This is a genomic window from Bacillus sp. FJAT-29937 (assembly GCF_001509555.1).
Taxonomy (GTDB): domain Bacteria; phylum Bacillota; class Bacilli; order Bacillales; family Cytobacillaceae; genus Cytobacillus.
In genome coordinates this window covers 173,015-288,357 of sequence record NZ_LMAS01000004.1, presented here as the reverse complement: position 1 = coordinate 288,357, position 115,343 = coordinate 173,015, and the positions used below count along the sequence as shown (strand labels likewise).

General features: G+C 38.0%; 116 protein-coding genes, 1 tRNA gene and 1 pseudogene (2 of these 118 running past the window's edge). 79 read left to right on the top strand and 39 right to left on the bottom strand.

Features of this window, described 5'->3' with window-relative positions:
- The 14 genes and pseudogenes from kynA to AR328_RS22545 all read left to right on the top strand — a co-directional run.
- Positions 1–751: the 3' portion of a tryptophan 2,3-dioxygenase gene (gene kynA, locus AR328_RS11570; protein WP_066295165.1), read on the top strand. Its footprint begins 107 nt before the window's first position; 751 of the gene's 858 nt are visible here — the last part of the coding sequence; its start codon lies beyond the left edge, outside the window; the stop codon is at positions 749–751.
- 14 nt (positions 752–765) lie between these two features.
- Positions 766–1,395 carry an arylformamidase gene (gene kynB / locus AR328_RS11565; protein WP_156422680.1) on the top strand — a complete coding sequence of 210 codons (630 nt, stop codon included), beginning with the start codon at positions 766–768 and terminating at the stop codon, positions 1,393–1,395.
- A 384-nt stretch (positions 1,396–1,779) separates the two neighbouring features.
- Entirely contained in the window at positions 1,780–2,055 is a 276-nt protein-coding gene (locus AR328_RS11560) for a DUF485 domain-containing protein (RefSeq protein ID WP_066295163.1), read from the top strand.
- Entirely contained in the window at positions 2,052–3,605 is a 1,554-nt protein-coding gene (locus tag AR328_RS11555) for a solute symporter family protein (protein WP_066295162.1), read from the top strand. The genes AR328_RS11560 and AR328_RS11555 overlap by 4 nt, the downstream gene beginning before the upstream one ends.
- Positions 3,593–5,362, top strand: coding sequence for a LytS/YhcK type 5TM receptor domain-containing protein (locus AR328_RS11550; RefSeq protein WP_066295161.1), 1,770 nt, complete (start codon positions 3,593–3,595; stop codon positions 5,360–5,362). The genes AR328_RS11555 and AR328_RS11550 overlap by 13 nt, the downstream gene beginning before the upstream one ends.
- The gene (locus AR328_RS11545) at positions 5,359–6,120 is read left to right on the top strand and encodes a LytR/AlgR family response regulator transcription factor (protein WP_066295160.1); all 762 of its coding nucleotides are present in this window, start codon (positions 5,359–5,361) and stop codon (positions 6,118–6,120) included. Before AR328_RS11550 ends, AR328_RS11545 begins: the two co-directional genes overlap by 4 nt.
- A 144-nt stretch (positions 6,121–6,264) precedes the next feature.
- Positions 6,265–6,588 carry a DUF485 domain-containing protein gene (locus AR328_RS11540; protein WP_082677211.1) on the top strand — a complete coding sequence of 108 codons (324 nt, stop codon included), beginning with the start codon at positions 6,265–6,267 and terminating at the stop codon, positions 6,586–6,588.
- A 14-nt stretch (positions 6,589–6,602) separates the two neighbouring features.
- Positions 6,603–8,138 carry a solute symporter family protein gene (locus AR328_RS11535; RefSeq protein WP_066295159.1) on the top strand — a complete coding sequence of 512 codons (1,536 nt, stop codon included), beginning with the start codon at positions 6,603–6,605 and terminating at the stop codon, positions 8,136–8,138.
- Positions 8,139–8,224: 86 nt separating this feature from the next.
- A complete protein-coding gene (locus AR328_RS11530; protein WP_066295252.1) occupies positions 8,225–9,943 on the top strand; it encodes a sulfate adenylyltransferase in 1,719 nt (572 codons plus the stop codon).
- A 179-nt stretch (positions 9,944–10,122) separates the two neighbouring features.
- On the top strand, positions 10,123–10,506 hold the full coding sequence (locus tag AR328_RS11525; protein ID WP_066295158.1) for a GntR family transcriptional regulator: 384 nt from the start codon (positions 10,123–10,125) through the stop codon (positions 10,504–10,506).
- Positions 10,490–11,386, top strand: a complete 897-nt coding sequence (locus tag AR328_RS11520; RefSeq protein WP_066295157.1) for an ABC transporter ATP-binding protein — start codon at positions 10,490–10,492, stop codon at positions 11,384–11,386. Before AR328_RS11525 ends, AR328_RS11520 begins: the two co-directional genes overlap by 17 nt.
- Positions 11,383–12,066 (top strand): hypothetical protein, encoded by a 684-nt coding sequence (locus AR328_RS11515; protein WP_066295156.1) that lies wholly within the window; start codon positions 11,383–11,385, stop codon positions 12,064–12,066. Before AR328_RS11520 ends, AR328_RS11515 begins: the two co-directional genes overlap by 4 nt.
- Before the next feature lie 94 nt (positions 12,067–12,160).
- Positions 12,161–12,772 carry a TetR/AcrR family transcriptional regulator gene (locus AR328_RS11510; RefSeq protein WP_066295155.1) on the top strand — a complete coding sequence of 204 codons (612 nt, stop codon included), beginning with the start codon at positions 12,161–12,163 and terminating at the stop codon, positions 12,770–12,772.
- A gap of 412 nt (positions 12,773–13,184) precedes the next feature.
- Positions 13,185–13,300, top strand: a pseudogene (locus tag AR328_RS22545) (IS1595 family transposase); the annotation flags it as partial.
- A gap of 101 nt (positions 13,301–13,401) precedes the next feature.
- Here the strand turns inward: AR328_RS22545 and AR328_RS23050 are convergent.
- Positions 13,402–13,593, bottom strand: a complete 192-nt coding sequence (locus tag AR328_RS23050; RefSeq protein ID WP_066295154.1) for a hypothetical protein — start codon at positions 13,591–13,593, stop codon at positions 13,402–13,404.
- 259 nt (positions 13,594–13,852) lie between these two features.
- On the opposite strand from AR328_RS23050, the gene AR328_RS11500 reads away from it, so the two are divergent.
- The 8 genes from AR328_RS11500 to AR328_RS11460 all read left to right on the top strand — a co-directional run bounded on the left by AR328_RS11500 (position 13,853) and on the right by AR328_RS11460 (position 22,575).
- Entirely contained in the window at positions 13,853–15,031 is a 1,179-nt protein-coding gene (locus AR328_RS11500; RefSeq protein ID WP_066295153.1) for a NupC/NupG family nucleoside CNT transporter, read from the top strand.
- Positions 15,032–15,972: 941 nt separating this feature from the next.
- Positions 15,973–16,596 carry a M15 family metallopeptidase gene (locus AR328_RS11490; protein WP_066295151.1) on the top strand — a complete coding sequence of 208 codons (624 nt, stop codon included), beginning with the start codon at positions 15,973–15,975 and terminating at the stop codon, positions 16,594–16,596.
- Positions 16,597–16,605: 9 nt separating this feature from the next.
- Positions 16,606–18,201: an ABC transporter substrate-binding protein gene (locus AR328_RS11485; protein ID WP_066295150.1), complete on the top strand. Its 1,596-nt coding sequence runs from the start codon at positions 16,606–16,608 to the stop codon at positions 18,199–18,201.
- A gap of 16 nt (positions 18,202–18,217) precedes the next feature.
- On the top strand, positions 18,218–19,222 hold the full coding sequence (locus AR328_RS11480; RefSeq protein WP_066295149.1) for an ABC transporter permease: 1,005 nt from the start codon (positions 18,218–18,220) through the stop codon (positions 19,220–19,222).
- A 19-nt stretch (positions 19,223–19,241) separates the two neighbouring features.
- On the top strand, positions 19,242–20,120 hold the full coding sequence (locus AR328_RS11475; RefSeq protein WP_231734808.1) for an ABC transporter permease: 879 nt from the start codon (positions 19,242–19,244) through the stop codon (positions 20,118–20,120).
- Positions 20,121–20,132: 12 nt separating this feature from the next.
- Positions 20,133–21,089, top strand: a complete 957-nt coding sequence (locus AR328_RS11470) for an ABC transporter ATP-binding protein (protein WP_066295147.1) — start codon at positions 20,133–20,135, stop codon at positions 21,087–21,089.
- A gap of 4 nt (positions 21,090–21,093) precedes the next feature.
- Positions 21,094–22,026, top strand: a complete 933-nt coding sequence (locus AR328_RS11465) for an oligopeptide/dipeptide ABC transporter ATP-binding protein (RefSeq protein WP_082677197.1) — start codon at positions 21,094–21,096, stop codon at positions 22,024–22,026.
- A gap of 15 nt (positions 22,027–22,041) precedes the next feature.
- On the top strand, positions 22,042–22,575 hold the full coding sequence (locus AR328_RS11460) for a helix-turn-helix domain-containing protein (RefSeq protein WP_066295146.1): 534 nt from the start codon (positions 22,042–22,044) through the stop codon (positions 22,573–22,575).
- A gap of 358 nt (positions 22,576–22,933) precedes the next feature.
- Here the strand turns inward: AR328_RS11460 and AR328_RS11455 are convergent, their stop codons facing one another.
- The 3 genes from AR328_RS11455 to AR328_RS11445 form a co-directional block, all read right to left on the bottom strand.
- The gene (locus AR328_RS11455) at positions 22,934–24,349 is read right to left on the bottom strand and encodes a LysM peptidoglycan-binding domain-containing protein (RefSeq protein WP_066295145.1); all 1,416 of its coding nucleotides are present in this window, start codon (positions 24,347–24,349) and stop codon (positions 22,934–22,936) included.
- Positions 24,350–24,531: 182 nt separating this feature from the next.
- Complete coding sequence (locus tag AR328_RS11450; protein WP_066295144.1) at positions 24,532–25,707, bottom strand: sulfite reductase subunit alpha; 1,176 nt, start codon at positions 25,705–25,707, stop codon at positions 24,532–24,534.
- Between the two features lie 129 nt (positions 25,708–25,836).
- Positions 25,837–26,454: a PH domain-containing protein gene (locus tag AR328_RS11445; protein WP_066295143.1), complete on the bottom strand. Its 618-nt coding sequence runs from the start codon at positions 26,452–26,454 to the stop codon at positions 25,837–25,839.
- 560 nt (positions 26,455–27,014) lie between these two features.
- On the opposite strand from AR328_RS11445, the gene AR328_RS11440 reads away from it, so the two are divergent.
- Positions 27,015–27,088 (top strand) — tRNA-Gly (locus AR328_RS11440).
- Positions 27,089–27,164: 76 nt separating this feature from the next.
- On the opposite strand, the gene AR328_RS11435 is transcribed toward AR328_RS11440, so the two are convergent.
- Entirely contained in the window at positions 27,165–27,833 is a 669-nt protein-coding gene (locus AR328_RS11435; protein WP_066295142.1) for a B3/B4 domain-containing protein, read from the bottom strand.
- A 64-nt stretch (positions 27,834–27,897) separates the two neighbouring features.
- Here AR328_RS11435 and queG point away from each other — a divergent pair, with 64 nt between their 5' ends.
- The 5 genes from queG (at position 27,898) to AR328_RS11410 (ending at position 33,302) form a co-directional block, all read left to right on the top strand.
- Positions 27,898–29,070 carry a tRNA epoxyqueuosine(34) reductase QueG gene (gene queG, locus AR328_RS11430; RefSeq protein ID WP_442854443.1) on the top strand — a complete coding sequence of 391 codons (1,173 nt, stop codon included), beginning with the start codon at positions 27,898–27,900 and terminating at the stop codon, positions 29,068–29,070.
- A gap of 94 nt (positions 29,071–29,164) precedes the next feature.
- Entirely contained in the window at positions 29,165–30,046 is an 882-nt protein-coding gene (locus AR328_RS11425) for an amidase domain-containing protein (protein WP_066295140.1), read from the top strand.
- A gap of 66 nt (positions 30,047–30,112) precedes the next feature.
- Positions 30,113–30,586, top strand: a complete 474-nt coding sequence (gene trmL, locus AR328_RS11420) for a tRNA (uridine(34)/cytosine(34)/5-carboxymethylaminomethyluridine(34)-2'-O)-methyltransferase TrmL (protein ID WP_066295139.1) — start codon at positions 30,113–30,115, stop codon at positions 30,584–30,586.
- Between the two features lie 105 nt (positions 30,587–30,691).
- Positions 30,692–30,976 carry a hypothetical protein gene (locus tag AR328_RS11415; protein WP_066295138.1) on the top strand — a complete coding sequence of 95 codons (285 nt, stop codon included), beginning with the start codon at positions 30,692–30,694 and terminating at the stop codon, positions 30,974–30,976.
- 430 nt (positions 30,977–31,406) lie between these two features.
- Positions 31,407–33,302: a PrkA family serine protein kinase gene (locus tag AR328_RS11410; protein WP_066295137.1), complete on the top strand. Its 1,896-nt coding sequence runs from the start codon at positions 31,407–31,409 to the stop codon at positions 33,300–33,302.
- A gap of 81 nt (positions 33,303–33,383) precedes the next feature.
- Here the strand turns inward: AR328_RS11410 and AR328_RS22540 are convergent, their stop codons facing one another.
- Positions 33,384–33,527 (bottom strand): hypothetical protein, encoded by a 144-nt coding sequence (locus AR328_RS22540; protein WP_156422679.1) that lies wholly within the window; start codon positions 33,525–33,527, stop codon positions 33,384–33,386.
- Positions 33,528–33,930: 403 nt separating this feature from the next.
- On the opposite strand from AR328_RS22540, the gene yhbH reads away from it, so the two are divergent.
- The gene (gene yhbH, locus AR328_RS11405) at positions 33,931–35,100 is read left to right on the top strand and encodes a sporulation protein YhbH (RefSeq protein WP_066295136.1); all 1,170 of its coding nucleotides are present in this window, start codon (positions 33,931–33,933) and stop codon (positions 35,098–35,100) included.
- Positions 35,101–35,188: 88 nt separating this feature from the next.
- Here yhbH and AR328_RS11400 read toward each other — a convergent pair whose 3' ends face one another.
- Positions 35,189–36,781: a glutathione ABC transporter substrate-binding protein gene (locus AR328_RS11400; protein WP_156422678.1), complete on the bottom strand. Its 1,593-nt coding sequence runs from the start codon at positions 36,779–36,781 to the stop codon at positions 35,189–35,191.
- Positions 36,782–37,090: 309 nt separating this feature from the next.
- On the opposite strand from AR328_RS11400, the gene nikC reads away from it, so the two are divergent.
- The 7 genes from nikC (at position 37,091) to proC (ending at position 43,716) form a co-directional block, all read left to right on the top strand.
- Positions 37,091–37,996 (top strand): nickel transporter permease, encoded by a 906-nt coding sequence (nikC, locus tag AR328_RS11395; RefSeq protein ID WP_066295135.1) that lies wholly within the window; start codon positions 37,091–37,093, stop codon positions 37,994–37,996.
- Positions 37,997–38,017: 21 nt separating this feature from the next.
- Positions 38,018–38,941, top strand: a complete 924-nt coding sequence (locus tag AR328_RS11390; protein ID WP_066295134.1) for an ABC transporter permease — start codon at positions 38,018–38,020, stop codon at positions 38,939–38,941.
- Between the two features lie 14 nt (positions 38,942–38,955).
- Positions 38,956–39,981, top strand: a complete 1,026-nt coding sequence (locus tag AR328_RS11385; protein WP_066295133.1) for an ABC transporter ATP-binding protein — start codon at positions 38,956–38,958, stop codon at positions 39,979–39,981.
- Positions 39,974–40,987, top strand: a complete 1,014-nt coding sequence (locus tag AR328_RS11380) for an ABC transporter ATP-binding protein (RefSeq protein WP_066295132.1) — start codon at positions 39,974–39,976, stop codon at positions 40,985–40,987. Before AR328_RS11385 ends, AR328_RS11380 begins: the two co-directional genes overlap by 8 nt.
- A gap of 251 nt (positions 40,988–41,238) precedes the next feature.
- On the top strand, positions 41,239–42,195 hold the full coding sequence (locus tag AR328_RS11375) for an MBL fold metallo-hydrolase (RefSeq protein WP_066295131.1): 957 nt from the start codon (positions 41,239–41,241) through the stop codon (positions 42,193–42,195).
- Between the two features lie 30 nt (positions 42,196–42,225).
- Positions 42,226–42,870 carry an NUDIX hydrolase gene (locus AR328_RS11370; protein ID WP_066295130.1) on the top strand — a complete coding sequence of 215 codons (645 nt, stop codon included), beginning with the start codon at positions 42,226–42,228 and terminating at the stop codon, positions 42,868–42,870.
- A 36-nt stretch (positions 42,871–42,906) separates the two neighbouring features.
- The gene (gene proC, locus AR328_RS11365) at positions 42,907–43,716 is read left to right on the top strand and encodes a pyrroline-5-carboxylate reductase (RefSeq protein ID WP_066295129.1); all 810 of its coding nucleotides are present in this window, start codon (positions 42,907–42,909) and stop codon (positions 43,714–43,716) included.
- A 67-nt stretch (positions 43,717–43,783) separates the two neighbouring features.
- Here the strand turns inward: proC and AR328_RS11360 are convergent, their stop codons facing one another.
- The gene (locus AR328_RS11360) at positions 43,784–43,969 is read right to left on the bottom strand and encodes a hypothetical protein (RefSeq protein ID WP_066295128.1); all 186 of its coding nucleotides are present in this window, start codon (positions 43,967–43,969) and stop codon (positions 43,784–43,786) included.
- Between the two features lie 222 nt (positions 43,970–44,191).
- Here AR328_RS11360 and AR328_RS11355 point away from each other — a divergent pair, with 222 nt between their 5' ends.
- Positions 44,192–45,580, top strand: coding sequence for an L-cystine transporter (locus AR328_RS11355; protein WP_066295127.1), 1,389 nt, complete (start codon positions 44,192–44,194; stop codon positions 45,578–45,580).
- Between the two features lie 42 nt (positions 45,581–45,622).
- Here the strand turns inward: AR328_RS11355 and AR328_RS11350 are convergent, their stop codons facing one another.
- Positions 45,623–47,473: a dihydroorotate dehydrogenase gene (locus AR328_RS11350; protein ID WP_066295126.1), complete on the bottom strand. Its 1,851-nt coding sequence runs from the start codon at positions 47,471–47,473 to the stop codon at positions 45,623–45,625.
- A 189-nt stretch (positions 47,474–47,662) separates the two neighbouring features.
- Between AR328_RS11350 and AR328_RS11345 the strand changes: the two genes are divergently transcribed.
- The 3 genes from AR328_RS11345 (at position 47,663) to AR328_RS11335 (ending at position 51,558) form a co-directional block, all read left to right on the top strand.
- A complete protein-coding gene (locus tag AR328_RS11345) occupies positions 47,663–48,373 on the top strand; it encodes a response regulator transcription factor (RefSeq protein WP_066295125.1) in 711 nt (236 codons plus the stop codon).
- Positions 48,370–49,749 carry a sensor histidine kinase gene (locus tag AR328_RS11340; RefSeq protein ID WP_066295124.1) on the top strand — a complete coding sequence of 460 codons (1,380 nt, stop codon included), beginning with the start codon at positions 48,370–48,372 and terminating at the stop codon, positions 49,747–49,749. The genes AR328_RS11345 and AR328_RS11340 overlap by 4 nt, the downstream gene beginning before the upstream one ends.
- Before the next feature lie 108 nt (positions 49,750–49,857).
- Positions 49,858–51,558, top strand: a complete 1,701-nt coding sequence (locus AR328_RS11335) for a DL-endopeptidase inhibitor IseA family protein (RefSeq protein WP_066295123.1) — start codon at positions 49,858–49,860, stop codon at positions 51,556–51,558.
- A 110-nt stretch (positions 51,559–51,668) separates the two neighbouring features.
- Here AR328_RS11335 and AR328_RS11330 read toward each other — a convergent pair whose 3' ends face one another.
- Positions 51,669–52,667 carry an inorganic phosphate transporter gene (locus tag AR328_RS11330; protein WP_066295122.1) on the bottom strand — a complete coding sequence of 333 codons (999 nt, stop codon included), beginning with the start codon at positions 52,665–52,667 and terminating at the stop codon, positions 51,669–51,671.
- A gap of 13 nt (positions 52,668–52,680) precedes the next feature.
- Entirely contained in the window at positions 52,681–53,298 is a 618-nt protein-coding gene (locus AR328_RS11325) for a DUF47 domain-containing protein (RefSeq protein WP_066295121.1), read from the bottom strand.
- Between the two features lie 460 nt (positions 53,299–53,758).
- On the opposite strand from AR328_RS11325, the gene AR328_RS11320 reads away from it, so the two are divergent.
- The gene (locus tag AR328_RS11320; protein WP_066295120.1) at positions 53,759–54,019 is read left to right on the top strand and encodes a GlsB/YeaQ/YmgE family stress response membrane protein; all 261 of its coding nucleotides are present in this window, start codon (positions 53,759–53,761) and stop codon (positions 54,017–54,019) included.
- A gap of 106 nt (positions 54,020–54,125) precedes the next feature.
- Here AR328_RS11320 and AR328_RS11315 read toward each other — a convergent pair whose 3' ends face one another.
- The gene (locus tag AR328_RS11315; RefSeq protein ID WP_066295119.1) at positions 54,126–55,064 is read right to left on the bottom strand and encodes an RluA family pseudouridine synthase; all 939 of its coding nucleotides are present in this window, start codon (positions 55,062–55,064) and stop codon (positions 54,126–54,128) included.
- Between the two features lie 133 nt (positions 55,065–55,197).
- Between AR328_RS11315 and AR328_RS11310 the strand changes: the two genes are divergently transcribed.
- Positions 55,198–55,596 carry a YhcU family protein gene (locus AR328_RS11310; RefSeq protein ID WP_066295118.1) on the top strand — a complete coding sequence of 133 codons (399 nt, stop codon included), beginning with the start codon at positions 55,198–55,200 and terminating at the stop codon, positions 55,594–55,596.
- 47 nt (positions 55,597–55,643) lie between these two features.
- Here the strand turns inward: AR328_RS11310 and AR328_RS11305 are convergent, their stop codons facing one another.
- Together AR328_RS11305 and AR328_RS11300 are read right to left on the bottom strand one after the other, a co-directional pair.
- Positions 55,644–56,114, bottom strand: a complete 471-nt coding sequence (locus AR328_RS11305) for a thioredoxin family protein (protein ID WP_066295117.1) — start codon at positions 56,112–56,114, stop codon at positions 55,644–55,646.
- Between the two features lies 1 nt (position 56,115).
- Positions 56,116–56,550, bottom strand: coding sequence for a disulfide formation protein C (locus tag AR328_RS11300; protein WP_066295116.1), 435 nt, complete (start codon positions 56,548–56,550; stop codon positions 56,116–56,118).
- A gap of 296 nt (positions 56,551–56,846) precedes the next feature.
- Here AR328_RS11300 and AR328_RS11295 point away from each other — a divergent pair, with 296 nt between their 5' ends.
- The 3 genes from AR328_RS11295 to AR328_RS11285 all read left to right on the top strand — a co-directional run bounded on the left by AR328_RS11295 (position 56,847) and on the right by AR328_RS11285 (position 60,516).
- Positions 56,847–58,586: a phospho-sugar mutase gene (locus tag AR328_RS11295; RefSeq protein WP_066295115.1), complete on the top strand. Its 1,740-nt coding sequence runs from the start codon at positions 56,847–56,849 to the stop codon at positions 58,584–58,586.
- Between the two features lie 144 nt (positions 58,587–58,730).
- Entirely contained in the window at positions 58,731–59,858 is a 1,128-nt protein-coding gene (locus AR328_RS11290; protein ID WP_066295114.1) for a GAF domain-containing sensor histidine kinase, read from the top strand.
- Positions 59,859–59,871: 13 nt separating this feature from the next.
- Positions 59,872–60,516, top strand: coding sequence for a response regulator (locus AR328_RS11285; protein ID WP_066295113.1), 645 nt, complete (start codon positions 59,872–59,874; stop codon positions 60,514–60,516).
- A gap of 41 nt (positions 60,517–60,557) precedes the next feature.
- On the opposite strand, the gene AR328_RS11280 is transcribed toward AR328_RS11285, so the two are convergent.
- The gene (locus AR328_RS11280; protein WP_066295112.1) at positions 60,558–60,809 is read right to left on the bottom strand and encodes a YhdB family protein; all 252 of its coding nucleotides are present in this window, start codon (positions 60,807–60,809) and stop codon (positions 60,558–60,560) included.
- 209 nt (positions 60,810–61,018) lie between these two features.
- On the opposite strand from AR328_RS11280, the gene AR328_RS11275 reads away from it, so the two are divergent.
- The 6 genes from AR328_RS11275 (at position 61,019) to AR328_RS11250 (ending at position 66,332) form a co-directional block, all read left to right on the top strand.
- Positions 61,019–61,330: a DUF3889 domain-containing protein gene (locus tag AR328_RS11275; protein ID WP_156422687.1), complete on the top strand. Its 312-nt coding sequence runs from the start codon at positions 61,019–61,021 to the stop codon at positions 61,328–61,330.
- A gap of 119 nt (positions 61,331–61,449) precedes the next feature.
- Complete coding sequence (locus tag AR328_RS11270) at positions 61,450–62,142, top strand: response regulator transcription factor (protein ID WP_197414454.1); 693 nt, start codon at positions 61,450–61,452, stop codon at positions 62,140–62,142.
- Positions 62,139–63,491 (top strand): sensor histidine kinase, encoded by a 1,353-nt coding sequence (locus AR328_RS11265; protein WP_066295109.1) that lies wholly within the window; start codon positions 62,139–62,141, stop codon positions 63,489–63,491. The genes AR328_RS11270 and AR328_RS11265 overlap by 4 nt, the downstream gene beginning before the upstream one ends.
- A 77-nt stretch (positions 63,492–63,568) precedes the next feature.
- Positions 63,569–64,123, top strand: coding sequence for a PepSY domain-containing protein (locus tag AR328_RS23045; RefSeq protein ID WP_066295108.1), 555 nt, complete (start codon positions 63,569–63,571; stop codon positions 64,121–64,123).
- A 107-nt stretch (positions 64,124–64,230) separates the two neighbouring features.
- Positions 64,231–64,806, top strand: a complete 576-nt coding sequence (locus tag AR328_RS11255) for a PepSY domain-containing protein (RefSeq protein WP_066295107.1) — start codon at positions 64,231–64,233, stop codon at positions 64,804–64,806.
- 110 nt (positions 64,807–64,916) lie between these two features.
- Positions 64,917–66,332 carry a SpoVR family protein gene (locus AR328_RS11250; RefSeq protein ID WP_066295106.1) on the top strand — a complete coding sequence of 472 codons (1,416 nt, stop codon included), beginning with the start codon at positions 64,917–64,919 and terminating at the stop codon, positions 66,330–66,332.
- Positions 66,333–66,388: 56 nt separating this feature from the next.
- On the opposite strand, the gene AR328_RS11245 is transcribed toward AR328_RS11250, so the two are convergent.
- Together AR328_RS11245 and AR328_RS11240 are read right to left on the bottom strand one after the other, a co-directional pair.
- Complete coding sequence (locus tag AR328_RS11245) at positions 66,389–67,282, bottom strand: YitT family protein (RefSeq protein ID WP_066295105.1); 894 nt, start codon at positions 67,280–67,282, stop codon at positions 66,389–66,391.
- A 236-nt stretch (positions 67,283–67,518) separates the two neighbouring features.
- A complete protein-coding gene (locus AR328_RS11240) occupies positions 67,519–68,157 on the bottom strand; it encodes a hypothetical protein (protein WP_066295104.1) in 639 nt (212 codons plus the stop codon).
- A gap of 181 nt (positions 68,158–68,338) precedes the next feature.
- Between AR328_RS11240 and AR328_RS11235 the strand changes: the two genes are divergently transcribed.
- Together AR328_RS11235 and AR328_RS11230 are read left to right on the top strand one after the other, a co-directional pair.
- Positions 68,339–69,040: a response regulator transcription factor gene (locus tag AR328_RS11235; protein ID WP_066295103.1), complete on the top strand. Its 702-nt coding sequence runs from the start codon at positions 68,339–68,341 to the stop codon at positions 69,038–69,040.
- Positions 69,030–70,436 (top strand): sensor histidine kinase, encoded by a 1,407-nt coding sequence (locus tag AR328_RS11230; protein ID WP_066295102.1) that lies wholly within the window; start codon positions 69,030–69,032, stop codon positions 70,434–70,436. The genes AR328_RS11235 and AR328_RS11230 overlap by 11 nt, the downstream gene beginning before the upstream one ends.
- Positions 70,437–70,488: 52 nt before the next feature.
- Here the strand turns inward: AR328_RS11230 and AR328_RS11225 are convergent, their stop codons facing one another.
- The 3 genes from AR328_RS11225 to AR328_RS11215 all read right to left on the bottom strand — a co-directional run bounded on the left by AR328_RS11225 (position 70,489) and on the right by AR328_RS11215 (position 73,859).
- Positions 70,489–71,832, bottom strand: a complete 1,344-nt coding sequence (locus AR328_RS11225; protein WP_066295101.1) for a hemolysin family protein — start codon at positions 71,830–71,832, stop codon at positions 70,489–70,491.
- A gap of 63 nt (positions 71,833–71,895) precedes the next feature.
- Entirely contained in the window at positions 71,896–72,297 is a 402-nt protein-coding gene (locus AR328_RS23305; protein ID WP_082677196.1) for a MerR family transcriptional regulator, read from the bottom strand.
- A 260-nt stretch (positions 72,298–72,557) separates the two neighbouring features.
- Positions 72,558–73,859 carry a hemolysin family protein gene (locus AR328_RS11215; RefSeq protein WP_066295100.1) on the bottom strand — a complete coding sequence of 434 codons (1,302 nt, stop codon included), beginning with the start codon at positions 73,857–73,859 and terminating at the stop codon, positions 72,558–72,560.
- 247 nt (positions 73,860–74,106) lie between these two features.
- On the opposite strand from AR328_RS11215, the gene AR328_RS11210 reads away from it, so the two are divergent.
- Entirely contained in the window at positions 74,107–76,227 is a 2,121-nt protein-coding gene (locus AR328_RS11210) for a heavy metal translocating P-type ATPase (RefSeq protein WP_082677210.1), read from the top strand.
- 25 nt (positions 76,228–76,252) lie between these two features.
- On the opposite strand, the gene AR328_RS11205 is transcribed toward AR328_RS11210, so the two are convergent.
- Together AR328_RS11205 and AR328_RS11200 are read right to left on the bottom strand one after the other, a co-directional pair.
- On the bottom strand, positions 76,253–76,792 hold the full coding sequence (locus AR328_RS11205; RefSeq protein ID WP_066295098.1) for a GNAT family N-acetyltransferase: 540 nt from the start codon (positions 76,790–76,792) through the stop codon (positions 76,253–76,255).
- A 107-nt stretch (positions 76,793–76,899) separates the two neighbouring features.
- Entirely contained in the window at positions 76,900–78,048 is a 1,149-nt protein-coding gene (locus AR328_RS11200) for a histidine kinase N-terminal domain-containing protein (RefSeq protein ID WP_066295097.1), read from the bottom strand.
- A gap of 266 nt (positions 78,049–78,314) precedes the next feature.
- Between AR328_RS11200 and AR328_RS11195 the strand changes: the two genes are divergently transcribed.
- The 8 genes from AR328_RS11195 to fumC all read left to right on the top strand — a co-directional run bounded on the left by AR328_RS11195 (position 78,315) and on the right by fumC (position 84,496).
- Complete coding sequence (locus tag AR328_RS11195; protein ID WP_066295096.1) at positions 78,315–78,779, top strand: helix-turn-helix transcriptional regulator; 465 nt, start codon at positions 78,315–78,317, stop codon at positions 78,777–78,779.
- 83 nt (positions 78,780–78,862) lie between these two features.
- A complete protein-coding gene (locus tag AR328_RS11190) occupies positions 78,863–80,908 on the top strand; it encodes a transglycosylase domain-containing protein (RefSeq protein ID WP_066295095.1) in 2,046 nt (681 codons plus the stop codon).
- 174 nt (positions 80,909–81,082) lie between these two features.
- Positions 81,083–81,634: an RNA polymerase sigma factor SigY gene (sigY, locus tag AR328_RS11185; protein WP_066295094.1), complete on the top strand. Its 552-nt coding sequence runs from the start codon at positions 81,083–81,085 to the stop codon at positions 81,632–81,634.
- The gene (locus tag AR328_RS11180) at positions 81,600–81,938 is read left to right on the top strand and encodes a YxlC family protein (RefSeq protein ID WP_066295093.1); all 339 of its coding nucleotides are present in this window, start codon (positions 81,600–81,602) and stop codon (positions 81,936–81,938) included. The genes sigY and AR328_RS11180 overlap by 35 nt, the downstream gene beginning before the upstream one ends.
- Positions 81,935–82,156, top strand: a complete 222-nt coding sequence (locus AR328_RS11175) for a sigma-Y antisigma factor component (RefSeq protein WP_066295092.1) — start codon at positions 81,935–81,937, stop codon at positions 82,154–82,156. The genes AR328_RS11180 and AR328_RS11175 overlap by 4 nt, the downstream gene beginning before the upstream one ends.
- Positions 82,156–82,359 (top strand): hypothetical protein, encoded by a 204-nt coding sequence (locus tag AR328_RS11170; protein ID WP_066295091.1) that lies wholly within the window; start codon positions 82,156–82,158, stop codon positions 82,357–82,359. The genes AR328_RS11175 and AR328_RS11170 overlap by 1 nt, the downstream gene beginning before the upstream one ends.
- Positions 82,340–82,654: a YbjQ family protein gene (locus tag AR328_RS11165; RefSeq protein ID WP_066295090.1), complete on the top strand. Its 315-nt coding sequence runs from the start codon at positions 82,340–82,342 to the stop codon at positions 82,652–82,654. The genes AR328_RS11170 and AR328_RS11165 overlap by 20 nt, the downstream gene beginning before the upstream one ends.
- Before the next feature lie 459 nt (positions 82,655–83,113).
- Positions 83,114–84,496, top strand: coding sequence for a class II fumarate hydratase (gene fumC, locus AR328_RS11160; RefSeq protein ID WP_066295089.1), 1,383 nt, complete (start codon positions 83,114–83,116; stop codon positions 84,494–84,496).
- A 78-nt stretch (positions 84,497–84,574) separates the two neighbouring features.
- Here the strand turns inward: fumC and AR328_RS11155 are convergent, their stop codons facing one another.
- On the bottom strand, positions 84,575–84,787 hold the full coding sequence (locus AR328_RS11155) for an alpha/beta-type small acid-soluble spore protein (protein ID WP_066295088.1): 213 nt from the start codon (positions 84,785–84,787) through the stop codon (positions 84,575–84,577).
- Positions 84,788–85,070: 283 nt separating this feature from the next.
- On the opposite strand from AR328_RS11155, the gene AR328_RS11150 reads away from it, so the two are divergent.
- Positions 85,071–85,313 (top strand): hypothetical protein, encoded by a 243-nt coding sequence (locus AR328_RS11150; RefSeq protein ID WP_066295087.1) that lies wholly within the window; start codon positions 85,071–85,073, stop codon positions 85,311–85,313.
- A gap of 70 nt (positions 85,314–85,383) precedes the next feature.
- Here AR328_RS11150 and AR328_RS11145 read toward each other — a convergent pair whose 3' ends face one another.
- The 6 genes from AR328_RS11145 to AR328_RS11120 form a co-directional block, all read right to left on the bottom strand.
- A complete protein-coding gene (locus AR328_RS11145) occupies positions 85,384–85,569 on the bottom strand; it encodes a hypothetical protein (RefSeq protein WP_066295086.1) in 186 nt (61 codons plus the stop codon).
- 63 nt (positions 85,570–85,632) lie between these two features.
- Positions 85,633–85,845: a YheE family protein gene (locus tag AR328_RS11140; RefSeq protein ID WP_066295085.1), complete on the bottom strand. Its 213-nt coding sequence runs from the start codon at positions 85,843–85,845 to the stop codon at positions 85,633–85,635.
- A gap of 112 nt (positions 85,846–85,957) precedes the next feature.
- Positions 85,958–87,127, bottom strand: a complete 1,170-nt coding sequence (locus AR328_RS11135; RefSeq protein ID WP_082677195.1) for a YheC/YheD family endospore coat-associated protein — start codon at positions 87,125–87,127, stop codon at positions 85,958–85,960.
- On the bottom strand, positions 87,124–88,491 hold the full coding sequence (locus tag AR328_RS11130) for a YheC/YheD family endospore coat-associated protein (RefSeq protein ID WP_066295084.1): 1,368 nt from the start codon (positions 88,489–88,491) through the stop codon (positions 87,124–87,126). Before AR328_RS11130 ends, AR328_RS11135 begins: the two co-directional genes overlap by 4 nt.
- On the bottom strand, positions 88,457–89,560 hold the full coding sequence (locus tag AR328_RS11125) for a YheC/YheD family endospore coat-associated protein (protein WP_066295083.1): 1,104 nt from the start codon (positions 89,558–89,560) through the stop codon (positions 88,457–88,459). The genes AR328_RS11130 and AR328_RS11125 overlap by 35 nt, the downstream gene beginning before the upstream one ends.
- 67 nt (positions 89,561–89,627) lie before the next feature.
- Positions 89,628–90,992, bottom strand: a complete 1,365-nt coding sequence (locus tag AR328_RS11120; RefSeq protein ID WP_066295082.1) for a YheC/YheD family endospore coat-associated protein — start codon at positions 90,990–90,992, stop codon at positions 89,628–89,630.
- 125 nt (positions 90,993–91,117) lie between these two features.
- On the opposite strand from AR328_RS11120, the gene AR328_RS11115 reads away from it, so the two are divergent.
- Together AR328_RS11115 and AR328_RS11110 are read left to right on the top strand one after the other, a co-directional pair.
- Positions 91,118–92,254: a DUF445 domain-containing protein gene (locus tag AR328_RS11115; RefSeq protein ID WP_066295081.1), complete on the top strand. Its 1,137-nt coding sequence runs from the start codon at positions 91,118–91,120 to the stop codon at positions 92,252–92,254.
- Positions 92,255–92,348: 94 nt separating this feature from the next.
- Complete coding sequence (locus tag AR328_RS11110) at positions 92,349–92,699, top strand: YlbF family regulator (protein ID WP_066295080.1); 351 nt, start codon at positions 92,349–92,351, stop codon at positions 92,697–92,699.
- A gap of 75 nt (positions 92,700–92,774) precedes the next feature.
- Here the strand turns inward: AR328_RS11110 and AR328_RS11105 are convergent, their stop codons facing one another.
- On the bottom strand, positions 92,775–92,975 hold the full coding sequence (locus AR328_RS11105) for an alpha/beta-type small acid-soluble spore protein (RefSeq protein ID WP_066295079.1): 201 nt from the start codon (positions 92,973–92,975) through the stop codon (positions 92,775–92,777).
- Positions 92,976–93,165: 190 nt separating this feature from the next.
- Here AR328_RS11105 and AR328_RS11100 point away from each other — a divergent pair, with 190 nt between their 5' ends.
- The 4 genes from AR328_RS11100 to AR328_RS11085 all read left to right on the top strand — a co-directional run bounded on the left by AR328_RS11100 (position 93,166) and on the right by AR328_RS11085 (position 98,419).
- The gene (locus AR328_RS11100) at positions 93,166–94,032 is read left to right on the top strand and encodes a Cof-type HAD-IIB family hydrolase (RefSeq protein ID WP_066295078.1); all 867 of its coding nucleotides are present in this window, start codon (positions 93,166–93,168) and stop codon (positions 94,030–94,032) included.
- A 163-nt stretch (positions 94,033–94,195) separates the two neighbouring features.
- Positions 94,196–95,707 carry a coproporphyrinogen III oxidase gene (locus tag AR328_RS11095; RefSeq protein WP_066295077.1) on the top strand — a complete coding sequence of 504 codons (1,512 nt, stop codon included), beginning with the start codon at positions 94,196–94,198 and terminating at the stop codon, positions 95,705–95,707.
- Between the two features lie 150 nt (positions 95,708–95,857).
- Positions 95,858–97,477, top strand: a complete 1,620-nt coding sequence (locus tag AR328_RS11090; RefSeq protein ID WP_197414455.1) for a long-chain fatty acid--CoA ligase — start codon at positions 95,858–95,860, stop codon at positions 97,475–97,477.
- A 150-nt stretch (positions 97,478–97,627) separates the two neighbouring features.
- The gene (locus AR328_RS11085) at positions 97,628–98,419 is read left to right on the top strand and encodes an enoyl-CoA hydratase (RefSeq protein WP_066295075.1); all 792 of its coding nucleotides are present in this window, start codon (positions 97,628–97,630) and stop codon (positions 98,417–98,419) included.
- A 61-nt stretch (positions 98,420–98,480) separates the two neighbouring features.
- On the opposite strand, the gene AR328_RS11080 is transcribed toward AR328_RS11085, so the two are convergent.
- The gene (locus tag AR328_RS11080; protein WP_066295074.1) at positions 98,481–98,666 is read right to left on the bottom strand and encodes a YhzD family protein; all 186 of its coding nucleotides are present in this window, start codon (positions 98,664–98,666) and stop codon (positions 98,481–98,483) included.
- Between the two features lie 165 nt (positions 98,667–98,831).
- Between AR328_RS11080 and AR328_RS11075 the strand changes: the two genes are divergently transcribed.
- On the top strand, positions 98,832–99,731 hold the full coding sequence (locus tag AR328_RS11075) for an ABC transporter ATP-binding protein (RefSeq protein WP_066295073.1): 900 nt from the start codon (positions 98,832–98,834) through the stop codon (positions 99,729–99,731).
- Complete coding sequence (locus tag AR328_RS11070; protein ID WP_066295072.1) at positions 99,724–100,977, top strand: ABC transporter permease; 1,254 nt, start codon at positions 99,724–99,726, stop codon at positions 100,975–100,977. The genes AR328_RS11075 and AR328_RS11070 overlap by 8 nt, the downstream gene beginning before the upstream one ends.
- A 37-nt stretch (positions 100,978–101,014) precedes the next feature.
- Here the strand turns inward: AR328_RS11070 and AR328_RS11065 are convergent, their stop codons facing one another.
- Positions 101,015–102,370, bottom strand: coding sequence for an arsenic transporter (locus AR328_RS11065; RefSeq protein WP_066295071.1), 1,356 nt, complete (start codon positions 102,368–102,370; stop codon positions 101,015–101,017).
- Between the two features lie 299 nt (positions 102,371–102,669).
- Here AR328_RS11065 and AR328_RS11060 point away from each other — a divergent pair, with 299 nt between their 5' ends.
- From AR328_RS11060 to AR328_RS11045, 4 genes are all read left to right on the top strand, one after another.
- A complete protein-coding gene (locus tag AR328_RS11060; protein WP_066295070.1) occupies positions 102,670–103,890 on the top strand; it encodes a metallophosphoesterase family protein in 1,221 nt (406 codons plus the stop codon).
- A gap of 11 nt (positions 103,891–103,901) precedes the next feature.
- Entirely contained in the window at positions 103,902–106,700 is a 2,799-nt protein-coding gene (locus tag AR328_RS11055) for an ATP-binding protein (protein WP_066295069.1), read from the top strand.
- Between the two features lie 91 nt (positions 106,701–106,791).
- The gene (gene yhaM / locus AR328_RS11050) at positions 106,792–107,736 is read left to right on the top strand and encodes a 3'-5' exoribonuclease YhaM (protein WP_066295068.1); all 945 of its coding nucleotides are present in this window, start codon (positions 106,792–106,794) and stop codon (positions 107,734–107,736) included.
- A gap of 128 nt (positions 107,737–107,864) precedes the next feature.
- A complete protein-coding gene (locus AR328_RS11045) occupies positions 107,865–108,053 on the top strand; it encodes a sporulation YhaL family protein (protein ID WP_197414453.1) in 189 nt (62 codons plus the stop codon).
- A 62-nt stretch (positions 108,054–108,115) separates the two neighbouring features.
- On the opposite strand, the gene AR328_RS11040 is transcribed toward AR328_RS11045, so the two are convergent.
- Positions 108,116–108,988 carry a peptidylprolyl isomerase gene (locus AR328_RS11040; protein ID WP_066295067.1) on the bottom strand — a complete coding sequence of 291 codons (873 nt, stop codon included), beginning with the start codon at positions 108,986–108,988 and terminating at the stop codon, positions 108,116–108,118.
- Positions 108,989–109,273: 285 nt separating this feature from the next.
- Between AR328_RS11040 and AR328_RS11035 the strand changes: the two genes are divergently transcribed.
- Entirely contained in the window at positions 109,274–109,375 is a 102-nt protein-coding gene (locus tag AR328_RS11035; RefSeq protein ID WP_082677194.1) for a YjcZ family sporulation protein, read from the top strand.
- Positions 109,376–109,431: 56 nt separating this feature from the next.
- Here the strand turns inward: AR328_RS11035 and AR328_RS11030 are convergent, their stop codons facing one another.
- Positions 109,432–109,614 (bottom strand): hypothetical protein, encoded by a 183-nt coding sequence (locus AR328_RS11030; RefSeq protein ID WP_082677193.1) that lies wholly within the window; start codon positions 109,612–109,614, stop codon positions 109,432–109,434.
- A 202-nt stretch (positions 109,615–109,816) separates the two neighbouring features.
- Entirely contained in the window at positions 109,817–110,365 is a 549-nt protein-coding gene (locus AR328_RS11025; protein WP_066295065.1) for a DUF3267 domain-containing protein, read from the bottom strand.
- A gap of 277 nt (positions 110,366–110,642) precedes the next feature.
- Between AR328_RS11025 and AR328_RS11020 the strand changes: the two genes are divergently transcribed.
- Entirely contained in the window at positions 110,643–110,978 is a 336-nt protein-coding gene (locus AR328_RS11020; RefSeq protein ID WP_066295064.1) for a DUF1878 family protein, read from the top strand.
- Between the two features lie 3 nt (positions 110,979–110,981).
- On the opposite strand, the gene AR328_RS11015 is transcribed toward AR328_RS11020, so the two are convergent.
- Positions 110,982–111,557 (bottom strand): HTH-type transcriptional regulator Hpr, encoded by a 576-nt coding sequence (locus AR328_RS11015; protein ID WP_066295063.1) that lies wholly within the window; start codon positions 111,555–111,557, stop codon positions 110,982–110,984.
- Positions 111,558–112,038: 481 nt separating this feature from the next.
- Between AR328_RS11015 and AR328_RS11010 the strand changes: the two genes are divergently transcribed.
- Positions 112,039–112,230: a hypothetical protein gene (locus AR328_RS11010; RefSeq protein ID WP_066295062.1), complete on the top strand. Its 192-nt coding sequence runs from the start codon at positions 112,039–112,041 to the stop codon at positions 112,228–112,230.
- A 39-nt stretch (positions 112,231–112,269) separates the two neighbouring features.
- On the opposite strand, the gene AR328_RS11005 is transcribed toward AR328_RS11010, so the two are convergent.
- The 3 genes from AR328_RS11005 to AR328_RS10995 all read right to left on the bottom strand — a co-directional run bounded on the left by AR328_RS11005 (position 112,270) and on the right by AR328_RS10995 (position 114,679).
- Entirely contained in the window at positions 112,270–112,833 is a 564-nt protein-coding gene (locus tag AR328_RS11005; RefSeq protein WP_066295061.1) for a tryptophan transporter, read from the bottom strand.
- Between the two features lie 129 nt (positions 112,834–112,962).
- Positions 112,963–114,045 carry a 3-phosphoserine/phosphohydroxythreonine transaminase gene (gene serC / locus AR328_RS11000; RefSeq protein WP_066295060.1) on the bottom strand — a complete coding sequence of 361 codons (1,083 nt, stop codon included), beginning with the start codon at positions 114,043–114,045 and terminating at the stop codon, positions 112,963–112,965.
- Between the two features lie 205 nt (positions 114,046–114,250).
- The gene (locus tag AR328_RS10995; RefSeq protein ID WP_066295059.1) at positions 114,251–114,679 is read right to left on the bottom strand and encodes an HIT family protein; all 429 of its coding nucleotides are present in this window, start codon (positions 114,677–114,679) and stop codon (positions 114,251–114,253) included.
- A 611-nt stretch (positions 114,680–115,290) separates the two neighbouring features.
- Between AR328_RS10995 and AR328_RS10990 the strand changes: the two genes are divergently transcribed.
- A protein-coding gene (locus tag AR328_RS10990) for an ABC transporter ATP-binding protein (RefSeq protein WP_066295058.1) crosses the window boundary here: on the top strand, positions 115,291–115,343 show its beginning. Its footprint extends 688 nt past the window's final position; 53 of the gene's 741 nt are visible here — the first part of the coding sequence; the start codon lies at positions 115,291–115,293; the stop codon falls past the right edge of the window.

The following is a 115,343-nucleotide window of genomic DNA, read 5'->3' as shown; positions in this document are numbered from 1 at the left end:
TCAAATCCTCTCTAGTCAACATCTATTATCAAATCATCACGATGAAATGTTGTTTATGATCATTCATCAAGCAAGTGAACTATGGATGAAACTCATTATCCATGAGCTTTCAGCAGCGACAAAATGCATTCACGAAAATAACTTAGAGCCTTCTTTTAAAATGCTTGCGCGCGTTTCAAAAATTCAGCAGCAATTGATTCAATCATGGAATGTATTATCAACGTTGACTCCGGCTGAATACTTAGAATTTCGTGGCAAGCTAGGGTCTTCTTCTGGTTTTCAATCTTACCAAAACCGATTGATTGAATTTGCACTAGGGCATAAAAATGCCTCTTCATTAGTAGTGTATAAGCATCAGAAGGAGCTTTTCGAAACAATGAACAAGGCTTTAAATAAGCCAAGTATTTATGATGCGGCAATTCAAGCTCTTGCTATTCGTGGTTTGCCAATCGATCAGGAGGCTCTCCAAAGAGACTGGTCACTAAATTACAAATCCAATGCAAGTGTAGAAGCAGCGTGGCTGACTGTTTATCGCGATGTGAATAAATACTGGGATTTATACGAATTAGCCGAGAAGCTTGTTGATATCGGAAGCGGGCAGCAGGCTTGGAGGTTTCATCATATGAACACGGTGGAAAGAATAATCGGTTATAAACAGGGGACTGGCGGATCTTCAGGTGTTCCCTATTTAAAAAGGGTGCTTGACCACAAATTCTTTCCGGAATTATGGAGTTTAAGAACAAAGCTATAGTGGGGGAATGCGGTGTGGGTACATGGATTGATATTTCGCAACGATTAGATGAAGAGGTGGCCACCTGGCCAGGGGATACTCCATTTTCCTATAAAGTGAACTGGAGCAAAGAGGATAGCGGTTCTGTAAATGTCGGGCAAGTAACTATGAGCACACATACCGGTACACATATTGATGCCCCTTTTCATTTTGATAATGAAGGAAAAAAAGTAATCGATTTGGATTTAGATTTGTATATTGGCCCTGCTCTTGTTATCCATTTGCCGAATAATGACAGCATTGGTGTGGCTGATTTGAGTATGAAAGATTTAACTGGGGTGACACGACTATTAATTTCTACAGGAGCCTGGAAAAATCGAAAGGCTTTTCCCGAAAGAATACCCTATATTGAGACTGGAGTGGCAGCTTATCTATCACAGAAGGGAGTTCGATTAATCGGTCTTGACTTGCCTTCGGTTGATCCTTTGGACAGTAAGGAGTTAACTGCCCATCATGAACTTACTCGGCACGGGGTTCATATTTTGGAAGGGCTTGTTCTGGATAATATTGAACCTGGGGAATATGAGCTTGCAGCCATCCCACTACCGCTTGCAGATGCAGATGGGAGTCCAGTTCGTGCGGTTTTAAAAAAGAAAAATAGATAATCTTTTTCTGAAAATTGAATGGCCAAAATGGCTGGAAATTATCATTTTCCTGTTGGAAATAAGCGGAAAAATTCCGCTTAAGTTGGGAAATACACATATTTCCCTTAAAATAGAGGTAGTTTTTCCGTCTATATGCTCCAAATCGTTGGAATTTGACTTATTTTGACTGGATAAGCGGAATTCTTCCGCTTATATTAGTCAATTAAGCCTCAACTTATACATTAGCCGGAAATTCTCCGCCTATGAAGTCGCATAAACTAATTTAGATAATCAATTTATATAATCTATCAGTGATTCAGTATCAACTTTACAAGCCTATATCCTTCATGTATCATTTAAATTGAGCTATTTTGCCGATTTTTCTGAAAACAGGGAGGAAGATAAATGGAGGAGCGAATTTTGTATGTAATTCGTAAGAGAAAGCAGTTGATGGCGCCTGCTTTGGCTGGTGCATTGCTGTTTTATTTTTTGCTTCCTTTATCTCTTACTTTTATTCCAAATGTGATGACTCGGCCAAGCTTTATTTATGGTCTTTCTTGGGCATGGTTGTATGCGTTTTTACAAATTCCGATGACCTGGTTTTTCTGTTGGTTTTATCATAGAACAGCTAAAAAAATTGACCGGCAAATGGAAGAATTCAATAAGGAGGAATCGATTTGAATCCTACTTATTTTTTATTCCTAATTTATATTATAGTTTGTACATTGATTATTACATATTGGGCAGCGAAGCGAAGTAAAACCACGAATCGGTTTTACATTGCTGCTGGGACATTAACAGGTTTTCAAAATGGAATGGCTATCGCTGGTGATTTTATTAGTGCCGCCTCGTTTCTTGGGATCGTTGGGATGGTTGCCATTCGTGGCTATGATGGTTTTTTATATTCTATTGGTTTTTTAGTATCATATCTTGTTGTGTTATTTTTAGTTGCTGAACCTATTCATCGCCTAGGGAAATATTCTCTTGGAGATGTCATCTGTTCCCGATTTCCAAGTGAGAAGATGCGTTTAATTATGGCCTTTTGTACATTTATCATTTCCATACTTTACATGATACCTCAACTCGTTGCCTCAGGATTTCTACTTCGATTACTGTTAAATATCGATTATTCTATTTCCGTCGTAGTGATTGGGGGATTAATGACAATCTATGTGGTTATGGGTGGGATGATTGCGACTTCTTGGGTACAGATTGTGAAAACCGTTCTTCTTATGTCGGGAACATTTCTTCTGACACTTATCGTTTTTTCACATTTCAATTGGGATGTTGTGAAGTTAATTGAAGAAGTAAAAACAGGTACGCCTTTAGGGGAGGGTTTCTTCCTTCCTGGAAATTTATTTGATAATCCACTGGAATTCCTTTCGCTGCAGCTTGCTTTAGTGCTCGGTACTGCAGGACTGCCTCATATATTAATACGACTATTTACGGTTAGTAATACATTTGAGGTTCGCAGGTCTCTCATAAGCTCAACATGGATTATTGGAATTTTTTATTTAATGACACTCATCCTAGGGCTTGGTACGGTCGCTTTCCTTGGATATGATTCGCTAATGCTACTTGACCCTACTGGAAATTTAGCTGCACCTTTACTTGCTAAGGCTGTTGGTGGCGACTTCCTGTTGGCGTTTGTTTCGGCGATTGCCTTTACAACCATTGTTGCAGTCGTTGCAGGGCTTGTTATTTCAGCCACAACTGCTTTTTCCCATGATATTTTCCATCATATTTTGAAAAAAGGGAAATCAACAGAAAAGGAGCAATTGAGGGCAGCACGGTGGTCAGCATTAGGAATAGGATTGATTTCCACCTTATTTGCGTTAAATTTAGAGACCATTAATGTAACATTTCTCGTTTCGATGACATTTATTGTTGCGGCATCAAGTATTTTTCCGGTTCTTTTATTAACTATTTATTGGAAGCGATTTACTCAAGCGGGAGCCATTACGGCTATGTTTACTGGTCTGTCTGCTTCATTATTATTCGTCGTTTTAGGTCCTTACATTATGAATCCTGATGATGGATGGATTAGAGGGGAGGCTGTGATTTCTCTATATAATCCAGGGATTATCACAATTCCAATGGGCTTTCTAGGTGCATATTTAGGAACCATTCTTTCGAGGAAGCAATCCAATTCAATAAGAGAATTTAACGAGTTTTATATTCAATCGCAGACCGGCATTGACTTAAGGGGAGATAAGAAATGGAAAGCTTAACGATAATTTTGTTTGAACGTTTGGGACTCCTTCTTATTATTGCATTTGTGATGACACGTACCCCTGGTTTCAGATCATTGGTTTACCGGAATTATAGTGTGAAGATGTCGCTCGTTCATGCATTCGTGTTTGGCTTATTTGGAATCGCCAGTACGGTTACAGGGATTGTCAGCCATGAGAATGGAGTCATCAGTCATCAGCTAGTTATTTTTCCAGTAGAGGATCATCACTTAATTGTTAGCATGAGCCTTGTTGCAATTGTGATTGCTGGTTTATTAGGTGGGCCGACGCTTGGTTTTGGAGCTGGGGTCATTACTGGAATTCATCTTCTATTTCTTGGCGGTGTTGGGGCAATGGCGAATGCCCTCGTCAACCCTATCTCAGGTTTACTGGCAGGCTTAACAGCAAGGTTTTTCTCCAATGAACGTGTTATCTCTCCGCTGAAGGCTCTATTTATTGGGGTTTTTCCCCCAATTTTACATATGCAATTATTACTTATTATGTACACAGATCGACTAGATATGATTTCACTTGTCAATACAATTGGCTTGCCGCTTGTGTTATCGAACAGTACAGCGATTGCCATTTTTACAGCGATGATCGGAATTGTTTTACGCGAACAAGAAAATGAGGCTGCGCTGGCATCGAAACAAGCATTAATCATCGCTAAGGAGGCACTGCCATTTTTAAAAAAAGACTCGCCTATTGACGTTGCGAATGGCTTGGCAAAATTATTATATAGTCGTCTTAGGCTTGCTGCGGTTTCTATTACAGATCAAAAGGAAGTATTAGCCCATAAAGGGTTGGGTCAAGAGCATCATCACTTTGGGGATGCGATTACGGCTCATCCAGCACAAATGTCGATTAAATTGAAAAAAATCCAGGTTGCGCACGTGAAATCAGAATTAATGTGCACTCATAAAAATTGCAGCCTTGAGGCAGCTATTTTCATTCCTATAATAGAAGATGATCATGTGACGTATCTTATTGCTTTCTATTTCCGTAAAGCAGAGCATATTTCTCCTGTTGAAATGGGGATGGCACAAGGACTGGGACAATTTATTTCAGATCAATTGAACATGCTAGGAGCGGAAAAACTAAAAGCACATATTCGAGATGCAGAGTTAAGGAATTTACAAGCACAAATCAATCCACACTTTTTGTTTAATACCCTTCAATTAATTGCCGGCTTGTTTCGGGAAAATCCATTGAAGGCACGTCTATTAACCCTGCAATTAGCGAGTTATATGAGGTTTAATTTACGCTTAGTATCGAAATCATTAGTTGAGCTTGAAAAAGAGTGCGAACATGCTGAGGCCTATACTTCTATTATTCAAGAACGATTTAAAGGAAGATTACAAATAAATTTAATAAAGCCGGCCGATCTTTCCGATATTTATATTCCGCCGTCAAGTATTCAGCCATTGATTGAAAATTCGGTTCAACATGGTTTAAAGAATGTAACAGATGGGGCAAAGATTGAAATTTTGATAGAAAAAGAGAATGGGAGGCTTACCGTTTTAGTTCGGGATAATGGCAGCGGTTTTCCTAAACATATTTTACCGATTGTAAGTCTGCAGCCATTAGCAAGTCATAATAATGGCGGGACAGGTATTTATAATGTGAACCAACGATTAGTCCATTTACTAGGTGATTCGGCTAGATTGCATATCCGAAATTTATCCCATGGGGGCAGTGAAGTGAAGTTTTCGATTCCAATTTCAAATCAATTTGAAGAAAAGCAGGTGATGGGATGAATATTCATGTGATGATTGCTGAAGATGAAATGATGGCGAGAAAGGAATTGCTTTATTTATTGAATGAAGAGAAGGGAATGATCCTCACTCCACACGCGGAAACGGGAGAACAATTAATTGAGTTATATTCTGAACATCTGCCTGATGTTATTTTTCTTGATGTAGAGATGCCTGGTTTAACAGGAATCGAAGCAGCACGATATATTTTGAAACAGGAGCCAGCTACTATTCCCTTATTTGTGTTTACCACTGCATATGATGAATATGCAATGGATGCTTTTGAAGTAGAAGCGGTTGACTACTTATTAAAACCATATGACGAGACGAGATTTCGGAGGACGATGAACCGAATTCGCAAAAGTATAGCGAATCGAAAGAATAGTAGTGAAGAAACGGAAAAAAAGGCCAAAAAGGTACAAACTATTGTATCAAAAATGTTAATTGATGATGGGGAACGGATGGTTGTAGTCTCACCTGAATCTATTTACTACGCCGTACCAAATAAACGATTTTTAGAGATTCATACGGAGGATAAGGTTATTATGAGTCGGATGACTTTACAAGATTTAGAGGATCAGCTGGCAGGTCATTTATTTTTCCGAGCTCACCGCAGTTACTTAGTCAATCTAAATCACGTTTTAGAAATAACCCCTTGGTTTAACGGAACAAGCAATTTAACTCTTAAAGATAAAAATCGAACAAAAATCCCTGTAAGCCGTTCTGCAAGTAAATCCATTTTTGATATTTTTAAAGGATAAATTCCATACGCCGTGATTTACGACCATTCACCAGTCATTCATAACCATTCACCCTGTGATTTCAACCGTTCATCCATTTTCCATTTATAGAATATTCTAAAAATATATAATTATCTACAAATAGGAGGAAGGAGATGGTTGATTTTGGCTCAAAGGGAATTAATTACTGAGAAAAGCGTAGATTATGTAAAGGTTGAAAGCAGCCCACAGTTTAAACAATTTTTGAGCAGAAAGAATAAATTTTTAATACCAATGACCGTATTTTTCATGATTTTTTACTTTTTACTGCCGATTTTCACTTCTTACACAACATTTTTAAACAAACCGGCAATTGGAGATATTTCTTGGACTTGGATTTTTGCCGTTTCACAGTTTGTGATGGTTTGGGTGATCAGTTCCATTTATGTAAAAAAAGCGGCAACATTTGATAAAGAAGCTGATCAAATCATTAATGAGCAGTTAAATTAAGGGGGGAATGGTAGATGGATCCTATAGTAGTTATTCTTTTTCTTGCAATCGTTATCCTTACTTTAATCATCACTTATTTTGCAGCAAAACAAACAAAATCCACCGGGGATTTTTATACGGCGGGTGGGGGATTGACCGGATGGCAAAATGGACTGGCGATAGCTGGGGATTATTTATCAGCGGCATCCTTCCTTGGTATTGCAGGGATGATTGCTTTAAAAGGGTTTGACGGATTTTTCTATAGCATCGGATTTTTGATTGCTTATTTAGTCGTATTATTGTTAGTTGCAGAGCCATTGCGTAACCTCGGTAAATATACATTAGCCGATATGATCAATTCTCGCTTTGATGCGAAGAAAGTAAGAGGGGCGGCTGCTCTTAGTACGATTACCATTGTTCTTTTCTACATGATTGCACAACTTGTTGGTGCTGGTGCACTTATTCAGCTTTTATTCGATATCCCTTATTGGATAGCCGTGTTAATTGTTGGGGTTATGATGACCATTTACGTCCTATTTGGTGGAATGATCGCAACGAGTTGGGTCCAGATTACGAAGGCTGTTCTACTTATGGCAGGTATGATTATCATCTCCTTCTTAGTTCTAATGAAATTTAACTTTAATATAGGAGCCATGTTTACTGAAGTGAAATCAGCAACTAGTCATGGCGAAGCCTATTTGAATCCGGGACTTAAATATAATAATCCTTTAGGAACACTTTCATTAATGCTTGCTTTAGTGCTCGGAACAGCTGGACTTCCACACATTTTGATGCGCTTTTTCACGGTGAAAGATGCGAAAACTGCCAGAAGCTCGGTTATAACGGCAACTTGGACAATTGGAATTTTTTATATTTTAACATTATTCCTTGGCTTCGGGGCTGCAATCTATGTTGGAGAAAGTGAAATTCTTGCAGCAAATAAAGGCGGAAATATGGCGGCGCCATTACTAGCTCAGGCAATTGGCGGGAATATCTTATTTGCTTTCATTTCAGCGGTTGCATTCGCGACAATCTTAGCGGTAGTTGCAGGCCTCGTGTTATCAGGAGCATCTGCATTTGCACATGATATTTACGGCCAAATTATTAAAAAAGGAAAGATAACAGAGAAAGAGCAAATGCTGGCTGCACGCTATGCAGCATTAGGTGTGTCTGTTATATCCATCTTATTATCATTAGGTGCACAATACTTAAACGTAGCCTTCCTCGTTTCTTTAGCATTTTGTATCGCAGCTAGTGCAAATTTGCCAGTCATTTTATATACAGTATATTGGAAGCGCTTTAATACTTCCGGTGCAGTTTGGGGAGTTTTTTCCGGGTTAATCTCTGCATTAATTCTTGTGTCGATTAGTCCTAGCGTATTCTCACCAGTTGAAGGGGCAGCTCTATTTGTAGGAAACCCAATCTTTCCATTAGATAATCCTGCACTTGTCAGTGTGCCATTAGGCTTTCTAGGTGGTTATCTCGGAACTATTTTCTCGAAAGAAAATGATCATAAACGGTATGCTGAAGTCTCTGTTCGGGCGCATACTGGCTATAAAGTTGGGGAATGAATGTACAGTAGATAATCGCTTTATTGATACGGGGAGTCAGTAAAGCAGGAAAGGCATAATATTTAGGGGGATGAGACGGATTGGTCATGAACAAAGAAACAAGTGTTGAAGAAAAAGTAACAACATATCCACAACTGCCGCATGGGGGGAAATTAGTTGACCGTGTTTTAACTGGAGACGAAAGAGACCGGGCACTGGAGCGGGCAAAGCTGCTTCCATTTATAATGGTAGATTTAGAGGCTGTCATAACGCTTGAAATGATTGCTACAGGTGTGCTATCTCCAAATGAAGGGTTTATGAATGAGGCGGACTATAAATCAGTATTAATAGAAGGACGCTTATCAAATGGACTTGTTTGGCCAGTGCCGCTAAGCTTCGCACCTGTTGGCGAAAGAAATAAGCATGTGATTCAATCTCTATCGGTTGGCGATGACGTTGCATTAGTGGACGAATCGAAGGAACCGGTAGCTATATTAAAATTAGAAGATATTTTCGATTACGACAGAAAGTTCCGCGCTCAGCAGCTATTTGGTACGACTGACCGCAGTCATCCTGGTGTTGATTCTATTTATCGAAGGATGGGGGATACAGCATTAGCCGGGCCGATTCAGTTGCTTCGCCGAGTCCATTGGGGGCCTTTTGAAAAAATTCGGATCGAACCGAAAGATACATGGAAACTATTTTATGAGGAGAAAAAATTTAAAACGGTAGCTGGATTTATTACAGGTGCTAATCCATTGCATCGCGGGCACGAATATATACATCGAAATGCACTTGAGGAACTGGATGGATTATTTGTTCAGCCGTTAGTTGAGATGGCGAAGCGTGAATATACGAGACATGAATACCGTATGCTATCCTATCAAGCTGTACTTGATACGTATTATCCAAAGGAGAGAACCATTCTATCACCACTGCGTGTGACCTATATCTTTGCAGGTCCTCGTGAAGCTGTTCTCCATGCACTCATTATGAAAAATTACGGCTGTACCCATGCATTAATTGGCCGAGATCATGCGGGTGTTGGTGATTATTACGATAAATATGCAAGTCACACGATATTTGATAAGTTTACGAAAGAGGAATTAGGAATTGATATTCGGTTATTTCATGAGGTGTTTTATTGCACTCGCTGTGATAACCCAGCAACAGAACAAACATGTCCACACGATGATCGCTATCGAATCAATATTTCTGGAACAGGGATCCGGGAGTTGCTGCGGTATGGGGTTCTACCGCCGAAGGAAATTGTAAGACCAGAATCTGCCCGTATTGCTATGCAAGGTGTACAGCCTAAAGGTGTCGATGAGGAAGGGCTTGCAATTGCACCTGTCGGAAAAACGATAAAGTCTATTTTTCCTTATTATCTGCATTCTAAGGGAATTGGCGGTTCCAATCGCAAGCGTCCTTTAGTTGTGGATGAACTAACAATAGAAGATTTAGAAGCAGCCATTAAGGATGTACGCGAAAATGCGGACCGAGTGTATAAGGGGATTTATGATGAATTCAGTTATGTAACAGATCAACTTCGTACCGTGCAGCCGGAGTGGGTTTCGGAAGCTCGAGAATCGATTTATCGCCAGCAAGAAATGGTTGTAGAAGACTTGAAAGAAAAAGTGGAAAGAGCAATGGAAAAAGCGTCTGATGAATTTTTGTATCAGGATAAATCAGAAGCTGAGCGTGAACTAGAGGTCGCGAACAGGTTACTAGAAGATATTCCTGCAGTCTTGCGCAAAGAGGACCTCGAATACCGAACATGGAATCCGCTTCCATATAAGCGGTATAGGGGGAATGATGAGGAATAGATTGTTAGAATAATATAGTGCGGATTTATGAATGACCTTTCCAATAATGGAGGGGTCATTTTTTATGGTTTTAATAATTTTCACAAAAATTGAATTTATATAAAAGCACCCATTGACTCTATACTTTATTTGTTATATGGTTAATTACATAAGTAACTAACCAATGTGGTGGTGAGGATATGAAACAGTTAATTGACGATGGCCGGCCTATTTTCCTGCAAATTTTGGAACGGATTGAGGATGACATTATTGATGGTGGGTTGGAGGAAGAAGCACAGATTCCTTCGACAAACCAATTTGCCGCATTTTACAAAATAAATCCTGCGACTGCAGCAAAAGGTGTTAATTTATTGGTGGATGAAGGTATTTTATATAAAAAGCGGGGGATTGGGATGTTTGTTGCAGAGGGAGCACGTGAAAAGATCATAAATAAACGGAAAGAACAGTTTTTTGAACAGTATGTCATCACGATGATCCATGAAGCAAAGAAGTTAGGGATTACGGCGGAACAACTGACAGATATGGTTGGAAAGGGGATGACTAGAAATGAGCAAGGTAATTGAGGTCAGACAACTTGATAAATCATACGGGGAATTTAAGGCGATTGAAGATATTAATTTTACAATTGAGGAAAATAAAATTTACGGATTACTTGGAAGAAATGGTGCAGGAAAAACAACTTTAATGAAATTATTAACTGCTCAAGAGTTTCCTACTAGTGGTGAAATAAATGTTTTTGGCGAAAATCCTGAGGAAAACAGGAGGGTATTAAGTCAAATTTGCTTTATTAAAGAAAGTCAAAAGTATCCGGATAATTTTACTGTAAATGATATTTTACAAGTTTCAAAATCACTATTTCCAAATTGGAATGAGGATTTTGCCTACTCCCTAGTAAATGATTTCAATCTCCCATTAAAAAGAAAGCCAAAAAAACTATCAAGGGGGATGCATTCAGCAGTTGGCGTTGTTATTGGCCTTGCTAGTCGAGCACCGATAACGATTTTTGATGAACCGTATTTAGGTCTTGATGCTGTTTCTAGAGGTTTATTTTATGACAAATTGATGGAGGATTATTCGGAATATCCCCGTACCATCATATTATCCACTCATTTGATTGATGAGGTAAGTAATTTACTTGAACATATATTTGTCATTGACAAAGGTCGATTAATCATTAATGATGAAGCGGAAATTTTACGAGGCATCGCTTATACGGTAACTGGGCAAGCAGCAAAAGTAGAAGCGTTTGTGAAAAACAAGGAAGTCATCCATCGAGAGCCTTTTGGCGGATTGCTTTCAGCTACAGTTATGCAAAATAGGAACAGTATGGATCTAAATCAAGCAGAAGCCAGTGGACTTGAAATTACGCCTGTGTCTTTGCAGCAATTGGTTGTACATTTGACGAAAGGAAAATCTACTCATGAAGGAGCGATTGCCAAATGAATATTCAAGGTGTTGTCAAAATGTACTCTAGAGATAAATGGGCGTGGATTTTTATTCCGACGATTATTCTCTTTTCAGTGTTCCTTTTAAATATTATTGTCAGTCTGCTTATTTCGAGTGATGAACAAATGTATACTGGAGGGGTCTCGTACATTTTTTTCTATATGCTAGTCATGGGAATCGTTGTTGTGGTGCAAACATTTCCTTATGCAATCGGAATGTCCATTCGAAGAACGGATTACTTTTTCGGCACTGTCGTTATGGGTGTCGCCGTAAATATATTGTACGGAATAATGTTAGTTCTCCTATCAGCTATTGAAAATGCAACAAATGGGTGGGGAGGCCTGCTCCATTTCTTTCACTTTCCCTATTTGAATGATGGGACACTTTTAGAACAATTGATAATCTATATTATCCTGTTAATAAATTTATTTTTTAACGGTTTACTAATATCCAGTACATCACGTCGCTTTGGTGCAAAAGGCCTCGTTATTGCGATCATTTCCGTATTATTGATTTCCAGTGTTGCTGCACTATTAGTGACTTATTATGGTGTTTGGACGAATATTTTTCATTGGTTCGCAAAGTATACTGCTATTCAAATTGCTTATTGGCTCATTCTTCCAACTATAATATATATGACGTTATCATATGTGCTATTGAAAAGAGCAACAGTATAAAATTCCAATATAGGTATTGTAAAATGAACCTAATGTCATTTATAATTAAAATTAATGACATTAGGTTCATTTATTTATGGAGGTGCAGCACGTTTTGCCAAAAGTAAGTGAAGAACATAAGGAACAAAGAATTCATCAGATATTAATGGCCTCAATGGAGGTGTTTAAACGAAAAGGATATGAAAAAGCCACACTCAAGGATATTGTTGAAGAAGCGGGGATGAGCCGGGGATGGATTTATTTATATTTCAAAGATAAGATCGAAATATTCGAAGCCCTATTGAATTATCTGGATGAACAACTGGATGATTCTTTATCACTCGAAAACTTGAAAGATCAGTCGGCATTTGAAAAGCTTAGAAACTTTTTGGAAAGTAATAAATTAATTTTTCCTACAATTGATGAAAGTATTTATCCGGCTATTTATGAATTTTGGATATCGAGCTGGAGGGAGCCAAGGGCAAAAGAGTTTTTTTTGAATCGATATGATAAGACGGTTCAGTTATTTACAAATTTACTCCATGTCGGGATAGAACAGGGTGAATTTCAGCTGTCTATACCAGCGGAAGATGTTGTAAAAATCATCATGTCCAGTATGGACGGAATTTTAGTCCATAGTTTGGCATTTGGTTCAGAGAAAATGGATGCAAATAAACAAGTTGATAGTTTGCTGCAAAGAGTTGAAGAGTTTTTGAATATCTCGTAATTTTTTATGAGGATGTCGCCTTTGGTAATTATTAAAAAATCTTTTGTTAATAAGAAAAAGAAGATTTTCATTACAATATAATGAAGGATAACTGTGCCGGAAATTAATTGGGAAAGTCCTCTAGGTGTAGCATGTGTTGGTATTTTTTTAGGTTGGGGTTTGTTAATTGTCTGGTCATGGTGTGAAAGTTATTTAAGCAATTTTCAAGAAGTAAAATTTCTTCAATGGGGCGATTGCTATATTTACGTTAAATAGTAAAAGAAATAGAACAGTAGTTTTATTGTCACCCATTTTCATTATTTTCAGCGTCCATTGGATTGCATCCATAAGTTATCGGTATATTCCTGATTATTGCTGGATGATAACGGCAGCTTCCTATTGGGGTTTAACCGGATTATTGAAATTATTGTAAGGTAAAAAAGACATTAAAGAGCGTAAGCCTTTCAAACGTGGCGGTTCTTCAAAATTTCGTGGTATTGGTCACGAACAAGTTTTGTTTTGATTGCGAGAGACCGCCAAAAATCCACCTAGTCAGACGTACTTAGTAGAGGTCGAATTGTGAAAACCCAATTAGATAAGGCGATTTAAAGATTGTTAAGAGACAGGGGCTTCTGTCTCTTTTTGATTTTCTACGCTAAATTATTGTCACTCTTATTAACCTCCTCAGCCTGCCAAATCATTAGTTCATGGAATTTACCAGAAGGCCAGACTGCTCCAATAACCCCTTTAATATCTTTGTTCTTGTCATTATCGATAATTATTGGAAGGGCAAATGCTCCCTGACTGTGGCCAAAGACAAAGATAATTGCAGCTTGCCCCAAGTTTCTTTGGAAACTTTCACAGCCTTCTGAGAACTGTTTTCTACGTCTCGGCCATAGATGAATCTTTTCTAGAAGGAATAAGCAAGTTTAATAATGGGGAGGATGAAAAGTATGGAATTAAAAATTTAAAACTTTTCTCTCGAGAAAAATAATTAAGAATAATTTTTTATTTATAAATCCTTAAAAATAAATGTTAAAATAAGGCCTTGTGGTTTCTGTAATTAAAACTTCTAGAAATAAGGACATCATTGGAGGAATTATGAAATACGTTATAGCTTTGTTTGGATTATTAGTTGTCTTGGGACTTGCCTATTTATTAAGTAATAATCGGAAAGAGATTAAGATCAGACCAATTATTGTGATGATTGTTATCCAACTTTTATTAGCTGGATTATTGTTAAATACGAAATTTGGATTTATTTTAATTAAAGTGTTTTCAGATATCTTTAATCAATTATTATTCTATGCAAACAGTGGAATATCATTTGTTTTTGGAGGCATTGCAAACGAAGGCGAAATGCCATTTTTTCTAAACGTGCTTCTTCCAATCGTATTTATTTCAGTATTAATTGGTATACTTCAGTATTTTAAAATCCTTCCTTTTATTATGAAAGGAATTGGTTTGCTGTTAAGTAAGATAAATGGGATGGGAAGATTAGAGTCGTACAATGCGGTTGCATCGCTAGCTGTTGGTCAATCAGAAGTATTTATTACAGTGAAAAAACAGCTTAGCCAACTGCCTCCACATCGACTATATACTTTATGTGCTTCTGCCATGTCCACCGTATCATTGTCCATTGTTGGAGCCTATATGACGATGATTGAGCCAAAATATGTAGTTACAGCATTGGCGCTGAACTTATTTGGCGGATTTATTATTGCATCCGTTATTAATCCATATACTGTGGAATCAAGCGAGGATATACTTAACATTCAAGAGGAAAAACAAAGCTTCTTTGAAATGATAGGTGAATATATCATTGATGGGTTTAAAGTAGCGGTTATCGTTGCTGCCATGTTAATTGGTTTTGTTGCATTAATTGCAGCAATTAATGGCGTTTTTGATTTGATTTTCGGCATTTCGTTCCAGGAGATCATGGGATATATCTTTGCACCATTTGCTTTAATAATGGGGGTTCCATTATATGAAGCTGTTCAAGCAGGCGGTATTATGGCGACAAAGCTTGTGACTAATGAATTTGTAGCTATGATGGATTTAGCTAAAATGCAGGAGAGCTTTACACCACGAACACTAGGAATCATCTCCGTATTCCTTGTCTCATTTGCAAACTTCTCATCTATCGGAATCATTTCAGGAGCTGTAAAAAGTTTAAATGAACAGAAAGGAAACATAGTTGCGCGGTTTGGATTGAAACTATTGTTTGGAGCAACATTAGTTAGTGTTTTATCTGCAGTGATTGTGAGTGTTATTATTTAGATTACTTCATTAGAAAAATAAGAAAAGAAAATTACTTAAAAACCTATCTTACAATATGACGAAGGGTTCCGTTTTTGAAGTGCATTTCCAAAAAAAACGTGACGAAATGACAATCGTATTAGTAAAAAGTAAAACTCGCCATAGAAACTGGCGAGTTTCTTTAATAGAAATACATATAAAACCTAACTTCACCGTAATTTTTTAAATAAGCTGTCTTGTCCTTTATCGAGTAACAACAGAAAAAGTAAAATAAGCGGATATTTTCCGGTTAAATGCAGTATGGAGTTCGTTTCGGAGTAAATAAGGGGAGTTTTTCCGGTTATGCATTGAAAAATCCTCCATATTTGCACTTTTTAAGATAATAGGCGGAATTTTTCCGTCTATTTAAGCCTTTTTTTAAAATTATTACTAAATAAGCGGAACTTTTCCTTCTATTTATCAGCTTTGATACTTAACCTTATCCTCCAACCGATAAGTGCTGACCATCTCGACCCGAGATGCGGGAATCAACAGCAAAAGATCCATAAAATTGGTAATCAAAACGATACTGCAAATGACAGAAGTTTTGACCCTCATTTTTAATTGTACAATACTTATTGTCCATCATAATATTGATATCAATTGCTATGTCAAAGCTAAAGAAAATCCGCAAAAACCTTGATAAATTTAAAAAAGATGTATGCCAATTCATACGTCAATACTTGTGTCCTTTATTAAAAATGCACCCGAAAACTAACCCCTTTAACAATATGAAAGGAGCGTTTTTTTCTTGGATTGAGAAACCCCAAATGGTCCTTTTTTCCTCCATTCATAAAAATAAACTAGAAAAACTACCAAAATATGATATAATATTTAAAATATTAAAATTTGTTTTAATATTTAGAAGTGGGAGGTGAGAAAAGAATCTAGAAAGCAAAAATGATTTTGAGGTGAAAAAAGTGTTGGTTCCAGTTTCGGAAGCATCTGAGAAAATACATATTTATCCTTATTATTTCTTGAATGGTTTACCTGGTGCGGAGAATGAATGCTATTTAAGGAAAGAGGTTCTGGAAAAGCTGCTGGAAGCTTCCCAACTTTTACCTGAAGGAATCTCTTTTGTAATCCTTGATGGATGGCGTTCCTATGAGACGCAACGGGCGATTTATGACCAGACGAAGCGTGATTTAGAAAATGAAGGCTTTACAGGTATGGAATTAGAACAAGAGCTATATAAATATGTGGCGACTCCAACTAAAGATATTACAAATCCGTCCCCGCATTTATCGGGAGGGGCTGTTGATCTAACGATAGCTGATCAACAAGGCTGGCTTCCGATGGGTAGTGAATTTGATGAATTCCATGAAAGATCCCAGCTTGATTGGTTTGAGAAAAAGGCTGACTTGTCATCTGAAGAGACGGAATTTTTAAACAACAGAAGGGTATTAAAAAACGTCATGCTAAAGGTTGGCTTTATTTCAAATGCAGAAGAGTGGTGGCATTTTGAATACGCCACGAAAGCTTGGGCACAGAAAAAAGGAAAACAGGAATATTTCAAAGGTATCCTATATCAAGAGATTGAAAGGTGAGGGGTAAAAATGAAGAAAAAGTTAATGTTCCTTTTGTTTAGTATACTGATTGTTTTGGCAGGTTGTGTACAAAACTCGAATGCGCCTGCGAAAACAGAGGAAAAGGAAGGCACAGAAACGGCTAATGGTGAAAGCACAGAAAAGAAAATTTTGACGGTTGCCATGACTGCTGACCAAGGGACACTGGATCCTGCGGTTACGATGGACAATTCAGCTTGGAAAATTACATACCCTGCTTATGAGAGATTAGTAGAGTATGATGGGGAGTCAACTGAAGTAAAACCAGGCTTAGCAAAGGAATGGGATGTAAGTGAGGATGGAAAGACATGGACATTCACATTAAATGAGGGCCATAAATTTTCCGATGGAACAGAGGTTAATGCAGAAGCGGTTAAAGCTACTTTTGAACGGACATTAAAGATTGGCAACGGTCCTGCAGAGGTTTATGGTGTGATTTCGGAGGTAAAGGTGGAGTCCCCATATGTGGTGACATTTGTATTAAAAGAAAATTTCCCGCCTTTCTTATCCACTTTGGCAGCTAACTATGGGGGAATTGTGAATCCGAAGGTTATGGAGCATGAAAAGGATGGAGATTTAGGGCAAAACTATTTAGCAACAAATACGATGGGTAGCGGCTCATATGAATTAACAGAATGGAAACAAGGGGAGTATATAAAGCTTTCTGTTAATAAAGAGGCGAAGGTCCAGCCAAGCATTGAAGAAGTTTATTTCAGAATTGTTGCTGACGGGGCTACACAGCGCATGCAATTAGAAAAGGGAGAAATTGATATTGCCGAGGGAATTCCGACAGAACAGATCGAATCAGTCCGCTCGATGGATCATGTAGAGCTATTACAAAAACCAAGCTTGCTTGTAGATTATGTATATGTAAATTCCAGCAAAGGAAATGAAGCATTAAAAGACCCTAAAGTAAGACAGGCGCTAAGCTATGGAATTGATTATAATTCAATGATTGATGTGGTGCACCAAGGATTTGCTACGCCTATGAGAGGGCCAGTTCCAGACGGATTATGGGGTCATAATAAAGATGCACTCCAATATGAGCTAAACATTGAAAGAGCAAAAGAGCTATTAGCTGAAGCAGGCGCAACTGATGTAACACTGACATTATTGTATTCAGATAATAAAACTTGGTGGGAAACAGAAGCGTTAACGATTCAGGCGAATTTAAAAGAGATTGGTGTAAATGTTGAATTAAACAAGGTTGCTTATGCTACTTCTCGTGAAATGATGGATAAAGGGGAATTTGATTTAGCCCTTGGCGTATGGAGCCCTGACTTTGGTGATCCATATATGTTTATGAACTATTGGTATGACTCAGCAAACTTCGGATTAGCCGGAAACCGTGCATTCTATAAAAACGATCAGGTAGATACATTATTAAAGCAAGCGGCAACTTCTAATAACCAAGAAGAAAGGGAAGCATTGTATTTTGACATCCAGGATATTGTCATTGAAGAGGCGCCGTATATCTTACTCTTCCAAAAGGATTTTACCTTGCCGGTAAGTAAATCTGTCCAAGGTTTTGTTTACAATCCGATGCTTGAAGGAATCTATAATTTAGCGGAGATGAATAAGCAATAATTAGCGGGGGATTGTTATGGCAAAAATGATTTTCAAAAGATTATTTCTCCTTGTTTTTGTTGTTTTTGGTGTTACCTTTATAACGTTTTTCCTTTCAAATATTATTCCCGGTGACCCGGCCAGTATGATGGCCGGTCAACGGGCTAATGAAGAAACATTGGAACAAGTTAGAAAGCAATTGGGTCTGGACCAGCCGGTTCTGACCCAATATGCCCATTACATGCAGGGGCTGCTGAGCGGAGATTTAGGTACGTCTATTCGCACGCAAAAGCCTGTGTTGGATGACTTGCTTGTCTTTTTCCCAGCAACATTGGAATTAGCGACATTAGCTTTTTTCATAGCCATTGTGATTGGAATTCCGCTTGGTATTTTAGCGGCCGTTAAGAAAAATACGTTTTGGGATCATGCAAGCAGAATTTTTACGATTAGCGGCATATCCACACCGGTTTTCTGGAGCGGGTTGGTTGTAATCTTTATTTTTTACGGATTATTAGGATGGTTCCCGGCTAACGGACGAATTGATATGCATATTAATCCGCCTACACATGTCACTGGGTTTTATTTGCTTGATAGTTTGTTAAGCGGGGACTTTGTTGCTTTTCAGAGCAGCCTTCGCCATATTATACTTCCGGCGATTGTCCTGTCCTTTGCTCAATTAGCCATCATCACACGCCAGGTTAGGGCGAGCATGTTAGAGGTATTGGAAAAAGAATATTTTCGAACAGCCATGGCAAATGGAATCCATGGGCCGTATCTCTTAATTAAATATGGTTTACGGAACGCTTTAATACCAACCATCACAATCATCGGGGTTTCTTTTGGCGCATTGCTTGGCGGTGCGGTCGTGACTGAAACAATCTTCGGATGGCCTGGAATGGGAAGATATGTGGTTCAATCCATTTCTTATTTAGATTTCCCGGCAATGATGGGATTTACCGTTTTTATTTCGATTGGGTATGTAATCATCAACCTTATTGTCGACCTCTCTTATTATGTGCTTAATCCTCAAATAAAAGAATGATAGAAAGGAGGAAATTGAATTGGAAGCACAGCCGCAAACGGATTTACAGCAGCTGCCTCTTGTGAAAAGAAGCGCCCTATTATATAAGCTGAAAAAGAATAAGCTGACAATGGCAGGCGGAATCATTTTAGGCGTGATTATTTTGGCCGCGATATTGGCTCCGCTATTAACTCCTTATAACCCGACCGTTATAGATGCAGCGAATAAATTCCAAGCGCCATCATGGTCCCATTGGTTTGGTACAGATGAAGTCGGCAGAGATATTTTTACAAGAATTTTGTATGGGGCAAGGCTGTCATTAGGATTAGGGATATTAGCCATTTTGATTGCTGCTGCTATTGGATTAATGATTGGAACGATCTCAGGGTATTTCGGCGGGATGATTGACCAAGCCATTATGAGAATAATGGATATGGTCCTAGCCTTCCCAACACTGATTCTGGCAATGGCACTGGCTGCAGCTTTAGGGCCAAGTATTCAAAATGCGATGATCGCTATTGCAATTGTAAAGATTCCTGTTTATGTACGTTTGGCTCGGAGTGAAACTTTAAGTTTACGAGAGTCATTGTTTGTTAAATCAGCGCAAACGTTCGGCATTCATCCGCTTCGAATTATTCGAAAACATATTATGCCGAATTCAGTTTCTCCTGTCATCATTCAAGGAACATTAGATGTAGGGGATGCGATTCTATTAATTGCCACATTAGGCTTTTTGGGCTTAGGGGCGCAACCGCCAGCACCTGAATGGGGAGCGATGATTAGTATTGGCTGGAAGTATTTGCTCGATTTCTGGTGGTATCCGACATTTCCATGTTTATTGCTATTCTTATCGGCAGGAGCCTTAAATTTAATTGGAGATGGAATCCGTGATGTATTGGATCCAAAATCAAGCAGATAGGAGGGCTGTGGAATGCTAGCTATAAAAAATTTACATGTGAACTTTCAAACCTTTAGAGGAACAATTGAAGCATTAAAAAATATTAATCTTTCCATTAAGGAAAAGGAAATTGTCGGCATTGTAGGCGAATCCGGATCAGGAAAATCAATCACAGCCCTTTCCATATTAGGTCTATTAGAAAATAATGCAGAAATAACAAATGGAGAAATCTCCTATAGAGGCCAAAATTTATTAACTTTATCAAAAAAAGAAATACAGACGATTCGCGGAAAGAAAATTGCGATGGTTTTTCAAGAACCAATGACGGCCCTTCACCCAACGATGAAGGTAGGCGAGCAGTTATCAGAAGTCATTCGCAGACATCGCAAAGTAAGCAAAAAAGAAGCGAAACAAATAATGATTCATGCGTTAAAAGATGTACATATACACAATCCAGAGCATGTAGCTAAACAATACCCATTTGAATTAAGCGGGGGAATGCGTCAAAGGATTGTCATCGCGCTTGCAATGGCAGCCCCTCCTGATTTGCTAATTGCTGATGAACCAACAACAGCTTTAGATGTAACCATTCAGCATGAAATCTTGCAGCTTATGAAAGAATTAAATGAGAAAAAAGGCACATCGATTTTATTTATTACCCATGATTTAGGAGTTGTTTCCCAAATTTGCGACCGAACGATTGTGATGTATGCAGGAGAAGTAATTGAGTCCGGAGAAACGAAGGAAGTTTTACACGCTCCTCAACATCCATACACTAGGGCTTTAATTGAAGCCTTACCTGATGGCAAGAATGCGAATGAACCATTAAAAGCGATTCAAGGCGAGGTGCCAAACTTAATGGAACGTCCAGTAGGCTGTGCATTTGCGTCGAGATGCCAATACGCAATAGATATTTGCCGAGCAAAGCAGCCTGAATTAATTCAATGGCAAAATCAGCATGATGTAGCATGTTGGCTGGAAAGGAATTGATTCTATGACGGTCATGATTGAAATGGATCACGTACATAAGCATTATCAAAAAGGGAAATTAACCGTGAAAGCACTGGATAATATGTCCATTTCTATTTCTGAAGGGGAGGTATTGGGGCTTGTCGGTGAATCAGGATCTGGAAAAAGCACGTTTGGCAAATTACTTATTGGACTAGAATCTCCTACAGGAGGCGATATCCTTTATCAAGGCAATCCTTTGTGGAAAAGAAATAAGTATATTCGGAGAAAGCCAGGAGAATTACAAACCGTATTCCAAGATCCGCAATCTTCATTAGATCCCAGGATGACTATTAAAGAAATTATTCTGGAACCACTCTATGCACTTGATAAAACTGAGAGAAGGCAAAAAGGTTCGTACGAAAATTTATTGAGATTAATAAAACGGGTAGGGTTAAAGGAAGAGCATCTTGACCGATACCCCCATGAATTCAGCGGTGGACAGCGCCAAAGAATTGCGATTGCCAGAGCACTAATAACAGATCCTTCCTTTATCGTCCTTGATGAACCCACATCAGCATTGGACGTTTCCGTGCAGGCACAAGTTCTTAATCTTTTGAAGGAATTAAAGGAAGAACGAAGATTAACCTATTTATTTATCTCACACAATATGTCCGTCATTAAATATATGTGCACAAAGGTCGCTGTGCTCTATAAGGGCAATATCGTCGAAATGGGTGAAACGGACAAACTATTTAATGATCCACAGCACCCATATACGGAAATCCTTTTATCATCATTGCCTAGCCTTTTTGAAAATAATGAACAAGGCATCAAAGGCTTTGCTGAAACGCTGCAGCCAAAGGTAGAAGGCAGCTGTGTTTTCTATGAAAAGTGTCCCAAACGGACAGACAAGTGTTTAATCAGCCCTAAGCTTGAAGGCGGAGAACAAGACCATCTGGCAGCATGTCACTATTGAAGGGCGGGTAAAGAGATGATAAAGGAATACAAGGTCAGAGAAATTCGCAAAAAGCAAGGCTTCACGCTCGCTGATTTGTCTGAAAAAACGGGGTTAAGCCAAGGCCTTCTTTCCCAAATTGAGCGGGGTCTTGTCGATCCAACAGTCAGCAATTTCTGGAAAATATGCACAGCTTTAAATACGCCAATCAATTATTTTTTTGATGGCTCAAAAGAAAATCAATTTGTTATTAGAAAAGGTGAACACAGATTACTGCAATTATCGAATGATATCGTAAGTTACCATGAACTTTTGCCAAGTCATCTTGGAGAAGAGCAGATTTTGTTGGTTGAAATCCTGCCTGGAGAGCAAAGTGAGATGGAACTGGTCAGTCACCCTGGGGTTGAGTTTGGATATGTGATTCAAGGGGAAATGATTATTGCATTAGGTGATGATGAAATTTCTCTTCAAGCTGGCGATAGTATTTATTTTCAGAGCACTACTCCCCACCGTTATGTGAATGTTGGGGTGGAGAAGGCGGTTTCGGTTTGGGTGATGAAGGAAGCGTAAAAATTTTCTAACAGGTTAGTAAGTACTGGAGAAGAAAATGTTCAGAGATATTTAATACTATGGGCATTTTACACATTTTCGGCTGAAAAGTGTTTACATTGAGTGATGTGGCCTTTTTTAAGGACACAGAATCCTTTATTTGCATAAATAATTGAGTTTGAGTAATTTGGAGGACACAGAATCCTTTATTTGATAAAAACCATGAAAAAATGCGAGTTTTTCATCAAATAAAGGAACGACTGTCCGCTAGGTGTCCAAAAAGAGTTATTTTATATAAATAACGGAACCAGATTCCGCCACATTCAGAAATTTATTAGCCGCTGTCCACTTTTTAATAGAACTCATTGTTACATATACCTCATATCAACTTCCTCGTCCTAAAATTCCAGTCCTGCACCAGCCAATTCTGAGGGAATGGACTTCCTAGTACCCAGTAACTGACACCTCTTAGTCCGTAAATTTTCACTGTATCGAATTTAGCCTGTGCACTGCGTGCGTCTTCAAACCAAACCTCGTGCTTTTGCCCGTTTTCATCTGTGTAACGGAAAAACGGAGATTGATACGTTTGATGGTATTGGATCGCAACCCCGTATTTGGCGGCAAGGCGGATGGCTTCCTGTGGACTGACTGTTTTGGCTAAAGTTCCTTGTACCCAAGGGATTTTCCAGTCTCTTCCGTAAAGTGGATATCCCATAAGAATTTTATTAGGGGGGATAACTGTTACGGCATAATCTAATACTCGCCGGACTTCATTGATTGGAGCTATTGCCCACGGTTTTCCGCCAGCCCATCCCCACTCATAGGTCATCAATACAATAAAGTCGACAATTTCACCTTGTGCTTTATAATCGTGTGCCTCATAAAGCAGCCCTTTTTGGTCGTCGCTGGCCTTTGGTGCAAGAGCGGTTGAAACTGATAATCCTAAAGGACGTAATCTAGCGACCACACGGCGCAAAAATGAATTATAGTTTTCTCGGTCCTCTGGGTAAACATATTCTAAGTCCAAATTTAAGCCCAAATAGCCTTTGGATCTAATCGTATTAAGTATGTTGGTGATTAAGGTTTCCTGAAGAGTTGGATTGCGAAGAATAGCTGCGGCAAGATCTGAATCGAATTTATTTCCTGAAAAATTAGTAAGAACTAACAATGGCACTACATGTTTTGTTCGGGCTGCTGCTACGATAGCTTCCTCTTTCCGAGGTGTAATGGTTCCGTCTTCCTTCATTGAATAAGTAAAAGGAGATAGGTATGTGAAATATCTTCCTAAATTCAGAACTTCCTGTCGCCCAGATTCAGAAGATTTGGTTGTATAAGAATTCACTTCAATTACTGGCCGAGATCTTTCGGGGATTCTTATTACAAGACCAGGATAGATTAAGGAAGGGTTGGCAATCTGATTCAATTGAGCAATTGCTTCCACAGTCGTTCCATAATTTCTTGCAATTAGCCAAAGGGCTTCCCCCTGCTTGACAGTATGGAAAATAATTGGGATAGTTAAAACCTGCCCAATATAAATCAGGGAAGGATCTATAATTTGATTTGCCTCGGCAATTGCCTCAATGGTCGTTCCATACCGTCTTGCTATCGCTGAAAGAGTATCTCCGCGCTTAACAACATAGGCTTGAAAAGGTGCGGGGATAACCAGCGCTTGCCCAACGACTAAAACATTTGGATTATCTAGCTGATTGGCAGAAGCAATTTGATTCATGTTGACTCCGTATCTCTGAGATATCAGCCACAGGTTTTCACCATGTTGAACAACATGTATATGCATGGATAGCCTCCTCTTTAAATATTTCTTTACACTTTATTCTATGAACGTGTATTTATGATTTTTTTAAAAGAAAAACAGCATAAATATATAAAGACAAAAAGGTATTAGCTGGATTTACGCTAACACCCTTTTGTCTCTATTAGACGGATATTCACTTACACATTGGTCCGTAAGTATTTCATTTAATATACATCACGCTGATAACGGCCTTGCTTCTGCATATCTTTCAAATACGCTTCGGCTTCATCTCGAGTCATTGAACCTTCTGTTTCAATAACAGTAACAAGCGCGTCGTTAACATCTTTCGCCATGCGTTCCTTATCTCCACAAACGTAGAAATAAGCTCCATTATTAATCCATTCAAACAATTCTTTACTATGTTCAAGCATTTTATGCTGCACATACACTTTTTCAGCTGTATCACGAGAGAAGGCAGTATCAAGCTTTGTTAATACGCCATCTTGTTGATATTTTTCCAATTCGTCATTATAAAGGAAATCCGTTGATTCATGCTGATCTCCGAAAAAGAGCCATGTGCGGCCAAGTGCTTGATTGACTGCCCATTCCTGGATAAATGAACGGAATGGGGCAATGCCTGTCCCTGGACCAACCATAATAATATCCTTCTCAAGTGACTCTGGTAAATAGAAGTGTTTATTGGCTTGAACAAAGACTGGCAGCGTCTCTCCTTCTTGAACTCGCTCAGCACATTGAACTGAACAAACCCCTTTTCGTTCACGGCCGTGAGCAGTATATCGTACAGCACCAATTGTTAGATGAACTTCATCTGGATTAGCGCTTATGCTGCTTGCGATCGAATAAAGACGCGGCGTCATTTTTCTCAATATGGAAACGATTTCTTGAGCAGTTGCTTTCCAAGGACCGAAGTCACGCAACATATCTAATAAATCGCGGCCATAACAATATTCCTTTAGCTGATCTGCATTTTCAACCAATATAAGCTTTTGGAGCTCTTCATTTTCTGTGAAGGCTGCCGCCTGTTGTAAAACCTTTTTCGTCAGCAGAGTAATTTCAAGGTACGTTGTTAACGCTTCCTTTAATGGCAGCGTCTCCCCTTGCTTACCAACAGTTACAATTTCTTCACTATCCCAGTTCATTTCTTCAAGAAGGGATGATACAAGCTCTGGATCATTTGCAGGGACAATACCAAGCGCATCACCTGGAACATATGAAAGGCCAGAACCTTTTAATGATAACTCAATATGTCTTGTTTCTTTACTTGAGCCTGTTCCATTTAAATTACTATTTTTAAGAACCGGGGCTAAAAATGGATTGGTCCTTGAAAATTGTGGTTTGTCACTTTTGGCATTTTTAGGGTTTTCTACAGTAATTGCCATATCTCGATACCTCCAAAAGTAGTATATACCTAGGATACCATATCAATGTAAAAACAGAATTGTTTTTTGTCACACAATAGTAAGATTCTTCAAAACTTCAATTAGAAATTTTCTTTACGGGGAAGCTTCTTAATTATTGATATATTTTTCAAAAACTTTGCCAAAGTCCTTAGTTTGGTATTGTTCTCTAACGGAGGTGGTCCAAGCAAAGCCAAAATCGGTTAGCTTTTGAAATTCTTTTTCTAATTCTGTCTTTTCTCCTAGGCGTGCACTATGCAAAATAGATACTGCCTTCTCAAGACTCGCGTCAGCAAGGCCTACATATTTTTTATTTTCCTTATAAATCTCGGAAATACGGATCAGTGCTTTATATAAATCTTTTAATTTTTCAATTTGATCTTTCTGTACATCAATATCAAAAATTTGTGAGCCTAATTTGAATTTTATTTCGATATCGAGATCGATTTTTCCAGCAGTTTCTAAGATTACATCCGATATTTCATTTTCATAATATGAATATCTTCTTAATGTTCTCTTGGACGAGATCGCTTTTTCCCCATCTACATGGATCAGCGCTAAATTTGTAAAACAGTATTCATCTGCCTTTGTTTTAATAAGAAAATAAATTTTCTCATTATCCTCATGCATCACATAGTCATCAGCCTCGGTTTTGTCATAGTCTTGCGGGTCAATAATTTTCCCAATATCAGATAAGCCTAAGGCATCTGCCGCAATTCTCTTAAACATATGTATCTTCCTTTCTTTTAAATAATGAATCCATCACATTATATAGTTACATGTCTATTCTTATGTGAAAATAGAAGGTTGTCAATAAATTGAAATAATTGGTTATAAATAAGCTCGCTTAAGACATTCGAGTGGAGCAAAAAGGCGGTCCGTGCTCCTTGGACGGACATTTCAAGTCCGATTATGTCCGAAAAGTCCATCCAGGGTTCGTGGACGGACATTTCGAGGGACCATCACGACCAAAAAGTCCATCCAGGCACTTTTCGGACATCTCAAAAGAAAGAATAACAAAGAAATTTGTCGAAAAAAACTTGACGATACTTTAAATAGGTTGTAATATTAAGAAAATGTTAATTTAATGTTTATGAAATTTACAGGGAAACCTGTTTTTTTATTTGCAGTAAAATGCTGGTGTAGTTTAGTGGTAAAACTACAGCCACGAGCGATGCATCATGAATAAGCTCCGAGTTGCCTCGACGCATTAGCATCCCTGAATGAACTTGCAGAGGAAGAGGCATGACAAATCGTAAAGTAAATAACCTTTTAATACAATATAGAATGCGGGTGTAGTTTAGTGGTAAAACTACAGCCTTCCAAGCTGTTGTCGTGGGTTCGATTCCCATCACCCGCTCCATACATATCAACGCAGTGTTTCGTTTCAATAAAGAACGAGGTGTTGCGTTTTTTAATGTCTAAAAAAAGGTGCCAGTTTAGCACCCTTTGATCTCTATATTTCCTTGTCCGCCATGAATTTGAATAAACATATTCATAAGAGATGTGACCATTTCATTCGCTTCGTCGATATTGAAGGACGGACGTAAATAAACAATATGTATAGCGTTTTTTGTTTTTTCGGTCACAGAGGTTCTTTCTGAATCTACAAAAGGGCTGCCAAAAGAGCCTGTATCATCACTCGTTACAATTAAGCGGTTAAGTGAATTGGATCTGCCGTTAAGTCCAACATATTCTTCACCATCGTCTCCAAGCCTCATCGTTACACTCCCATTCAGCTTGTCCATATCATAGATGCCCAGTGGAATTTGATATTGCAAAGAGAAGAAGTTATTAATATCAGTAGCACTGTTCACAGGCTGTAAATAGTTTTGCTTTTTGACTCTGCGGTATAGGGCTTCAGCTGAATGACGGTAGCGGTTAGGGTCTTTCCCGACAGCTTTAAAAACCTGTCTCCATTCTTTGATCCCATCTAAATCTGTCACATTTTTATCCTCTAAATCAAAATAAATGGATTCCTGAAACAGCTGCAGGCGTCCTTTCACCATTTGCGGAGATTCGCCAACCTCAATATTCTGATAACGGATAACTCCGATTTTAAAGTCTGGTATAAGTCCGCAAATCTCAGAAGAAACACGAATTTCCATCCTTTCCACCTCCCAAATCAATTAAAAATAGTTTATCATAAGAAGCGATGATTTAAATAATATTATGGACCTTCATATATATACAACGCAGAAAGGAGGGGACAAGGTGAATTCGGCAAGATTAAAACAAGAAATAATTGAATACAGTAAAAAAATTGGCATTGATAAAATTGGTTTCACAACGGCAAATACTTTTGATGAAATGAAAAATCGGCTTATTCGCCAGCAGGAGCTTCAATACCAATCAGGATTCGAAGAAAAGGATATTGAGAAAAGGATTAATCCTGCATTGCTGATGGACGAGCCTCGCTCCATTATCTCTATCGCTCTTGCTTACCCTTCTAAAATGAACGAGAGAGTTGTCAGTAAAAAAGGGGAAAGACGCGGGATATTTTGCCGTGCATCCTGGGGTGAAGATTACCATCATATTTTACGGAGTCGGCTGCAGCTGCTTGAGGAATTTATTAAGGATTTATTTCCCGATGCCAAATGCAAGTCCATGGTGGATACAGGAGAATTAGTGGACAGAGCTGTTGCGGAACGAGCAGGTATCGGCTGGAGCGGGAAGAATTGTTCCATTATTACTCCAGAATTCGGTTCTTACGTGTATTTAGGCGAAATGATCACATCCATTCCTTTTGAGCCAGATCAGCCGATGGAGGATCGCTGCGGGACATGCAATAAATGTATCGAAGCCTGTCCAACAGGAGCTTTAGTGCAAGGGGGACAGCTAAATGCACAAAGGTGTATCGCTTTTCTCACACAGACAAAGGGATTTCTTCCAGAGGAGTTCCGTGAGAAATTAGGGAATCGCCTGTATGGCTGTGATTCTTGCCAAACGGCTTGTCCGGAAAACAAAGGGAAGAACTTCTTTTTCCACGAGGAAATGGAGCCAGATCCTGAGATTGTCAAACCATTATTAAAACCGCTTCTTCAAATTAGCAACCGGGATTTTAAAGAAAGGTTTGGACCTTTATCTGGATCGTGGAGAGGAAAAAAGCCTATCCAGCGAAATGCTATTGTTGCATTAGCCCATTTTAAAGACGAAACAGCTGTTGATGATCTTATTGAAGTCATGAATTCAGACTCTCGGCCTGTTATCCGTGGAACTGCCGCTTGGGCAATAGGAAAAATTGGGGGAGAAACCGCTCGTCTTGCATTAGAAAAGGCTCTGCAAAATGAAAAAGAAGAAGAAGTTTTAAGTGAGATTCATTTAGGTTTAAGCTTTTTTGAGTAGAAATGAGGTCGGCCCTATTGCCTGCCTCATTTTTTTATGGGGAAAATCATTCATCTCCTTTCATATATATATTTATGAAAGGAGTGGTTGCCCAGTGAGAGAGCAGCTTCAGGAGCTTTTACAAAAAAGGGTGCAGCAATGTGTTTCTCAAAAAAATAGGAGCCGGGCTCATTTCTGCCCAAAAATTGAAATTAAGAAAGAGGGGCTTGCAAAGCGTTCAGGTGAAATTATTAAGGCAAAGTCAATAGGGAACATCATATCCGTTGATCATGGTCATGAAGATAAAGATTCCGTTCGATATAATGTTCATTTTAAATACTTGGTGAAGCAGAAGGATATATTCTTCTTAGAAGAAGAAATTGAGGATAGAAGAGCTGAATTTTATAAAGGAATATTTATTGAGGATCATGAAATAAATCATTATGCAGAAGCGAAACAGGAAAGTGAACAAAACTTAGAAATAGAGGATTCTGATGAGAGAATTGTTTACGAGTATAACCGTTTAAAAGCAGTTCAATATGCTGAACGTTGGTGGAATAGTTATAATCCTGCCTATGAAACATTCGAGGTTGATTGCACGAATTATATTTCGCAATGCTTGCATGCAGGTGGCGGCCCAATGAGAGGGTATCCTAATAGGGGGGCGGGCTGGTGGATGTTGAATAAGAATTGGAGCTATAGCTGGTCTGTTGCAAACTCCATGAGGCTCCATTTGCCTCGTACTTCCATAGGACTTCGGGCCAAAGAGGTTTCAAGTCCTGAACAATTAATGCTTGGTGACGTTATTTGCTACGATTTTCAAGGGGATGGACGATATGATCATTCAACAATTGTAACGGCAAAGGATGCTTATGGGATGCCTCTAGTCAATGCACATACTACAAATAGCCGCATGAGATATTGGGCCTATGAGGATTCAACTGCCTACACACCGAATATTAAATATAAATTTTTTACAATCGTGGATGATCAATGATTGGATGTAGAAGGAGTAAATCAGTGATATAATATCCCATATAGTTTATTTTTAGAGGTGAAATACGTGGCATTGCATGTAGTTTTATATCAACCAGAAATTCCAGCAAATACAGGAAATATCGCTCGTACTTGTGCTGCGACTGATACAACCTTGCATTTAATTCGCCCTCTCGGCTTTTCAACTGATGATAAAATGTTAAAACGAGCTGGGTTGGACTATTGGCAATTCGTCAATATCATTTATTATGATTCACTCGATGATTTTTTTGAAAAGACAGCAGGCGGGGACTATTTTTTCTTAACAAAGTTTGGAACGAAGCCCCACTCTTCATTTGACTATAATAATAAGGAAAAGGATTATTATTTTATTTTTGGGAAAGAAACAACAGGCCTGCCTAAGGACGTTATTGAGAGGAATAAGGAACGTGCGCTTCGAATTCCGATGAATGATAATGTTCGTTCCTTGAACTTATCCAACACTGCAGCCATCCTTATATATGAAGCATTACGCCAGCAAGATTATATCCATTTACTGTAAGAGATTTATGAAGAATAACGCTCATGTACTTGAGTGTTATTTTTTTTGAATTAATGCGGACTGACATTCCGTTATTTTCATTAAACGCCTAAAAGGTCCTTCCTTTTGAGAAATAAGAAAAGTTTGTTTACAATATCTGCACAAAATACAGATCTGAAACCGAGACTTCCACTTGAATCTGTATACCATGAAAATGAATACGACCAAGATAAAGAAGAAATTCGCAACCGGCTGGAAATATATAATCAGATCATTTCTGAATATTATGATGAAAGAACAAACGGAAAAAGAAATGATTCTTGGACAAGCCAAATGGCTAATATGCTGGAGAAGCAATCGAGAATGTATATGAAGGAATTTGTTGAAAAATTAGAACTAAACCTCAAATAAAAAAAGCTGCATTTAGCAGCTTTTTTTATTTGCCTGTTCCTGGCTTATCTACATAACCAGATGTGAAAATAGCAGCAAGGAAAGCAACCATAACACCGAGAATAATAACCGTACCCATATGTATGAAATCCTCCTTATCAACAATAATCATTTCAATCAATATATGCTTATTATAGCCCAATAAAATGAAAGTGTGAAATAAAATCTGTGGAAAATTTTTAACCCTGGATCATTTGTGAAGTTTTCATGAAAACCTAATAGACGAACCCGCGGAAATGGGGCAACAGCCCTCCATCTCATCATTCTTCTTTTTCATAATATTTATTTTAAAAAAGGACAACCGGATCTATTCCCTAAATTAGCATGTTCATTTACAGGCGCGCATACAGTATATTAATCGTCTCTGAAATTGCGACAGGGGGAGGTCCTTATGGATATTCTAAAAAAAATTGAGATGTATCGACATGAAGAGGAAAAGCTTAAATGGGAAGGGACTTTTGGAGAGTATTTAGAAATTATTAAAGAGAAGCCATGGGTTGCCCAGTCGGCACATTCCCGGGTATATAATATGATTAAAGATTCGGGTATTGAGGACGTAAAGGGGCAGAAACGATATCGCTTTTTCAGCAACCAATTATTTGGCCTAGAAGAAGCACTGGAAAGACTGGTAGAAGAATATTTTCATCCGGCTGCAAAAAGACTGGATGTTCGAAAAAGAATTCTTTTATTAATGGGACCTGTTAGTGGTGGAAAATCAACATTAGTGACGATGCTCAAAAGAGGCTTAGAAGCTTATTCTCATCAAGATCGGGGAGCAGTCTATGCGATAAAAGGCTGTCCGATGCATGAAGATCCATTACATCTTATTCCACACCATCTTAGACAGGATTTTCATGATGAATACGGGATCAGAATTGAAGGAAATTTATCTCCGCTGAACATGATGCGCCTAGAGCAGGAATATGACGGAAGAATTGAGGATGTACTAGTAGAAAGAATTATTTTCTCTGAAGACCGAAGAGTGGGAATCGGAACATTCAGTCCATCCGATCCGAAATCTCAAGACATTGCCGATTTAACTGGAAGCATTGATTTCTCTACTATTGCTGAATACGGTTCTGAATCAGACCCTAGGGCATACCGGTTTGATGGGGAATTGAATAAAGCAAACCGTGGAATGATGGAATTCCAAGAGATGCTGAAATGCGATGAGAAGTTTCTATGGCATCTATTATCATTAACACAGGAAGGAAATTTTAAAGCAGGAAGGTTTGCGCTTATTTCCGCTGATGAATTAATTGTTGCACATACAAACGAGACGGAGTACCGGTCTTTCATTTCCAATAAGAAAAATGAAGCCCTTCACTCGAGGATTATTGTGATGCCGATTCCGTATAATTTAAAGGTAACGGAAGAGGAGAAAATTTATGATAAAATGATTCGTGAAAGTGATGTTTATGATGTTCATATTGCACCGCACACATTAAGAGTAGCAGCGATGTTTACGATTCTAACACGCTTGAAGGAACCGAAGAAGGGCGATATCGATTTAGTGAAGAAAATGCGCCTTTATGATGGTGAGAGCGTTGAAGGCTATAATCGGGCTGATGTGGAAGAGCTGAAAAAGGAATATCAGGATGAAGGCATGAGCGGCATCGATCCGCGTTATGTCATTAATCGAATTTCTTCAACGATCATTCGAAAAGAGATCACCTCCATCAATGCATTGGATGTATTAAGATCATTGAAAGAAGGACTGGATCAGCATCCATCGATTACACAAGAGCTTAGGGAGCGATATTTAAATTTCATTTCCCTTGCCCGTAAGGAATATGATGAAATCGCGAAGAAGGAAGTACAGAAGGCATTTGTGTATTCATATGAAGAGTCCGCGAAAACACTTATGGATAACTACTTGGATAATGTGGAGGCGTATTGCAATAAATCGAAGCTGCGTGATCCACTAACAGGCGAGGAAATTAATCCGGATGAGAAGCTCATGCGTTCCATTGAGGAGCAAATTGGCATTTCGGAAAATGCGAAAAAAGCGTTCCGTGAAGAGATCCTCATTCGAATTTCCGCTTACGCTCGTAAAGGAAAGAGATTCGATTATAATTCACACGACAGGCTCCGTGAAGCGATTCAAAAGAAATTATTTGCCGATTTAAAGGATGTTGTGAAAATTACAACCTCTTCAAAAACACCGGATGAACAGCAGCTTAAAAAGGTAAACGAAGTCGTGGCGCGCTTAATCGATGAGCATGGCTACAATTCGACTTCTGCGAACGAACTGCTGAGGTATGTTGGCAGCCTATTAAATAGGTAAGATGCAAAATCATGACTATAAAGCTTAGGCAAGAAAAGGACTGACAGCAATTCTGTCAGTCCTTTTTCTACCATTATTCACTTATTTCTCTTCAACCAATAGTGTCTCTGGTAAATAAACGGCTAAATTGCTGCAGGAAGGGCAAATGGGTTTATTATCAATATAAATCGTACGTTCATACATGGAAAGCTCACCGCATCGGTCACAGCATAGGAACTCGCTCATTATGTCACCTCGATATATTAATGGTTACTAAAGTTTATTTCGGAATGAATCACTATATGTATGTAATTAGTATAAAAGAAAGCTTGTCCTGATGGAAAGGGAAACTACTCTATTATCAAAATTATTTGTAAATTATTTTGAGTTCTTGCATAGGATAAAGTAATAAACATTCTTAGCCTTAAGATGTCCAAAAGAAGAAAGAAGGTTAAGAGCCTTTTGTCAATTAGATTTGTGAAATGTGGTTAGATGAGCAAAAACCCTAGTTCCATTGTCTAGCTATAAAGTATATTTAGCTTACACGAAGCATATTTTTAATAGCTGGGCGCCATTCTGTTGACACTCTCGATATTGTATGTTGTTTAGTTAGAATTGTGCGCGGAAATTGATTAAAGGAGGGCTTAATGTGACCGAAAAGAATAACCATCAGTTTGTGATTTCTCAAGAAGATTGGTCCCTCCATCGCAAAGGCCATGATGACCAGCAGCGCCATCAGGAAAAAGTTCAGGATGCCATTCGAAATAATTTACCTGATCTCATAACAGAAGAGAGTATAGTCATGTCGAATGGTCGGGAAGTAGTAAAAATCCCGATTCGTTCATTAGACGAATATAAAATTCGCTATAATTATGATAAAAACAAACATGTTGGCCAAGGAGATGGAGAAAGCCGCGTTGGTGATGTAGTGGCCCGTGATGGATCAAGCAATCAAAAAGGACCTGGTAAAGGACAGGGAGCAGGCGATCAGCCTGGTGAAGATTATTTTGAAGCGGAAGTTTCTTTAATGGAAATTGAAGAGGCACTCTTTAAACAGTTAGAGCTGCCTAATTTAAAAAGAAAAGAACAAGCGGAAATTCTTGTTGAAAACATTGAATTTAACGATATCCGAAAAACAGGCTTAATGGGGAATATTGATAAGAAACGAACGATGATGACCGCATTTAAACGAAATGCCATGACCGGAAAGCCTAGCTTTCATCCTATCTATCAAGAGGATTTAAAATTTAAGACATGGAATGAGGTTACGAAACCTGATTCTAAAGCAGTCGTATTAGCGATGATGGATACGAGCGGCTCAATGGGAATATGGGAAAAGTATATGGCAAGAAGCTTTTTCTTCTGGATGACAAGATTTTTGAGGACGAAATATGAAACCGTAGAAATTGAATTTATTGCCCACCACACGGAGGCAAAGGTTGTATCAGAGGAAGATTTCTTTTCAAAAGGTGAAAGCGGGGGTACGATCTGTTCCTCAGCCTATCGAAAAGCATTAGAGATTATTGATGCAAAATATAACCCTCGCAGATTTAATATTTATCCATTTCACTTTTCAGACGGAGACAACCTGACCTCTGATAATGCTCGCTGTGTAAAGCTTGTTGAAGAGCTAATGAAGGTTTCCAATATGTTTGGCTATGGCGAGGTAAATCAATACAATCGCCACTCGACCCTCATGTCCGCATATAAAAACATCAAACATGATGATTTCCGTTACTATATTCTAAAACAAAAAGTGGATGTATTTCACGCCATGAAGAGCTTTTTCAAGAAGGAAGAAGATAAAATGTACGTCTAATGGAGAGAAGGTAGACCCTTCTCTCTTAATCTATTAAAAAAGGACAACCCCATTTCAAACATAGAAATGGGGTTGTCCTTTTATGATATTATTTTAATTTAATATCTTTAAAGAATGGAGTTCCACTGAAGTTTACGAATAAACCAGATTCAACTCCGTTTGTCGCATGAACAAAGTCAGGATGGTGCAGGTATACCATTGGAGCTTCTTCTACAAGAATTTCAGAAACTTCTTTGTATGCTTCGTTACGATCATCTTGATTTGTGCTTGTACGTCCTTTATCAAGTAACTCATCCACTTTAGCGTTCGTGTAGAATGAACGGTTACCAACTGATCCATGGTTAGCAGAATGGAATAATGCGTATAAGCCGTAGTCAGCATCACCTGTTACTGTAGTCCAGCCTAGAACGAATAATTCGTGCTCACCAGCAGCAGTTTTCTCAAGGAATGTTCCCCACTCAATAACTTGGATATCTACTTCAATATTAATTTCAGCTAATTGTGCTTGAACTAATTCTGCAATATCCGCACGCTCTTTACTTCCTTCGTTTACATAGATCGTTGTTTTGAAACCATCTGCAAATCCAGCTTCTGCAAGTAATTCCTTCGCAGCTTCTACATCATATGGAAGCGGCTTTAAGTCTTGGTAGTTGCCAACAACTGTAGGAGCTAATGGACCAACAGCTGGAACTCCTTGACCATCTAAGATTCCGTTTACAACATCATCTTTGTTAATAGCCATTGCAATCGCTTGACGAACTTTAATGTTGTCATATGGAGCTTTATTCAAGTTGAAACTTACGTAGTCCATACGAGTACCGCGAACACGGTCAATCTCGATTCCATCCATTGCTTCCACACGGGAAACGTCAGAAGCACCTACTAGCATAAGATGAGCTTCGCCAGTTTCGATCATTGCTACACGTGTAGCTTGTTCTGGTACAACTTTGATTGAAACTGTTTCAATGGAAGGTTTTTCTCCCCAATATTCATCGTTTTTAACAAATTTAATTTCAGCACCACGGTTCCAAGAATCGAATTTGAAAGGACCTGTACCAATTGGATTTTCGTCCACTTTCTTTCCGCCATCTTTTTCTGCTTGAAGAGCAGAAGGAGCGATGATTGAACCAGCGTTATGTGCTAAGTGAGCTGGCAGAGGAGCAAAAGGCTTCTCTGTAATGATTTGAATTGTGTGATCATCAATAACCTTAACTTCTTTAATCACGTTAAGAATTACTGCTTTTGGTGAAGCAAATTCAGGATCGATAATTCTTTCAAAGCTCAATTTAACAGCTTCAGCATTGAAATCTGTTCCATCATGGAATTTAACTCCTTCACGAAGTTTGAATTCCCAAGTTGTATCGTCTACTGCTTTATATTCAGTCGCAAGTAAAGGAACAACAGATCCATCTGGTGCGTAATCTGTCAAACGCTCATATAGTTGAGTTGTTGCAGTATTAGATGCAGTGTCATTCACTCCATGTGGATCTAAAGTTGGTGCATCTGATCCTGTCACATAGATGAAGTCTTTGCCGCCAGCTGCTGGCTCTTCTGTCTTAGGCGTGTCGCCTTCCTTAGCAGGAGCTTCCTCAGTAGTAGTGTTGCTTTTTCCGCTACATGCTGACAGCACTAAAATAAATGCAAGCGCTAACATTAGCAGAAGATTGTTCTTTTTAATCAAAAAAATAACCCCCTTATTTTGTCGTACAATTTTTATAATAGTAGAACAATTGATAATTTACAAGATTTATTTTGGTAAAATTTAATTTATATGTTAATATTGTCATAAAAATGTAATCATATCTCTGTAATTCAACAATTTTCCATTTAATAGGAGAAAGGGTGGTAAACTAGCATTTTGATTAAAGGATAATCATATTCTGCTAATTAAAAAGCATTGTCATATCATTAAAATTTATATATGATATTCGTTGTGTGTTTTGAATTTTTCTAATCTTTAATCTACTAATGAAAGGATGAAAAAAAGGATATGAATCAACAGCCACAGCTTCAATCAACCGCTCCGGCCATTCCTGTTAAACAGTACAATCCAAAGGCAGCCCGAGCGAAAGCCTTTTATAAGAAACTTGCGAAAAACAAGGCGGCCATGTGTGGGGCCTTTATTGTCCTTGCCGTTGCTTTTATGGCTATTTTTGCACCCCTGCTTGCACCGTATGATCCTGCGGAAATGGCATTGGTCAAAAAATTGCAAGCGCCTTCATCTGAGCATTGGCTAGGCACGGACGACAAGGGACGTGATATTTTAAGCCGTATATTATTTGGAGCAAGAATTTCATTATCTATCGGAATTTTATCAACTGTCCTCGGTGCGTTTGTCGGAATTCTATTAGGAATTACCGCTGGATATTACGGCAAATGGGTCGATTCATTCATTATGAGAATATGTGATATTTTACTAGCTTTCCCTGGTATTTTGCTGGCACTGGCCATCATAAGTGTGCTAGGCGCAAGTACAACGAATGTGATTATCGCAGTTGCCTTTTTCGCGGTTCCAACATTTGCACGGATTGTTCGCGGGTCTACTTTAAGTGTAAAAAAGCTAGAGTACATTGATGCAATAAGGGCTATGGGTTCGAGTGATTTTAGAATTATCTTTAAGCACATTCTTCCCAATATTCTTTCTCCAATCATTGTACAAGCTACACTTTATATTGCGTCAGCCATCATTACTGCCAGTTCACTTTCTTTCCTTGGAATGGGGACAAAGCCGCCAACTCCTGAGTGGGGTTTCATGCTTTCACAGGGCCGTTCTTATTTAGCACAAGCTCCACACGTTACTCTAATACCGGGATTAGCAATTTTGCTAGTTGTAGTAGGCTTTAACTTATTTGGTGACGGATTACGTGATGCACTTGATCCAAAATCCAAGAAATAATATGAGAGAAGGTGAACGAACATGTTTATATATATTCTTCGAAGAATTATCCAGACAATCCCTGTTATGATCGGGGTTACTCTAGCTGTATTTTTAATGATGCACTTAATTCCTGGGGATCCTGCTCAAATTATGGCTGGAGAGAACGCTAATCCAGTGCAGGTCGAACAGATGCGAGAGAATTTAGGATTGAACGATCCTTTATATGAGCAATATTTCCGTTATGTTTCAAATGCTGTGCAAGGGGATCTAGGAACATCGATCCGGACGAATCGTGCTGTATCAAATGAAATATTCGATTCGAGATTTTGGATTACTGTTCAACTTGCCGTCCTTGGTACGATATTAGCTGTTTTAGGGGGGCTAATTGCAGGGATCATTTCCGCTACAAGGAAGGGCTCTTTTGCCGATATTTCTCTTATGCTTGTGGCACTTTTCGGCTTCTCAATGCCAAACTTTTTACTTGGCATCATGTTAATTTACTTCTTTTCAGTTAATCTTGGATGGCTGCCTGTTGTCGGGTGGGGTTCTATTGAACATATGATTTTGCCGGTTATTACGTTAGGGACTGTTGGTGCAGCCATTATTGCCCGAATGACACGTTCAAGTATGCTTGAAGTTATTGATCAGGATTATATTCGCACAGCCTATGCAAAAGGGGTTAGCGATCGGCTAGTCATTTACAAGCATGCTCTGCGCAATGCTTTAGTTCCTGTTGTTACAGTTGTCGGCCTGCAATTTGGAGGTTTATTAGGGGGAGCAGTTGTAACAGAAACGGTTTTTGCCATTAATGGTTTAGGCCGCTTGATTATCGATTCTATACGTGCACATGATTTCCCAATGGTACAGGGGACGATTCTTGTTTGTGCTGTTCTCTTCGTAATTGTTAATACACTTGTGGATGTTACATACCGTTTTATTAACAAACGGATTGATTTGAACTAAGGCTGGTGAGACCAATGACTATACAAAAAACTGAAAATATTCTAGAGATAAGAAATCTTCGTACCTCCTTTTTTACAGATGAAGGAGAAGTAAAAGCGGTAGATGGTGTTGACTTCTCAATTGAAAAGGGCAAAACGCTTGGAATAGTAGGCGAATCTGGTTCGGGTAAAAGTATTACTTCCCTTTCCATTCTTCGCCTTCTGCAAGAGCCAATCGGGAAAATTGTCGGTGGGGAAGTATATTTCAAAGGGGAAAATCTATTAGAAAAAACAAAAAAGCAGATGATGGACATTCGCGGAAATAATATCTCGATGATTTTCCAAGAACCAATGACTTCTTTGAACCCAACATTGACATGCGGGGAACAGATTGCTGAATCCATTCGAATTCATCAGAAGCTAAACCGCAAGGATGCTTGGATCAAAGCAATTGAAATGCTGAGTTTGGTCGGAATCCCATCACCAGAAAAGCGTGCCAAACAATATCCGTTTGAGCTTTCAGGGGGAATGCGCCAACGGGTTATGATTGCGATTGCATTAGCATGTAATCCGGAATTATTAATTGCTGATGAGCCGACAACTGCACTGGATGTAACAATTCAGGCCCAAATTCTTGAATTGATCAAAAAGCTTCAGGAAGACCTTGGTACATCACTCATGATTATCACTCATGATCTTGGAGTAGTAGCTGAAATGTGTGATAAAGTAGCGGTTATGTATTGCGGGAAAGTTGTAGAATATGCAGATGTAGAAACGATCTTTACTGACCCAAAGCATCCCTATACAATCGGTCTATTAAACTCAGTGCCGAAACATGATGAAGATGTTGAAGGGGATCTTTCTGTTATTCATGGTCAAGTCCCAAATCCATTTAATTTGCCGCTTGGCTGCCGATTTGCTCCTCGGTGTCCGCATGCAAGAGAAATTTGTCATTCCGAGCTGCCAGAGCTGCAGAATATGAAAGATGGAGATAAAGTTCGCTGCTGGATGTACACAGATAAATGGGAGAAACAAGAGGGGGTTGCAGCTAGCCATGAGTAAGCAAGCATTATTAGAAGTGAAAGAGCTTAAGCAGTATTTCCCAATTAAAGGCGGTATTCTAGGTAGAACTGTTAACCATGTTAAAGCAGTCGACGATATTAGCTTTAATATATATGAAGGGGAAACTGTCAGTATTGTAGGAGAGTCGGGCTGCGGAAAATCCACAACTGGCAGAGCAATCCTTAGATTGGATAATCCTTATTCTGGCGAAGTGTATTTTCAAGGCGAGAATTTGCTTGCATTAAGCAAATCACAAATGAGAAAAAAGCGAAAAGATTTGCAAATCATATTCCAGGATCCATATGCTTCATTAAATCCACGTCAAACAGTAAGTCAGATTTTGGAAGAAGCATTGGAAATCCAAAATGTCGTACCCCCAAGAGAAAGACGACAAAAAATAACTGAGTTGCTTGAAACAGTAGGAATTGGAGCACACCAGGTTGACCGCTATCCGCATGAATTCAGCGGAGGACAGCGCCAGCGAATTGGCATTGCGCGTGCTCTTTCAGTTAATCCAAAGCTGATTATTTGTGATGAAGCTGTTTCAGCACTTGACGTGTCTATTCAAGCACAAGTGTTAAACCTGCTAAAGGAATTGCAAAGGGATTTTAAGTTAACGTATCTATTTATCTCCCATGATCTCGGTGTAGTACGCCATATTTCTGATCGAATCATTGTTATGTACTTAGGAAAGATTGTTGAAATCGCTGATAAAAAATCATTATTTGAAAATCCGCACCATCCTTATACAAAGGCATTATTATCTGCAATCCCAAGTACGAATGTTTTAGAGAAGAAGGAACGGATCATTCTTAAAGGAGATGTGCCATCACCAATAGATCCGCCAGCCGGATGCCGTTTTCACACTCGCTGCCCTTATGCGTTTGACCGTTGTGCAAAAGAGGCGCCATCCCTACATGCCATTCCTGGGGAGAATCATCAAGTGGCCTGCCATTTAGCAGAGGAAGGCCCTGTCGATTTCTCAGCATTAAAAGCAAACTATTAATCAAAACTTCGAAAGCCCTTCTCTTTGAGAGGGCTTTTTTTGAATACTAACTAAATTGTCGTTGGATTCATTGAACAAGCCTTGATGTACGGAGTAATCACCAGCGCAGAGAAATGAAGCCAACGACATTTACATACTAGGTTGGGAACGGATGCTCTTTAATTGAAAAAAACAAAGGAAAGAGGAGTTTTGCCTCATCTCGAAGAATTCGTTATAAAATAGTAAATATACTTTTGAAAGGGGTTTGGCGAATGAGTACAATAGGTTTAGGATATAATGTATCTCTTATCGATGCATTCGATTTAGGAAAAGAAAGAAGGACAGGTTCATATATTATTCAAGCTGAAGAAGTAACGATTATTGAAACGAGCGCGAGTCCCTCTATTCCATATGTCCTGAAGGGCTTAGAGGAATTAGGAATAGCGTTAATAGAAGTAAAAAATATAATTGTCACACACATCCATCTTGATCATGCTGGCGGTGTTGGTTTATTGCTTAATCATTGCCCAAATGCTAAAGTAATTGTTCATCCTCGCGGCAAACGTCATCTTGCTGATCCTTCAAGACTAATTCAAGGGGCAAAGGCTGTTTATGGAGATAAATTTAATGAGCTCTTTGATCCCATTTTGCCAGTGCCAGAGGACCGCTTAGTCGTCAAAGAGGACGGAGAAACGCTGAAAATTGGAAAAGAACGTATTCTGACATTTATGGATACACCAGGTCATGCCAACCATCATTTTTCCATTCATGATTCCTTCAGTAATGGAATATTTACTGGTGATACAATCGGGGTTTATTATCCGCAAATTTTCGACCAGGGGGCTGAATTAATTCTTCCGTCTACCTCACCGAATCAATTTGATCCCGAGGCGATGCATCACTCAATGAAAAGAATTTCGTCGCTTCAAGTAGAGAGAATTTACTTTGGCCATTATGGAATGACCGCTAATCCTAATCAGGTTTATAAACAAATTGAGTATTGGCTGCCAAAATTTATGGCGGCTGGGGAAAAGGCATGGGCAGAAAACCAAACTGCTTCATTTGATATAAAGCAGCAAGCCCTTTTCCATCTGTTATGGAATGATGTTAATCAATTTTTATCAGAAAATCAAATAGTTTTAGAAGAAGATATTTCAGAACTTATTCAGCTTGATTTGAATGTCGGATCAATGGGAATTATAGATTATTTAGCAAAACGAGAAAATTAGCGTGTTCAACAAAGTATGGAGGTGTAGGAAATGGATCTTCAGAAAATAGTAAATAAGCTTAAAAACCGTACACCTTCCATTCTAGGAAGTGAGGAATTTTCTAAATATGCCATCCTCATCCCCCTTATCCAAATGGAAGATGATATTCACCTTTTATTTGAGGTTCGCTCTCTGCAATTAAGAAGACAGCCGGGTGAAGTTTGCTTTCCAGGGGGAAGGGTCGATAGGATGGATCGCGATGAGAAGCATACAGCAATACGGGAGACTTCGGAAGAGTTAGGGATAAGAGAGGATCATATTCATCATGTTTTTCCGTTAGATTATATGATTTCTCCATTTGGAACGATTATTTATCCTTACGTTGGCCACATAAGCAATCCGGAAATGATCAATATTAACCGAAGTGAAGTGAAGGAGACCTTCACTGTCCCGCTATCCTACTTAAAGAAAACGGAGCCCGAGACCTTTCAAATACGCTTTAGAGTCGAGCCCGAAAAAGATTTTCCCTTTAACCAAATTATCGGCGGAGAAAAATATGATTGGCAAACGAGGAAAATGGACGAGTGTTTTTATTATTATGAAGACAAGGTGATATGGGGTTTAACAGCTAGAATTCTTAAGCATTTTATCGAAATTCTTAACAGAGATGGGTTCGTTCATAATGATCAAAAGTAGCCACTTTAAATATGTAAAAAGTCGGGATGTGTTTAATTGAATAGAATGATTGGTTTCATAGGTGCGGGGAAAATGGCTCAGGCGATTATAGGCGGAATCCTTCATGCAGATAAAGTTCCAGCTGAAAACATTATGGCAAGTGCGGCTTCAAATGAGACAGTTAGGAATGTGATGGAAAGGTTCCCTATTCGGGTAACAACGGATAATAAAGCAGTTGCAGAACATGCTGATATACTTTTCCTTGCGATTAAGCCAAATCTTCATCAAGCAATTATTGAGGAGATTAAAAATATCATTAAGCCTCATGCTCTCATTATCACAATTGCTGCAGGAATTAGCCTGCAATTCCTTGAGGAGTCGTTTCCGAGGAAGGTTAAAGCGATTCGGTCTATGCCCAATACACCTTCATTAATTGGAGAGGGGATGAGCGTACTTTGTGCAAACCAATTTGTGACGAAAGAGGAACTTGATGAAGTTCTTCGTGTTTTTTCGTGCTTTGGACGGGCTGAAGTCGTTGCTGAAAGCTTAATGGATTCTATTCCAGCTATTAGTGCCTCATCGCCTGCCTATGTATATATGTTTATCGAGGCATTAGCGGATGGAGGAGTCAAAAACGGATTAACAAGAGAGCAGTCTTATAAATTAGCAGCCCAAGCTGTAGTAGGGGCTGCGAAAATGGTTCTCGAAACGGGAAAACATCCGGGTGAGCTTAAAGATGAGGTTTGTACTCCTGGAGGAGCAACAATCGAGGCGGTAGCAGAGCTTGAAAGTAAGGGATTGCGAACTGCAGTCCTTTCGGCAATGGAGAAGTGCACGGAGAAAACAAAAGCACTCTCTAAACAGTAATTTTTCAAAATAAACAGAGGAGCAGCATAAATTAGCTGCTCCTATTGTTTATTGAAAAAACACTATGTTAATTTTTCAGCAAAGTTTGATTAAGACCTGAGTACAAGTCCTTCATATGGACAGTAACAATTTTAGCACCGATTTGAACATGTACCATGTTGTCAAAAACAGCAGTAACAAGACCATTGAGGGATACTTTCGAGCCAATGTTTAAATCCTTTTTTTCGTTTTTATCCTTTTTGCTATCTGCCATCATTACACCATCCCATTCAATAAAAATTTTTAATATTATAAAAAGAATATATCCTTTTAATTGTAAAATAAACCCCTAAATAATAAAAGTATTATGCATTTAAAAAAATTCCAAGGATAAAATAAAAATCAATAAGGAGTTTTTAATTCCTACTTGACTCATAGGATTACATGAGATATAGTTTTATCATTATTGAAGATTATTATTTTAGGAGGAAAGAAAATGACAACAGGTCTTGTTATCGTAAATATTGCTATCATGTTATTAATTATTATTGGCCTGTTCTATATGCAGAAAAAACATGTATCGTTTTCTAAACGTGTTTTTACTGCATTAGGATTAGGGATTGTGTTCGGTTTTGTACTGCAGTATATTTATGGACCCGCTTCAAAGGTACTTGCAGAATCTACAGCATGGTTTAACATTGTCGGCGGAGGCTATGTAAAGTTTCTGCAAATGATTGTTATGCCGCTTGTATTCATATCCATATTAACTGCCTTTACAAAGCTGAAGCTGAGCAATAATATTGGGAAAATCAGTACCCTTATTCTTGGCTTGCTAATTGCTACAACAGCTGTATCAGCAGCTGTCGGTATTGCTACGACTTTAGGATTTAATTTGGAGTCTGTTCAGATTACTCAAGGCGAAGCTGAAGTAGCACGCGGCGAAGTAATAGAGCAAAAAAATCTTGAAGTGCAGGGTAAAACACTGCCGCAGCAAATTTTGGAATTACTTCCAGCCAACCCATTCTTGGATTTAACTGGTGCACGTCCTACATCAACCATTTCAGTTGTTATCTTTGCAGCATTTCTCGGATTTGCCTTTTTAGGTGTTAGAAGAAAGGCACCTGAACAAGCTGAATTATTCTCGAAAATTGTAGATGCATTTTACGCAATAATTATGCGAGTCGTGACGATTATTTTACGCTTAACTCCATATGGTGTCCTTGCTATTATGACAAAAACAGTAGCATTAAGTGATTTTGATGCGATACTAAAGCTAGGTAAGTTTGTGCTCGCGTCCTACGTAGCATTGCTCGTTATGTTCCTAATTCATTTATTATTGCTGACATTTGCTGGACTAAATCCAATAACATATGTGAAAAAGGCGTTCCCTGTACTAACCTTTGCCTTTACATCACGTTCAAGTGCCGGTGCGTTGCCATTAAATATTCAAACTCAGAAGTCTCTCGGTGTTCCTGATGGAATCGCTAACTTCTCAGGATCGTTTGGTCTTTCGATCGGCCAAAATGGATGTGCCGGTATTTATCCAGCCATGCTTGCTGTCATGATTGCGCCAACAGTAGGAATTGATCCATTATCACCATCGTTCATCGCAACAGTTATTGCCGTTGTAGCGATTAGCTCCTTCGGTGTTGCTGGAGTTGGAGGCGGTGCAACTTTTGCAGCTATCTTAGTTTTATCCGCTTTAAATTTACCAGTTGCCCTAGCCGGTCTCTTAATCTCAGTCGAGCCGCTAATCGATATGGGACGTACTGCACTTAACGTAAGTGGTTCTATGACTTCAGGGCTTCTAACGAGCAGAGTTACTGGTGAAATTGATTCAAGTGTTTACAACAATATGGATGAGAAAATTGAAGCAGAAGCATAAAAAAAATCGGCACGTGCCTACAAGGGCATTTGCCGATTTTTTTTATTTACATTGATCAAATAAAAACCCTTTTGATAAAATAAGCCCGGCTATATAAAGAAGTAAGGCAATATATGCCGGAAGAAGGTGAATGAAGGTCGTATAGCCGATAAAAAAGTGAGTCAAAATACCGGCTGAAAAGGCTGGTATGCCCCCAAATAGAAAGGAATACCATACCCATTTCGCCCCTTCATGATAGCCCCAAAGCGCCATCATAAGTACAAGGAGCCCGACACTAAATAAGGCACTCCCAAATCCGGCCCGATCATGGGCAATGACTGGAATAAGCCGGTTATTCATTTCATTAAGAATCTCAGGCGGGATACAAATAAACCCAATATCTGTCGGTACAAAAATACTTGTCGTTCCGATCGTCGAGATGACTACTCCGCCAATGACAAATGAAAATCCCAAAATGACGAAGCAGAGCTGTCCCCAAAGTGATTTTTTCCAATTTGATGTATTTCTGCGGTTTTTTGATACGGGAGAATGAATCGCTCCTTTTGTTTGACGAACACCCCATATGAAAAATGGAAGCAAGATAAGCCAAAATAAACCATGCAGCCAATCAAAGTATCCATACCCGATAAATAGAAGTATGCCTAAAAATCCAGAAATGGCAGCAATATTAAACGCTTTCCTTGCCCAATGCAGCCCAAATTGCACTCCGTTTCTCGCGAGCTGCATATAAAGAATCGACCCAGAAATCATCGTTCCGGCCAGGGTCATCCGATCATGAGCCATAAATTTAAGGATGTTCGGATTTAAGGCGATTAATTCCGCTCTTGTCATTTGGATAAATGCTTCATCATATGGAAGAATGACACGTGTCATACTAAAAATAAGTGCTAGAAATCCTCCGCAGAAAATAATCAACCCAAACAGCCAGTACCATTTCCAGCCTTGTAAAACCTCGTCATCTATTCCTTTAGAATCGGCGAGAGCTTCATTAATTCTTTTTGGAAGGCCAGGGCCAGATGAGACATAGCCTTCTGTCAGCATGATAAGGTCTGCTCCTAAATTATGAAGCAGAACGGCGTCTTCAGGCTCATATACTCCTCCTGAAATAATGATAGGAATCTCATACGTTTGCTTACCTTGAAGAAGCTTTAAGGTGTTTACTATCTCCATCGTTTGCCTGCCCCGAGTCTGAACTTCATTCGCTTCCTCAATTAATATTCCATTTATGCAATTTGAGCTAATTAGTGATTGAATGTCAGAGAGGAATTTTTCTATTTTATTGTGTGCAATGGCCAGAATAATCGGTTTCTTGCTTTCTTTTGCAAGAAGTTCTATATGCGGACTGGCGTTGGTTATTGAAAGAAAATCAATTACAAATGCATCTGCATATGGAGTCAACGGCTTTGAAAGCTTAATTAAATCCTCCATATTTTCAGTGCTGCCTATATTTAATCGAATAAATAGAGGAATAGTCAGCTTCTGTTTCTTTAACCTTTTCACAGTTTGATCGATCCCTATTGATTCGAGCGGCCTTGGAAAGAAAATCGTCCCTGTTTGATGATCGAATCTTGCTGTCTCTTTGGAGTCATAAGGATCCAAACTGACAGGACCAACTTCAATGAAACCGAAGCCGAGATAAGAAAATGCCTTTGTTCCGGACAAGAGCGGGTCAATATTTCCGCTTAAACCGATGGGGCTTGAAAATGTACAGTTAAATAACTTTTTGCCTATTGTGGGAGAAGGTTTCATATGGCCAAGAAATTCAATTCCTTGTTTTCCGCCTGGCACACTCGCAATCATATCCATTCCCCGGTGAATGAATTCTCTTCCGGCCGAACCGGATAGCCGGGAAAGCAGCGGTTTAAACAAAGGGTGATAGGACCAATCAGGCATAAAGCTGTCCCCCCTTTATAAGAACTATATCTCTATTCTACAGGAAGAATTTGCAAATAAAAGAGGAAATACAATGGTTTTTAGGGAATTTTTATTATTAAGAAAATATAATGGTAAGATGTGACAGTTTGCATATTTAATCGTCTAAATTAAATGGGCAACTGAAAATTATTCAAATAGGGTGAAAAAATGACGACAAACGGAAAAATATTAATTGTTGAAGATGAGCTATCCATTCGTAAATTAATCGCATTTAATCTGCAAAGATCTAATTTTGAAGTAATGGAAGCTGGTGAAGGGAAGCTTGCCTTAAAGCTAGTTGAAGAGTATAACCCCTCTTTAGTTATTCTTGATCTCATGCTTCCTGATATGGATGGCTTTGAGATATGCACGATGATAAGGGAAAAGAATCCTCACCTGCCAATCATTATCCTTTCTGCACGAGGACAGGATATGGATAAAATAATGGGTCTTGAGCTTGGGGCAGATGATTATATTGTGAAACCTTTTAATCCGCTGGAGCTTGTAGCAAGAATTAGGACTGTATTAAGAAGAACAGAAATCACCCATCAGCCGGCAAAAGCTTCAAAATTAGAGGCAGGTCCATACGTAATTGATATTAAAACACAAAGAGTTTATAAATCGGGCCAGCTTTTAAAATTAACTCCCCGTGAGTTTCAGCTAATGAAATATTTCTTTGAAAAGTTGAATGAAACGATTTCAAGAGATGAATTTCTTGATGAAATATGGGGATTAAATTATTTTGGAGACCCTAAAACAGTTGATGTGCATATTAGAAGATTAAGAGAAAAAATTGAAGATGATCCTTCCAATCCATTATATTTAAAAACAATCTGGGGATTTGGCTATTGTTTTGAAGAAGGCGAGCAGCTCGGATGAAGAAAGGGATAAAGAAGCGTCTAGTATGGAGTTATCTTTTATTAATTATCTTTACGGTTGTTCTATATGAGACTATTATTCTGACTGCCCTATACAATTATTACATGGGTGGAGTCAAACAGGCTCTTAGAGATCAGGGATCCATGTTCTCGACCTTTTATGAGCCATATATTGAGTCTGGAAAGCTGTCCAATCAAGCAGAACAGCTTCTTAGTCAATATCATTTTAACATCGGTGCACAGGTGCAAATCATTGATTCAGATGGGACTGTGCTAGCTAATACTCATGACCAGGGGAAATTAAATCTTTCGGCTCTTGAGGATGTTAAATCGGGTTTAAATGGCACGACAGGCTATTGGATGGGTGATAACGGGGATGAAAAGCTGTTAGCAGTCACACAGCCAATTTTAGTGGAAAATGAACCAATTGGAGCGGTCAGGTTCATTTCTTCTATAGACAATCTATATGCTGTTTTTATTCAAAATTCAGTCATGTTAGCTGGAATTGGAATTATTGTTATTTTACTTGTAGCATGTTTTAGCTATTTCCTGGCAGTCTCCATTACAAAACCAATAAGAACGATTACATTGGCTGCAGAGCAAATGGCTGCTGGTTCTTTTGCGACAAGAATACCGAAGAAAAAGGATGATGAAATCGGCAAGCTGGCTGATACATTAAACTTTATGGCTAGGGAAGTTGAAAAGCATGAAAAGCTAAAAAATGAATTTATTGCATCTGTTTCACATGAATTAAGAACACCATTAACCTCTGTCAAAGGATGGGCAGTCACTTTACATTCGTTGTCTGATGATCCGATGTTCAAAGAAGGGCTTGAAATCATTTCAAATGAAAGTGACAGGTTAAATCTGATGCTAGGGGATTTGCTTGATTTATCGAGTTTATCAACTGGCAAAGTAGAATATCTTTTAGCTAGTGCTGACCTTTCAAAATTAATAAGGGAAGTCGCTGGACAGCTGCATCCACGTGCAGAGAGACAGATGGTAAATTTAAAAGTATTAACAATGCCTGAGGTTTTAAATCTTAAACTTGATCGAAACCGGATGAAGCAAGTATTGATTAACATTCTGGATAATGCTCTTAAATTTACACCCCAAAATGGCAGTATTACCGTTTATGTTAAACAGAAAGACGGAATGACAATCATTGAAATAACGGACACAGGAAAAGGAATCCCACCTGATGATTTGCCTGCCATCACGAAGAAATTTTATAAAGGTAAATTCCGTGGGTCAGGCACTGGCCTCGGACTAGCTATTTGCCACGAAATAATTCATGCCCATGGAGGAAGCCTTGAAATTAATAGTGTGGTCGGCCAAGGGACAACCGCCATCATATCCTTACCTAATGCAGATTAGCATTCTGAACTTCTTAATGTATGTGCAATGTTTAGGTAACCTATTTGAAACGAATTCCAATGCTAATTGTAGTATTCTTTTTGCAAGGAGGAAATAAAGGGGGATATTATGAGGAAATATTATTTGCGGTTTTATGCAATGTTCTTAGCCAGTACATTTTTTCTTGGGGGATGCAACTTCCTTCCAGAGCCAGTGACATTAATACAAGCACCTCAATATGCGGAGGCGTCTAGTGAAATAGAAAAAACACTGCTATTAAAATCTAAAGAATTCTTGCCAGCCGGTACGATATTTACAATGGCTGGTCAGCCGGTAGGCAATGATTCTACTATACAAGCGGATTTAGATGGAGATGGGGATAATGAGGTTGTTTTTCTTTACCATTCCATTGGAAAACAAGAACAATCAGGGGCGTTAATTTTACGGAAAGAAAAAGGCGAATGGATAAAAGAGTCGGAAATTAAAGGGACTGGATATGAAGTCAGTTGGGCAAGCAGCGCAGATATTACTGGTGACGGAAGGCCAGAACTATTATTAGGCTGGAAAATCGGTGTATCAGCGGGTAATATCCTTGACATTTTCACATGGGAACCGGGAGCCAAAGGCGGAAAGGGTGGCTTAGTGAAATTAGCACAGGTAAACTACCACGAACTGGAGGTTTTGATTCCAGAGGATAAAAAGGACTCACAGGCAAGATTAGCCATTTGGAATCGAGAAATGGCTGATGTGTATAGAACAGATCTTGTTAAGTGGGATCATACTTCCTTTCAATCTGACTTAAGCTTCTATCCTGCCTATTTCGCGAAGGTAGCTGATTACTACGATGCAAGGGCGATGAATGTTCCTAATGCTCCTTATTATTGGTATTTTCTTGCGGATGCAAGGTTAAAAGAAGGGCACCCTGAGCTAGCGATTCAAGCAATTGAAAAAGGTATGAATTTGAAAATGAGTTTTCCTTCCAGAGATGAATTTGAAAGTCTGAAAATGGAGATAGAAGAGAATCTTGCACACCGAAATAGTGATACGGTTCCTTTTTATGTACGGGAGGCAGATATCACGATGAATATCCCGAAAGCTATGGCTACAAGTATTTTCATGAAAGGTGAAGAAGGAAATAATAGTGAATATCTTGTTACTGTAAACAAAGCTATAGACAATGAAGAATTGGAAATACTTTTTACCGTAGAAGCCCATCAAAAAGATTGGATTAACAGTTTGGAGGAATATGGTTTATCTCCGCTCTTTGAAACAAAAACGCTTACGTATGGAGTTCGAAAGAATAAAGCATTTATTAATGATCCCGAGGTTGGTCAAATAATCAGCAGCATTAGACCGGGAGCGGACTACATGAAGTTAACTAGTCAGGAAGAGAAAATGTTGTTGGAGATGGTTCAAACGGCAGTGAAGAATTACTGGTATGTAACAAGCGGAGGAAAAATGGAAGAGGGTCTAATTGAAAGCTTTCTATTGAATGAGATGGATTACCGTTACATGGGCAGTGATCTTGATACAAAAGAGAAAGTAAACGAATATTTATCAAGCACATACTCGGCGGAAGCCATTCATCAATATATGGAAAGAGCTGGCATTGTCTTGCATAATGGGAAGCTTGCTCAGCCCAATGCAGACGGAGGTTCGCGTGCTGATTACGGAAGAGCAACCATTTTTCTTACGAAGGATGCGGGCTCTGAAAAAGAATATAATCTTAAAATTCCGCTAGGTGAAAGTTTAGTGACCGAGACTGTTCATATCGTTTTTCGCCAAACCGATAAGGGCTGGAGAATCGATTCTATCCCCGGCAGCTTTTAAAATGTGGCAGGCAATTATTGCCTGCTAGTTTTTTTTGAACAGTGATTGGTTTTAAGAAGATAGGAAGTTGGTCTATCCTCTTAAAACCAGCAATAATCGAAATCATTTCATTAAAGAAAAGCATTTAAAAGAAGGTATATAAGACCTGCGATTGTTGCAGATATGGGTAATGTAATAACCCATGTGATAAGCATTCTTTGTGCAGTTCCCCATTTAACCCCTTTTAGACGGTGAGAAGAACCTACTCCTAATATAGAAGACGAAATAACATGTGTTGTACTGACCGGCAAATGAATAAATGTTGCCCCGAAAATGATCATCGCACCTGTTAAATCGGCAGCAACGCCATTCACTGGGCGGATTTTCATGATTTTTCCACCGACTGTTTTAATGATTTTCCAGCCGCCGACAGATGTCCCAAGTCCCATTGCAAGCGCACAGGAGAATTGAACCCAGAATGGAATATCAGTAGTCGTCACATAGTTATTGGCAATCAGTGCCATTGTGATAATTCCCATCGCTTTCTGTGCATCATTCGTCCCGTGTGTATAGGATTGCAATGCAGCAGTGAAAATTTGAAACAAGCGAAAATTTCGATTGGTCTTTGTTAAATTGTTATTTCTAAATACGACCTTGAAAATACTGTAAACAATAAATCCGACTACAAAAGCAATAATTGGCGAGAAAATTAGCGCCTCTAAAATTTTTAGAAAGCCTTGGTAATTAAGAGCAGCAAACCCGGAAGCTGCAATGGCCGCACCAGCAATTGAGCCGATTAAAGCATGTGAGGAGCTGCTTGGAATGCCATAATACCATGTTAGCAAGTTCCAAAAAATCGCAGCAATGAGTGCGGCAAGGATTACTAATGAACCATTTTGCAATGTAAACGGGTCAACGATATCTTTTGTAATCGTCTTGGCAACACCGGTGAAGGTCATCGCTCCGACGAAGTTCATCACAGATGCCAAAATGATTGCATGTCTAGGCTTAAGTGCTTTCGTCGAAACAGAGGTCGCAATTGCATTGGCAGTATCATGGAAACCGTTAATGAAGTCAAATGATAAGGCACAAATGACAATAAAGATTGTTAAAATAAGATATCCATCCATTTGTTACGACTCCTTATGCATTTTTCATAATAATGGTTTCTAAAGTATTGGCTACACTTTGGCAACTATCGGCAATATCTTCCATATTTTCGTATATCTCTTTATACTGAATGATTCTGATCGGATCCTTCTCTACAGAGAAAAGATGTTTGATCGACTGGCGGAGAACGCCATCACATTTTGATTCATGATCTTTAATGATGATGAGATGTTCTCTAATTTGCAGTAATTTTTTCGTTGAAAGAAGTTCGATTGATTTTTCAATTTCAAATGCAGAGTCTTTAATTGCATCCACGAACTTAAGCATGTAATCATCAGCTTGAGTGATGGAATACATTTCGAATAGGGCTGCACAATGCTCAATTCCATCGATTACATCATCCAAACTCATCGCTAGGTGCAGTATATCTTCCCGCTCGATTGGCGTAATAAAGGCATTATTTAATTCCCTGATCACTTCATGAACATATGTATCTCCTTTTGACTCATAATCCTTCATTGTTTCTGAAAAAACCTTCAAATCACTTACATTGTTCAGTTTATAATCTGCAAAATAAATTGCACCCTCTTTTACGTTCTGTGCAATATTGCTTAACAACGTATTAAATTTGTCCTTCTTTTTGAAAACCATGTTTATAACCCCCATAGAAAAAATTTCATCCAAACGAAATAATTTTATACGAAAATGAGTGAATTAGATAGTTTTATGTCGTAAAAAGTAGATAAATTCTTTTAAATGTAAAAAAACACTCATTATTTCTTATAGTTTACCTTAGTATGTGAAATTTCGGTTGGATTATAATCATTTTGCAAAAAGCAGGAGTTTTGGACAAATGCAGAGCGGGTATTTTGTTATTATTATCCCGGCATTGGCCGTTTATATAGATTGAGCGATTGCCCTTAGAGCAATCGCTTATGATTTTTTCTCTTTAAAAAAAGTGTAATTGTGATGTTTTCGGGGTAACTTACATATAAGCTTCAAGCTTGGCCCATTTCATTTCCAACTGATTTCTAAAAAGTGGAAACAAATTTTTTGAATGAAAGAAAAAAGACGGAGAAAAACTACAATCAAAACAGCAAGGAGTGATATTATGTTTAGCTTTTTATGGGCATTAATCATAGGAGGAATCATTGGCTGGATTGCTGGAATGATTGTCGGCAAAGATATTCCAGGCGGTGTTTTTGGCAATATAATCGCAGGATTTGTAGGAGCATGGCTAGGTACTGCAATCTTCGGAAATTGGGGTCCAGATATTGCTGGATTCGCAATTATTCCAGCCATAATCGGTTCCGTACTGCTTGTCTTCCTGCTAAGCCTTATTATGCGAGCCTTTAGAAGAACGACTGATTAACAGAAAAGCGGAAGTGCCCCTAGGCACTGAAGCTAGACAAAAAAAGTGGAAGGGTCGTCTCAAATGCCAACTCTTGGCATGAGAGGCGACCCTCTTCATTTTAACTTTAGTTATTGGGCAAAACATGCAGCAGGTTTGCCAACATGACTGATTTGTTATCCTCTTCCTCAAGTAAAGGAGCATTGCAGCTGATTTTTTCCATCGTAAAAGGATGGGGGAATTCAAGTTTGGCAGCATGCAGCGCTTGACGGTCAAAGATGGGTTTCCCGCCATATAATACGTCACCAGCTAAAGGATGACCAACATAGCTTAAATGAACACGGATTTGATGAGTACGTCCAGTATCGAGCTGACATTTAATAAGGCTCAGGTTTTGTTTTGGATACGTTTTAATTAACTCAAAATGTGTAACCGCCTGTTGACCGCTTGGGGAAACACGCCTTCTTGTTGCATGGTGGCGATCACGTCCAATGGGCTCCTTAATGATTCCTTTTTTAGTTTTAACCAAACCATGAACGAGAGCCACATACGTGCGTTTGATGATCCTTTCTTCCAACATCCTATCTAGAACGGTGCCGGCAAGAGGATGCTTAGCAAATAGCACGGCTCCAGTCGTATCGCGGTCCAGCCGGTGAACATGCTTCACTTTCCGATATTCTCCTTGAGATTGTAAGTGAAAAGCAACAGCATTCGAAAGTGTATTTGTCTGTCCATCTTCGTTCGGGTGTGTATCCATATGTACTGGCTTATTAAGAACAAGTAGATGATCATCCTCATAAAGGATTTGTACTTCTTTATAAAAGGGAATCACGCCAAAATCCTCATCAATAAAAATTCTTAATTGCAATCTATCCATATATTTTAATGGAGAATTCCAGTTCATCCATTCCCCGTTAACCTTTACCTGGTTTTCCATTCTCATCAAATGTATTTGTTTTTTCGGTGCTCTCCATATATTTCTCAGAATATAATCTATAGTAAATCCGTCCCAATCACGGGGCAAAGTTAATTCATACCATTCTCCAAATCTTTTGGTTTTAATCATAGGCCACTCCTTTATATATGCAAAAATGAAGGCACTTTTGGGTTTAATTACCACCCTAAAAAACTTATTGAATATGCTATTCTAATGTTATATATTTCGAACAGGTTACAATGTTTAAAAGGTGGTCATTTATGTGAAAGTTGTATATGCTTCAACTCATGAACAAGAGCTGAAAATTACTGAACTTATACAAACTCTATATTCAAATGTTTTTCCTCTCTATTTTCCTGATGAAGAAATTAAGGAATTTGAGCGCATGCAAGTATTACATACAAAAACAAGACATTCCGAATACTTTGGAACATTAAAAGAAGCATATCAGGTAATAGCGAGCCTGCAAACGATAATATCGATATTAGAACTTCCTCAATTAGATGAAAAATATGAGGGCTTATTTGTAAAAAATGTGTACACTCTACAGGAGTTTGGGTTGACCTTCCCATTTTCCTTCAGCCAATTTTGCAGCAGTAAAATGATAAAAGATGATGTACTCAGCATTTATACAAAAGCTGCAAATGAAATATTAATATAACATGAAAACGCCTGCAATGTGAAAATTGCAGGCGTTTTCATGTTATATTAAAGACTATTTTCATTAAACCATTGTTTAAATACATTTTCGTCTTGGTATCCTGTAATCCGATTCACTTCTTTTCCATCTTTGTATTGGACGATAGTAGGTGTCTGTGTAATTAGATATTTATCCCAGCCATTATCAAACTCAAGCAAATTAAATTGTACAAGATCTACTTTCATATCCTTTGCTAATGGAGCGACAACCGGTGTTGTTCTTTGGCAATGGGAACATGTTGGGCTAAAGAAGTATACAGTCACATCTTCTTTATTATCAAGTTTCTTTTCTAAATCGTCAGGAAGGATTATATTTTGATAATTAGGGTCATCAAGCTGAGCGATTGTTTCAGGATGAAGCTTATTTTTTCCATATGGATTATCCCCGGAAACCTTCTCTTCATTTTGCATTTTTGTTAAAAAACCGACAGCTACAAAAAGAACAATGATGGCAGCAAGAAATATGACAACTTTTTTCATCTTATTTTACCTCTTTCGTTTTTTTCCATAAAAGATAACTGCAAATAAAAATAATAATAAAGGCAGTCAAAGCTAGAAATGGAATTGTGATAAAGCCAAGCCAATTAATATATTGGCCAGTACAAGGGACTCTCCCGCATGAAGCGGCATGGTCAGCTAGAAAAGACACTTTTTGTATGGAATAATGATATAGTGAAATGCAAGCGCCAATTGCAGACAGGACCATGGAGTAAAGGCTGATTCGATAATCCTTTCGTATAACCGCCATTCCTAATATAATAACAAATGGATACATAACGATTCTTTGGTACCAGCATAATGTACAAGGCTCATATTGACGAATCTCTGAAAAATATAGGCTTCCGAACATCGCAACAACGGAGGCTGCCCAGGAAATAAACAGTAAAGATTCACGATTATCTTTCGTTTTATTCATAGTGTACTCCTCATTAATTGATCATACTTAGAAAAAGTATAGAGCCTCCAAGCACTCTTTGTAAATTGCTATGCAGAGAATATCACGGTTTGTTTTGTGTTTCGTCATAATTTTGTCATCAATTATGTTAGTTTCCATTGCTTTATCTTAATGAAAGTGAAAAAAATATTCAAATATGTCGGCTGATTTATATGATTATGTCAAAAAAACAAGAATAATTTTAAAAGGGAAACAGGTCTATTTATCGAAGTGAATTGGTAGATTGGAAAGTGTTTTAATTTTTGGGAGGTAAGTTCATGAACTGGAAAGCAAAAGCAGACAGATGGATTGGATTTGAAAATTTAGATCAAAAGTTAAAAGAGGAATTGCTTCAAAAGGATGAAAAAAGACTGGAGGATGCCTTTTATAAAGACTTGGAGTTTGGTACCGGCGGAATGCGGGGAGAAATCGGGGCAGGTACAAACCGGATGAACATATATACAGTCAGGAAAGCGTCTGCTGGCCTGGCAGCTTACATAGAAGAGAATGGAGAAGAAGCAAAAGCGCAAGGTGTTGTTATCGCTTATGATTCTCGTCATATGTCTAGAGAGTTTGCCATGGAGGCAGCTAAAACACTAGCGACAAAAGGGATTCAAACGTATGTATTCAAAGAATTAAGACCTACTCCTGAATTATCCTTCGCCGTTCGATATTTGCACGCATTCTCAGGTATTGTTATTACTGCAAGCCATAATCCGCCTGAATATAATGGCTATAAAGTATATGGGGCTGACGGGTCGCAGCTGCCTCCTAAATTAGCTGATATTGTCATTGCAAAGGTAAATGAAATTGAAAATGAACTTTTAATCAACATTGACGATGAAACCGATTTAATGGACAAAGGTCTAATTAAACTAATTGGAGAAGAGATTGACAGTCAATACATAGAGAAGCTGGTTTCGATTTCTGAAAATCCATCCTTAGGGAGTGAGACAGATCTTAAGATTGTTTTCACCCCGCTTCATGGAACCGGAAATAAACCGGTAAGGGATGCCTTAGCGGCTTTACATTATCAACAAGTGTATGCAGTAGAGGAACAGGAACTTCCTGATCCTGAATTCTCCACAGTGAAAAGTCCTAACCCAGAGGAAAAGTCAGCCTTTGAATTGGCGATAAAGGTTGGAAAAGAGAAGGATGCTGACCTATTGATTGCTACGGATCCTGATGCTGATCGGCTCGGAATCGCAGTCAGAAATCAATCTGGCGAGTTCGTTCTTTTAACTGGAAATCAAACAGGCGCTCTGCTCCTGCATTATATTTTGTCACAGAAAAAAGAAAAAAATATGCTCCCAGAAAACGGAATAGTCTTGAAAACCATTGTCACATCTGAGCTTGGCAGAAAAATTGCAACCTCCTTTTGCGCTGATACAGTGGATGTATTAACGGGCTTTAAGTTTATTGCTGAAAAAATGAAGGAATATGAAGAAACTGGGGAATACAAGTTTCTATTTGGATATGAAGAGAGCTATGGCTATTTAATTGGAGACTTTGCACGAGATAAGGATGCCGTTCAAGCCGCTTTATTAGCCGCAGAAGCAACAGCCTTTTATAAGAAAAAAGGAATGACATTATACGAAGGATTATTAGCTATATTTGAACAGTACGGTTATTATCTTGAGGGTCTTGAATCGATTACACTTAAAGGCAAGGAAGGAGCACAATTAATTCAGGACATATTAGCCTCCTTCCGTGCCAATCCACTAAACCAAGCAGCTGGAATAAAAGTAGCTGCTGTTGAGGATTACTCAACAAGTATTCGAAAGGAGAGCAATGGAACTGAGACATCCATCAGCCTTCCTAAATCTAACGTCATTAAATATCATTTCGAGGATGGAACATGGGTTTGTTTAAGACCTTCTGGAACAGAACCGAAAATGAAGTTTTATTTCGGAGTGAATGGGGAAAGTTCTGCGGAAAGTGAACAAAAGCTAGAGAAAATCAAAAAGGAATTCATGGCGATTGTAGATGAGAAAATAAATTCAGCGGAAAAACAATGAATCTGGATGCACCGAGGAGATCAATTCCTCGGTGCTTTTTCGTTGGAAAAACTACAACTTTAGTCGTATAAATTTTCATTCTAATTGCTAAAGATTAGGCGGCATAAAAGTATTATAATAATGGAAGGAACATCCATAGGAGGAATGAAGGTGACATTAGAGAATCGCCACTCGGAAATTTGGATACTAAAGGAAATTGCTGAATTATTAAACGAAGGGACAGAAATAAAAACAATTTTGTCCGAGGTTTTAGCTAAATTACTTCATGTTACGGGCTTGGAAACGGGATGGATTTTTCTAATCGAGCCTGATGGAAAATACGAGCTAGCTGCAAAGGAAAAGTTGCCTGAAGCACTCTCTTACAATGGCAATGAGCGGATGTGCAAGGGAGACTGCTGGTGTATCGACCGATATATCGATGGAAGATTGCATAAGGCAATTAATATAATTGAGTGCAAAAGAATTGAAGATGCACGAAATGAAAAAAACGCAGACACCAATCAATTAACGCATCATGCAACTGTTCCTCTTCGGGCGGGCGATGAGAAAATCGGCATCTTAAATGTCGGCTCGCCTAATAAGACCCATTTCTCTAAGGAAGAATTGGCATTGCTTGAATCAATTGCTTTTCAAATCGGCACGGCTTTAAAGCGAATAAAGCTTACAGGGCAGGAGCAGGAAAATGCCTTAACAGCAGAAAGAAATCGGCTTGCCAGAGATTTGCATGATTCCGTTAATCAGCTCCTTTTCTCGTTAAGCTTAACGGCAAGAGGGGCAGCAGAAATGACAAAAGAATTAGAAACGAAAGAAACGTTTTCCTATATTCAAGATTTAGCACAGGAAGCTTTAAGTGAAATGAGGGCCTTGATTTGGCAGCTTAGGCCAAGGGGATTGGAAAATGGAATTATAAGTGCCCTTATGAGTTACGGAGAAATGCTTGATTTAGAAGTGAGCTCTATAGTGGAGGGTGTAGTTGCACTTCCTGGAAAGGTTGAAGAGGCATTATGGAGAATTGGTCAAGAGGCACTTGCCAATTGTAAAAAACACTCTGGGCAGCCAAAGGTGGAATTAATTTTATCTGTAGAGCAAAACCATGTAAAAATGGTTATCACTGATCATGGCTGCGGCTTTTATTATGATGGAGATTTAAGGAATATTCCATCCTTAGGATTAAAGAGCATGAAAGATCGTACTGAATCATTAAGTGGGCAATTTAAGCTGAAAAGCTCTGAAGAAAATGGGACTAGAATAGTAATATCAATACCAATTTAGGGGGAGAGAAAAAATGACCATACGTGTTCTTATCGCAGATGATCACCATGTTGTTAGGCGTGGTCTTGTCTTTTTTCTTAAAACGCAGCCTGAAATTGAAATTATAGGTGAGGCGAAAAATGGACAAGAGGCAATTGAATTAGCCACAAGAATTCGTCCGGACATTGTGTTAATGGATTTAGAGATGCCTGTTTTAAATGGGATTGAGGCAACACGTGAAATAAAAAAACAATGTCCAGACATTAAGATCATGATGTTAACAAGCTTTTCTGATCAAGATCATGTCATTCCGGCTATAGAAGCTGGAGCCTCTGGCTATCAATTAAAGGATATAGAACCAGATGAGCTTGTCAAAGCCATCATTCAATTAATGAGAGGCGAAAATCAGCTTCATCCGAAGGCAACGACTCATTTATTATCACACTTATCAGGAAAAAGTCATTCCGAAAGAAGGCAAGCAGAGGAGCTGACAAAAAGAGAAATCGAAGTGCTGCAGGAAATTGCTAAAGGTAAAAGCAATAAGGAAATTGCTGCTGATCTTTTCATTACGGAAAAAACGGTTAAGACGCATGTATCCAATCTTCTATCTAAGCTTGAACTTGCTGACAGGACGCAAGCAGCCCTCTATGCAGTAAGAAATGGCATTATCGAAAAGTGAAAAAACACGGTATGAAACCGTGTTTTTTGGTGGTGGAATTCTTATGGCAACTGGTAAATCTCCTCTTGCAATTCGTAAGTAGTATAGGCATTAGCATGGTCGATGTAACGAAGTAAAGAATATAGATGTTTCTCGATAACGGAATAGTCTTTTTCAAAGTTGTACGCATGAAGGAAGTGTTCGATCTTTTTGGAAAGAAAGTGATCTTCCGTTCTCACCATCAATATTAACAAGTTATCCCATTCAGAGCGGTGTGTATAATATAACGCTCGGTCATAATCTAATTTATTCATTTGTCCATCTCCTTCATCTTAAGGAGTTGACTTTAGCTTATGTTTTTGTCATTTAAAATTACACTGTAAATGTTGGACATGTTGGTTGTAAAGGGTTTTCAACTTTTTCCTGTATATTTAAAAATTAAAATAAAAAAAGTGGACAAGCCTCATAAAAAATTGGAATCATACAAACAATAGAAAAAAGTGTTTTTACAGGAGGACAAATGATGAGAAAGCTTTTTTGTATATTGTTTACCATTAGTTTATTTATGAACGTCCACAGTTTGGCGTTTGCTCAAAATGGTTATGAAAAGTATGGACGTATTGCTACTGCGGTTGTCAAAGAGGATTATCCAGGTGAAGAGGTTATTGAATTTCAATATGCAGGCAGAAAGCAGATTTCTGAAACCGATGTGGTGGATTCCTTTGTTTTTGAAGTGAAAGAAAATAATCAGCTCAAAAAAGTAACGGTCAATATTTCACATAGTTTAAAAAATAATAAGCTTCTACAACTGACAGTAGACGAGCAGAAGGGATAAGAGGGCATAAATGCTCCTTATCCCTTCTTTTTTCCTATTTAATCTTATGGATAATGAATTAATGGCTGATTTTTGCTAACCTTGATTAATAAATGGTTATTGAAAAAGGGGAGACTCCATTGAGTAAAGAATCAATTTTAGTTATTGAGGATGAAGAGAAAATAGCAAGGCTGCTTGAACTGGAGCTTGAATATGAAGGCTATAAGGTGACAAAAGCAATGGACGGAATCAAGGGCCTTGAGGAATATCGGTCAAGTAAATGGGATTTAATATTATTGGATGTCATGCTTCCCGGATTAAGCGGAATTGAAATTTTGCGGCGAATTCGAATGAGCGACAGCCATACACCTATTTTGTTGTTAACAGCGAAGGATTCGGTTGAAGATAAAGTTTCGGGGCTGGATTTAGGGGCAAATGATTACATAACGAAACCATTCCAAATAGAAGAATTGCTGGCAAGGGTTCGAGCTGCATTAAGACATAAAGCAGTCGAACAAAAGAAAGAAACTGACTGGCTAGCATTAGCGGATTTAAAATTAAATGAAAAGACACATGAAGTTATTAGAGGAGAAGATGACATCGAATTAACTCCAAGAGAATTTGATCTTCTAGCTTATTTGTTAAAAAACAAATTGCAGGTATTAAACCGTGACCAAATATTAGAAGCCGTATGGGGATACGACTTTTTTGGCGATACAAATGTAGTAGACGTATATATCCGCTATTTAAGAAAAAAAATTGATACTCTTGAAAATGAGCCATTAATTCATACAATACGTGGTGTTGGCTACGTTCTTAAGGTAACAAAATGAAGCTGAGTAATAAGATCAACCTTAATACCGCGGTTTTATTTACATTCCTGTTAGTAATAATGAATATTTCGATTTATTTCTTATTTAACAATTTACTCATTAACAGCGAACTTGAAACAGCCAGAGAAGAAATGAAAATGACATCCATGACGTTTAACAAATATCTCGAAACCATTCCAGAGAAAGAACTTCTGAGATCATATCTTCCAGTGGAAGGTATGATTCTAATCGTTAGGCCTGACACAAAGAAGTCATCAGCTGTTACATCCTTAAATGAAAAAGAATTGAGTAAACAGAATGTAGAATATTATACAGGCGAGGTAAGTAAGGAAGTTATTATAAATAAGCGCGCCTATGCCTTTCATTCTATGCCGATTATTCTACCTGATGGAAACATCGCAAATCTGCAAATAACAAAGAGCTTAGAAAAATCGATTGAAAACCTCCAAACACTTAGGCTTGTGTTAATCATGGTTACGATGCTTGCTTTAATTCCAGTGTTTATTTCAAGTAGGCTACTAAGTAATCTTCTCATTAAGCCAGTAACAAGTATGATTAAAACAATGAGCGAAATTAAGGAAAGCGGTCAATTCAAGCGTCTGCCATTAGAGGAAGGGTCAAAAGACGAGCTTTATCAAATGGGTGAGACGTTTAACCATATGATTGATTTGCTTGAGGCAAACTTCGAAAAACAGAAGCAATTCGTTTCCAATGCATCGCATGAGCTTAAAACGCCATTAACGGTTATTGAAAGCTACGCAAGTCTTTTAAAGAGAAGAGGCTTAAAGGAGCCTGAGTTGTTTAATGAATCTATTGAGGCTATCCTGTCAGAATCCATTCGTATGAGGGAAATGACCGAGCAGCTATTATTGCTTGCTAAGCATAATGAACAGTGGAATCTTAAGCTAACAAACATAAATTTAATCGATGTTTTGAAACAAACGGTAAAAGGGTTTCAAAATGCTTATAATCGTGATGTTGTGATTGAAGGGGAACAATTGACTTCTATCTCTGTCACTACAGATGAGCAAAAACTTAAGCAGCTATTGTTTATATTTCTCGATAACGCCCGTAAATATAGTGATGACATGATTACCATTGCTGTTGGCTTAGATAAAAATGAAGCCTATATTAAAATAATTGACCGAGGGCTTGGAATACCAGAAGAGGCATTGTCAAAGGTATTTGATCGTTTCTATCGTGTTGATCAAGCTAGAAGCAGAAAGAGCGGCGGCTCAGGCCTTGGACTATCGCTTGCAAAGGAAATTGCCGATGCCATAGATGTGCGTGTCATGCTGGAAAGTAAGGAAAATACTGGAACAACAGTGACTTTAACAATTAAAGAATAAAAATATTACTATTCTCATCTTTTTCTCATTTTCATATAGGAAAATGGAAGGAGTATAGAAGGTGAGGTGTTATCCTTTTGAAAAACAAACGTTTTCTTTTTGTCATGATGGGTATTGCAGCCATTGTTATCCTATTTATTGCTTTTAAAGTTTTGGGACCTGTTATAAATCCATCTGCTGAAATTCTATCCAAAAGCGAAGCTAAAACTCTCGTAGAGGAAAGATACAATGGACAGGTAACAGAAATAATCCTGAAGAATAATCAATTTGACATTGAAATGGATCGAAATGAGATGAACTATGAAATCAAGCTGGATGCTGAAAATGGAGAGGTCATTTCTTTTACTAAAAAAAGTAACATCTCATCCAATAATACGGATTCAGAACAAGTGGAACCTAATCCTCCAGCAAAGCCCATAACCGAAAATGAAGCAACCGTAATCATTACAGAGGATGAGGCTATTCAAATTGCTTTAAAGGAAGTAAAGGGTGAAATAAATGATGTTGATTTAGAGTCGGATGATAATATACATTATTATCTTGTTGAAATTGATACTACAGATGATCGGGAAGCAACCGTCCAAATCAATGCAATAACAGGTGAAGTGCTATCTATTACATGGGATGATTAGAAAAGAGTCACATGATTCTCATCAATTTTTAATCTTCCTATTCTTTTCCTTTAATATTGCAAGTCTATATTGTAGATGTAAGGAAAAAGATTAAAGGAGGAAAAATGATGAAGAAAAAGTTTATTATTGGAGCCGTTTCGGCAGCAGTTATTTTAGGGGGAGCCGTTGCGGCTGGTGCTGCAAAAAACGAATATTCAAAAGCAGAGCTGCAAAACGCGAATCAGAAAATGATAACCCATGAAGAAGCCATTAAGATTGCCTTAACAAAGGCTGAGGGACATGTTGAAAGCATTGAATTGGAAAAAGAATCCGAAAAGCGCTATTTTGAAGTGGAAATAGAGAATAAGGATAAGGAGTTTGAAATCCGCATTGATGCCATTACAGGTGAAGTTCTATCAGTGAGAGAAGATTTAGATGATGATTTTGAAAAGACAGATAAATCTATTTCGAATAATTATATTTCAATTCAAAAAGCAATAGAAATTGCTGAAAAGGAAGTGGGTGGCAAGGTCACAGAAATTAATCGTGATGAGGATGACAATCAATTTATTTATGAAGTGGAACTGAAAACGAGTAAGGGCGAGGCCGAGGTAGACATTGATGCTGTAACTGGGAAGGTATTAGATGTCGAGATTGATGACGATGGCGATGATAAAAATAATGATGATGACAGCGATAATTAAGGTAAAAAAAGCGGGAGACGATAGTCTTCCGCTTTTTTGTTCTAACTCCAACTCATCATTCCGCCTATTTTTTCATAGATTGTGATAAGAACAAAAAGGGGGAATTGTAAATGCTGGAAGAGGACCGTAAGCAGCTAAATAACGCAATTGAAGAAATTACAGAAATTGCTAAAGGTTTTGGCTTAGATTATTATCCGATGCGATATGAAATATGCCCAGCAGATATTATTTATACTTTTGGCGCCTATGGGATGCCAACGCGTTTTTCTCACTGGAGCTTTGGAAAGCAATTTTTCAAAATGAAGCTTCATTATGATCTTGGATTATCGAAAATTTATGAGCTTGTCATCAATTCAGATCCATGCTACGCCTTTTTGCTCGATTCCAATTCATTAATTCAGAATAAATTAATTGTAGCGCATGTTCTGGCACATTGTGATTTCTTTAAAAACAATATTCGTTTTCAAAACACAAAGCGCGATATGGTCGAAAGCATGGCGGCAACAGCCCAAAGAATTAGACAATACGAAATTTTACACGGCAAAAAAGCAGTGGAAACCTTCTTAGATGCTGTTCTAGCCATTGAAGAACATATCGATCCATCCTTAATGAGACCAAAGCTCTCCTGGAATTTAGATGATGTTGAATATGAAGAAGAGGAACCAGCTGCAACCTCTCCTTACGATGATTTATGGAATCTTGATGAAAGGAATAATCGAAAACCAGATCGGGTAAAGAAGATGAAGAAAATTCCTCCACAGCCTGAAAAGGATTTATTGCTATTTATTGAAAGCTATAGCCGTGAGCTTACCGACTGGCAGCGTGATATATTAACAATGATGCGGGAAGAGATGCTTTACTTCTGGCCACAGCTGGAAACAAAAATCATGAATGAGGGCTGGGCATCATACTGGCATCAGCGAATTCTTAGAGAAATGGATCTAACAAGTGCAGAGGCATTGGAATTTGCAAAGCTCAATGCAGGGGTTGTTCAGCCATCCCGCACAAGCATTAATCCTTATTATCTTGGTTTAAAAATCTTTGAGGATATTGAAGAAAGATATGATAATCCAACAGATGAAATGAAAAAGCGCGGAGTGAAAGCTGGAACAGGTCGCGAGAAAATGTTTGAGGTTCGTGAAATTGAGTCTGACATTTCATTCCTGCGAAATTACTTGACTAAGGATTTAGTGATGAGAGAGGATATGTACCTCTTCCAAAAGCAAGGCAAGGATTATAAAGTTGTCGATAAGCAATGGGAACATGTTCGCGATCAGCTCGTAAGTATGCGTGTCAATGGTGGATTCCCATATTTGACCGTAAACGACGGAGATTACTTGAAAAATGGAGAGCTTTATTTAAAGCATTGGTTTGAAGGCATCGAATTGGACCTAAAATATTTAGAGAAAGTACTGCCTTATGTCCAGCAGCTATGGGGAAGAAGTGTCCACATTGAAACGATCGTAGAAGGAAAGAATATGCTATTTACGTATGATGGGAAAGGGATTCATCGGAAGTATTTATAAAATGAAAGAAACAACGACAGGTGGGGCTTGTCGTTGTTTTTTTGAATAATATTTTTTTAATGAATGGCTTTTTTCTTAAACCGTCCGCCGCGGACCTCTGTAATATTGGCGATGGCCAAAAAGGCAAGCGGGTCTATTTCCTCCACAATTGATTTTAGCTTAGCTTCTTCAAGACGTGTGATGACACAAAAAATGACTTTCTTATCATCTCCGGTGTAAGCCCCTTCACCGTTTAAATAAGTGACCCCACGGCCGAGCCTTGCAAGAATAGCTTCTCCGATGATTTTGTGGTTTTCTGAAATGATCCAGACAGATTTTGATTCATCAACTCCCTGAATAACGATATCAATCGTTTTGTATGCGATAAAATAGGCGAGAACGGAATACATCGCTCGATTCCAGCCAAATACAAACCCTGCGGAAGCGAAAATAAAAAGATTAAAAAACATAACAATTTCTCCTACAGAGAAAGGAAGCTTTTTGTTCACGATAATGGCTAATATCTCAGTCCCGTCGAGAGAGCCGCCATAGCGAATAACGATTCCGACTCCAGCTCCTAAAATAATCCCTCCAAATACAGTTGCGAGAAGAGGATCCTTAGTAAATACGGGTACATCGTGGAGAAGAGCGGTTGAAACAGAGAGAACTGTAATTCCCAGTAGGGTGGATAATGCGAAGGTTTTACCAATCTGTTTATAACCTATATAGAAAAAGGGGAGATTCAAAATGAAGATAAATATTCCTAACCTTAAACCGGTAACATGTGAAAGCATGATGGAGATACCAGTAATTCCTCCATCCAAAATTTTGTTCGGAACAAGAAACTCTTCAATTCCTACCCCCATTAATACAGAACCGAAACAAATAAAGAACAGGATTTTTGCTAACTTTGGTTTGGACAAGCCCTTATGCAAGGGTGCCGCGATTGCATTTTCTGGTGAATCGTTCATATAGTTTCCCCCAATTTTTACATAATGCCCTTATAATTAGATCATGAAATTTCAATTTTATCTAATTATAACATTTTTTCACTTTACAAAAGTAAGTGAGTATTGAAAATATCGGAAATATTATACAAATATTTAGAGCCAAAGTTCTAGTAAATGAAGAAGACATCACGTTTTGGGGGCTAGTATAACAATAGTAGAAGGCTGCTTATCTTCTAGGCAGCCTTCTTAGAGATTGTTTAATCCTTTATATCCTCTTTTATTTTCATCATCAATACTTTCTTTTCTGCGCGGACTTTTTGGGGATCGATTTTGAGGCTGTTTTTTATATCCATAAAGGATAGTCCTTCCTTGTTCATCTTAATTACCTCAGATAAATCCTTATTGCTAACCTTTGAAATGGCCGCGCCTATTACAATAAATCGCAATGAAATACCTTCGTCTGCCCAAGCTTTAATTTCATCTTCCGTTTTTCCGGAATATTCAGCTACGTTTTCGATGACCTCGTCCTTATGATCCTGCAAGTACTTTTCCTTATGTACATGGAATTGCTCCTTAAGCTTCTTCAAATCGAGGCCAAAATGCTCGGCTGTTTTCTCCCATGAGGAATCATTTTTCTTATAAACATTAAGGACATCATCAATTGTTTTATTTGAAAATTTAGCGATATGAGCGGCTTTAAGAATCTCTTCTTTGGAATAACCTTGATCCAAAAGACGTTTAAGATCCCCTTCATTGACAAAATGATGGTGATGGTCTCGCTTAAATTCATGATGCCCGCCGTTTTCTGCATATGTAATAACTGTTGATTGGGCAAATATGAATCCAAAGGCAAACATCCCGATCGCCCATTTTTTTAGTAAATCTTTTGTAACCATTTGCATTCTCCTTTGTGTTTTTTTTGATCCGTATATAGCATGTCCAAAATAAGTAAATAAATGTGGAAAAAGTTGGTCCGGTTCCGTTAAATACTTAGGGATAAGTGATATTTATTGTAAAATAGGGGAGGATTCGATTACATTTAAGAAAAGGTATTTACATGGGAAGGTGCATGTTTTTATGAAAATTCTCGTTGTTGAAGATAATGAAAGTGTTTGTTCCATGCTGGAAATGTTTTTTATGAAAGAAGGGTATGAGGGAGTCTTTGTTCATAATGGACAAGAAGGCTTCGATCGATTTAATAAAGGGAAATGGGATTTAATTATAGTCGACTGGATGCTTCCGATTATGGATGGAGTGACTCTTTGCCGCAAAATCCGCCAGCTGAGTCAAGTGCCAATTATTATGTTAACGGCAAAGGATAGCGACTCTGATCAAGTGTTAGGGCTTGAAATGGGAGCGGATGATTATGTGACAAAGCCATTTAGTCCTCTAGCACTAATGGCAAGAATAAAAGCTGTAACAAGACGCTATCAGTCGGACGTCATGGAAAAAGAGGAAAGCAATGTCATTACAAGCCAATATTTTAAAATAAGTAAGGATTCACGTGAAGTTTATTTTAATGGGCAGCCACTTCTTAATCTAACACCAAAGGAGTTTGACTTGCTTTATTATTTTGTGAAAAATCCAAAGCAGGTTTTTTCACGTGAGCAGCTGTTAGATCGCGTATGGGGCTATCAGTTTTATGGCGATGAACGGACGGTGGATGTCCATATAAAACGGTTAAGGAAGAAAATCGGCACACCTGAGCAGCCATTTATTCAAACGGTATGGGGAATTGGCTATAAGTTCGATGAAACGGTGGTTCTGAATGAGGATTAGATTTTTTTATCAGCTATTAATTAGTCATATTAGCATCCTAATTTTGGCTTTCCTCATTTTGAGTCTTTCATTTTCACAGTTTGTTGAAAGATATATTTTCCAAAATAAGGTAGAGGAGCTAGAGGCGTATGGTGATCAAATTCTGACAGATTTAACGTTAAGGCTTGAGGGGAATGAACAATTTTTAGCCGAGTACAGCCAGCTGCTTAATACTAGGCATATTAAATATATTCTGTTTAATTATGAAGGAAAAGTGATCTATCCGAAGCTGCAAAGCACCCCGTTAATACAATTGACTGAAAAAGAGTGGACGGAAATTTCAAAGGGAAATAAAGTATCTGTTAAACATGATATTAAACGATTTGGTCAGGAGGTTTCACTTGTCGCTGTTCCTTTCATGCAAGGAGATCGTTTAGGCGGGGGAATTCTTTTACTATCGCCCATAACAGGGACGATGAATATGATTACCCAATTAAATAAATTTTTATTATATACAATCGTCATCTCTTTATCAGCTTCCATTCTAATTAGCCTTATTTTTTCGAAAAGCTTGATAAAACGGATTAAAGAAATCCGCAAGGCGACTTCGATGATATCGGCCGGTAATTATGATGTTCATGTGCCAGAATCGTCCATTGATGAGATTGGCCAGCTTGCGAGGGACTTCAATGAAATGGCTGGAAAGATTAAGAAATCCCATGAAGAAATCGATCGGCTGGAAAATAGGCGGAGAAAGTTTATTGCAGATGTTTCTCATGAGATGCGTACCCCTTTAACGACGATTAGCGGTCTTGCTGAAGGAATAAAGAATCAATTAATTCCCGAAGAGGATATTGAAAGAGGAATGATCTTAATTGACCGTGAAGCGAAAAGACTGATCCGGCTTGTGAACGAAAATCTTGATTATGAAAAAATCCGTTCTAACCAATTAAAGCTGGATAAGGTGGAAATAAATTTATCTGAAGTGCTTGAGGTCGTGAAAGAGCAGCTTCATATGCAGGCACTTGAAAAAAATAATCACATATCGGTCATATGTGAGGAGAATAGTACAGTCGTTGCCGATTACGACAGGCTTATCCAAATCCTCATAAATATTGTCAAAAATAGTAACCAATTCACAGAAAGCGGAGAGATTATCCTAAAAGGAAAATCGGAAGAGAAGGAAACAATAATCGAAATCGAGGATACGGGCATTGGGATTGATCCCGAAGAAATTGAGTCCATTTGGCATCGATTTTATAAAGCAGATGTATCAAGAACGGGAGAGTCATTTGGCGAATTCGGCATAGGTTTGTCCATTGTCAAACAGCTCGTTCATCTGCATCATGGCAGAATAGAAGTGAGCAGCGAAAAAGGGCAGGGGACGAAATTTACAATTTCGTTTCCGAAAGGATAATAAGAAAAGGGCAAAATCCACTCAAATGTTTGGATTCTGCCCTTTTTATTTGTTACACTACTTGTGTTTCCGTCAAAGGAAGTGGTTGAGGTTTCTCGTTTTCATTAATCTTCATGACTTCAATATACTTAATATGATGATCTTCCATGTCGATAATCTTAAAGCTATAGGAATCTAATTCAATCACATCGCCTTGCTTCGCTTCGTAATTCTCTGTTAGAATCCATCCGCCGATTGTATCAACATCTTCATCATTTATATCAACATTTAGAAGATCGCTTACTTCACTTACAAGCATTTTCGAATCAATGATATAGTGTTCATCATTGATTTTTCGAACCTCTGGCACTTCATCCATATCAAATTCATCGCGGATATCACCGACAATTTCCTCGATAATATCTTCAACTGTCACAAGACCGGAAGTTCCGCCATACTCATCCATCAGGATAGCCATATGAATTCTTTCCTTCTGCATTTTAAGGAGGAGATCATGGATCGGAATCGTATCGATTACGCGAATAATGGGACGGGTATAAGATTCAAGCTTATTGGAAGTGACCTGTCTGTTCTTAATTAGATCCGTCATAACTTCTTTAATATTAACGATTCCAATAATATGGTCTTTATCACCATCTATTATCGGATAGCGTGTAAATTTTTCTTCATAAACCGTTTGTAAAAAGCTATCCAGCGTGTCATCCTTCGAGAATGAAACGATTTCAGTTCGTGGAACCATGATCTCTTTCGCAATACGGTCGTCAAAATCAAAGATTTTATTTACATACTTAAACTCAGATTGGTTGATTTCGCCGCTTTCATAGCTTTCAGATAAAATGATGCGAAGCTCTTCTTCTGAATGAGCTAATTCGTGTTCGGAAACTGGCTTTAATCCAAATAAACGTACTAATAATTGAGCAGATCCATTTAAAGCCCAGATTACCGGATACATTAATTTATAGAATAAAATTAATGGCCGGGCGGTTAACAATGTAACCTTTTCAGCTTTTTGAATCGCAAGCGTTTTGGGTGCCAATTCTCCTATAACAACATGCAAGAAGGTAATAATCGCAAAGGCAATTCCGATTGAAATAATATGTGATGCGGAACTTGGTACGTTCAATTTATCAAAAATAGGTCGAAGCATATGTGCGATGGTCGGTTCTCCGAGCCAACCGATTCCAAGAGCAGTAATGGTTATCCCTAATTGGCAGGCTGATAAATACTCATCCAAATTACTAATCACTTTCTTAGCTGGGATTGCACTTCTATTTCCTTCTTCAATTAACTGATCAATTCTTGAACTTCTTATCTTTACGATGGCAAATTCTGAAGCAACAAAAAATGCCGTCAAAGCAATTAAAATGGCTATAATAACCAAGTTTAATATGTCCAAATAAATTCCCTTAGCCCGATCTTTCGGGTAAGGAGTCACCTCCTGAAATAGTAGAAAATAGGGTTAACTTGTCAAGCTTACAAGAGACTCAATTAATGTTGTGCCTTCTGTATTCAGCTTTTTTGAGAGGTCACCCTTTTGATCTTCATCAAGAAAATTGATTAATGGCAGCAGAACTGCAATTTCGTTATGAAGCTGCTTAATTTGCTGTGTAATCGCATCAATTTGCCTTTCGACATCTCTTGTATGCATGACCGTTTTTGATTTTAATTCTAGTTTTCTCTTAATCTCATCTAGCGGAAAATGCATAGATTTACATTCTTCAATAAAATGAAGGTCAGACAGAACGTCTTCAGAATACATCCGATAATTAGATTTTGTACGCTGAGCCTGAATCAGACCAATGTTTGTATAATAATCTATCGTTCGTTTAGAAATATTTGCAACTTTTGCTAATTCACCAATACGATAAACTGCCCCATCGTATCACCCCATTACAATTTAATTAGCTAGAGTATTGAAAAAAAGTATAACTCCCTAAATTTATTATATGCTACATAAAACCATACAGTCAAACGTAACAGTTTAATAAATATTTGTTAATTTAATTTATACGGTGTTCTAAAGAAATATGTATTTGAATTTTCAGAAAATAAAAATCGAACTGAAAGGAACAGACCGAAATTAGGAAGAATATTTGTATGTATTCCCTAAAGGTCTGTCCATCAGTCAGCTTCAGTCTTCCTAACTTCAATGTAAAGAATATGATGGCCTTCAATTTCCTTAATAATAAATTGGTATCCATCATGTTCAATAGCATCTCCCTGTTCGAGATCGAACTTTTGTGTGAGTATCCAGCCGCCAAGGGTATCAACTTCGTCTTCATCAAGATCCGTTCCTAATAAGTCATTCGTTTCCGAAATGAGCAGCTTTGCATCTAATATATAATGATCCTTGTCCAGCTTTTGCACAAAAGGAAGCTCATCTGCATCAAACTCATCACGGATTTCACCAACGATTTCCTCTAAAATATCCTCTGCGGTTACCAATCCGGCTGTTCCGCCATATTCATCGAATAAAATGGCCATATGTGTACGTTCCTTTTGCATTTTCAACAAAAGATCATGAATCGGTATCGTTTCAATTACTCTAATAACAGGTTTTATATATTGAACAACTGTTTTTTCCTCTTGGCATTTTTTTCGAATACAATCGGTCAAAATTTCTTTCACATTAATAAGGCCGAGAATGGTATCTTTGTCTCCGCCTGTAATCGGATATCTTGTATACCTTTCATTCATAATGACATCAAGCACTTCAGAAAGTGTCGCATTTTCATCTATGCTGACAATCTCCGTTCTTGGAACCATAATCTCTTTCGCGATGCGATTGTCAAATTCAAAAATATTGTTTACATATTTATATTCTGATTGATTGATTTCACCGCTCTTGAGACTCTCAGAAAGAATGATCCGCAGTTCTTCTTCAGAGTGGGCAATATCATGCTCGGAAACAGGCTTTAAACCAAACAGGCTTGTGACAAATCTTGCCGAGTGATTTAGAGTCCAAATAAATGGGAACAAAATTTTATAAAACCAAATTAAAGGCTGCGCAAATGCTAATGTAATGGCTTCAGCTTTTTGAATGGCAACTGTTTTAGGCGCCAGTTCACCTATTACGACATGCAAGAAGGTGACTAACGAAAAGGCGATAACGAACGAAAGAACTTTAGTGATAGAGGGCTGCAAATGCAAATGTTCAAAAATAGGCTCCAAAATTTTTTCAATTGTTGGTTCACCGAGCCAGCCGAGTCCTAATGCAGTTATAGTAATACCAAGCTGACAGGCTGATAAATATTCATCTAAATTGGAGGTTACTTTTTTTGCCGTGTGAGCTCTCGGATTTCCCTCAGCAATTAACTGGTCAATTCGAGATGATCGCACTTTAACCATGGCAAATTCAGAAGCAACGAAAAAAGCAGTTAAGGCAATTAATACAAATAGAAGGAAAAGATTAAGCATCATCATTCATGCCCTTACGAAAAATGTAAGGAACGTTCACCTCCTCTGAAGTTTACTTTTCCCGAAATAATCTTTTTTTATTTGGAAAATTATACGGTTATCCGTTGATGGATTTGATTGGGCTTGTCAATTGAATAAATACCTTAAAATCCCTCCACATAAACATGGCTTGATTTTCTTTGACAAAAAATGAAGTGATTGAATAAACTAATAGGTAACAAGCAAGAGGAGGTGGCTTTACGTGATACAGGCAATGGCGAAAGAGCATAATAAGACTGTCTATCGTGTACAAGGCTTTTCCTGAATCAGCTGCGCCCAAAAGTTCGAAAAGAACGTAAAGCACCTGGATGGTGTGATGGATGCGAATGTTAATTTTGGAGCTTCTAAGCTCACGGTCTACGGTGAAGCCACTTTAGGAGAGCTAGAAAAAGCAGGTGCCTTTGAAGGTATTAAGCTAATGCCAGAAAGAGAAAAATCGGAATTTAAGAAAGTGCCATTTTATAAAGAGAACTGGAATGTCCTTGTTGCTGGTGTATTATTGTTTGCCGGTTGGCTGATCCAACATTATTATGGGGAGGGCCATATCGGTTCAGTTATCTCCTATTGTTTATCCATTGTTATTGGAGGCTACAGCCTTTTCAAGACGGGATTTATAAACCTTTTGAAACTCCAGTTTGATATGCGAACTTTAATGACGATTGCCATTATTGGAGCAGCCCTCATTGGAGAATGGGGAGAAGGGGCAACTGTTGTTATTCTATTTGCCATAAGTGAAGTGCTTGAAGCCTATTCAATGGATAAGGCAAGGGCTTCTATTAAAACATTGATGGATATAGCGCCGAAAGAAGCACAAATAATACGTAATGGTAAAGAATTCGTAATTCCCGTTGAAGAGATAATGATAGGGGATATTTTAGTTGTAAAGCCAGGTGAAAAAGTTGCTATGGATGGCACCGTTCTCTCAGGTGCTTCAACAGTGAATCAGGCACCGATCACAGGGGAATCGATTCCAGTCAATAAAACGCTGGGGGATGAGGTTTATGCCGGTACATTAAATATAGAAGGTCTTCTGGAAATTACGGTTACAAAGAAAATGGAAGACACGACACTGGCAAAAATTATTCATCTTGTAGAAGAGGCACAAGCAGAACGTGCCCCATCTCAAGCATTTGTTGACAGATTTGCAAAGTATTATACACCCGTCATTATCGTAATCGCCTTCCTAGTGGCCATTCTCCCGCCAATTTTCTTCAATGGAAATTGGGATACATGGATTTATCAAGGTTTGGCTGTTTTAGTTGTTGGCTGTCCTTGTGCGCTTGTGATTTCAACGCCTGTGTCAATCGTTACAGCCATTGGGAATGCTGCAAGAAATGGTGTACTTATTAAAGGCGGTATTCACTTAGAAGAAGCTGGGTCACTAAGAGCCATTGCCTTTGATAAAACAGGAACCTTAACGAAAGGGATTCCGGCAGTAACAGATCTTCTTGCTTACCGGAACACCGATGTGAAACAGTTTTTGAGTATTGCAGCGGCTTTAGAAAAAGGATCACAGCATCCTTTGGCAAAGGCGATTTTGAAAAGGGCTGAACATGATCATCTGTCATTTAAGGAAATCGAGGTAACGGATTTCACCTCAATTACGGGTAAAGGCATAAAAGGCCGAATTGATCAGATCACCTATTTGCTTGGCAGCCCTAGACTTTTCGCTAGTCATCCAGAGATTTCTGCTGTTTCAAGTGATATTTCCCGACTAGAGGATGAGGGGAAGACAGTTATTTTAGCAGGAACGGAGGCTGAAATCATCGGAATCGCCGCCATTTCTGATGAAGTGAGGGAAAGCAGCCGGAGTGTCATACGGAAACTTCACGAATTGGGGATTGAAGAAACGGTTATGCTTACAGGTGACAATCATGGCACAGCGAGGGCGGTCGGTGAAAATGTCAATGTCACAAGAATTGCAGCAGAACTGCTTCCGGAAGAAAAATTAGCTTATATAAATGAGCTTCGAGCCACATATGGAAAAGTGGCCATGGTAGGAGATGGAGTAAATGACGCCCCTGCTCTTGCAGCTGCTAATGTTGGCATTGCAATGGGCGGAGCAGGTACAGATACAGCACTTGAAACGGCCGATATCGCATTAATGAGTGATGATTTATCCAAACTTCCTTTCACTATTAAATTAAGCCGCAAAGCATTAGCGATTATTAAGCAAAATATTACTTTCTCCATTGGGATTAAGCTTCTCGCCTTGCTTCTTGTTGTTCCTGGGTGGCTGACATTATGGATTGCGATATTTGCGGATATGGGTGCGACATTAATTGTAACTTTAAATGGGTTAAGACTGTTGAGAGTGAAAGATAGTCAAAAATAAGAAGGTCCTTTTCGAAGGACCTTCCTTATTTCCAATCACGTGCCAGCATTCCATAGATTACTAGATCATGATAATGATTGTATAAAAATTCCGCGTCACGAACAATTCCTTCTTGTGTAAATCCTAATCTTTCAGGGATTGCACGGCTCTTCTTATTTCCTACCCCGCAGCGAATTTCCAGCCGATTTAAATTTAAGTCTAGAAAAGCGTAATTAATGAGAGCCTGAACCGTTCTAGTCATAATCCCTTTTCCTTCAAACCCTTTAGCAAGGTAATACCCCATACTCGTTTGTTTACTATTCCAATCAATTTGATGGAAGCCGACTGAACCGGCAAGCTGACCTTTATATCGAATGCCAGTATTAAATCCATTATTATCAGCAAAGGCTTTTAGCCACATTGGAATAATCTCGTGATATTGAATGGGTGAAGTCATATTATCAACCCAAGGAAGCCACTCTCTTAAATGCAGTCTATTCGTATCAACCATGTGATACAGCTCTTCTGCATGGTGTAATTGAAAAAGCTGCAGTTCGATATCCTGATCAACCTTTAACACAAACAACGTAGACCCCTCCTTAAATAATAGAATTAGAGATAATTACCAATTTTAATCTGAATAATGATAGAAGTACATAAGAATTTTATTTTGCTTTATAAAAAAAGGCTGACTCACGTGCTTAAGAGTCGGCCAGGGTTAATTTCGGAAACTGGAAGGATCATGCTAAAAACCGTTAAGTCTCCTTTTGTTTCACATTCTAATTTCCCTTTATGCTTTTCAATAATCTCTTTACAGACAAATAATCCAAGTCCAGTGCCAAGAGATTTAGTTGTTACGAATGGTTCAAAGATAGACTTAACAAGATGTTGAGGAATCTTTGGCCCGTTATTGGCAATTTCTAGCTTAATAAACGATTCATCTTGAATGTGGCTAGTTATTTTTATTGTTGGTACTGGCGTCGATGTATGTAAAACATCAATGGCATTAAAAATAATATTGATTAATACTTGACGGATCTCATCTGCATAGCCTAATAGGGAAATGGAGTCTGGCATCCATTTTTCAATTTTCACTTTTCCGTCCAAAATGCTAGGATACAAGAAAACTAATACTTCATCAATTATTTCATTAAGAGAAAAATTCACTTTCTCTTTTCCAATCAATTCCTTCTTTGATAGTAAGAGAAACTGAGAGATGCGAAAATTCAACTGTTCTAATTCAATCGAAATGATATCTAAATATTTCAAGTTTGGATTTTCAGCTTTTAATAATTGGATGAAGCCTTGAACAGAGGTAAGTGGATTTCGAAACTCGTGGATGAAGCTAGAAGTCATTTGACCTAGCAGTGTGAGTCGATCTTTATGACTCGTATCTATAAATTGAGTTTTTTCTTCGATAATCTGATTTTTTGCATCACTATAATAAGTAACACAGAAATATAGAAATTGATCAATACAATATTGAACCTTCTGATTATATTCGTTCAGTTCTTCTATACTTAGATCCATATTCTTTAGTTCTTCTTGGAAAATGGCTCGTCCAAGATTTACGTTATAGACAAATTCGCCTATGTTTATGCCGGCTTTTAACCGTTGATCCGCAACAGAAATTGAAAACTTGCGAATCGTTTTTACTAATTCCTCCTCTTTGTATGAAAAGCATTGGGACAGAAGATAAAACATAACCTCGCCATTTTCCTTCATTCGATCTTTAAAAGGATCATCAGAAGAAACGACTATCTTCTTTCCCCACTCATCTAACATCTTTTTCTTTTCCTTGTGCAATAGCTCAACAACCTTCTTACTCGATCTTGTTAACATTTTTCTCCCCATTCTTCCTGAATAAAAATCTTTTTTCATAGTAATATAAATTTCTACTTTTTTTGAGAATATCCTTTGTCGAATTTAAGCGAATAAAAAAACAGTTCTTCAAGACTAGTCTTTTTATGTCAAAATAGAGGGAGGTCGGTCTAAAAAAAGAGAAATATAAATTAGGATCTATTATTTATTGTCATTTTATTATTCTATCTTTTATAATTGAAGAAGCAGTGTAATAATACACTAAATTTAAAGGAATGAAGCATACATTGAATCGCGAAGAAGTTATTTTTAAAGTGTCTGAAAAGTTACGTCTTATCCGTACAGAAGCAGGATATACACAAGATAAAATGGCGGAGATTATTGGTGTCTCTAAGAAAACCCTCGTTCAAATAGAAAAAGGGCGTGTAGAAGCAGGCTGGTCAACAGTTGTTGCAGTTTGTGCCCTATTTAGGGAAACGGAAACAGTCCGCTTTTTATTTGGAAACGAGCCGCTAGAGGTTCTCGAAACGATAGCAAGAGAAGGGATCGACTATCGAAAAGAAAAAACGATGGGCGGAAAGATTTGGTGGAGAGAGATAGGAAACGAAAATGGCATTTTGCTTCAGCAAAATATTATTAGTCAGCATTTTCGCATCATTGATGAAGACCATTTCCGTATTTACAGCAGCTTTGATGAATCCTCCTCAAAAGAACGATTTGCAGAGCTAGTACATGAAAAAAACAATGTATAACCCCCATAAAAATTAATAATCTGCCGAATTCCTTTATAGTATTATCATAATTTTGGACATCTTTGACCAACTATGGAGGAATTATGAGGAAAAAACAATCTGTTTTTATTAAGTTCCAGAAATTTTGGAAACAGAAACATATGACTCAAATTGCTATCCTATCTGCATTAACCGCAGCATTAGCATTTTTGGGCTTTTTTTATTATTACGCAAGCGGGGCAAATATTAGTTCACTTGAAAAGGGTCTTGCACAGTCCACTGTTATTTACGATGTGAACGGGGAAGTGGCAAGCAAAATATCTGCTAATAAAGTGGAAGGAATATCGATTAAGGAAATTCCAGAGCATATGAAAAATGCGGTCATCGCCGTTGAGGACCACCGTTTCTATGAGCACAATGGTGTTGATTTTACGAGTATTGGCAGGGCGTTTTTCCGAAATATGAAGGCTGGAGAAATTGTCGAAGGCGGCAGCACAATTACACAGCAGCTGACAAAAAATGCCTTGCTATCAGCAGAAAAAACATATAAGCGAAAAATAGAAGAATTTTTTCTAGCAAGGGAAATTGAAAAACAGTTTACAAAAAATGAAATTCTGCAGATGTATTTGAATGAGATTTATTTTGGCGAAGGGGCTTGGGGGATCAAGCGAGCGGCAATGAAATATTTCGGTAAGGATGTCAAAGATTTAACGATTAGTGAAGCAGCTTTATTAGCTGGTTTAATTAAGGCTCCTTCTGTGATTAATCCTTATAAAAATGAAAAAGCAGCACTTGAGCGCAGAAACGTTGTACTGGCACAAATGAAAACAAATGGTTTTATTTCAGAAAAACAATGGCAAGAAGCGAAAAATGAACAATTAGTTTTTGATGATAAAGGGGGAGACCCATTCAAGGGGAAATATCCGTATTATGTTGACTTTGTGCTAGAGGAAGGGATGAAGAAATACGGTCTAACTCTTGATGAATTGCTCACTGGCGGTTATCAGATCTATACGGAGCTTGATCCAATCATGCAGTCGGCAGCGGAAGAAACGTATCGTGATGATTCCATGTTTCCTGCAGGGAAAGGGGATCGAATCGTTCAAAGCGGGGCCATTCTTATTGATCCGAAAAGCGGCGGTGTTCGTGCATTGGTTGGAGGCAGAGGGGAGCATACACTCCTAGGACACAACCGGGCGATTCATCCGGTAGGGCAGCCAGGCTCAACGATGAAGCCCCTTGTCCCCTATACGCCAGCACTTGAAAATGGCTGGGATATTAAAGATGAATTGAAGGATGAAAAAATGAAGTTTGGTGATTATGAGCCAAATAATTATAATTTCAAATTCCGCGGTCAAGTCCCGATGTATGAAGCTGTAAAGGATTCCTTAAATATTCCTGCAGTATGGCTGCTCAACGAAATCGGTCTTGATAAAGGAATAGATGCGGCAAAAAGGTTTGGAATTCCGGAAGAGGCGATCAACCATAACCTTGCCCTGGCACTTGGCGGAACAAATAAAGGGGTATCCCCATTAAATATGGCTGAAGCCTACACTGCTTTTGCTAACGGCGGGGAAAAGGTTGACGCGCATTCGATCGTAAAAATGGTTGACTCCAATGGAGACACCATTGCTAAATGGGATGATAAGAAAACTAGAGTAACAACGAAAGAAGTAACCGATAAGATCACAACGATGCTGCTTGGTGTTGTAGAGCAAGGTTCTGGAAGAGCCGCACAGATTCCCGGAAGAGAGGTAGCCGGTAAAACGGGTTCAACACAGGTTCCGATTGAAGGCGTAAACGGGATAAAAGATCAATGGTTCGTAGGGTATACTCCTCAGCTTGTTGGCGCTGTTTGGGTAGGATATGATCGGACAGATAAGGATCACTATTTAACAACAACGGGCGGAGAGGGAACGGCACCGATTTTCAAGGCCATCATGACTAAAGCCTTGCAAAATCAAGAAGCCATTTCATTCGGCGTCCCGCATATTTCCTCTTTTATCGAAAAGAAAAAGCTGGAAGAAAAGTTTCATCTGTTTGATAAAGATATGTTGAAAAACAAAGAAAAGTGGGAAAAGAAAATAGAAAAGGAAAAGAAAAAGTGGGAAAAGAAGCAGAAGAAAAATAAAGGAAAAAAGAAAGACTAAGAAGAAACTTGGCGTTTTTTGCCAAGTTTTTTTGAATTTCCCATGTTTTTTTATAAAAAAAATCTATAATAGATGTGAACGATTATTTATTATCAAGCGTCTAATTTATAATGCAGCTTAGAAAAACCATTAGTAAAGAAGGCGGGATGATACGAAGGAGAGGAACATAGCCAGATGGAGGAGAAAGAGCTCATACATAGCGCGAAATCAGGCAATAAACGCGCTTTAGCCATGCTTTTTCAAAATAATTACCCCTTCTTAGTTAAGTATTTAATTAAAGTGACAATGAATCCTGATACAGCAGAAGACCTTGCACAGGAGACAATGGCTAAATGTATTGAAAAAATTCATTTATACCAATTTAAATCAAAGTTTTCATCTTGGCTTATTTCAATCGCTACGAATTTATATATTGATCATCAGCGAAAGAAGAAAAGAGAAAAAGCATACCAGATGGATGAAGAGCAGCACAGAAAGCTAAAATGGCATTTCGAAACGAGGAATGAAGAATGGAATGATGCCATGTCCGCTTTAGGAAAATTGGCGGATGATGTAAGAATTCCAATCATATTAAGACATTATTACGGTTATTCCTATGATGAGATTGGGGAGTGGATGAAGCTATCCCCTGGTACGATAAAGTCAAGAGTTCATAACGGAATTATGGCTGTCAGGAAGGAGCTGAAAATAAATGACGAACACGAGAGAAGATCTACATCAAGATGAAGACTTATTATTCGTCATGAAAGAAATTGAACACGGGTTAGAAAAAATTGATCAAGGTACCTCGATTAATACACCAAATATAGAGTGGTTTGAGAATTTGATTGTAGAAGAGAAGAAAAGTTTAAAAAAGAAGCTTATTTTCGATGCTTCACTTTTCGCATTTATTGCCTTAATTATTTTGAGCGGGATATTATTTGCCCTATACCGTGTTCCTGTAGTCTTCTTCACGATACAAGCGCTTACTGTTATGTTTATTTGTGGATTCGCGTCATTTCAGTATATTAAACAGGTGAAGGAAACATGAATGAAGAGGTTTCTTTTCCACTACTTATGGTTGTAGCCGTTATATTGATCAGTCAAAGTACCTTTCTATTCACAAATGCAAGGAAACATGGACATAACTATTGGCTTTGGGGAATCATCGGCTTAATCCAGGCGCCTCTTCCGACATTAGTCTATTTGCTATTCGTCAGGAAGCTATGGAAAAAGTTGAAAAAGTCATCTTTAAGGAATGATGATTGATGGGGAAACTAAAGCAGCCGTTTCTGCTGTTAACTATTGTAAGCCAAATACTTGGACTCATTATGCTGTTTATCAATGTTAAAATAGCCATTTTGATTTATGTCATATACGCTGTTCTGTTTATACTTATTTTTATCATATTAATCATGGAGAGAAAGAAAGAAAAAGAGGAGGAAAAACGGAATGATTATCGTAACTATTGATTCTGTACCGGGGAAAGAAATTAAAGATTTTAAAGGGTTTGTCAGGGGAGGATGCATACAATCTAAGCATATCGGCAAGGATATCATGGCTGGCTTACGGACGATTGTCGGCGGAGAAATAAGTGAATACACAGAGATGATGGATGAAGCAAGGCAGAAGGCTATTGGGCGAATGGTAGACGATGCCAGATCAAAAGGAGCAAATGCGATTATCGGTATGCGTCTCCAATCTTCAGCAGTAATGCAGAATGCTTCTGAAATTATTGCTTATGGTACGGCTGTATATGTTGAATAAGTGATTGAAATAGATTTGGTGAATAAAGAGTTCATAAATATGTCACCGACTTGTCATGAAATGTTCCTTTCTGTTCATAAAATTCACCCTTTTTCTATGCTATTTTTAACGTATAAATAGAATCAGGGAGGAATTTAAAGTGGAACAGCTTTCAATTACATTAGTTATTGCCAGTATTATGGTCCTTGGTTATTTTATCGGATATACAGTTGTGAAACACTAAAAACTGCTTGCCCATGCAAAGCAGTTTTTTTTTGTCTAGCTTAAGCGCCTACCCCCTCGAGGACACAAGCCAAGCCTCCCAGAAAGGTAAAGGGCACACCTTTCCGGGAGGCTCGTCTTGTGCTTGTCGGGGGTGGGCAAGGCGCTTAAACTTTTCTATATACCCATAAAAGTCCAAAAATAGGGAATAGAATATAAGGAAGGAATTGTATTTAACAACAAGTAAGGAGTGGTTTCATGGATAATTTTCGGATTGAAAGAGATACGCTCGGAGAGATAAAGGTTCCAGCAGATAAATATTGGGGCGCACAAACACAAAGAAGCCGGGAAAACTTTCGGATTGGCATTGAAAAAATGCCGGTGGAGGTTATTTATGCCTTTGCCAAAATAAAAAATGCGGCTGCTATTGTAAACAATAGGCTTGGAAAATTAACAGAAGCAAAAAAGGAGGCCATTGTTCAGGCAACCGAGGAAATTCTTGAAGGGAAATTTGATGAACATTTTCCACTAGTTGTCTGGCAGACAGGAAGTGGTACACAATCCAATATGAACGTAAACGAAGTTGTGGCAAGAAGAGCGAATGAACTCCTGCAGTCAAATGGAGACACCGATACAAAGGTGCATCCTAATGACGATGTGAATATGTCTCAGAGCTCAAACGATACGTTCCCGACAGCAATGCATGTAGCAGCATATATCGAAATAGCCGAAAAGCTGATTCCCTCCCTTCAAGCATTGAAGAAAACCGTCCGCCAAAAGGAAGACGAGTTTCAAGCGATTGTGAAAATTGGAAGGACTCATTTGCAAGATGCGACCCCATTGACATTAGGGCAGGAAATAAGCGGTTGGCGCGCTATGCTTGATAAATGTGAGCGGATGATCACGGAAGCAATGGATTATTTACTAGATCTCGCCATTGGGGGAACAGCAGTAGGCACAGGCATTAATGCAGATAAATCCTTTGGGGTAGGGGTTGCCAAAGAAATTTCGAAACGAACGGGCCATGCTTTCCGTTCATCAGACAATAAATTTCATGCCTTGACAAGCCATGATGAGCTTGTATATGTGCATGGGGCTTTAAAGGCGTTGGCTGCTGATCTTATGAAAATAGCCAATGATGTCAGATGGCTTGCCAGTGGACCGAGAAGCGGGATTGGGGAGCTTTCAATCCCCGCTAATGAACCAGGAAGCTCTATAATGCCAGGAAAGGTTAACCCGACACAAAGCGAGGCACTCACAATGATCGCCTGTCAAGTATTCGGTAATGATGCAACAATCGGTTTTGCCGCAAGCCAAGGGAATTTTGAATTAAATGTCTTTAAGCCAGTTATTATTTTCAACCTTATCCAAAGTGTCCGCCTTTTAGCGGATGGGATGGATTCATTTAATGAAAAATGCTTTGTTGGTTTAGAAGTAAATAAAGAGATTATTTCGGATCATGTAAATCGATCTTTAATGCTTGTCACCGCTCTTAATCCTCATATCGGCTATGAAAAGGCTGCTGAGATTGCAAAGCTTGCATTTAAAGAAAATAGTACATTAAAAGAAGCGGCACTAAAGACCGGCTATGTTACAAGTGAACAATTTGATTTGTGGGTGGATCCTGCAAAGATGGTATAGCTTTCTGAAAGGAATGGAAAAGCCCCCTTCTAAAAGGGGGCTCAAGCCATGTCATATTAAATTGTGTTTAACAAATTATTATTGATGGTGTCCGCCAAGTTGTTGTTCAGCCATTTGAACTAGGCGCTTTGTAATTTCTCCTCCAACAGAACCGTTGGCACGAGATGTTGTTTCAGGACCTAAGTTTACGCCAAATTCGTTTGCAATTTCAAACTTCATTTGGTCAAGTGCTTGTGCTACTCCTGGTACTAGTAATTGGTTTGAGGAATTGCTTCTTGTGTTGTTGTTCATAATTGGTTCATCTCCTCATAAAATTTTGTTAGTATGGTTGGGTTAGCCGGAGTTGCACCGACACAAGATCTACTTGTTACCTCTAACTGGTTTAACCCATCGGTTAGTGGAAAGTTGTTTGTGTGTCTGTGTACTCTATATTATGGAGTTTTTCTGAACGCTTATTCTTTTTTTGTAGTGGGAATTGTTTCCTAATGGTTTTGTCATAACTATTAAAGTATTTACGAACGATAAGGTTATGGAAATCGAATGACATCATTAAGAATGGAGCGGGGGCATAGAAATGGCGATTTGTCCAATCTGCAATGGATTTGAGGAAATTAAGAAAAAGTGCTCATCTTGCGGAAATCGAGTTTACGATCAAGGAAGGATTATGGATTATTACGATGATTATAGTGCATACATGCCTATTGATCTCATGAAATTGGAAAATGGCTATCCAGCTGACTACACCAACAAAGAGTGCCCACATTTATTGAAATGTTTATCATGCGGAAATCAGGAGATCTCCTTTATTATAGAATAAATTCCATCAAAAAATAGCACCCTCATTTTGAGTCAGTGCTATTTTTTTTAGCCATTTTTTGAAATGCTAGTTATTCAGCTGTGTATGGCGGATCTTCTTCAAAAAGATCTCTAGCTTCCTCAATATTCGTTGTTTCTTCTCTCATATGTACCGATCCGCCCGACATACCTTCATTAATCATTCGGTCAATGTCTAAATAAACTTTGTCTCTTCCCTCATAATGAGAATCATCTTTTACATTTTTATTATCAGGCATGCAGTGCCCTCCTTTGGATATAATAAGGTTTATCATTCCAAAGAAGCTATGAAAATATACAAATCACTGATCATAAACATGAAAAAGCATCAATTCATGAATTTGTTCCATCAATTTAATCTCATCTTCTCCATTTGGCGTGTTTGAGGTCCATTCGATTTTACCATTTTGATGATAAATCCCATTAAATTTCTGTTTGTTAAAGTAAAAGGAAAATTTCCATCCAGGTAATTGTTTGTTTTCGTATAAAGGCTTGTATTGAAAATGCGTTAACATATCCCTGACCCCCTTTTCTATATCTTACTCCTTTTTGCCAAACAACCCAATAAAATAAATCAGCCATAAAAAAACAGTCCACCTTCGGACCCTCTTTATGTGGACTGCGGAATTATAATCCAGCTAACTCAAGAAATAGACTGGCCAACGTTTGAAATCTTTTCTTTTCTATTTCCTGCTCATCAAAGCGCATCGGCTTGGAATTGATTTCGTATATGACATACTTCCCGTCTGCTGTGATTCCTGCATCTATTGAAAATTCGCCAAAGAAACCAATTTGCTTTGATAATAACTTTCCAGCTCGATTGGCCAATTCAGTAATAAACTGATCATGCTTTTCCGATTGTAATTGTTTATAGGGAAGAATAATTCCGCCATTAGGAACATGGGTGGTAATGTTTTGTTCCTTTGATTGCCGGATGCCGATGCCTGTTACGTTAAATTGATTATTGACATAATGGACAAGAATCCGAAAGTCAAACCGCTTTCCATTATATAACAACGGATTGATTGCTTTTTGGGCAATATACGACTTCTTCAAAAAAACCGAATTCCACTTCAACCAAAAGGTATGGAAATCTTCATATAGAAGTAATTCCTCTTGCCCCTGCAATTGAATGGTGGAATCTTTATTTAATGAAGCAAGGTAAATGCCCTTTCCTTTTGAACCTAATGATGGCTTTATATATAATTGACGATGCTTTTGAAAAAAAGTCTGAAATGGAGATTTTTCACAGATTTTTATTGTTTCCGGGATTAGCTTTTGGAAATAAGAATCCTTGGATAATACTTGATATAATTCATGTTTATCAAGGAAACATGTATTAAAAAAGGGAATGTTTTTGCTTTTGAAAAATTGATAAGCTTCATAAAATGAATCAGATTTTTCAATTCTGCGAAAAGGTACCCGATTATAAATCACATGCGGGATCGGGCATTGAACAGTGTACCATTTATCTTTAGTGGGAAGATACATATATCCGCTTATTGAATTATCGTTAATATTTTGAGGAGTGAAAACGATGGATAGCCCGCCGTTTTTCATGATTTCTTTCTGAAGTTCTTTAAATAATCTGCCATTCCCAGTCACTTTATTATCCTTTTTTCTGCCTGTTAAAATTCCAATTAAGGGAACCTCCTCTTTAGGTGAAATAGGAAAGAAGAGGCTCCGTGCGGGCGCGGAGCTCACCATTTGAACGGGGTGCTTATTGAAGCCTAATGTTTTCGATTGTTTATTAAGAGTAAACCAATTTTTAAGTTCAAAGTCATAAAAAATGCTCATCTAAAAACTTCCTCAGGACTCAAAATCGCCCTTTCAGCCAAAAATACAGCAAAGGATAAGGAAAGCTTTCTCGTTAAAAAATCAAATTCCTTCAGCTCTGGATGTTTAAAAATGGATCTGCCTGGTTTGGAATTAGCTTCGAATAGCCATACATTTCCTTGCCGATCAAGCCCGAGGTCAAATCCAATTTCACCAATAATCCCTTCCATATTTTCTTCCAGCGCTTTGCTTAATAATAACGCAGCATCTGCTAGTTTTGTTTCTGCAAGCCTTTGTTCCTCCAAAGATGGAAAAACCTCAGCCATCGTTTGGATGACGCCGCCGCTCTTTACATGAGTTGTCACACTTCCAGCTCCTGCCACTTTAGCTGCAATGGCCGTAACAACCCAGTCTCCATAATTATTTTTATTTGTGTGTACCCTAAAGTCGATTGGCCGCTGATCTTTTCGCAATAGATGAATTCCTTGCTGAATAAGCATTCGATTTAATTTTTTTCCAGAAAAAACATGATTCATTAGCCCTTCCAAGCTGTTATATTTCAGCAGCTTATTTTCACCCTCACGGCTTCGGAATCTGCAAAAATAATATCCATTCGCTTTATCATATAAGATTTGATGGATTCCTAAGCCGAGACTTCCATTTATCGGCTTCATATATACATGCCCGTATTCGCTCAACATTCTTTCAATTTCAGAAAAGGAAACAAAGGGATGGGTTTCCGGCAAGAATTTTGCAATTGCGTCATCTTGAATTAGCCGGTCAAAAATATCTAATTTATTAAAAAAACCAGGATTATACCATGGAATCAAATATTCTGATTGCAGCCTTTCCTTTATATTTTTCTGCTCCGCTTTTCTTTCGCTCTTTCGGTTAGGCAGCCGGTCATATATCACATTAGGAAAGGGAACCTCAAATGTCTTCCATCCGTTATCGTGATAAAATAATCCGTTGATCAATCCTTGTTCCCAATCAATATGCTGCTCCCCAAATACAAAGGGCATGGCGCCAACAGCCTTTTTTACCGAAAGCAGTTTGGCAAAGAACAGGCTCCGTTCACCGATTGGCCGCATCTGAAAAGGGGTGAAGCCTGATGTGAAAATGCCAACGAGTGGTCCTATAAAAAGAGTTTCATCGTCATTGAAAATATGAAGAGGAACCTTTAAATCCGGAAGCTTTAGCTGCTCAGCGATATCCTTGCTAAGGCTGATCAGTTCCCTATTATTTGGCTGAATGTCTATTTTCGTTTCAATGGATTTTGACCCAAACGCAATTTTTGATAGGCTGGTATTTGGAATGGCTTCATTTGGAATATAGACTTGTTGGGAGATGTCATGAAGAATTTCTACTTGGTATTGTTTTCTCATTAATTTGTCTCCTTTCAACATCTAATCTTTTTCCGTATAGAAGGGGGGAGGTATATAATGAATCTTCTAAAGATGGATTCGTCGTTAAAGCAACCTTTCGTCCAGGCTTAGAGTTGATATCCAATATCCAGATGGCATGATCTTTACTTATTCCAATATCCACGCCTATTTCAAAAAGCGGAGGAAAATGCTGTTCTAATATTTGCGGCAAGGATCTCAAAACTTCATTTATTTCATTAGTAAGGTAATCTCTTTTTGAAGAAGGATATGCTGCCAGCCAATCCTTATAAGCAGAAATCGTTCCTCCCGCACTAATATTCGAAACGATCCCGTTTTCTTTCCCAGTTCTTACCCCTTTGGCTATTTCTTTCCACTCTCCATATTCATTCTTTTGCAGCAAAACTCTAATATCAAAGGGCTGATTCCTTTCGTTTGTAAGCTCTTTGAATTCCTGAATTAAATATTTTCTTTCTTTAATAAGGTAATCAATCCAAGATATGGCCTTCTCTTCATAAGGGAATAGGCGTGTAATCGTTTTATTTTGTTTGTCTGTTTGAACGGTGATTTCATTATTTTTCTTTTCTAAATAGTAAATTCCTCTGCCTTGAGAGCCATTAACTGGTTTCATCATGACCGGCTTATTCGGAAAAAGGTGTTGAATGACATTTTGGCCCGAAGTTACTTCACTCGATTTCAACAAATAAGGTGATAGGATAGAATTTTCAAGCGCATGATATAATTCCAATTTATTTGGGAGGCCGTATCCTAAAAATAATAGATCCTTTTTCGTTTTTAGCCATTTTACAATTGCTTTGCATCGTTTGGAATGAGGATCTTCATTGTAGAAACAACGGTCATAAAGGATTTTAGGAAGTGGAAATTCACAAGCCTCCCATTCATTTGTTTCAGGATTAAAAAAGTCCCCGTTCACATTTTCTGAAATGGGATTAATATTAGAGGGGACAAATCGATAACAGACCATTTCCAGCTGGTGTGCTCTTTTGGCGATTTCGTTAAAATAATGTTTTTCATTAGATGTTTGCAATGTCATTAACCCAAATGACAGCATGAACAATACCTCCTTGAAGTAAGACATAGTCGTTTTAGATTTATATGAATAATCATGGTATTGATTGTTATATGGAAAATGTTAAGTAAGTGCAGTATTCCAGTAAAGCCTTTGTAGAGGGCCGGATTTTATTTTCATTTTCTCCGAGGTTCTTGGAAGGTTTGGCATTTACCTCAATGATCCAAAGCTTTCCGCTTTCATCCACCCCGATATCTATTCCAAGCTCCCCCATCAAGCCTTCGGAATGATTGCTTATAATAGATGAGGCCTCTACTGCAAGTTCCTTCATAAGGGCAAGCTGCTGGATGGCTGTTTTTCGATCCGATAATTTTGTTAATACGTGAATAGGCTTCTTGATTTCTCCGCCTCTTGCAATATTCGAAACAAATTGCTGCTCAGCTGATATTCTTGCTACTGCGGAGGTAGCCTTCCAGGAGTTTTGTGAATTTCGATGACAAAGGATTCGAAAATCTAGCTGATTATTTTTATATTTTATTAAAGGGATACCTTGCTGCACAATATAGGTGTTCTTCTCAAGAAATGGCTGAATCCATTTGTAAAGCTCGCTGTATGCATTAAACAAATATGTGTGGTCCCGCCCCTTTGAAGTGGATAATTCTGCTTGAAGCGAATGATTTATTTTTGTAACCTTAATAATATTTCTGCCTTGGCTTCCATTGATAGGCTTTATAAATATAGAATCGTATTTATTCTTTAATTCTTCCAAAGCTTGCTCTGATGCTAGTAATGTTTCGGGAAGAAAGGGATGCAAATACTCTGCAGAGATTAATAAGTCATTGACCGTATTTTTTGAAAGAAAGTGATCATTAAATATAGGAATATTGTGAGAAAAAATCGCCATCTTAAATTTTTGGAAAGATTCGCTTGCTTCAAGCCTGCGTGAATGTATACGATTATAAATGACATTAGGGAGAGGGACAGGAGATTTATGCCAGCAATCATCTAGCAGAAAATAACCCTTCATCATCCCATGCGAAAAATCAGGTAATGAAAACACATAGAAAAAGCCGCCTATTTCCGATATTACTTCGTGCATTTCCTTGCAAAAACTATGGATGGAGCGAAAATGAGGTTCCGAGTCTTCCGGAAAACTAATTTCAGTCAATAAGCCAATTACCGGACCAAAGGTAAGGGTATTTTCTTTATTAGAATACTGTGCCATAAATTGCATTTCCTGTACTGGCAGAATGAACTCTCGGAATAGTTCTTCACTCATGATGATTTCATCTTTTGTAATGGGTCCACTCTCAATATTGACGGAAATGCGCTTGTTTCCCACAGCGATATCGAATGGTTTAGCTTCGTCCATTCTCCAATAATGAATGAGGGAATGGCTAACTTTTATAGAGTGAACCTTTTTTTGAAACGTTTTGGTCGGAACAATCGTAATAGGTAATAATGATAACGTCATGATCATTCCTCATTTTTGCAAATTTTATATGCATTAATAATGAAAAAATAGGCAAAAGCTGATAAAGTATCGTATGTAAAAAAGGTTAAAATTGTGCGCAAGTCCAGATGGAAGGTAGATGTTTTATGCAAATCTTATTGACAATATTATTAATGATATCGATTGGGGCCATAATTGGCGGGTTTACGAATTATCTTGCAATAAAAATGCTTTTTAGGCCTTATAAAACTTTATATATTGGAAAGTGGAGAGTGCCATTTACTCCCGGTTTAATACCAAAGCGCCGAGACGAGCTTGCAGAACAAATGGGGAAGATGGTCGTTAACCATCTTTTAACTCCTGAAAGTATTCAAAGGAAATTTTTGAATGATAATTTCCAAAAGGAAATGACGGGAGTTGTTCAAAAGGAACTGGGAAATTTCTTAACAAGTGAGAAAAGCCCGGCACAACTATTAGATAGCTTAGGGATACAAAATATCCATGAGAAAACAGAAAAGCGTTTGAATGAGTTGATTGAGCAAAAGTTTGAAAGTATGCTTGATACCTATCGCGATCGGCAATTAAAATTGATTATTCCAGAAAAGATGATTGAAAAGGTTAATGAAAAAATCCCTGAAATCAGCAAGTTTATTCTCCAAAAAGGGATCGATTATTTTTCAAGCTTTGAAGGAAATATGCGGATTCAAAAAATGGCCGATGATTTTTTAAAGGAGCGAAGCGGTGTTCTTGGAAGCATGATGCAAATGTTTATGGGGAACATCAATATTGCGGATAAAATACAGCCGGAAATTATCAAGTTTTTAAAAAATGAGGGCACAGCTGATATTATTACTGAACTATTAAAAAATGAATGGGATAAAGTTCTTGAATGGGAAGCGGCAAAGATTGAAAAACAATTTAATAAAGAAGATATTCTTTCTTTTGTGAAGAAAAGCGTTAGTAATATCATAAAATTAGAAACAATATTTCATGCGCCGATTTCTAAATTGAGTGAAGCTTACCATGCAGAAATCATTGATAATATGGTGCCAAAAAGTGTTGAGTTGTTTGGAGGATGGCTAACCGGACGCATTGATATGTTAATGGAAAGGCTGCGACTGCAGGAAATTATTCGGGAACAAGTAGAAGCATTCTCTGTCGAGAGACTGGAAGAAATGGTTCTTTCCATAATTAATAGCGAATTAAAAATGATTACTTTTTTAGGGGCATTGCTTGGTGGAATTATTGGGCTGTTCCAAGGGATTATCGCCATTGTGCTCTAGAATAAGTTCACCAATTTTCAGATACACGCCTCGCATTGAATGGCATATTTTGTTATAGTGAAGTGAGTGCCCAAAATGAAAGGGGTTTTAAAAGATGGCAGTTAATTTATTTAATATTGCAGGTGAACTTGAGCAAGCAGTAAGGCAAAGCAATGAATATATTATGTTGAAGCAAGCTTATGCTGAGGTCAATGCTGATCCGTCAGCAAAGGCGATGTTTGATAACTTTCGCCATATTCAAATGCAGCTCCAGCAAAAACAAATGATGGGACAGGATATTTCTGAAGCAGAAGTTCAGCAGGCGCAACAATCTGTTGCCCTTGTGCAGCAAAATCCTAAAATATCCAAGCTAATGGAAGCAGAACAGAGAATGAGCATGCTTATTGCTGAGTTAAATAAAATCATTATGAAACCACTTGAAGAATTATATGGTCCACTAGGCTAATTTCCATAATTGATAATGAAAACCGCTCCTTATTATAGGAGCGGTTTTCATATATATAATTATTTGGTTGTACCTTTAAAACCTGCCGCCAAGCTGCTGCTCAGCCATTTGCACAAGGCGCTTCGTAATTTCTCCACCAACTGAACCATTTGCTCTTGAAGATGTTTCTGGGCCAAGGTTCACACCGAATTCTGTTGCAATTTCGTACTTCATTTGCTCAATTGCCTGAGAAACTCCTGGTACTACTAGCTGATTTGAATTGTTGCTTCTTGCCATGTAAATCATCTCCTTTGGTGTAATTAAATGTTACAATCCTATTTTTTATTGAATAATTACTCTTTATACATTTTTATTATTGGTAATTTTTTCAGGGGTATGAAGTTTTCATAGGGATTGTTCTATTCCTTTTTCTCTTTTCATAAAAGTGTAATAGGACAATTTTACTCTCGCGATAGGGGGCAATTTGATGATTTACAAGCTGTTAGCGTTAAATATTGATGGTACTCTTCTTCAATCAAATGGAAGACTTCATAAATCTACAAAAGAAGCGATCGATTATGTGCAGCAAAAAGGGATCTATGTAACACTAGTTACGGCAAGAAGCTTTCCATCTGCAAAAAAAGTGGCTAAAGCATTAAAATTAGACACATCCATTGTCGCACATAGTGGAGCTTATATTGCAAGCTCAAGGGATAAGCCCATTTTTGTCAGGCGGATTGCAGAGGATGTAACGTATGAAATTGTAAGGCTGCTTGAAGGATTTTCCTGTCAGATCCGATTGGTTCATGAAAAATATTCGTTGGCCAACAAATCAAAGCTAAATCATAATATGCTTGCTAAGACTGTCTTTTCATCAGGTGATCCGATTTTTTATTCACAGCAATTTGTTGATTCCTTAAGTGACACCATTCTTGATGACCCTGTCAATCCTCCAAAAATTGAAGTTTATTTTGAGGATGAAACAGATTGCAAGGATGCCGCAGCTGCCATAAAAGGCATGTTTTCAGAAATTGATATCCTTCAGCTGAATAAGCTTCGCATCGATATTATGCCGGCTGGAGTTTCCAAGCTTAATGGCTTGTTGTATTTAGGGGACCACTTGGATATTGCCCGCAGTGAAATGGTTGTAATTGGGGACGGGATCGATGATCTTGGCATGATTGAAGCTGCCGGACTCGGTGTTGCCATGGGAAATGCCCCTGTAGAAGTTAAAAAAGCAGCAGATTGGGTCACACGTCCGAATAATCAGCACGGCGTCACCTATATGGTGAAGGAGCATTTCAGAAAGCAGCATCCAATTGAATTTCTGAAGAAAATGAACTTATTGAAATAGTTTTGTTTAAAGGGAGTTGATCTAATCGGATCAGCTCTTTTTCACATCTTGACCTAATAAAGTCATTTCTGTACACTTATATAAGTTCATAATAATACAATTCCAACTGCCATCAAATCTATTTTGATGGTATTTTCACTATATTGATAAAAAGGTGATAGCATTGCAAATTTTAGTTACAGGGTTACAAGATGTGCGGTTTTTGCGTCCGCTGCAACTAATCGCAAATTTATTTTTTGAGGAATGCCAAGTGTCCATGAAATCTCATCATGATGAGGATTTAAAGATCGTTATTAATCTTGAAGTAGGAGAATCTATTCGTGTTAAAGCTTCGCTAACAGATCGGAAAAGGATAGAGAAGACAGCATCCTATGAAGCTTTATTAATAGAAACAGAGTCGGAGAAAGAGCATTTTAAGCAAATTAAAACTGCCGTATCCCATGTATATTTAAAGGTTCTTCAAGAGTGGACTGGCATTACTCAAAAGTGGGGAATCCTTACTGGTATCCGTCCAACAAAGCTTCTGCACCGCCATATGCAATTGAAAACGCCTACGCCTGTCGCACATCAGCAATTAAAAGAGGATTACTTAATATCAGATGAAAAGATTCAGCTAATGCAGCAAATTGTAGACAGGCAATTGGCTGTTGTTCCTGACCTTTATGATCTTCAAAATGAAGTCAGCATTTATATAGGAATTCCATTCTGCCCAACTAAGTGTGCCTATTGTACATTCCCGGCATATGCGATAAATGGCCGGCAAGGATCTGTTGATTCCTTCTTAGGAGGCCTTCATTATGAAATGAGGAAGGTTGGGGAATGGCTTAAAGAAAACAAAGTGAAAATCACGACAGTTTACTATGGCGGGGGCACTCCGACAAGTATTACTGCTGAAGAAATGGATATGCTTTATGAAGAAATGTACAACTCTTTCCCTGATGTGGAAAAGATACGTGAGATTACCGTTGAAGCGGGAAGACCGGACACAATCACACCTGAAAAGCTAGAAGTGTTGAAAAAGTGGAAAATAGATCGGATTAGCATTAATCCGCAGTCATATATTCAGGAAACATTAAAAGCGATTGGCAGACATCATACGGTTGAAGAAACGATTGATAAGTTTCATTTAGCACGAAATATGGGGATGAATAATATCAATATGGATTTAATTATCGGTCTCCCAGGTGAAGGGGTGCCGGAATTTACACACACATTAAGTGAAACAGAAAAGCTTATGCCTGAATCATTAACTGTCCATACTCTTTCTTTCAAACGTGCCTCCGAAATGACAAAAAATAAGGAAAAATACAAAGTCGCCGATCGAAATGAAATTGAGAAGATGATGGACATGGCTGAGAAATGGACGAAAGAGCATAACTATACCCCATATTATTTATATAGACAAAAGAATATCCTTGGCAATCTTGAAAATGTTGGCTATTCACTGCCTGGTCAGGACAGTATTTATAATATTATGATCATGGAAGAGCAGCAGACGATCATTGGTCTTGGATGTGGCGCTGCTAGTAAATTTGTCCATCCGACCACAGGGAAGATCACACAATTTGCCAATCCAAAGGACCCAAAAACATACAATGAAAGCTTTGAAAAATACACGGATGAGAAGTTGAGATTATTAAGTGAATTATTTGATACACAAGAATCCCTTGCCTAAAATAGCAGGGGTTTTTCTTTGTGATGATAATTTTGAAAGTTTTGAAAATAAGAAGGGTTTTTCTAAATTAAATAGAATGTTTTAGGTACAAAAGATCATACACTTCTTTGAATAGTTGTAAGCGCTTAAATAAGGGAGGAATTTGTTATGATGATGCAAACACCTTTAACAATGACGCAAATGATCAAGAGAGCGGAAAGATTTTTTCCAAAGAAACAGGTTGTATCAAGAACAGCGAGCGGAATTCAGCGGTTTACATATAAGGAGATAGCTGACCGGACAAGAAGGCTTGCTGAAAGTCTCCAAAAGCTAGGAGTGGAAAGAGGAGATAAGATAGGGACACTAGCATGGAATCACCACCGCCATTTGGAAGCGTATTTTGCGATTCCATGCAGCGGGGCCGTACTCCATACGATAAATATTCGCCTTTCTCCGCAGCATATTGTTTTTATTATTAATCATGCAGAAGATAAGGTTTTATTAATTGATTCAGATATCCTTCCGTTAATTGAAGCGGTGAAGGACAAGTTGCCGAATGTGAAAGCATTTATCATTATGACAGATGATGAAGAACTCCCTGAAACAACTTTATCCCCTGTTTATCATTACGAGAAGTTACTTGAAGAGGCAACGGGTGACTATGAATACCCAGATGACCTTGATGAAAATGCTCCAGCAGGCATGTGCTATACGTCTGCCACGACAGGGAATCCAAAGGGTGTCATTTATTCTCATCGCGGAATTGTCCTTCACAGTATGGCATTAGGGATGGCAGACAGCGCGGGGGTTAGTGAAAAGGATATCGCGATGCCGGTCGTTCCGATGTTCCATGTTAATGCATGGGGGTTGCCGTTTGCGGCTGTTTGGTTTGGTACAAACCTAGTTATGCCGGGACCCTATTTTACTCCTAAGCTATTAGCTGAACTCATTCAAAAGGAAAAGGTAACCATAACAGCTGGTGTTCCAACGATTTGGCTGGGACTATTAAAGGAGCTTGAAGAAAACAAGTATGACATGAGTTCACTGCGTTCAGTTCTATGCGGCGGTTCCGCAGCACCGAAAGGGATGATTAAAGCCTTTGAACAGAAGCATAATATTCCTTTCATGCATGCATATGGGATGACGGAAACGAGTCCATTAGTCGTCATTTCTACATTGAAAAGCTACCAGGAGGAGCTTTCCTATGAGGAGCGTCTAGACTTGAAAGCCAAGCAGGGTGTTCTTGTTCCAGGACTAGAAATGAAAATTGTCGGGAAGGATGGAGAGGCAGCCTGGGATGGGAAGGAAATGGGCGAGCTTGCTATTCGGGGACCTTGGATTGCATCTGAATATTATAAGGATGAACGAACGTCAGAGGCGTTTCGTGATGGCTGGCTCTATACAGGGGATGTGGTCACCATCGATGAGGAAGGCTTTATGAAAATTGTTGACCGAACGAAGGATTTGATTAAGAGCGGCGGAGAATGGATTTCCTCTGTCGATATTGAAAACGCCTTAATGGCCCATGAGGCTGTTTTTGAGGCAGCGGTAGTGGCTGTACCGCATGAAGAATGGCAGGAGCGGCCGGTTGCTTGTGTAGTCCTAAAAGAAGCTTACCAAGATAAAATAGACAAACAAGAATTATTGGAATTCCTAAAGCCTCAATTTGCCAAATGGTGGCTTCCAGATGAGATATTATTCTTAAATGAAATTCCGAAAACTTCCGTTGGCAAGTTTCTGAAGATGGCGTTAAGAGATCAGGTACAAAAGGATTTGACCGAGACAAAATAAGTAAAGATTGCGGCCGTAAATATTTTACGGTCGTTTCTCATTTTGGCTGTTCAAATTAGTATCAAAAATATTATGAATAATCGTTCATTTATGTTTTTAAAAGAGGAGAAAGCCAATATAATTAGAATTAAAGAAAGAGGAGGGGTTAGATTGACCATTGACTTTGGAACTGAAACAGTAAATTTGGCCATTCATGGGCGTGTGGCAACGATTGAGCTGAACAGGCCGGATTCCCTTAATGCATTAAGCGTAGAAATGCTTAAAGATCTAGCTTCTGTATTAAAGAAGGCTGCTAGTGTTGATGAGATTGATATTGTTGTTTTGACAGGAAAAGGACGGGCTTTCTGTTCAGGGGGAGACATTAAAACAATGTTATCGTCAACTGACAAAAGTGCCTTTCCTCTAGTGATGGATAGCATCAGTACAGTCGTAAAAGAGCTTTATTGCATGCCGAAATTAACGATTAGTGCCATTTCGGGAGCGGCAGCTGGCCTTGGTCTTAGCCTTGCCTTAGCGACTGATTTTTTGATAGCTGAGAAATCAAGCAAGATTGCGATGAATTTTATTGGAATTGCTTTAATTCCTGATGGTGCTGCCCATTATTTCTTAGAAAAGCGTCTTGGAGAAGATAAAGCGAAACACCTTATTTGGGAAGGAAAGCCATTAGCTGCTGATGAAGCTTATAAGCTGGGAATTATTCATGAAGTAGCAGAAGAAGAGCTTAGCAGTATAGTAGACAAAAAAATATGTACTTGGCTGAGAAGCCCAATTAAAGCCATGCTTGAAACGAAAAAAATCTATATGGAGAAAAACCTGCCAGAACTAAATAAAGTCCTTGAGCTTGAAAAGGCAGGTCAGTACAAAATGACACAAACGCAAGACCACCAAGAGGGAATTCAAGCATTTATCGAAAAAAGAAAACCTGTATTTATCGGTAAATAATATGAAGGAATGCAAAAAAGGGTAGCTACAGCTCTTTTTTGCATTCGCCATATAAGCCTAATTAAGAATGAAATAGAATGAGTTTACCAGAAGGAGAAGTGCAGCGATATGTTTTTTCATCGAAGCCTTTTTCCTTTAACATTTGCTCGCCCTTCCCTTTTGCCTCTACATCATCTCCTGCTTGAAAGGCCTCGTCTAAAAGCTTTTCTCCACTTTTTTCGAAAACGGTTAATTTATATGTTTTCATTAAAAATCCTCCTTAATTCAAAAAATTGAGATTACTACTATTTTTCCATAATTCTCGGATTTCTGCAAAGTCTTTGTTATCGAGATGAATATTGAAATATTTTATAACTATTTGAACCTTTTTTCCATTTTATTCGTATAAGTAAGAGGATAGGAGGAGTATGAAATGGGATTAAAGTTAGAGCATGTAACAAAGCGCTTTGGAAAGTTTACAGCTGTGGATGACCTTTCAATCACAATTCCAGAAAAAGAAATGTTTGGATTTCTAGGAGCGAACGGAGCGGGAAAGACGACGACCTTTCGAATGATTCTTGGCTTAATTGATGCAAGCGAAGGGAAAATCACATGGGACGGAAAACCGATTGACTATTCAACAAGTCCCCTTATCGGGTACCTGCCTGAGGAAAGAGGATTATACCCAAAGCTAAAGGTGAAGGATCAAATTGTTTATTTAGCGAGATTAAGAGGAATGCATAAACAAGAAATATTGAAGGAGCTTGACTACTGGCTGAATCGGTTTAAAGTGCCTGAATATGCGGATAAAAAAGTCGAGGAGCTTTCTAAGGGGAACCAGCAGAAAATCCAATTCATTACAGCTGTCATACATAAACCAAAATTATTAATTCTCGATGAACCATTTAGCGGATTAGATCCTGTGAATGTGGAACAGCTTAAGGAAGCTGTTCTTGATTTAAAGAATAAAGGCACAACGATTGTGTTCTCTTCCCATCGCATGGAACATGTGGAAGAAATGTGTGAGCATTTATGCATCATGCATAGAGGGAAGCCTGTTGTTAAAGGAGCCCTAAAAGAAATCAAACGTTCATTCGGGAAAAAGAATTTAGTTATTCATGCTGACTTCAGCCTGGAGTTTTTAAAAATCTATCCCGGAGTTTCAAGAGCACGGGAAACGACAGAAGGCATCCATCTGCAAATTGAAGGAGAAGATATTGCAGAAGGAGTCTTGAAGGAGATTGTTGGAAAAGGATTTATTCGTAAATTTGTCCTTGAAGAGCCTTCCTTGAATGATATTTTTATTGAGAAGGTAGGTGCTTCTTATGAGTAATTTTTGGATTATTCTTTCTCATACATATTTGTCTAAGCTTAAAACAAAGTCATTTATTATAACCACATTGATAACTTGCTTGATTGTTGCTGGTTTAACAAATATGTCGAAAATTATGGACTTTTTTGACAAAGAAGATTCAGGAAAAAAAATCGCAGTCATTGACGAAACGGGAGAGTTGTTCCACCCATTAAATGAACAATTTGTAATCAATAAAAGCGATATTCAGCTAGAGTCATTTAATGGCTCTGAAGCAGCGGCGGAAGTTACAGTAAAGGCGGATAGGTATGATGGTATTTTAATTCTATCCTTTAATCAGGATCAACTTCCTGCAGCAGTTTTTAAAGCGAGAAGCATTGCAGATTCTTCACTTTCTGATGAGTTGCAGCAATCTATACAACAATTGAAAACGCAGCTGGCTGCTTCGAAAATTAATTTATCACAGGAGCAGCTAAGCAAGTTGTATGAGCCTGTTTCTTTCAGTAAAGTGGCACTTGAGGAAAATGCCAAAACAGAGGAAGAATTAAATCAAGCCCGAGGACTTGTGTATGTTCTATTGTTCATCATCTATTTTGCTGTGCTAATGTATGCCAATATGATTGCGATGGAGGTTGCAACTGAGAAATCATCCCGCGTTATGGAAATTTTGATTTCCAGTGTAGCACCTGTTAAGCAAATGTTTGCAAAAATATTAGGCATTGCTTTGTTAAGCTTAACTCAAATGGGCGTAATATTATTAGTCGGATATTATTTTGTAAAGAGTAACTTGGAAAGCATGCAAGGTGGTTTTTTCGAATTCTTCGGGTTTAATGATATTCCGATTTCGACGATTATTTACGCCCTCGTATTCCTTTTACTAGGATACTTCTTATATGCAACATTAGCAGCATTTCTTGGATCGCTTGTCAGCCGAATTGAAGATGTTCAACAAATGATTATGCCGATGACGATGCTTGTGATGGCAGGCTTTTTTATTGCCATGTTTGGATTAGGCCAGCCAGATACGCCTTTTATAACAATTGCTTCTTATATTCCATTTTTCACGCCGATGCTTATGTTTATGCGTGTAGGTATGCTCACATTGCCAGTATGGGAGCCGTTACTCGGCATTGCGATATTGATCCTCACGATTGTCATATTGGCGATATTTGGTGCAAAGGTATATAAAGGTGGAGTTCTTATGTATGGCAAATCAAACTCCTTTAAAGATATTAAAAAAGCCTTGCAGCTGACGAAAAATGAATAAATGATCAAAAGGCTCTGCACAATTGCAGAGCCTTCTTTTACGCAAACACCATTTGCACCCAGTAATAGAGTAGAAATAATGTAACGATTGTGGAGATTGGTATAACAAGGATGGATACACTTAAATAATCCTTCCATTTGATTTTGATCTTGTATTTCCTCAATATATGCATCCAAATGAGTGAAGCAAGCGTCCCGATAGGCAGTAATAACGATCCTATATCGCTGCCGATGATATTAGCTAAATAAATCGTCTTTAATGTAATCGGATCTAGTCCCATTTCAGTCAAGGTTATCGTTCCGATCATTAATGCAGGATGGTTATTAAATATGTTAGAAAGGATGGACACTAGACCGCCCATTATAAAGCTTGCTTGAAACAGTCCCCTATTTACAATCGGCTCGAAAGTCTGCACGAGCAACTCTGTAAGCCCCACATTATGAAGCCCATAAATGATCACATACATGGAAAAAGCAAAAATGAGGATATGCCATGGTGTTTTCTTGAGGATATCTACAGGGTTTGTTCCTAAATGATACCATCTCCAAATAAGCAAGCAAAGTGATCCTAGTACAGCGACTAATTCAATTGGAATGGCTAAATAGGATGCCACGAAGAGCAAGCAGCGCATAACGAAAACAAATAATAATACTTTTAACATAAGTTTTGTTCTCTTTTTCTTCGTTTCAACAGACAGTGATTTTTTTAGCGGGTGAAAATGCTTTGTGAAAAAAACCTCATCTATTTCATCCTTGGCGGCCGGCAATTTCTTTGGCAACTTTTTCTTTAAGACTAGAAACATAATAGTTGCCATAAATAATAATCCTAATGTCGCTGGAACAAACATCATGGCCGTATGCATATAGAGCGACATGTCGATTATTTTTAAAGCGATTAAATTGACTATATTACTTACTCCGATTGGTGCACTTGATGCAGTAGCGATTAAAGCCCCACTCAATAGATAGGGGATCATTTGATGTGGTTTCAGCCGAAGATTTCTTAGAAGGATAATTAGAAGCGGAGTGGTAATCAGAATGCTGCCATCATTATTAAATAATAGTGTCATTAAGAAACAGAGTAATTGAATATACCAATATAGCCTGTAGCCTGAACCTCTTGATAAATTGGCAAGCCTGGCTGCAGCCCAGTGAAAAAAACCGAAACTTTCCAGTATGACAGCCATGACAATGGTAGCAATAATCGTAAGTGAGGCCCCGCCAATTTTATCTATAATATCGATAATGTTTTCTTTCGATACAATCCCGGTTATTAATATAATCAGAGCTCCAATAGAAGCTGGCCACGCCTCATTTAACCCTTTTGGTCTCCAAAAAATGACTGACATTGTGACAATAAAGACAAATATAGTCATGCCAATTTCGAAAGTCATGTTATTTCTCTCCTTATACTAGATAAGGACATCTATCCTGCGTGTCCTATGTACAATATTTATATTCATCCTAATGAAGCAGGAAATGGACAAACATCCATTTTAGTCAAAAAGTATCTTTGTCCATATAAGCAAGATGCCTACAAAGGGTAGGAGTCTAAGCATGAAAATCTAGTTAATAGCGTAGAAATCGATAAAAGAATAGTTTATGATCTTATCTTAAATGTTTTGTCTGTAAGAACGTGCATTCGCATTTAGAATAGGGTAAAATTAGGGGAAAAAGATCGAGAGGTTTTCACATGAAAAAAGTGACCTTTATTCATGCTGCAGATTTGCATTTAGATAGCCCAATGGTCGGGTTAATGAACTTGCCTAAAGAAATTTTTAGCAGACTGCAAGACAGCACCTTTGAGGCATTAAAGACAATTGTAGACAATGCCCTAATCCATCAAGTGGATTTTGTCATTATTGCAGGTGATTTATTTGATGGAGAAAATCGCAGTATTCGTGCCCAGATTAGATTTCGTAAAGAAATGGAGCGGCTGGAGGAAAAAAATATTTCCGTGTATGTTGTTCACGGAAATCATGACCATATGGAAGGGAATTGGACACATCTGGAAATGCCGAAAAATGTCCACATATTCTCTCATGAGATAGAGGGAGTAAGATTTGTTAAGAATGAAAATGTGTCTGTCCATCTTTATGGGTTTAGTTATCCTAGAAGGCATGTGTACGATAAGATGATTAATCACTATAAAAAGAAACTTGGAGCGGACTTTCATATTGGGATCCTTCATGGTCATTTAGAAGGGAATAATGAACACGATAAATATGCCCCTTTTTCGATCAAGGATTTACTTGATAAGGACTTTGATTATTGGGCTCTTGGCCATATACATAAACGCCAAACCTTGCATACCAATCCTCCAGTTATTTACTCAGGAAATATCCAAGGAAGGAATCGAAAGGAGACAGGGAGTAAGGGCTGTTACTTAGTTCAATTGACAGAGAATGCTGCAGAGCTGCAATTTATCGAAACCTCAGCAGTCCGTTGGAAGGAAATGAGTGCAGATGTCTCCAAAGCCTCATCATTTCAACACATATATGATATTTGCAAAGATATGATGCAGGAAATTAGGTTGGAAAATAAAGGAGTCATTGTATCGTTGAACCTAGATCATGTTAATCTGCCAGAACAAGATAGGAAGAGTATAACGAATGGGGACTTATTAGATGCTTTGCAGGAAGAGGAATGGGAAGAAGAAGCGTTTGTTTGGATTTCCAGCTTAACAATCAATGAAAAAACCGAATGGGATCGTGAGCATTTGGCAAAGGAATCGGAATTTTACGCGGAGCTTTTTATGACAGCAGACCAATATGACTTCATAAATAGCAGTATCTCTACTTTATTTAATCACCCAGATGCAAGAAGGCTTCTACAAGAGATAACAGATGAGGAGAAAAGTGAGATTGCAAAAGAAGCTGAGAAGCTATTGGTAAATATGCTGTATAAGCAATAGGAGGTGATTAGATGAAAATTATAGATATTCATATTTATGGTTTTGGGAAGTTTACAGATTTGAAAATGACTAATTTGCATGAGTTTCAAGTTCTATTTGGAGATAATGAGGCCGGAAAATCAACGATTATGTCATTTATTCATAGTATTTTATTTGGATTTCCAACGAAGCTTCAATCAGAGCCGAGATATGAACCAAAAGAGGGCACAAAATATGGCGGCAGGATGACAGTTGAAATAGCTGAAAAGGGGATCGTGAGCATTGAAAGGGTTAAAGGAAAAGCATCAGGGGATGTAAATGTGATGCTTGAGGATGGAACAAGAGGAGGTGAAGAGCTCCTTAAAGACCTTCTGCATCGTGTGGACAAAACTTTATTTCAATCGATTTTTTCATTTAATATACATGGAATTCAAAATGTACATCAGATGAAAGGTGAAGATCTTGGGAAATTCTTATTTTCGGCGGGAGCCTTAGGAACCGATCAGCTAGTTCGTGCTGAAAATTCTCTGCAAAAGGAAATGGAAAGCCGCTTTAAACCAAATGGCAAAAAACCGTATTTAAATGAAAAGCTTAGAGAGCTTAAACATCTTCGCAGTGAATTAAAAAAGGCTGAGCAGCAAAATGAGCATTATTGGAAGCTAAAAAGTGAAAAAGAACGTTTAGAAAAAGAACTGACAGATACACAAGCTGAACAAGCCCATCTGCATTCGATGAAACTAAAATTAGAATCATGGAAGCAAATTCAGCCGCTCAAGCTAGAGGAAATGGCCATTGTAGAGGAATTAAAGAAATATGAGGATATTCAATTTCCTATCGATGGTCTATCAAAATTAGAGCGACTGGAAGAACTGATGAAGCCTTTGGAAGGGCAAATGTCCAGCATTACCGATCGGCTGGATGTTTTAACGGAGGAAATAAGAAGCAACACACCTGATTTCAATTTGCTAGGCCGGGAGCATGAAGTCACTATGGCTGTGGAAAGCCTGTCTTTATATGAAAGGCTTGAACAGGAAGAAAAGGAGCTGCAAGACAGGTTTGCGCAGCTAAAGGAAGAAGAGTTTAATTTAAGAGAAAAGCTTCATTTAAACATTGGTGAAGAAGATTTAATCTCCATTAATACAAGTGTCTTTATGAAAGAAAAAGTAAAAAACACCCAGGAGAAATATCGGCGGCTTGACTTGAAAAAACTTGACCTTGATGAAAGATTTAATAATGAAAAGCAGATGCTTGAGGAAATCGAAGAAAAAATTAAGGATGCTGAAAAACAGCTTCAGTCAGAAAAAAACAGAAAAGCTTTTGAAGAAAACATACGGAGAAAACGAGTTCAAGAAAGGACTCAATTCATAATATTTTCGATACTTTTTTCCGTCTTGCTTGCTTGGGGGATATTCGAATCAATTTTACCAATCATTTTGCTTGGTGCCATTGGTATTGTTTTTTTAATTTATCTGTTTAATAAGAAATCGGCTAATGCGGACGATGACTTTGGTAAGGATAGGAATCATTTAGATCAGCTGACTCAGTTCAAAATTCAATGGACAGAAAGAAATACCCAATATGAAAGGGTATTAATGAATTATGAAACTTGGGAAAATGAAATGGTTAAGGCTGAAAGGGAAATAATCGAACTTGGAGAAGTTCTTTTGTTACCTGGAGAAATTGCTCTTGCTTATTTATCTGATGCCTTTGAGCTAATTGAACAGCTCAAAAAGCTTTATCGTGAAAAGAAAATGGCTTTTGATAGGCAACAATCAGTTGCGGAAAAAATGAATTTGATAGTTGAAGCTTTAGAGCATCTAATCAGTGAATTTTCAGGCATGCCCCATTCGAGTATTCAAGAAATGGCTTATACGTTAAGAAAACGATTAAAGGAAGAAATCGAAAAGAATATAGTTTATGAAGGAAGAAAGGCAAAGTTAAATGAGCTGGAGGAAGATAGACAGAAATACCACCTTGAGTGGAATCATTTCAATCGGAAAAAAGAAGAGCTATTTCAACAGGCATTAGTAACAGATGAAAGGTCTTTCCGGGAAATTGGAAAACTCGATGAGAGAAAACGGACGCTCGAGGAACAATTGCTTCATTTACAGAGGCAGTTAAAAATTGCCGCGTTAAATGAGCAGGAAATGGAATCATTTCAGGAAATTGCTGATTTAGATGAACGAATATATAGCTATACAACAAAGCTTAAAATGCATGAAGAAAATATCCCTATATTGCAAAGCGACATCGCAAAAGTAAAATATGAAATTCAATTGTTAGAAGAAGGCGGTACTTATGCTGAATTACTGCATTTATATAAGCATAAGCAATCGGAATTGGACATTGGGGCACGTGAATGGGCGAAATTTGCGCTGGCAAAGGATATGTTAAATCATACGATTGAACGTTTTAAAAATGAGAGACTTCCGAGAATGCTGGAAAAAGCAGAGGAATACATGAAGTATTTAACAGATGGCAGCTATGTGAAAATTTTTCCGAAACAAGAGGGAAGCGGATTCTTTATTCAAAGAAAGGACCAGCAATTATTTGAAGCAAATGAGCTAAGCCAAGCAACAGCTGAACAGGTTTATGTGTCATTAAGGCTTGCTTTAGCCGTTACCATTTATGGAAAGTTCCCTTTTCCTATTATTATTGATGACAGCTTTGTAAATTTTGACCAAAAACGAACAAAGAAAGTCATTCATTTGCTTAAGCAATTAAGCGGGCGCCAGGTGCTGTTTTTTACTTGCCACCAGCATTTATTAACGCATTTCTTAGATGAGCAGATTCTTGAAGTTGGCAAGGAGATGGGAATGCCAATCAACTAAAACGGGAATCAATGGGTTATCCATTGATTTTTGTTAGACTCTTATCTGTCTGTGATATACTATTTTAATAGAAAGGAGCGTTGGACCACTTATGTCAAAAGGGATTGTCTATTATGATGTTGGTGAACATATCGAACTTTTTTTACTGATAAAAAATGCAACAAAAGGAATTGCAAGTAATGGAAAGCCGTTTTTAACCCTTATTTTTCAAGATCAGAGCGGAGAAATAGAAGCGAAGCTTTGGGATGTGTCTGATGGTGATGAAAAGATTTATATGCCGGAAACAATTGTTAAAGTTTCGGGTGATATATTAAACTATCGAGGGCGCAATCAGCTCAGAATTAGACAAATACGTCCAGCTTCTTCAAGTGATTCTGTTAAACTAGCTGATTTTCTTGAAACAGCTCCTTTAAGTACGGATGAAATGATGAGTAAAATTACTCAATACATTTTTGAAATGCAAAATCCAAATCTCCAGAGAATTACGCGCCATTTATTAAAAAAGCATCAGCAGGCGTTTTTGGAATTTCCGGCAGCAACGAAAAATCATCATGAATTTGTTTCGGGATTAGCTTATCATGTCGTTTCGATGCTTGATTTAGCAAAGGCGATAGCGGGACTTTATCCAAGTCTTGATAAAGACCTATTATACTCGGGAATTATTCTCCATGACTTAGGAAAGGTCATTGAGCTATCAGGCCCAATTTCAACTGTTTACACGTTAGAAGGAAATTTACTTGGCCACATAACAATCATGGTCAACGAAATTGGCAAAGCAGCCGAAGAGCTATCCATTACAGGAGAAGAAGTTTTAATACTGCAGCACTTGGTCCTTTCCCATCACGGAAAGGCGGAATGGGGAAGCCCAAAACCTCCGCTCATTAAAGAGGCTGAAATTCTTCACTATATTGATAATCTAGATGCGAAAATGAACATGCTTGACCGTGCACTTGAACGGGTGAAACCAGGTGAATTTACTGAAAGAGTCTTCGCACTTGATAATCGATCATTTTATAAACCTGCATTCCATAAATAAAAGAAATCGTCCTCCAAAATTGGCAGGACGATTTTTTTTGCTGTTCATTCATATTTCTATTTAAAAAACATACATATTCTATAAAAGAGTGGACAACCATTTATTTAAATAGGAAGGTGATGATTGTTATGATTATACCATTTTGGGTTTACTTTATCGCTATTGGAATTCTTCTTAGTGCCTATATGGCGATTAAGGCAGGAAGGGAAGAACGAAAAGTAGAAAATGAAAGCATTGAGCTTGAAGGCAGAGTTTACATCGAAAGAATTGAAAAGGAAAGGGAGGCAAGAAGGACGAAACAGCAGTCACTAGGATGAAGAACCTCGAAAAAATTAACCCCGGACAACTTATAAATAAGCAGTCCGGGGTTTTAAGATTATTATTGAGCAGCTTCTGGTGTTTCCAAAATACTCTTTAAATCTTTGTCATTAATTTTTACATTTGCATCCTTTAATTCACGTTCCATTGCCTTCTGAATTTTATCCGCATCAAGCTTTGAAACCTTTAATTCATATTCCATTTGATCTTTCATTTCATCAAAGGATTTCTTCTCTTTTTTCTCTGTTACTTGGATAATATGGAATCCATGCTGGGTTTGTACAGGCGCACTAATTTCATCAACCTTTAATGCATAAGCTGCATTTTCAAATTCAGGAACCATTCTTCCCGGACCAAACCAGCCAAGATCTCCGCCATTTGCTGCTGAGCCAGGATCTGTTGAATATTCCTTCGCTAGATCCTCAAACTTAGCCCCTTCATCAAGCTTCTTCTTTACTTCATTAGCTGTTTTTTCATCTTCGACAAGAATATGTCTAGCATTAATTTGCGGCTTGTAATTATCGTAGTATTCCTTTACTTCCTTTTCAGTCACCTTTACGTCTTTAATAGCTGCCTTTTCCTGCATTAAGCCAGTTCTAAATGTTTCCTTCAGCTCGTCTTCATCTTTAAAGCCATATTGCATAAGGGCCATTTCGAAATTGGGGCCAAGCTGTTCTTTAAACTCGCCAATTTTCTCATTTATTTCCTCATCAGATACTTTGTAATTCTTCGATAGAACCTTTTCATAGACAAGCTCGCGAAGAACTGCCTCGCCAGTTTTTTCTTTCATCGCATCATAAAGCTCGTCCTTTGTAATGTCTCCAGCCTTTGTTTGCACTACCACATCTGAACCATTCGCATTATTATTGCCACTGCAAGCAGTTAAGCCTAAGACACCAGCTGTTAATGTGAGGGATACAATCCATTTCTTCATGTTGAACACTCCTAGGAAAATTTATTTCAATAACCAATTTCATAAAACCTACTATACCACAAATGAATTAGAGAACAAAAACAATAACCTATTAAGATTTTTAAAAAATGTCATTTAGATTTTCTCTTCTGTTTTAGGTAGTTGTCTATTCTTAATATAAGTGGGGTCATATACTACAAAGACACTTTTATCATAGCGTTAAAGGCCTAACCCAATATTTTTTCGGATAATGATGATAAGTGCCTATTCGAATAAGGTATTCGTTGAATAGTATAATTTAGCAACATGAAAGGAGGGTGTCTCATGGGTGCTGGTTTTGGTGGTGGATTTGCACTGATAGTGGTGCTTTTCATCTTATTAATAATTGTTGGCGCTTCTTGGCTGTAAGATAACTAAATGAAAAAGCGGCGGGAAATAAAGCCCCGCCGCTTTTTCTGCGTCATTTAAGCATAAAGAATTTCTACAAATGACGATATAAGAAGAATGGTTATTAAAATATTAATCGTTCTAAATACAGTAGGCTGCCGCTCCTCAGGGATTTCCTTTTGAAGGCAAAGAGAATTGGTCATTCTGTTAATATTATATAGGATAAAGACGGCAAAAATAATAAAAAATATGGAGATCACCGAAGATTCCCTCCTTTGCATTTATGAAGAAAAAGGTAGGGTCTGGGCTATTCGCGTAAATAGCATTTCAGACAGCCTAAATCCAGTTGTATGATATTTACAATAACAAAATTTACGAAAAAAAGATAGTCTTTAAGACTGGTGAAAATTTGTTATATCAAATTCATGAAAAAGGCATCCAATATCGGATACCTTTTTTCTTCTATTCATCATTTTTGTGGAGCAATATTTCAATTCCATCATCGTTCTCTTCAATATATGAACAATTTGGTGCGAAAAGCACATTCTTTGCACAAATAAAATCAGGCAGACATAAGCCGGCATGAAAAGCCAGTATGATGGTAATATAATGTAAATAATGTGGGTATATATAACAAGCAAAAATCAAAATACTATTAATAATAATAAATGGTGCAAAAAGGGCAAAAATAAATTGCCATTTTGAAATTGGTTCAAAAACCTTTATTTGAATGACAGGTAAAATCCCATATTTTATTGATAATTCCTTTTTTACTTTATTTCCATGATGAGCTAATGGCAAATAATGAAAAAGCTTATGAAGTGGATATATAAGCCAAAGCCCAAGAAGAAATAAGTAAAAATAATTGTCATAGAATGAATGTGCATTAAATAGAAATTGCGCAGGCACATAGACGAAAATAAATGTCAGCAACATCGTTAAGGAAGACAAAATGAAAAGTCTTTGAGAGCCATACTGTCTTGAAAAGTTAATCGTCTTCCAGGAATTCATAGTATCATACCTCCAGAAGGAGAAATAAAGTTCGAGAAGAATGAATGAAATTTAAGGTGAAAGTTTTCCCTTTATGCAATTCTTTTAGAATCCTTTTCTTCAAACTTACTAAGATACTTTACGCTGAATGGCTAAAAAAATCAATAGGAAAAAAACATGGATTTTGTCGAAAATGTGGTATAGTTTATATTTGAATAATAGCTGATATGATTGGAAGCGATTCCGTTCACAATAAAAAATAATACGGTCTAAAATGGTCAGGAGGAAAAGGTAAATAATGGATATAATTGAAGTAATGAAAAGACTGAACAAGTTAGAATATCAGCAAAAGCTTTTGCTTAAGGTGATCGAAGATAGAAATTTGGATTTTTTTAAATTAATTGTTGAAAAGTCATTAGCTGAAAGGGAAGTAGAAGATTTCTATAGAATATGTGAAGATTTGAGCATAGAATTAGAAGAACAAAAAGCGGAAGGGTTTGTCTACTTTCATCCGCTTTACAATAAATTTAAATATAGTTTACATAAGAATCTTGAACCGAAGGAAGCAGTGCAAGCATGTTTAAAACAAGGTTTATTTATTCCTCTTATGAACGAATTTGTGAAATATCTTTAAAGTTTAAACAGATTCCTGAAGAGAGCTTTCTTTTTTTTGCAGCTTTCCTTCTTCCTCTACGAAATCATTTTCAATATTATTAAATGATTTTTCAAAAATCTCCATAAAGTCATCGCCATATATATTTCTCACGATGGCCATAATTTCAATAATTTCTGGAAATTTCCCGTAAAGTTCTCTTAATGGACTTGCTCCTGAAAATACTGCATATTGTTCGGGATCGTAAGTCTCCATTAATTGCAATAAAACATTTTCGCCTTCAGCAGTAATCTGAATATACGTGTTTCTTTTGTCACTTTCCTTTTTGGAGAATTTCAGAAAGCCGCGCTCCTCAAGTTTCTTTGAGAAGTTAAACGCTGTTGATACGTGCATGACCCCAAACTTAGCCACATCCGAAATAGATGCCCCTTTTAAGTGATAGGCAATCCATAAAATATGATGTTCGTTAATGTTTAGATCAAAGGGTTTAATCCATTGCTGCCAATCTTTTTCGATGGATTTCCATAAAGCTTTGCTAAGTTGAGCAACTCTTTGACTAAAAATCATCGCTTCCTTCATTGTATACATTTTATCTGTCATAAAACTATTCACCTACTTTTCTAGTTCTCTATATTCATTATGCCAATAAAGTAAAAATTAATAAAGAAAAAATTTACTAAATTTTTAGAAATTATGAGTTAAAGCTATTTTTCTTCAAATTTTGTAAAATAACTTATGATTTCAGAAATAGATTTTTCGAAACGAAGAACAAACAAAAAAAATGAAGTTTTGGCAATGACACTTTAGTAATATATTTATTTTCGGCTTAAAATGAAAAAATCCTTCTTTTTAATTAAATAAAGAAGGATTTTTTGAAAATTTTTTTTATTTATGCTCATTCTTAAGATCTAGACTACTTTTAAGATTTGAAATTGCTTTTCAAGCGCATAAATAATGATAGCTTTATTCAATTAGTATGGACCAATCATCTTTTCCATTTACATACACACATGGATTCAAGCATAGAGTTAAAGAAAAGAGATCTATATGCTTGTTGTAATAAAGAGGGGAGGGGGTCCGTATGTCAGGGATAACAACAGGATTTTTTACAATTGGGGCCGTTCTGATCACCGGTGGCGTTTATTTCATGTTAGCGATGAGAAAGCCAGGTTTTTATCCGCCTAAATATATATTGAGAAAAAGAGCAGCTGCATTAGGAGCAGGGGGAATTGTATTATTATTAATAGGTGCTTTTATGTATAGTTTGCAATAAATAAAAAACCCGCTTAAGCGGGTTTTTTGTTTCACCTTATTAATCAATAAGCTTACGATTTGTGCCATTATTTTGTGTAATAACGACTGTTGAATCATTAAGTTTTGTTCTTTTCACAATTGAAAGCGCCACTGGATAAAGGACAACCATTACAATCGTATTAACTGCTGCTGCCGGCAAAACAACTGCTGCAAATAAAGCAGTGAATGGTCCAGGCAGACCGACAATTAAAAGCGCTGATCCTAAGAATGCAACACCTGATACAATCGTACCTACTGCTGTAAGGATGGCTACACTAACAATTGACTTTTGGTATCTTTTCAAAGCTGTGAATAATCCTAAGAATACAATTGCAGCAATTGGTTTATCAATAATATTTGGAATTTGTCCGCCAGGGAAAGTAGTTGTTAAAGCAGCAATTACTCCTGTAACTATGGCAAGCAGCAATACGCTTTTCTTATCCGGGAAAAGGACAATTCCTAAAAACATCATCGTTAACATCATATCTGGCTTCATACCTAGAAAAAAGCCAGGTACAACTGCATGCAATACTGCTCCCATCCCAACTAAAAGGGCTAGGGCTACAAGATTTTTCGTATTCATTTCTCATCTTCTCCTCTGCTATACTAAGCTATTAATATTTGTTTCTTCTGCAGTGCACTCGTTGCCTGAAGCAAGAAACTTGCATTTATTATAACATATATTGCTTTATATTAAAGCGTAATTTTTCTGTTAATAATTATTTTTAAATGCTTTCATAAAATGTGCGAGCTGCTCAACATGTTCAACTGGGACAGCGTTATAAATCGATGCACGGCAGCCTCCAACTGAACGATGTCCGTTTAAGCCAATGAAGCCAGCTTCTTTAGCTTGCTGAAGGAAACTCTTCGAAGCTTCCTCATCTTTCAGATTAAAGGTAACATTCATCTTGGATCTGCAATATTTCTCAGCGTGTCCAATATAGAACCCTTCACTTTCGTCCATACAATCGTATAGTATTTTTGCTTTCTCTTCGTTTCTCTTTTCGATGATCGGCAAACCGCCTTCTTGCTCGACCCACTCCAGAACAAGCTTCAATAAATAGATTGCTAATGTAGGAGGTGTATTGTAAAGCGAATTGTTTTTTGCAAATGTATTGTAATTTAACATAGTCGGCAGTGAGCTATTTAAATTGGACAGGAGCTTCTTGTTCATCATGACAACAGTAACTCCAGATGGACCCAAGTTCTTCTGTGCCCCAGCATATATAAGATCGAAATCTTCAACATTTATTGCTTTACTTAATATATCACTGGACATATCAGCAATTAAAGGAACCTCTTTATTAGATGGGAATTGAGTCCACTGGGTGCCAAAAATCGTATTATTGCTTGTAATGTGAAGATAGGCTGCATCCTTTGAAAGCTCAATGTCATTTACATTAGGGATAAAACGATAATTTTCTTTCTTCGTTGAGGCAGCGACATAGGTTGGACCAATTTTTTCGGCTTCTTGCAATGCTTTATCAGCAAAGGCCCCCGTTAATACATAATTTCCTGCCTTTCCTTCTGTAATCAGGTTCATCGGAACCATTGAAAATTGCAGACTTGCTCCGCCTTGAATGAAAAGAATTTCATAGCTGTCTGGGATCGACAGGATGCTTCTTAATAAATCCTGTGCTTGTTGATGAATCGCTTCATATTCTTTGCTTCTGTGACTCAATTCCATAACAGCCATACCGCTGCCGTTATAATTAAGCCAATTTTTCTCAGCTTCTTGTAAAACTGATAGCGGCAGAGCAGCTGGTCCCGCATTAAAATTTAGTGCTCTTTTCATATTAGCCCCTCCAAAAATAGTATAAGCTTCGCCTTAACGCTGTAAAGAGATAAAAAGATAATCTTATGGTAACAAAAATAAATCATTTGTACAGAAGGAATTAGGAACTTTCTGAAAAAAGTGTAAAAGCGACAAACAAAAAAGGGCCTTCCAAAAAGTTGGAGGCGCTCCTTAAGTTCGTAAATTATTACCTAGATTCTTCATTTTATTTCGATGAGATTCTACTGTTAATCCCTTTAGCTATTTCCTGCAAATCCTGTGGGGTATAATCAGAATTATGGGTTTTCCATACCGCGCCGAAGCCATCCCCATTGCCATAACGAGGGATTAGGTGAAAATGGAAATGGAACACTTCCTGACCAGCGTCCTTGCCGTTATTCTGCAAAATGTTCATGCCTAGAGGCTCACAATCTTCCTTTATCGCGTTTGCAATTTGCGGAACTGCTTCAAAAAGATTTCTCGCTGTTTCAGCATTCATTTCAAAAATATTTTCAGTATGTATTTTTGGAATTACTAATGTATGGCCTTTTGTTACCTGGCTAATATCAAGAAAGGCTAATACATGCTCATTTTCAAAAACCTTTGCTGAGGGGATCTCTCCATTCACAATTTTACAAAAAATACAATTGCTCACTTAAAAACACTCCTTCTCCCAAGATTATTCAATATTTCCTATAATATCATAACGAATAAACGGATAAAAGGCAGGATCCGCTAGGGAATCCCGCCTTCTTGAAGGGGATTGCTTCTTTATATACGTTTCTAATTCAGGTTGTTCCCTTTGATAAACACCTCATTTATTTAATGATTGTGTTTACATCTAGAGAGATTCGATCATTGTTCAAGCTGACCATCCCCAATTCTTTATAAGTTTTTACTAAAACGTATAAAGCAGGATATTGTCTTTAACAAACACCTCATTTTTTAAGTGTTGTGTTGTTATTTGCTTGGATCTTCTTGGTTAATTAGAACATTGCCCAATGTAACCATCCCCTTATTTTTAAAACGTTGGAAGCTTAGCTTTTATTGAAATGTTCATTGTCTGCGACAGACACCTCATTTCAAATTTTGATAATTCTTTACGTTATCAAATAGCTTGTTTCCCCTTCATAGATTAGAATACCCGCATTGGAATTTCATATACATGTTTTAGAAAAGATTTTTTGAAAAATGGATAAGCAAATTGGACAATCAATGCGAGTGTTTTTTACAATGTAGTTAGTAAATAGGGAAGGACGTTATAGCATGGCTCTTTTGAAAATTGAAAATGTAACGGGCGGATATACGAAAAATCCCGT

Bases quoted from the DNA above. Each gene is read 5' to 3' on its own strand.
- AR328_RS11455 (WP_066295145.1), bottom strand. From the start codon at position 24,349: ATGCATATACATGTTGTTCAACATGGTGAAAACCTGTGGCTGATATCT.
- AR328_RS11450 (WP_066295144.1), bottom strand. From the start codon at position 25,707: ATGGCAATTACTGTAGAAAACCCTAAAAATGCCAAAAGTGACAAACCA.
- AR328_RS11125 (WP_066295083.1), bottom strand. From the start codon at position 89,560: ATGCTGTCATTTGGGTTAATGACATTGCAAACATCTAATGAAAAACAT.
- AR328_RS11075 (WP_066295073.1), top strand. From the start codon at position 98,832: ATGGGATTAAAGTTAGAGCATGTAACAAAGCGCTTTGGAAAGTTTACA.
- nikC (WP_066295135.1), top strand. From the start codon at position 37,091: ATGAATCAACAGCCACAGCTTCAATCAACCGCTCCGGCCATTCCTGTT.
- AR328_RS11020 (WP_066295064.1), top strand. From the start codon at position 110,643: ATGGATATAATTGAAGTAATGAAAAGACTGAACAAGTTAGAATATCAG.
- AR328_RS11245 (WP_066295105.1), bottom strand. From the start codon at position 67,282: ATGAACGATTCACCAGAAAATGCAATCGCGGCACCCTTGCATAAGGGC.
- AR328_RS11485 (WP_066295150.1), top strand. From the start codon at position 16,606: ATGAAGAAAAAGTTAATGTTCCTTTTGTTTAGTATACTGATTGTTTTG.
- AR328_RS11530 (WP_066295252.1), top strand. From the start codon at position 8,225: ATGAACAAAGAAACAAGTGTTGAAGAAAAAGTAACAACATATCCACAA.
- AR328_RS11275 (WP_156422687.1), top strand. From the start codon at position 61,019: ATGAGAAAGCTTTTTTGTATATTGTTTACCATTAGTTTATTTATGAAC.
- serC (WP_066295060.1), bottom strand. From the start codon at position 114,045: ATGAAAAGAGCACTAAATTTTAATGCGGGACCAGCTGCTCTGCCGCTA.
- AR328_RS11385 (WP_066295133.1), top strand. From the start codon at position 38,956: ATGACTATACAAAAAACTGAAAATATTCTAGAGATAAGAAATCTTCGT.
- queG (WP_442854443.1), top strand. From the start codon at position 27,898: ATGGACCTTCATATATATACAACGCAGAAAGGAGGGGACAAGGTGAAT.
- AR328_RS11305 (WP_066295117.1), bottom strand. From the start codon at position 56,114: ATGAAAAAAGTTGTCATATTTCTTGCTGCCATCATTGTTCTTTTTGTA.
- AR328_RS11355 (WP_066295127.1), top strand. From the start codon at position 44,192: ATGACAACAGGTCTTGTTATCGTAAATATTGCTATCATGTTATTAATT.
- AR328_RS11055 (WP_066295069.1), top strand. From the start codon at position 103,902: ATGAAAATTATAGATATTCATATTTATGGTTTTGGGAAGTTTACAGAT.
- AR328_RS11215 (WP_066295100.1), bottom strand. From the start codon at position 73,859: ATGATGATGCTTAATCTTTTCCTTCTATTTGTATTAATTGCCTTAACT.
- AR328_RS11295 (WP_066295115.1), top strand. From the start codon at position 56,847: ATGAACTGGAAAGCAAAAGCAGACAGATGGATTGGATTTGAAAATTTA.
- AR328_RS11410 (WP_066295137.1), top strand. From the start codon at position 31,407: ATGGATATTCTAAAAAAAATTGAGATGTATCGACATGAAGAGGAAAAG.
- AR328_RS11480 (WP_066295149.1), top strand. From the start codon at position 18,218: ATGGCAAAAATGATTTTCAAAAGATTATTTCTCCTTGTTTTTGTTGTT.
- AR328_RS11005 (WP_066295061.1), bottom strand. From the start codon at position 112,833: ATGAATACGAAAAATCTTGTAGCCCTAGCCCTTTTAGTTGGGATGGGA.
- AR328_RS11340 (WP_066295124.1), top strand. From the start codon at position 48,370: ATGAAGAAAGGGATAAAGAAGCGTCTAGTATGGAGTTATCTTTTATTA.
- AR328_RS11105 (WP_066295079.1), bottom strand. From the start codon at position 92,975: ATGGCAAGAAGCAACAATTCAAATCAGCTAGTAGTACCAGGAGTTTCT.
- AR328_RS11360 (WP_066295128.1), bottom strand. From the start codon at position 43,969: ATGGCAGATAGCAAAAAGGATAAAAACGAAAAAAAGGATTTAAACATT.
- AR328_RS11380 (WP_066295132.1), top strand. From the start codon at position 39,974: ATGAGTAAGCAAGCATTATTAGAAGTGAAAGAGCTTAAGCAGTATTTC.
- AR328_RS11080 (WP_066295074.1), bottom strand. From the start codon at position 98,666: ATGAAAACATATAAATTAACCGTTTTCGAAAAAAGTGGAGAAAAGCTT.
- AR328_RS11525 (WP_066295158.1), top strand. From the start codon at position 10,123: ATGAAACAGTTAATTGACGATGGCCGGCCTATTTTCCTGCAAATTTTG.
- AR328_RS11325 (WP_066295121.1), bottom strand. From the start codon at position 53,298: ATGGTTTTCAAAAAGAAGGACAAATTTAATACGTTGTTAAGCAATATT.
- AR328_RS11375 (WP_066295131.1), top strand. From the start codon at position 41,239: ATGAGTACAATAGGTTTAGGATATAATGTATCTCTTATCGATGCATTC.
- AR328_RS11165 (WP_066295090.1), top strand. From the start codon at position 82,340: ATGATTATCGTAACTATTGATTCTGTACCGGGGAAAGAAATTAAAGAT.
- AR328_RS11060 (WP_066295070.1), top strand. From the start codon at position 102,670: ATGAAAAAAGTGACCTTTATTCATGCTGCAGATTTGCATTTAGATAGC.
- AR328_RS11070 (WP_066295072.1), top strand. From the start codon at position 99,724: ATGAGTAATTTTTGGATTATTCTTTCTCATACATATTTGTCTAAGCTT.
- AR328_RS11135 (WP_082677195.1), bottom strand. From the start codon at position 87,127: ATGAGCATTTTTTATGACTTTGAACTTAAAAATTGGTTTACTCTTAAT.
- AR328_RS11235 (WP_066295103.1), top strand. From the start codon at position 68,339: ATGAAAATTCTCGTTGTTGAAGATAATGAAAGTGTTTGTTCCATGCTG.
- AR328_RS11390 (WP_066295134.1), top strand. From the start codon at position 38,018: ATGTTTATATATATTCTTCGAAGAATTATCCAGACAATCCCTGTTATG.
- AR328_RS11115 (WP_066295081.1), top strand. From the start codon at position 91,118: ATGCAAATCTTATTGACAATATTATTAATGATATCGATTGGGGCCATA.
- AR328_RS11150 (WP_066295087.1), top strand. From the start codon at position 85,071: ATGGCGATTTGTCCAATCTGCAATGGATTTGAGGAAATTAAGAAAAAG.
- AR328_RS11345 (WP_066295125.1), top strand. From the start codon at position 47,663: ATGACGACAAACGGAAAAATATTAATTGTTGAAGATGAGCTATCCATT.
- AR328_RS11315 (WP_066295119.1), bottom strand. From the start codon at position 55,064: ATGATTAAAACCAAAAGATTTGGAGAATGGTATGAATTAACTTTGCCC.
- AR328_RS11035 (WP_082677194.1), top strand. From the start codon at position 109,274: ATGAAAGGAGGGTGTCTCATGGGTGCTGGTTTTGGTGGTGGATTTGCA.
- AR328_RS11015 (WP_066295063.1), bottom strand. From the start codon at position 111,557: ATGACAGATAAAATGTATACAATGAAGGAAGCGATGATTTTTAGTCAA.
- AR328_RS11025 (WP_066295065.1), bottom strand. From the start codon at position 110,365: ATGAATTCCTGGAAGACGATTAACTTTTCAAGACAGTATGGCTCTCAA.
- AR328_RS11560 (WP_066295163.1), top strand. From the start codon at position 1,780: ATGGAGGAGCGAATTTTGTATGTAATTCGTAAGAGAAAGCAGTTGATG.
- AR328_RS11500 (WP_066295153.1), top strand. From the start codon at position 13,853: ATGAAATACGTTATAGCTTTGTTTGGATTATTAGTTGTCTTGGGACTT.
- AR328_RS11200 (WP_066295097.1), bottom strand. From the start codon at position 78,048: ATGTTAACAAGATCGAGTAAGAAGGTTGTTGAGCTATTGCACAAGGAA.
- sigY (WP_066295094.1), top strand. From the start codon at position 81,083: ATGGAGGAGAAAGAGCTCATACATAGCGCGAAATCAGGCAATAAACGC.
- AR328_RS11130 (WP_066295084.1), bottom strand. From the start codon at position 88,491: ATGAGAAAACAATACCAAGTAGAAATTCTTCATGACATCTCCCAACAA.
- AR328_RS11280 (WP_066295112.1), bottom strand. From the start codon at position 60,809: ATGAATAAATTAGATTATGACCGAGCGTTATATTATACACACCGCTCT.
- AR328_RS11065 (WP_066295071.1), bottom strand. From the start codon at position 102,370: ATGACTTTCGAAATTGGCATGACTATATTTGTCTTTATTGTCACAATG.
- AR328_RS11435 (WP_066295142.1), bottom strand. From the start codon at position 27,833: ATGGAAATTCGTGTTTCTTCTGAGATTTGCGGACTTATACCAGACTTT.
- AR328_RS11330 (WP_066295122.1), bottom strand. From the start codon at position 52,667: ATGGATGGATATCTTATTTTAACAATCTTTATTGTCATTTGTGCCTTA.
- AR328_RS11545 (WP_066295160.1), top strand. From the start codon at position 5,359: ATGAATATTCATGTGATGATTGCTGAAGATGAAATGATGGCGAGAAAG.
- AR328_RS22540 (WP_156422679.1), bottom strand. From the start codon at position 33,527: ATGAGCGAGTTCCTATGCTGTGACCGATGCGGTGAGCTTTCCATGTAT.
- AR328_RS11370 (WP_066295130.1), top strand. From the start codon at position 42,226: ATGGATCTTCAGAAAATAGTAAATAAGCTTAAAAACCGTACACCTTCC.
- AR328_RS11335 (WP_066295123.1), top strand. From the start codon at position 49,858: ATGAGGAAATATTATTTGCGGTTTTATGCAATGTTCTTAGCCAGTACA.
- AR328_RS11290 (WP_066295114.1), top strand. From the start codon at position 58,731: ATGAAGGTGACATTAGAGAATCGCCACTCGGAAATTTGGATACTAAAG.
- AR328_RS11190 (WP_066295095.1), top strand. From the start codon at position 78,863: ATGAGGAAAAAACAATCTGTTTTTATTAAGTTCCAGAAATTTTGGAAA.
- AR328_RS11155 (WP_066295088.1), bottom strand. From the start codon at position 84,787: ATGAACAACAACACAAGAAGCAATTCCTCAAACCAATTACTAGTACCA.
- AR328_RS11320 (WP_066295120.1), top strand. From the start codon at position 53,759: ATGTTTAGCTTTTTATGGGCATTAATCATAGGAGGAATCATTGGCTGG.
- AR328_RS11255 (WP_066295107.1), top strand. From the start codon at position 64,231: ATGAAGAAAAAGTTTATTATTGGAGCCGTTTCGGCAGCAGTTATTTTA.
- AR328_RS11230 (WP_066295102.1), top strand. From the start codon at position 69,030: ATGAGGATTAGATTTTTTTATCAGCTATTAATTAGTCATATTAGCATC.
- AR328_RS11010 (WP_066295062.1), top strand. From the start codon at position 112,039: ATGTCAGGGATAACAACAGGATTTTTTACAATTGGGGCCGTTCTGATC.
- AR328_RS11120 (WP_066295082.1), bottom strand. From the start codon at position 90,992: ATGACGTTATCATTATTACCTATTACGATTGTTCCGACCAAAACGTTT.
- AR328_RS11140 (WP_066295085.1), bottom strand. From the start codon at position 85,845: ATGTTAACGCATTTTCAATACAAGCCTTTATACGAAAACAAACAATTA.
- AR328_RS11445 (WP_066295143.1), bottom strand. From the start codon at position 26,454: ATGTTTAAGAGAATTGCGGCAGATGCCTTAGGCTTATCTGATATTGGG.
- AR328_RS11535 (WP_066295159.1), top strand. From the start codon at position 6,603: ATGGATCCTATAGTAGTTATTCTTTTTCTTGCAATCGTTATCCTTACT.
- AR328_RS11090 (WP_197414455.1), top strand. From the start codon at position 95,858: ATGATGCAAACACCTTTAACAATGACGCAAATGATCAAGAGAGCGGAA.
- AR328_RS11100 (WP_066295078.1), top strand. From the start codon at position 93,166: ATGATTTACAAGCTGTTAGCGTTAAATATTGATGGTACTCTTCTTCAA.
- fumC (WP_066295089.1), top strand. From the start codon at position 83,114: ATGGATAATTTTCGGATTGAAAGAGATACGCTCGGAGAGATAAAGGTT.
- AR328_RS11180 (WP_066295093.1), top strand. From the start codon at position 81,600: ATGACGAACACGAGAGAAGATCTACATCAAGATGAAGACTTATTATTC.
- AR328_RS11170 (WP_066295091.1), top strand. From the start codon at position 82,156: ATGGGGAAACTAAAGCAGCCGTTTCTGCTGTTAACTATTGTAAGCCAA.
- AR328_RS11465 (WP_082677197.1), top strand. From the start codon at position 21,094: ATGACGGTCATGATTGAAATGGATCACGTACATAAGCATTATCAAAAA.
- AR328_RS11240 (WP_066295104.1), bottom strand. From the start codon at position 68,157: ATGGTTACAAAAGATTTACTAAAAAAATGGGCGATCGGGATGTTTGCC.
- AR328_RS11175 (WP_066295092.1), top strand. From the start codon at position 81,935: ATGAATGAAGAGGTTTCTTTTCCACTACTTATGGTTGTAGCCGTTATA.
- AR328_RS11470 (WP_066295147.1), top strand. From the start codon at position 20,133: ATGCTAGCTATAAAAAATTTACATGTGAACTTTCAAACCTTTAGAGGA.
- AR328_RS11110 (WP_066295080.1), top strand. From the start codon at position 92,349: ATGGCAGTTAATTTATTTAATATTGCAGGTGAACTTGAGCAAGCAGTA.
- AR328_RS11045 (WP_197414453.1), top strand. From the start codon at position 107,865: ATGATTATACCATTTTGGGTTTACTTTATCGCTATTGGAATTCTTCTT.
- AR328_RS11300 (WP_066295116.1), bottom strand. From the start codon at position 56,550: ATGAATAAAACGAAAGATAATCGTGAATCTTTACTGTTTATTTCCTGG.
- AR328_RS11350 (WP_066295126.1), bottom strand. From the start codon at position 47,473: ATGCCTGATTGGTCCTATCACCCTTTGTTTAAACCGCTGCTTTCCCGG.
- AR328_RS11460 (WP_066295146.1), top strand. From the start codon at position 22,042: ATGATAAAGGAATACAAGGTCAGAGAAATTCGCAAAAAGCAAGGCTTC.
- AR328_RS11515 (WP_066295156.1), top strand. From the start codon at position 11,383: ATGAATATTCAAGGTGTTGTCAAAATGTACTCTAGAGATAAATGGGCG.
- AR328_RS11520 (WP_066295157.1), top strand. From the start codon at position 10,490: ATGAGCAAGGTAATTGAGGTCAGACAACTTGATAAATCATACGGGGAA.
- AR328_RS11265 (WP_066295109.1), top strand. From the start codon at position 62,139: ATGAAGCTGAGTAATAAGATCAACCTTAATACCGCGGTTTTATTTACA.
- AR328_RS11285 (WP_066295113.1), top strand. From the start codon at position 59,872: ATGACCATACGTGTTCTTATCGCAGATGATCACCATGTTGTTAGGCGT.
- AR328_RS11145 (WP_066295086.1), bottom strand. From the start codon at position 85,569: ATGCCTGATAATAAAAATGTAAAAGATGATTCTCATTATGAGGGAAGA.
- AR328_RS11250 (WP_066295106.1), top strand. From the start codon at position 64,917: ATGCTGGAAGAGGACCGTAAGCAGCTAAATAACGCAATTGAAGAAATT.
- AR328_RS11550 (WP_066295161.1), top strand. From the start codon at position 3,593: ATGGAAAGCTTAACGATAATTTTGTTTGAACGTTTGGGACTCCTTCTT.
- yhaM (WP_066295068.1), top strand. From the start codon at position 106,792: ATGTCAAAAGGGATTGTCTATTATGATGTTGGTGAACATATCGAACTT.
- AR328_RS11040 (WP_066295067.1), bottom strand. From the start codon at position 108,988: ATGAAGAAATGGATTGTATCCCTCACATTAACAGCTGGTGTCTTAGGC.